Annotated in this window: 94 protein-coding genes and 2 tRNA genes; 56 read left to right on the top strand and 40 right to left on the bottom strand. The window is 66.8% G+C overall.

Annotated elements, in window-relative coordinates:
• The first annotated feature begins 196 nt into the window (after positions 1-196).
• Positions 197-1,375, top strand: coding sequence for a glycosyltransferase family 9 protein (locus tag DID98_RS26135; protein ID WP_124571651.1), 1,179 nt, complete (start codon positions 197-199; stop codon positions 1,373-1,375).
• 213 nt (positions 1,376-1,588) lie between these two features.
• Here DID98_RS26135 and DID98_RS26130 read toward each other — a convergent pair whose 3' ends face one another.
• The 3 genes from DID98_RS26130 to DID98_RS26120 form a co-directional block, all read right to left on the bottom strand.
• Complete coding sequence (locus DID98_RS26130; protein ID WP_124487203.1) at positions 1,589-2,869, bottom strand: O-antigen ligase; 1,281 nt, start codon at positions 2,867-2,869, stop codon at positions 1,589-1,591.
• A 134-nt stretch (positions 2,870-3,003) separates the two neighbouring features.
• Positions 3,004-3,846, bottom strand: a complete 843-nt coding sequence (locus DID98_RS26125; RefSeq protein WP_124571650.1) for a glycosyltransferase family 2 protein — start codon at positions 3,844-3,846, stop codon at positions 3,004-3,006.
• 146 nt (positions 3,847-3,992) lie between these two features.
• Positions 3,993-4,745 carry a glycosyltransferase family 2 protein gene (locus DID98_RS26120; protein ID WP_124487204.1) on the bottom strand — a complete coding sequence of 251 codons (753 nt, stop codon included), beginning with the start codon at positions 4,743-4,745 and terminating at the stop codon, positions 3,993-3,995.
• Positions 4,746-4,968: 223 nt separating this feature from the next.
• Here DID98_RS26120 and msbA point away from each other — a divergent pair, with 223 nt between their 5' ends.
• Together msbA and DID98_RS26110 are read left to right on the top strand one after the other, a co-directional pair.
• Positions 4,969-6,720, top strand: coding sequence for a lipid A export permease/ATP-binding protein MsbA (msbA, locus tag DID98_RS26115; protein WP_260426288.1), 1,752 nt, complete (start codon positions 4,969-4,971; stop codon positions 6,718-6,720).
• 88 nt (positions 6,721-6,808) lie between these two features.
• A complete protein-coding gene (locus DID98_RS26110) occupies positions 6,809-7,201 on the top strand; it encodes an RcnB family protein (RefSeq protein ID WP_124571649.1) in 393 nt (130 codons plus the stop codon).
• Between the two features lie 67 nt (positions 7,202-7,268).
• Here the strand turns inward: DID98_RS26110 and DID98_RS26105 are convergent, their stop codons facing one another.
• From DID98_RS26105 to upp, 14 genes are all read right to left on the bottom strand, one after another.
• Complete coding sequence (locus tag DID98_RS26105; protein ID WP_124571648.1) at positions 7,269-7,847, bottom strand: aromatic acid exporter family protein; 579 nt, start codon at positions 7,845-7,847, stop codon at positions 7,269-7,271.
• A gap of 35 nt (positions 7,848-7,882) precedes the next feature.
• Positions 7,883-9,142, bottom strand: a complete 1,260-nt coding sequence (locus DID98_RS26100; RefSeq protein ID WP_124487207.1) for an MFS transporter — start codon at positions 9,140-9,142, stop codon at positions 7,883-7,885.
• A complete protein-coding gene (locus DID98_RS26095) occupies positions 9,139-10,104 on the bottom strand; it encodes a PRC-barrel domain-containing protein (RefSeq protein WP_124487208.1) in 966 nt (321 codons plus the stop codon). Before DID98_RS26095 ends, DID98_RS26100 begins: the two co-directional genes overlap by 4 nt.
• Positions 10,105-10,404: 300 nt before the next feature.
• Positions 10,405-10,740 carry a YggL family protein gene (locus DID98_RS26090; protein ID WP_044844709.1) on the bottom strand — a complete coding sequence of 112 codons (336 nt, stop codon included), beginning with the start codon at positions 10,738-10,740 and terminating at the stop codon, positions 10,405-10,407.
• 348 nt (positions 10,741-11,088) lie between these two features.
• Positions 11,089-11,165, bottom strand: a tRNA-Met gene (locus tag DID98_RS26085).
• Positions 11,166-11,364: 199 nt separating this feature from the next.
• Positions 11,365-12,834 carry a ribonuclease G gene (rng, locus tag DID98_RS26080; protein ID WP_044844707.1) on the bottom strand — a complete coding sequence of 490 codons (1,470 nt, stop codon included), beginning with the start codon at positions 12,832-12,834 and terminating at the stop codon, positions 11,365-11,367.
• An 8-nt stretch (positions 12,835-12,842) separates the two neighbouring features.
• Positions 12,843-13,475 (bottom strand): nucleoside triphosphate pyrophosphatase, encoded by a 633-nt coding sequence (locus DID98_RS26075; protein WP_124487210.1) that lies wholly within the window; start codon positions 13,473-13,475, stop codon positions 12,843-12,845.
• Between the two features lie 51 nt (positions 13,476-13,526).
• Positions 13,527-13,997, bottom strand: a complete 471-nt coding sequence (gene rlmH, locus DID98_RS26070; protein WP_044844705.1) for a 23S rRNA (pseudouridine(1915)-N(3))-methyltransferase RlmH — start codon at positions 13,995-13,997, stop codon at positions 13,527-13,529.
• A 19-nt stretch (positions 13,998-14,016) separates the two neighbouring features.
• Entirely contained in the window at positions 14,017-14,463 is a 447-nt protein-coding gene (gene rsfS / locus DID98_RS26065; RefSeq protein WP_044844704.1) for a ribosome silencing factor, read from the bottom strand.
• A gap of 4 nt (positions 14,464-14,467) precedes the next feature.
• A complete protein-coding gene (locus DID98_RS26060; RefSeq protein ID WP_124571647.1) occupies positions 14,468-15,175 on the bottom strand; it encodes a nicotinate-nucleotide adenylyltransferase in 708 nt (235 codons plus the stop codon).
• Between the two features lie 41 nt (positions 15,176-15,216).
• Complete coding sequence (hemF, locus tag DID98_RS26055; protein ID WP_124571646.1) at positions 15,217-16,137, bottom strand: oxygen-dependent coproporphyrinogen oxidase; 921 nt, start codon at positions 16,135-16,137, stop codon at positions 15,217-15,219.
• A 118-nt stretch (positions 16,138-16,255) separates the two neighbouring features.
• Positions 16,256-17,533: a phosphoribosylamine--glycine ligase gene (gene purD, locus DID98_RS26050; RefSeq protein WP_124487212.1), complete on the bottom strand. Its 1,278-nt coding sequence runs from the start codon at positions 17,531-17,533 to the stop codon at positions 16,256-16,258.
• Positions 17,534-17,638: 105 nt separating this feature from the next.
• The gene (locus tag DID98_RS26045; RefSeq protein ID WP_044844700.1) at positions 17,639-18,367 is read right to left on the bottom strand and encodes a YebC/PmpR family DNA-binding transcriptional regulator; all 729 of its coding nucleotides are present in this window, start codon (positions 18,365-18,367) and stop codon (positions 17,639-17,641) included.
• 218 nt (positions 18,368-18,585) lie between these two features.
• Complete coding sequence (gene upp, locus DID98_RS26040; RefSeq protein ID WP_006478229.1) at positions 18,586-19,236, bottom strand: uracil phosphoribosyltransferase; 651 nt, start codon at positions 19,234-19,236, stop codon at positions 18,586-18,588.
• A 234-nt stretch (positions 19,237-19,470) separates the two neighbouring features.
• Here upp and DID98_RS26035 point away from each other — a divergent pair, with 234 nt between their 5' ends.
• Together DID98_RS26035 and DID98_RS26030 are read left to right on the top strand one after the other, a co-directional pair.
• A complete protein-coding gene (locus DID98_RS26035; RefSeq protein ID WP_044844699.1) occupies positions 19,471-20,250 on the top strand; it encodes an SDR family oxidoreductase in 780 nt (259 codons plus the stop codon).
• 55 nt (positions 20,251-20,305) lie between these two features.
• Positions 20,306-20,698, top strand: a complete 393-nt coding sequence (locus DID98_RS26030) for a methylglyoxal synthase (protein ID WP_044844698.1) — start codon at positions 20,306-20,308, stop codon at positions 20,696-20,698.
• Positions 20,699-21,309: 611 nt separating this feature from the next.
• On the opposite strand, the gene DID98_RS26025 is transcribed toward DID98_RS26030, so the two are convergent.
• On the bottom strand, positions 21,310-21,663 hold the full coding sequence (locus DID98_RS26025) for a Rap1a/Tai family immunity protein (protein ID WP_124571645.1): 354 nt from the start codon (positions 21,661-21,663) through the stop codon (positions 21,310-21,312).
• Positions 21,664-22,103: 440 nt separating this feature from the next.
• Here DID98_RS26025 and DID98_RS26020 point away from each other — a divergent pair, with 440 nt between their 5' ends.
• From DID98_RS26020 to DID98_RS25955, 14 genes are all read left to right on the top strand, one after another.
• Complete coding sequence (locus DID98_RS26020) at positions 22,104-23,078, top strand: quinone oxidoreductase (protein ID WP_124487215.1); 975 nt, start codon at positions 22,104-22,106, stop codon at positions 23,076-23,078.
• A 365-nt stretch (positions 23,079-23,443) separates the two neighbouring features.
• Positions 23,444-23,536, top strand: a complete 93-nt coding sequence (kdpF, locus tag DID98_RS26015) for a K(+)-transporting ATPase subunit F (RefSeq protein ID WP_006752209.1) — start codon at positions 23,444-23,446, stop codon at positions 23,534-23,536.
• On the top strand, positions 23,533-25,338 hold the full coding sequence (gene kdpA / locus DID98_RS26010) for a potassium-transporting ATPase subunit KdpA (protein WP_124487216.1): 1,806 nt from the start codon (positions 23,533-23,535) through the stop codon (positions 25,336-25,338). Before kdpF ends, kdpA begins: the two co-directional genes overlap by 4 nt.
• A 54-nt stretch (positions 25,339-25,392) precedes the next feature.
• Positions 25,393-27,477, top strand: coding sequence for a potassium-transporting ATPase subunit KdpB (gene kdpB, locus DID98_RS26005; protein ID WP_124522472.1), 2,085 nt, complete (start codon positions 25,393-25,395; stop codon positions 27,475-27,477).
• A 24-nt stretch (positions 27,478-27,501) separates the two neighbouring features.
• Entirely contained in the window at positions 27,502-28,083 is a 582-nt protein-coding gene (gene kdpC, locus DID98_RS26000) for a potassium-transporting ATPase subunit KdpC (RefSeq protein WP_124571644.1), read from the top strand.
• A gap of 162 nt (positions 28,084-28,245) precedes the next feature.
• Positions 28,246-31,089, top strand: a complete 2,844-nt coding sequence (locus DID98_RS25995; RefSeq protein WP_044844691.1) for a sensor histidine kinase KdpD — start codon at positions 28,246-28,248, stop codon at positions 31,087-31,089.
• Positions 31,082-31,780 (top strand): two-component system response regulator KdpE, encoded by a 699-nt coding sequence (gene kdpE / locus DID98_RS25990; RefSeq protein WP_124571643.1) that lies wholly within the window; start codon positions 31,082-31,084, stop codon positions 31,778-31,780. Before DID98_RS25995 ends, kdpE begins: the two co-directional genes overlap by 8 nt.
• A gap of 157 nt (positions 31,781-31,937) precedes the next feature.
• Positions 31,938-32,222, top strand: coding sequence for a DUF333 domain-containing protein (locus DID98_RS25985; protein WP_044844690.1), 285 nt, complete (start codon positions 31,938-31,940; stop codon positions 32,220-32,222).
• Between the two features lie 179 nt (positions 32,223-32,401).
• Positions 32,402-32,722, top strand: a complete 321-nt coding sequence (sugE, locus tag DID98_RS25980) for a quaternary ammonium compound efflux SMR transporter SugE (protein ID WP_044844689.1) — start codon at positions 32,402-32,404, stop codon at positions 32,720-32,722.
• A gap of 215 nt (positions 32,723-32,937) precedes the next feature.
• Positions 32,938-33,555: a DUF4126 domain-containing protein gene (locus DID98_RS25975; protein WP_044844688.1), complete on the top strand. Its 618-nt coding sequence runs from the start codon at positions 32,938-32,940 to the stop codon at positions 33,553-33,555.
• A complete protein-coding gene (locus tag DID98_RS25970) occupies positions 33,552-36,167 on the top strand; it encodes an FtsX-like permease family protein (protein ID WP_185640891.1) in 2,616 nt (871 codons plus the stop codon). Before DID98_RS25975 ends, DID98_RS25970 begins: the two co-directional genes overlap by 4 nt.
• Positions 36,168-36,209: 42 nt before the next feature.
• Positions 36,210-36,620 (top strand): group II truncated hemoglobin, encoded by a 411-nt coding sequence (locus tag DID98_RS25965; RefSeq protein ID WP_044844686.1) that lies wholly within the window; start codon positions 36,210-36,212, stop codon positions 36,618-36,620.
• 104 nt (positions 36,621-36,724) lie between these two features.
• Positions 36,725-37,456, top strand: coding sequence for an alanyl-tRNA editing protein (locus tag DID98_RS25960; protein ID WP_124487219.1), 732 nt, complete (start codon positions 36,725-36,727; stop codon positions 37,454-37,456).
• Positions 37,453-38,070, top strand: coding sequence for a DUF924 family protein (locus tag DID98_RS25955; RefSeq protein WP_044844684.1), 618 nt, complete (start codon positions 37,453-37,455; stop codon positions 38,068-38,070). The genes DID98_RS25960 and DID98_RS25955 overlap by 4 nt, the downstream gene beginning before the upstream one ends.
• Positions 38,071-38,172: 102 nt before the next feature.
• Here DID98_RS25955 and DID98_RS25950 read toward each other — a convergent pair whose 3' ends face one another.
• From DID98_RS25950 to DID98_RS25900, 11 genes are all read right to left on the bottom strand, one after another.
• A complete protein-coding gene (locus DID98_RS25950; protein ID WP_124487220.1) occupies positions 38,173-40,068 on the bottom strand; it encodes a glycosyl transferase in 1,896 nt (631 codons plus the stop codon).
• A gap of 228 nt (positions 40,069-40,296) precedes the next feature.
• A complete protein-coding gene (locus tag DID98_RS25945) occupies positions 40,297-41,058 on the bottom strand; it encodes an SDR family oxidoreductase (protein ID WP_124522480.1) in 762 nt (253 codons plus the stop codon).
• A gap of 22 nt (positions 41,059-41,080) precedes the next feature.
• Complete coding sequence (locus tag DID98_RS25940) at positions 41,081-41,662, bottom strand: TIGR00730 family Rossman fold protein (protein ID WP_124571642.1); 582 nt, start codon at positions 41,660-41,662, stop codon at positions 41,081-41,083.
• Complete coding sequence (locus DID98_RS25935) at positions 41,659-42,414, bottom strand: TetR/AcrR family transcriptional regulator (protein WP_044844681.1); 756 nt, start codon at positions 42,412-42,414, stop codon at positions 41,659-41,661. The genes DID98_RS25940 and DID98_RS25935 overlap by 4 nt, the downstream gene beginning before the upstream one ends.
• A gap of 192 nt (positions 42,415-42,606) precedes the next feature.
• Positions 42,607-43,143 (bottom strand): diacylglycerol kinase, encoded by a 537-nt coding sequence (locus DID98_RS25930; protein WP_044844680.1) that lies wholly within the window; start codon positions 43,141-43,143, stop codon positions 42,607-42,609.
• Entirely contained in the window at positions 43,140-44,174 is a 1,035-nt protein-coding gene (locus DID98_RS25925; protein WP_124522482.1) for a glycosyltransferase family 1 protein, read from the bottom strand. The genes DID98_RS25930 and DID98_RS25925 overlap by 4 nt, the downstream gene beginning before the upstream one ends.
• 30 nt (positions 44,175-44,204) lie before the next feature.
• Positions 44,205-45,143, bottom strand: a complete 939-nt coding sequence (locus tag DID98_RS25920; protein ID WP_124487222.1) for a UDP-2,3-diacylglucosamine diphosphatase — start codon at positions 45,141-45,143, stop codon at positions 44,205-44,207.
• A 276-nt stretch (positions 45,144-45,419) separates the two neighbouring features.
• Positions 45,420-45,932: an RDD family protein gene (locus tag DID98_RS25915; protein ID WP_124571641.1), complete on the bottom strand. Its 513-nt coding sequence runs from the start codon at positions 45,930-45,932 to the stop codon at positions 45,420-45,422.
• Between the two features lie 6 nt (positions 45,933-45,938).
• On the bottom strand, positions 45,939-46,700 hold the full coding sequence (locus DID98_RS25910) for a DUF3106 domain-containing protein (protein WP_124571640.1): 762 nt from the start codon (positions 46,698-46,700) through the stop codon (positions 45,939-45,941).
• A gap of 30 nt (positions 46,701-46,730) precedes the next feature.
• Positions 46,731-47,156, bottom strand: a complete 426-nt coding sequence (locus DID98_RS25905) for a DUF3619 family protein (RefSeq protein WP_044844675.1) — start codon at positions 47,154-47,156, stop codon at positions 46,731-46,733.
• A complete protein-coding gene (locus tag DID98_RS25900) occupies positions 47,153-47,716 on the bottom strand; it encodes an RNA polymerase sigma factor (RefSeq protein WP_040144687.1) in 564 nt (187 codons plus the stop codon). Before DID98_RS25900 ends, DID98_RS25905 begins: the two co-directional genes overlap by 4 nt.
• 352 nt (positions 47,717-48,068) lie before the next feature.
• Between DID98_RS25900 and DID98_RS25895 the strand changes: the two genes are divergently transcribed.
• The 6 genes from DID98_RS25895 to DID98_RS25865 all read left to right on the top strand — a co-directional run bounded on the left by DID98_RS25895 (position 48,069) and on the right by DID98_RS25865 (position 55,086).
• Entirely contained in the window at positions 48,069-49,832 is a 1,764-nt protein-coding gene (locus tag DID98_RS25895; RefSeq protein WP_044844674.1) for an acetolactate synthase 3 catalytic subunit, read from the top strand.
• 112 nt (positions 49,833-49,944) lie between these two features.
• Positions 49,945-50,436 (top strand): acetolactate synthase small subunit, encoded by a 492-nt coding sequence (ilvN, locus tag DID98_RS25890; protein ID WP_034207977.1) that lies wholly within the window; start codon positions 49,945-49,947, stop codon positions 50,434-50,436.
• A gap of 104 nt (positions 50,437-50,540) precedes the next feature.
• Positions 50,541-51,557, top strand: coding sequence for a ketol-acid reductoisomerase (ilvC, locus tag DID98_RS25885; protein WP_044844673.1), 1,017 nt, complete (start codon positions 50,541-50,543; stop codon positions 51,555-51,557).
• A gap of 127 nt (positions 51,558-51,684) precedes the next feature.
• Entirely contained in the window at positions 51,685-52,329 is a 645-nt protein-coding gene (locus tag DID98_RS25880; RefSeq protein WP_039370565.1) for a phosphatidylserine decarboxylase, read from the top strand.
• Positions 52,330-52,344: 15 nt separating this feature from the next.
• Positions 52,345-53,217, top strand: a complete 873-nt coding sequence (gene pssA / locus DID98_RS25875) for a CDP-diacylglycerol--serine O-phosphatidyltransferase (RefSeq protein ID WP_044844672.1) — start codon at positions 52,345-52,347, stop codon at positions 53,215-53,217.
• 324 nt (positions 53,218-53,541) lie between these two features.
• Complete coding sequence (locus tag DID98_RS25865) at positions 53,542-55,086, top strand: 2-isopropylmalate synthase (RefSeq protein ID WP_044844671.1); 1,545 nt, start codon at positions 53,542-53,544, stop codon at positions 55,084-55,086.
• A 79-nt stretch (positions 55,087-55,165) separates the two neighbouring features.
• Here DID98_RS25865 and DID98_RS25860 read toward each other — a convergent pair whose 3' ends face one another.
• From DID98_RS25860 to DID98_RS25850, 3 genes are all read right to left on the bottom strand, one after another.
• A complete protein-coding gene (locus tag DID98_RS25860; RefSeq protein WP_124522484.1) occupies positions 55,166-56,716 on the bottom strand; it encodes a SulP family inorganic anion transporter in 1,551 nt (516 codons plus the stop codon).
• 36 nt (positions 56,717-56,752) lie between these two features.
• Complete coding sequence (locus tag DID98_RS25855; RefSeq protein WP_044844669.1) at positions 56,753-57,394, bottom strand: carbonic anhydrase; 642 nt, start codon at positions 57,392-57,394, stop codon at positions 56,753-56,755.
• Between the two features lie 386 nt (positions 57,395-57,780).
• Positions 57,781-58,293: a hypothetical protein gene (locus tag DID98_RS25850; RefSeq protein ID WP_124487226.1), complete on the bottom strand. Its 513-nt coding sequence runs from the start codon at positions 58,291-58,293 to the stop codon at positions 57,781-57,783.
• Positions 58,294-58,483: 190 nt separating this feature from the next.
• Here DID98_RS25850 and DID98_RS25845 point away from each other — a divergent pair, with 190 nt between their 5' ends.
• The 28 genes from DID98_RS25845 (at position 58,484) to DID98_RS25705 (ending at position 85,199) form a co-directional block, all read left to right on the top strand.
• On the top strand, positions 58,484-59,743 hold the full coding sequence (locus DID98_RS25845; RefSeq protein WP_124571652.1) for a branched-chain amino acid ABC transporter substrate-binding protein: 1,260 nt from the start codon (positions 58,484-58,486) through the stop codon (positions 59,741-59,743).
• A gap of 117 nt (positions 59,744-59,860) precedes the next feature.
• The gene (rpsO, locus tag DID98_RS25840) at positions 59,861-60,130 is read left to right on the top strand and encodes a 30S ribosomal protein S15 (protein WP_006398792.1); all 270 of its coding nucleotides are present in this window, start codon (positions 59,861-59,863) and stop codon (positions 60,128-60,130) included.
• Between the two features lie 291 nt (positions 60,131-60,421).
• Complete coding sequence (gene pnp, locus DID98_RS25830) at positions 60,422-62,569, top strand: polyribonucleotide nucleotidyltransferase (RefSeq protein WP_124571639.1); 2,148 nt, start codon at positions 60,422-60,424, stop codon at positions 62,567-62,569.
• Between the two features lie 143 nt (positions 62,570-62,712).
• On the top strand, positions 62,713-63,732 hold the full coding sequence (locus tag DID98_RS25825) for an NAD(P)H-quinone oxidoreductase (RefSeq protein ID WP_044844666.1): 1,020 nt from the start codon (positions 62,713-62,715) through the stop codon (positions 63,730-63,732).
• 140 nt (positions 63,733-63,872) lie between these two features.
• Complete coding sequence (gene tpiA / locus DID98_RS25820; RefSeq protein ID WP_124522488.1) at positions 63,873-64,628, top strand: triose-phosphate isomerase; 756 nt, start codon at positions 63,873-63,875, stop codon at positions 64,626-64,628.
• 72 nt (positions 64,629-64,700) lie between these two features.
• A complete protein-coding gene (gene secG, locus DID98_RS25815; RefSeq protein WP_042977371.1) occupies positions 64,701-65,081 on the top strand; it encodes a preprotein translocase subunit SecG in 381 nt (126 codons plus the stop codon).
• A gap of 111 nt (positions 65,082-65,192) precedes the next feature.
• A tRNA-Leu gene (locus tag DID98_RS25810) sits at positions 65,193-65,277 on the top strand.
• Between the two features lie 154 nt (positions 65,278-65,431).
• Positions 65,432-65,791 carry an NADH-quinone oxidoreductase subunit A gene (locus DID98_RS25805; protein ID WP_006398798.1) on the top strand — a complete coding sequence of 120 codons (360 nt, stop codon included), beginning with the start codon at positions 65,432-65,434 and terminating at the stop codon, positions 65,789-65,791.
• Positions 65,792-65,853: 62 nt separating this feature from the next.
• Positions 65,854-66,333, top strand: coding sequence for an NADH-quinone oxidoreductase subunit B family protein (locus tag DID98_RS25800; protein ID WP_006398799.1), 480 nt, complete (start codon positions 65,854-65,856; stop codon positions 66,331-66,333).
• Between the two features lie 21 nt (positions 66,334-66,354).
• A complete protein-coding gene (locus DID98_RS25795) occupies positions 66,355-66,957 on the top strand; it encodes an NADH-quinone oxidoreductase subunit C (protein ID WP_044844664.1) in 603 nt (200 codons plus the stop codon).
• Between the two features lie 9 nt (positions 66,958-66,966).
• On the top strand, positions 66,967-68,220 hold the full coding sequence (locus DID98_RS25790; RefSeq protein WP_124571638.1) for an NADH-quinone oxidoreductase subunit D: 1,254 nt from the start codon (positions 66,967-66,969) through the stop codon (positions 68,218-68,220).
• A gap of 180 nt (positions 68,221-68,400) precedes the next feature.
• The gene (nuoE, locus tag DID98_RS25785) at positions 68,401-68,886 is read left to right on the top strand and encodes an NADH-quinone oxidoreductase subunit NuoE (RefSeq protein ID WP_006478266.1); all 486 of its coding nucleotides are present in this window, start codon (positions 68,401-68,403) and stop codon (positions 68,884-68,886) included.
• Positions 68,883-70,193, top strand: coding sequence for an NADH-quinone oxidoreductase subunit NuoF (nuoF, locus tag DID98_RS25780; RefSeq protein ID WP_006756904.1), 1,311 nt, complete (start codon positions 68,883-68,885; stop codon positions 70,191-70,193). Before nuoE ends, nuoF begins: the two co-directional genes overlap by 4 nt.
• Before the next feature lie 84 nt (positions 70,194-70,277).
• Positions 70,278-72,608, top strand: coding sequence for an NADH-quinone oxidoreductase subunit NuoG (nuoG, locus tag DID98_RS25775; protein ID WP_124571637.1), 2,331 nt, complete (start codon positions 70,278-70,280; stop codon positions 72,606-72,608).
• Positions 72,609-73,676 (top strand): NADH-quinone oxidoreductase subunit NuoH, encoded by a 1,068-nt coding sequence (nuoH, locus tag DID98_RS25770; protein WP_044844661.1) that lies wholly within the window; start codon positions 72,609-72,611, stop codon positions 73,674-73,676.
• A gap of 15 nt (positions 73,677-73,691) precedes the next feature.
• The gene (gene nuoI / locus DID98_RS25765) at positions 73,692-74,180 is read left to right on the top strand and encodes an NADH-quinone oxidoreductase subunit NuoI (RefSeq protein ID WP_011885529.1); all 489 of its coding nucleotides are present in this window, start codon (positions 73,692-73,694) and stop codon (positions 74,178-74,180) included.
• Positions 74,181-74,294: 114 nt separating this feature from the next.
• Entirely contained in the window at positions 74,295-74,945 is a 651-nt protein-coding gene (locus DID98_RS25760; protein ID WP_044844660.1) for an NADH-quinone oxidoreductase subunit J, read from the top strand.
• An 18-nt stretch (positions 74,946-74,963) separates the two neighbouring features.
• Positions 74,964-75,269, top strand: a complete 306-nt coding sequence (gene nuoK / locus DID98_RS25755; RefSeq protein WP_004185739.1) for an NADH-quinone oxidoreductase subunit NuoK — start codon at positions 74,964-74,966, stop codon at positions 75,267-75,269.
• A 17-nt stretch (positions 75,270-75,286) separates the two neighbouring features.
• Positions 75,287-77,344 carry an NADH-quinone oxidoreductase subunit L gene (gene nuoL, locus DID98_RS25750; protein WP_124487230.1) on the top strand — a complete coding sequence of 686 codons (2,058 nt, stop codon included), beginning with the start codon at positions 75,287-75,289 and terminating at the stop codon, positions 77,342-77,344.
• A gap of 18 nt (positions 77,345-77,362) precedes the next feature.
• On the top strand, positions 77,363-78,853 hold the full coding sequence (locus tag DID98_RS25745) for an NADH-quinone oxidoreductase subunit M (RefSeq protein WP_044844658.1): 1,491 nt from the start codon (positions 77,363-77,365) through the stop codon (positions 78,851-78,853).
• A gap of 36 nt (positions 78,854-78,889) precedes the next feature.
• Positions 78,890-80,344: an NADH-quinone oxidoreductase subunit NuoN gene (gene nuoN / locus DID98_RS25740; protein ID WP_185500423.1), complete on the top strand. Its 1,455-nt coding sequence runs from the start codon at positions 78,890-78,892 to the stop codon at positions 80,342-80,344.
• A complete protein-coding gene (locus tag DID98_RS25735; RefSeq protein ID WP_044844656.1) occupies positions 80,344-80,640 on the top strand; it encodes a DUF2818 family protein in 297 nt (98 codons plus the stop codon). The genes nuoN and DID98_RS25735 overlap by 1 nt, the downstream gene beginning before the upstream one ends.
• 36 nt (positions 80,641-80,676) lie before the next feature.
• A complete protein-coding gene (locus tag DID98_RS25730) occupies positions 80,677-81,267 on the top strand; it encodes an NUDIX domain-containing protein (RefSeq protein WP_044844655.1) in 591 nt (196 codons plus the stop codon).
• A gap of 136 nt (positions 81,268-81,403) precedes the next feature.
• Entirely contained in the window at positions 81,404-81,826 is a 423-nt protein-coding gene (locus DID98_RS25725; RefSeq protein ID WP_006756910.1) for a DUF1178 family protein, read from the top strand.
• A 54-nt stretch (positions 81,827-81,880) separates the two neighbouring features.
• The gene (locus DID98_RS25720) at positions 81,881-83,077 is read left to right on the top strand and encodes an acyl-CoA dehydrogenase family protein (RefSeq protein WP_124571636.1); all 1,197 of its coding nucleotides are present in this window, start codon (positions 81,881-81,883) and stop codon (positions 83,075-83,077) included.
• Positions 83,078-83,096: 19 nt separating this feature from the next.
• On the top strand, positions 83,097-84,230 hold the full coding sequence (locus DID98_RS25715) for an acyl-CoA dehydrogenase family protein (protein WP_124522496.1): 1,134 nt from the start codon (positions 83,097-83,099) through the stop codon (positions 84,228-84,230).
• Between the two features lie 34 nt (positions 84,231-84,264).
• Entirely contained in the window at positions 84,265-84,726 is a 462-nt protein-coding gene (locus DID98_RS25710; protein WP_044844653.1) for a MaoC family dehydratase, read from the top strand.
• On the top strand, positions 84,723-85,199 hold the full coding sequence (locus tag DID98_RS25705; protein ID WP_124487235.1) for a MaoC family dehydratase: 477 nt from the start codon (positions 84,723-84,725) through the stop codon (positions 85,197-85,199). The genes DID98_RS25710 and DID98_RS25705 overlap by 4 nt, the downstream gene beginning before the upstream one ends.
• 51 nt (positions 85,200-85,250) lie before the next feature.
• Here the strand turns inward: DID98_RS25705 and DID98_RS25700 are convergent, their stop codons facing one another.
• Both DID98_RS25700 and DID98_RS25695 read right to left on the bottom strand, forming a co-directional pair.
• Positions 85,251-85,943 carry a glutathione binding-like protein gene (locus DID98_RS25700; protein WP_124571635.1) on the bottom strand — a complete coding sequence of 231 codons (693 nt, stop codon included), beginning with the start codon at positions 85,941-85,943 and terminating at the stop codon, positions 85,251-85,253.
• Between the two features lie 174 nt (positions 85,944-86,117).
• Positions 86,118-86,909, bottom strand: coding sequence for an oxepin-CoA hydrolase, alternative type (locus tag DID98_RS25695; protein ID WP_124571634.1), 792 nt, complete (start codon positions 86,907-86,909; stop codon positions 86,118-86,120).
• A gap of 211 nt (positions 86,910-87,120) precedes the next feature.
• Here DID98_RS25695 and DID98_RS25690 point away from each other — a divergent pair, with 211 nt between their 5' ends.
• Positions 87,121-87,777 (top strand): glutathione S-transferase, encoded by a 657-nt coding sequence (locus tag DID98_RS25690; protein ID WP_124487238.1) that lies wholly within the window; start codon positions 87,121-87,123, stop codon positions 87,775-87,777.
• A 49-nt stretch (positions 87,778-87,826) separates the two neighbouring features.
• On the opposite strand, the gene DID98_RS25685 is transcribed toward DID98_RS25690, so the two are convergent.
• The gene (locus DID98_RS25685; protein WP_124571633.1) at positions 87,827-88,999 is read right to left on the bottom strand and encodes a pyridoxal phosphate-dependent aminotransferase; all 1,173 of its coding nucleotides are present in this window, start codon (positions 88,997-88,999) and stop codon (positions 87,827-87,829) included.
• Between the two features lie 33 nt (positions 89,000-89,032).
• Complete coding sequence (locus tag DID98_RS25680) at positions 89,033-89,530, bottom strand: putative toxin-antitoxin system toxin component, PIN family (RefSeq protein ID WP_124487240.1); 498 nt, start codon at positions 89,528-89,530, stop codon at positions 89,033-89,035.
• Positions 89,531-89,587: 57 nt separating this feature from the next.
• Between DID98_RS25680 and yaaA the strand changes: the two genes are divergently transcribed.
• Positions 89,588-90,370, top strand: coding sequence for a peroxide stress protein YaaA (gene yaaA, locus DID98_RS25675; RefSeq protein WP_059703381.1), 783 nt, complete (start codon positions 89,588-89,590; stop codon positions 90,368-90,370).
• 88 nt (positions 90,371-90,458) lie between these two features.
• On the top strand, positions 90,459-91,613 hold the full coding sequence (locus DID98_RS25670) for a M14-type cytosolic carboxypeptidase (RefSeq protein WP_124487242.1): 1,155 nt from the start codon (positions 90,459-90,461) through the stop codon (positions 91,611-91,613).
• Between the two features lie 82 nt (positions 91,614-91,695).
• On the opposite strand, the gene DID98_RS25665 is transcribed toward DID98_RS25670, so the two are convergent.
• From DID98_RS25665 to DID98_RS25650, 4 genes are all read right to left on the bottom strand, one after another.
• Positions 91,696-92,349, bottom strand: coding sequence for a BspC domain-containing protein (locus DID98_RS25665; protein ID WP_044844645.1), 654 nt, complete (start codon positions 92,347-92,349; stop codon positions 91,696-91,698).
• A 136-nt stretch (positions 92,350-92,485) separates the two neighbouring features.
• Positions 92,486-93,160, bottom strand: coding sequence for an energy-coupling factor ABC transporter permease (locus DID98_RS25660; RefSeq protein ID WP_044844644.1), 675 nt, complete (start codon positions 93,158-93,160; stop codon positions 92,486-92,488).
• Positions 93,161-93,235: 75 nt separating this feature from the next.
• Complete coding sequence (locus tag DID98_RS25655; protein WP_044844643.1) at positions 93,236-94,072, bottom strand: response regulator transcription factor; 837 nt, start codon at positions 94,070-94,072, stop codon at positions 93,236-93,238.
• 208 nt (positions 94,073-94,280) lie between these two features.
• Positions 94,281-95,498, bottom strand: coding sequence for a DUF2863 family protein (locus DID98_RS25650; protein WP_044844642.1), 1,218 nt, complete (start codon positions 95,496-95,498; stop codon positions 94,281-94,283).
• Between the last annotated feature and the right edge of the window lie 220 nt (positions 95,499-95,718).

The following is a 95,718-nucleotide window of genomic DNA, read 5'->3' as shown; positions in this document are numbered from 1 at the left end:
GCCGTGCGTCGTTGCCTGCGGTGTTGCCAACCGCCTGCCACCGGCTGCCGCTCACCGCCCACTGCCCCCCGCCAACCGCCAACCGCCAACCGCCAACCGCGGCACTTCGCCGATGCCCGCACCCGACGCCACGCCACCGGCCGCAAAATCCTGTACATTGCGAGCCTTGTCCAGCCAGCTAGACGGAACGATCGCCGTGGCCCTGTTTTCTTCCGCCCGCCCGCCCCGAACCATCCTCGTCGCAGCCCCGCGCCGTATCGGCGACGTGCTGCTGACGACGCCGCTCGTGCGTTCGCTGAAGGCGCGCTGGCCCGATGCGCAGATCGACATGCTGGTGTTTCGCGGCACCGAGGGCGTGCTGGAGCACAACCCCGACGTGCGGCGCGTGATCGTCGTCGCGCAGCGCGCGGGGTTCCGCGAGCGGCTGCGCGATGCGCTGTCGATGTGGCGCCGCTACGATCTCGCATGCGCGGCACTGAGCTCCGACCGGCCGCGCTTCTACAGCTGGTTCGCCGGCCGCAAGCGCGTCGGTCTCGTCGATCCGAACCGTGTCACGTGGCTGACTCGAATGATGCTGAACGGCATCGCGATCAATCATCACGAGTCCGCGCATACGGTCGTCAGCACGCTCGCGCTCGCGCCGGTGATCGGCATCGAGCCCGTATCCGAGGTGGTCGCGCCGGGCATCGGCGACGATCCCGCGCGGCGCGCGCGTTTCGACGCGTGGCTCGCCGAATCGCCCGCGATCCGCGACGGCAAGCCGCTCGTCGTGCTGCATCCGTATCCGATGTTCCGCTACAAGCAGTGGCGGCTCGAAGGCTGGGTCGAGATGATCGAATGGCTGCGCGCGCAGGGGTTTGCGATCGCGCTGTCGGGCGGCCCGGCCGATCGCGAGCGCGAGTACGCGGAGCAGGTCGCGGCCGAGGCGGGCGGCGACGTGCTGAACCTGGTCGGCCGCCTCACGTTCGGCGAAAGCGCGGAGCTGGTGCGGCGCGCTCGGCTGTTCATCGGGCCCGATACGGGCGCGACGCACGTTGCGGCCGCGACGGGCACCGACACGATCGCGCTGTTCGGTCCGTCCGATCCGGTGCGCTGGGGGCCGTGGCCGCAGCACTGGCCGGCGACCGAGAACCCGTGGGCGCTGCGCGGCTCCGCGCGGCGCGGCAACGTATGGTTGCTGCAGGGCGAGGGCGATTGCGTGCCGTGCCGGCACGAAGGCTGCGAGCGCCATGTCGACAGCCACAGCGACTGTCTCGTCAATCTCGGCACGCAGCGCGTGAAGGCGGCGGCCGCCGAGATGCTCGGACTGAATCCGCCGGGCGCCGCCGACGCGGTCGTCGACACGTCGCGACTGCACCGCGCGCGCCCGGCCTGACGCGCGAAAGCCGTACGTTTCCTGAGTCGAAAAGCGGGGAGTGGCGACGCGGCGCCGCCGCGCGGCCGTGCTTCCGACAAGCGGCACGCATGCGCCGCCACTGAAGCCACTGAAGCCGTAGAAGCCGTAGCAGCCGTAGCAGCCGTAGCAGCCGAACCGGCGGCAGGCGGCAGGCGGCAACCCGCGCTGCCCGCCAGAGCGTCACATGATGCGTTACGCGCTGCGCCGGATCGCCGACGTTTCGCGCGGCAGCGCTTCCGTGCGCGTGCCGCAGCCGAGCAGGATCCCGGCAAGCAGCACCAGCAGGTGACCTTCGGCGAAATCGAGCAGCAGCGAATTCGCAAGGCTGCCGATCGCGAAGATCGCGAGCCACCCGAGCAGCACATGCCGCGAGCGCGGGTCGAGCGCGCGGCTGCCGCGCGCGATCTGCACGATCAGGTTCACGAACAGCAATACGCCGAGCGTGCCGAGCTGCACGGCCATCAGCAGGTATTCGTTATGCGGATTCGACGTGAGCTGGCCTTCGGCAGCCGTCTTGCCGGCCGTGAGCTTCTCGAACTCGAACTCGAGGCCGCCGGCGCCGTAGCCGATCACCGGGCGCTGGCGATACAGCTCGAGCCCCTTCTTGTACCACTCGAGACGCAGCCCGGTCGACGTGACCGCATCGGTCTGCCGATACTGCTGCACTTCCGACACGACCTTCACGAGCCGGCCGTTGTGCACCGTGCACGCGGCGACGACGAGCGCGACGCCGGCCAGGACCAGCGCCCCGGCGGCGAGCCCCGCGCGCAGCGCCGACTGGCGGCGCAGCAGCAGCACGAAGCGCACCGCGACGACAAGGATCAGCAGCAGCGCGATGACCTGCCCGGTGCGTCCCTGCAGCATCACGAACACGTTGATCAGCGACCATGCGGCCACGGCGGCATACGCGGCACGCGACAGCGCGGTGCGGGCCGACAGCGCGAGGTCGGCCGCCTGGTAGAACAGCAGCGCGCCGAACATGCCGGCCGCGATGTGGTTCTTGAACACCCAGGCGCGCGACAGCGGCAGTTCGCTCGAATGCGCGGGCCCGATCGCGGTCAGCCCGAGATAGTTCGTGGTCGACAGCAGCAGGATCACGCACAGCGTGCCGAACCAGGCGCGCCGCACGATCGGCGCCCAGTTCGAATGGCGGAAGGCCAGCACGGCAAACGGCAGCAGCAACAGCTTGTCGTACTTGGCGACCCAGTTCCACGCCTTCGGGTGCGGCGCGACCGTATAGGTGACGCTCGCGGCCAGTGCCGCGAGGATCAGGAGCGCCGCGAGCGACGCCGGTTCGGCGACGAACGTGCGCAGGTCGCGCCAGAATTCGGGGGAGATGACGAGCGCGGCCGCGAACAGCCCGCAGAACACGTTGGTCAGCGCGGTCGAGACGGGCACCATGCAGAGCGCGACGACGGCGAAGGCGCGGGCGGCGGTCAGGCGCCGCGAGGCGGGAGCGGAAAACGAAAGCATCGGAACCTGTCGAATGGACGAATGCGGCATGCGGGCACCGTGCTGCGCGCCGCGCGTCCCGGCGGCACCGCGCGGGACGAAGCGCGCAGTATACGCGAAGCCGCGGGCGTTTCCGTGCCGTTTCCGGGGTCGGGTCAGCTGAACGCGCGCTTGATCCGCGAGCGCAGCAGCGCACGCTTGAGGCGCCCTTCGACGGCCGGCGTGTCGAGCGCGACACGCGCGCCGGCCGGCTCGCCGCGATGCAGGTAATAGCGGTCGAACGTGGCCTGCGTCATGCCCCATTTGTTGAGGAACTGGCGGCGGCCGTCGTTCTTGACGATCTTGCCGGTGCTCTTCTGCTGGAAGTGATAGACGAGGCTGTCGCCCACGCCGAGGAAGATCCGGCAGCCGGCGTCCCAGAATTTCATCGAGAAGTCGTTGTCGCTGCTCATCCCCGGCGACAGCTCGCTGCTGTAGCCGCCGATGCGGTTCCACCAGTCGCGGTGCACGAGCGTCGGCGGCCAGGTCGAGCCGAGCCAGTCCGCGCGCGCGAGCCGCGGCGTGGCCGCGATGAGGCCGGCCGCGTCGAACTGTTCGGCGTCGCGGCCGAAGTTGCTGACGACGACGCACGGGTTGCGCGTGTCGACCGGCTCGACCATCGTGCCGGACAGCATGAACAGGTCGGTCGGCATCTGCTCGATGCGCCGCACGAGCGCCGCGTCCCAGCCCGGGCAGCAGTACATGTCGTCGTTCATGTAGACGACGTAGTCGCGCGTCGCGCGGGCGGCGGCCAGGTTCACCGCGTGGCAGATGCCGATGTTGGCCGGCGACGCGGTGTGCTCGATGCCTTCGCTGCGCACCCAGTCGAGCGTGCCGTCCGCGCCGTCGTTCACGTGCACGATGATCTGGTGGTCGTACGCCGAATGACGGCGCAGGCTGTCGACGACGAGCTTGAGGTACGGCAGGTTGTTCCAGGTCGGGATGATGATGGAGAACATGGCGGTCGGATTCGGTGGTCGTCGTATCGGCGGCGCGCAGCGCTGCGCCGTGTGCTCGGGCGCGCATGGCGCGCGGGCAGCCCGGCATTGTAACGCCGGGCCGGCCGCATGCCGGCGGCGTCAGGGTGGCGGCAGGGCGGGCGCGCTCAGCGGGCCGCTTCGTGGCCGAGCTTCAGGAACCGGTAGTAGACGGTTTCCGCGTTGAACACGGCGATCATGAAGCCCGCGCGGCCGTCGAGAAACCCGCGCCGCAGCACGTAGGTCCGCACGAACGCCCATGCGCCGCGCGCGAGCGCCTTGCCGAAGCCGCCGCGCTGGCCGGCCGCGCGGCGCTGGCGCGCGCCGGCCGTCGAATACGCATCGAGCTTGCGCACGACGGTTTCGAAATCCTCGTATGAATAGTGCATCAGCTTGCCCGGCAGCCGCTGCGCAGGGGTGTCGAAGACGAGCCGCTCGTGCACCAGGTCGTCGGAGAAGCGGGCGGTGCCGCGCCGGAACAGGCGCGGCACCCAGTCCGGATACCAGCCGCTATGGCGGATCCACTGGCCGCAGAAGCTCGACAGCCGGTCGAGCGCGTAGACCTGCGCGGCCGGCGTGCGGATGGCCGCGCGGATCGACTGCGCGAGTTCCGGGCTGACTACCTCGTCGGTGTCGAGCGACAGGATCCAGTCGGTGTCGAGCGCGTCGAGCGCGCGGTTCTTCTGCGGGCCGAAGCCCGGCCAGTCGCGCTCGACGATCACGCGGGCGCCGTGCGCGCGGGCGATCTCGACCGTATCGTCGGTGCTGCCGCCGTCGATCACGACGACGTCGTCGGCGAAGGTCAGCGCGTCGAGGCACTGCGCGAGCCGCGCGGCCGCGTTGAGGGCGATGAGGGCGACGCCGAGGGTGGGTTCTGCCATGAAATCGTCGAAAAGGCGGAGAAAACGGTGAGCGGCAGTATACCCGCGCGCAGGCAGGAGGCCGCTTCGGCGACGGCCATGCCGGCGGGGGCGGTCCAGCTATAATGTTGGGCCTTTTTCGGCACCCGCCGGACGGGGCGAATTCCGGGCAGTCACGCCCCGGGCGCCGCGTCGCGGCTCAAGAAGGATTGCCTTGGAAACCCAGAACACTCTTCGCAAACCGATGGACGGCACCGGTACCTCGCCGCTCACGGTCCTCAAGCGCCTGTGGCCGTACATCCGGCCGCTCATCGGCATCGTGCTGCTCGCCGTGATGACGATGGGCGTCGTCGCGGCCACGGAAGCCGGGATCCCGGCGCTGCTCAAGCCGCTGCTCGACCACGGCTTCGGCTCGCACGGCAGCGACAGCGCGAAATGGTACGTGCCGATCGCGGTGATCGGCCTCGCGCTCGTGCGCGGCGTGTCGCAGTACACGTCGAATTACCTGCTCAACTACGTATCGAACCGCATCCTGCTGCAGCTGCGGCTCGAGATGTTCCAGCGGATGCTCCACACCGGCGCGTCGTTCTTCCAGCGCGAGACCGCGAGCACGGTGATCAACGCGATCGTGTTCGAGGTCAACCAGATCCTGTCGGTGCTGACCGGCGTGATGGTCACGCTCGTGCGCGACTCGCTGACCGTGGTGTTCCTGCTCGGCTACCTGTTCTACCTGAACTGGCGGCTCACGCTGATCGTCGCGGTGATCCTGCCGGGCATCGGCTGGCTCGTCAGCAAGATCAACCGCCGCCTGCGCCGCCTGAACCGCGAGCACCAGACGCTGACCAACGAGCTGTCGTACATCGTCGAGGAGACGGTCGGCGGCTACAAGGTCGTCAAGGTGCACAACGGCGAAGCGTACGAGATGGACCGCTTCACGACGATGAGCAAGCGCCTGCGCGGCTACGCGATGCGCATGACGATCTCGGGCGGGCTCGCGCAGCCGCTGACGCAGTTCCTCGCGTCGATCGCGCTCGCGGTCGTGATCACGATCGCGGTCGTGCAGTCGACCAACGACCAGACGACGGTCGGCGGTTTCGTCGCGTTCGTCACGTCGATGCTGCTGGTGATTTCGCCGCTCAAGCACCTGATCGACGTCAACCAGCCGCTGCAGCGCGGGATGACGGCCGCCGAGCTGATCTTCGGGCTGATCGACGAGCCCGCCGAGCCACAGGGCGGCGGCCGGGCGCTCGCGCACGCGCGCGGCGAGATCGAATTCCGCGACGTGTCGTTCGACTACGGCGCCTCCGAGCGGCCGACGCTCGACCGCATTTCGTTCAAGGTCGCGCCGGGCGAGATGATCGCGCTCGCGGGGCCGTCCGGCAGCGGCAAGACGACCCTCGTGAACCTGCTGCCGCGCTTCTTCGATCCGACGGGCGGCGCGATCCTGGTCGACGGCGTGCCGGTGGCCGACTACGACATCCACGCGCTGCGCGGCCAGATGGCGATGGTCAGCCAGGACGTCGTGCTGTTCAACGACACGATCGCCGCGAACGTCGCGTACGGGCAGACGCCCGACCGCGCACGCGTGCAGGCGGCGCTCGAGGCCGCGAACCTCGCCGACGCGGTCGCCGCGATGCCCGACGGGCTCGACACGCTGGTCGGCGGCAACGGGATGCGACTGTCGGGCGGTCAACGGCAGCGGCTCGCGATCGCGCGCGCGATCTACAAGGACGCGCCGATCCTGATCCTCGACGAGGCGACTTCCGCGCTCGATTCGGAATCCGAGCGTCACGTGCAGGCCGCGCTCGAGCGGTTGATGGAAGGGCGCACGACGCTCGTGATCGCGCACCGGCTGTCGACGATCGAGCGCGCGGACCGGATCCTCGTGCTCGAAGCCGGCAAGATCGTCGAAGAGGGCAGCCACGAAGAACTTCTGCGCCACGGCGGGCTGTACGCGCACCTGCACCGGATCCAGTACCAGCAGCAGGCGGCGTGACACAAAGTCGGGTCGCACCCGTGTGCTAGTCTTGATCGGGCAAGTCCAGTTGTTTCCGGTTCGACGTGACAACACGGAGGGAAGGACGATGAGGAAGACGCACGGGATGATGCTGGCCGCGCTGGTTGCGGCGAGTTTCGCCGCGCCGGTCGCGATGGCGCAGGGGCACGGCAACGACGACAACCACGGTGACCACGGCAATCACGGCATGCACCGCGGCCACGGCCCGAAGCACATGCCGCCCGGCCAGGCGATGCATCGCGACGACGACGTACCGCCGCGCTGGGCCGACCAGCCGCGCCGCGACTGGCACAAGGGCGACCGGCTCCCGGACGAATTCCGCGATCGCCAGTACGTGGTCGACGACTGGCGCGGCTATCGGCTGAGCCCGCCGCCGCGCGGCTATCACTGGGTCGGCGTCGGCGGCGACTATCTGCTCGTGCAGATCGGCTCGGGCATCGTGCTGCGGGTCGGTCCGTAACACCGGCCACACCTGCCGCCGCTCATCGCTTCATCCGGATGCCGGGGCGTGCGTCCCGGCATCCGCGTCACTTGTCCTGGTCCGACTTCACCGCCCGGCGGAACCAGCGTCGCTCGATCCGCGACATTGCCCAGCACACCGCCAGCGCGCAGACGGTGCCGAGCGCGACTTCCCCGAGCCGCATCAGCGGAATGTCCCACAGCGGGCCGTTACCCGGAAACAGCAGCACGATCGTCGCGGTGACGCCGCCGAGACGCGCCGCGCTGCCGACGTTCAGGCACCAGCAGCCGACGATCGTGATCGCGACCGCGATCGCATAGGCGACGAGGCGATCGCCGCCGAGCGCGGCCCCCGCGAAGCCGACCACGCCGCCGATCATCGCGCCGATGAACTGGTCGCGCGACAGCGACATCGTGTCCGAATAGTTGTGCTGCGTGACGGCGATCGCGGTGATCGCCGCCCACACGGCCTGCTCGGTGTGCAACGCGCGGCCGATCGCGTATGCGAGGCACGCGCCGCACACGGCCTGCAGCGCCATCACCGCGCCTTGCGTGAGGCGTTCGCCGAAAGTCAGCCCCTTGAACAGATCGAAGATCGACTGCTGGATCTGTTGGCGGGCTTCGTTGAGGGTCCTGATCGTATCCATCGTGTCGGCCAAGAAGCGGGGCGGCGGTGCGTGTGTCAGTGCGCCTGTTCGGACGAGGCGGCGGCCGGCGTGCCCTCGGGTGCGTCGCCGTTCTCGACGCGCGTTTCGGGCATCGCGAGCCAGACGAGCAGGACCGCGAGCGCGCCAGCAGCGGCGAGCCCGAAGAAGCTGATCGCATTGCCGAAGTGATCGGCGACATAGCCGGCCACGGCCGTGCTGAGCGTCGCGCCGATCCCGGCCGCGAGCCCGAACAGCCCGATGCACAGGTTGTAGCGGCCCTTGCCGCCCGCGACGTCGGCCGCGATCAGCGGCAGCATCACGCCGAACACGGCCGCGCTGATGCCGTCGAGCATCTGCACCGGCACGAGCAGGTACGGGCTGCTCACGCCGGCGAACAGCAGCGCGCGCACCGGCAGCGCGGAGAAGCCGAGCAGCAGGATCGGCCGGCGTCCCCAGCGTTGCGAGGAACGGCCGACCCACGGCGACAGCATCGCGACGATCGCCTGCGGCACGATGATGCACGCGGCGATCACGAGCTGCACGTTCTCGCCCATCCCGGCCGTCACTTCGCCGGCCGCGAGGTTGAGCATCGCCGCGTTCGACAGGTGGAACAGCACGACGCACGCCGCGAAGATCAGCATCCGGCGATCGCGCAGCAGTTCGAGCAGCGTCTCGCGGTGCTCGCCTTCGTCGTGATCGTCGGGTTTCGACGATTGCGGGATCACTTCGTGGGTCGGCTGGATCATCGCGAGCGCGAACAGCGCGGGCAATGCCAGCACGGCGGTCAGCCAGAACACCGCGCGCGCGGAGAAATACTCGCCGGTGAGCCCCATCAGGCCCGCCGCGACCGCGCTGCCGATCGACGCCCAGCGTGCGTTGCGGCCGAGCCGGTCGCCGAGATCGGCACGGCCGACCAGCGAGAACGAGATCGCGGCCATCGCCGGCACGAGCATGCAGCTCGCGAAGCCGTGGAACACTTCGGCCGCGATCACCGGCACGATCGTCGGGCTCGACGCGAGCAGCACCGCGGACAGGATGATGGCCGCGATCGCCCACGCGGCCGCGCCTTTCTTGTTCTTCAGCGCATCGACGGCCGCGCCGCCCGGCACCTGGCTGACCATCGCGCTGATCGTGCCGATCGACAGCACCATGCCGATCTCGCCCTGCGTCCACTTGTGCGACGCGAGGTAGGACGCGATGAACGGACCAAACCCGGTTTGAACGTTTGCAACGAAAAAGTTGAGCCAGTCGAGGGACCGCAGACTGCGCACGCTGACGGAATGCTTGATCGTCATCGGGTGGCACTCGCAGACGAAGCCGGCACCGGTGCCGGGGCAACGGGCGGGAAGACCGCGATGATCGGCTTGTCGGCCGCGTAGGGCGGCGACGCCTTGATCTGCGCATCGTTCAGGTCGAGCTGCGGATGCAGCGCCTTGTCGCGCGTGACGAAGCGCAGCGCGCCCCAGCTCGCGGCGATCGAGCGGCGGTCGGTGTTGACGAGCCCGCCGAGGTCGAGCACGACCGCCTGCGGCTGCGCGGCGCGGTCGATCAGCACGTCGACGATGCGGCCGATCTTCGTGCCGTTCGGGCGCTCGACATCGCTGTCGAGCATCGGCAGTCGCGTCGCGGGCGACGCCGCGGCCGAACCCGACAGCGGCACGGCCTTCGGCCGCGCGGCCGGAGGCAGGTCGCCCGACGGCACGTCGAGCACGATCGGCTCCTGTTTGCCGCCCGGCGTGAAGCGGAACACGTTCCACGGGAAGATGACCTTGCGGTCGCCGACACCCATGAAGCCCTGCAGGTTGACGATCATCTCGCGCGGCTTGCCGCTCGCGTCGGCCACCATGTCGACCGCGCGGCCGATCACCTTGCCGTTGCGGCGCGCGACCTCGCTGTCGAGCAGCGCATGGATCTGCGTGCGGTCGAGCGGGCGCGTCGCGACGATCGGGGCGGGCGGTGGTGGCGGAGGCGTCGGTGTTTCGGGGCGCTGCACGGGTTTCGGCCGCGTCACTTCGCGGTGCGGTTTCTTCGGTGCTTCCGGCGCTTCCGGCTGCGTCGGCGCCGGCACGGGCGGCATCGTCAGCGGTTCGCCGGCGGTTTCCTCGACGGGCTCGACGAGCGCTTCGCTGATCGGCGCGGGCGGATTCTGCGTCGGCAGCAGCCCGCAGCCGGACAGCAGCGCGGCGGCGAGAACGAGGAAGACCGTCGAGGACGGGAACGACATGCGGGATGCGGGAAACGGAAATCCGCCGCTCATTGACACTCACTCCATGGGTCGGGGGCCGGGCCCGGAGGCGCGCGGCTGGCGATGGATGGCGGGTGCGGGCGGCGCACCACGCGAGGTGAGAGTTTAACGTGTCTTCCTTTCAGGGCCGATTTCGATGGCTTGCTGGAGGCGGACTGTCGGGGAAAGGTAGGGATCGGCGGCCGTCGCGTCTCAGTCGGGCGACGGGGAAGGCCGGCGGATGAGGGGCGGCTCACACGGGTGCCGCCCCGGCCCGCCGCCGTCATGGCGGGCAGGCGCGGGCGCTGCATGAAGCAGGGAGAAAACGGAGCGTCAGGCGTCCGGGTACCACGCGTCGGTGAATTCGCTGACCCGGACGTCGGTCAGCTCCGGACGTGCGGCCAGCCACGCCCGCACGTTCTCGCGGTCGGCGTCGGTGGTCGTGCCGCGCGGCGCGCCGGAGATCACGTAGGCGCCGATCCCTTCGTCAGCGGAGGCGACGGTCAGCAGCCCGTTCGCTTCGACGAAATCGATGAATGCATCGATCAGCTGGCCACGTTCGAGGTCGGACAGCTCGTTGCGGTATTGCGCGGCCGCGTTGAACGCGAGTTCCTGGAACTCGGCGATGTGGAGTTTCTTGCGCTGGCGGCGGTTGTGGCGTTGGCTCATGGTGTGTGGTGAGTGAATGTGAGGTGGGAAAGGATAGCGCGGCGGCCGCTGCGGGTACTGTCCCGACGTGCCGCGCGGTCCGGCCGGTCGCGAAAGGGGCGAGCGTTGCGTCGTCGCGATCTCGTGCTGTCGCGCGGCCGATCAGAAAACCATCGTTGAACAATCGATCGACTTGGCTTTCGCGGTGCGGCTCGGCCGGCGGCTGATTGCACGCGTGACCGAATGATACAGGGATGGCGAGCGTCTTCGGCTTTGCCAGGGCCGGCGGCTTCGAGTCGAGCGATACGAACCAGCGAATCGGCGAAATGCAAAAAGCCCGCTTGCTGTCGCAAAGCGGGCTTCGATGTTTGGTTGCGGGGATAGGATTTGAACCTATGACCTTCGGGTTATGAGCCCGACGAGCTGCCAGACTGCTCCACCCCGCGGCGCGAATTATAGTGACACTGCTGCGGTGCGTCAAATGCTCAGTGACCAAAGTTGAAATCAAGCGGCCGCGCTTCGCTCGCCAGCGGGCGCTTACGTTGCCCGAGCCCTCGAAGCTCGGCGTGCCAACTGATATTTTTGCTCGATGCCCGCGGCAAGGGTGGGGGCGATCTCCCGATTCGGAGATCGCCGCGCATGACCTTACATCAGCACGATATCGTACTGTTCCTGGCTCAGGTTCGACTCGACCTGCAGCGACACCGGCTTGCCGATGAAGTCGATCAGCATCGCGAGATGCTGTGACTCCTCGTCGAGGAACAGGTCGATCACCTGTTGCGCGGCGATCACGCGGAATTCGCGCGGATTGAACTGGCGCGACTCGCGCAGGATCTCGCGCAGGATGTCGTAGCACACCGTGCGCGACGTCTTCACCTGGCCCTTGCCCTGGCAGGTCGGGCACGGCTCGCATAGCACGTGCGCGAGCGATTCGCGCGTGCGCTTGCGCGTCATCTCGACGAGCCCGAGCTGCGAGAAGCCGTTGACCGTCACGCGCGTGCGGTCGCGCGACAGCGCCTTCTTCAACTCGGACAGCACCGCGTCGCGATGCTCGGCGTTCTCCATGTCGATGAAGTCGATGATGATGATCCCGCCGAGGTTGCGCAGCCGCAGCTGCCGCGCGATCGTATGCGCGGCCTCGAGGTTGGTCTTGAAGATCGTGTCGTCGAAGTTGCGCGCGCCGACGTAGCCGCCGGTGTTCACGTCGATCGTCGTCATCGCCTCGGTCTGGTCGATCATCAGGTAGCCGCCCGACTTCAGGTCGACGCGGCGCGACAGCGCGCGCTGGATCTCCGTCTCGATGTTGTACAGGTCGAACAGCGGCCGCTCGCCGGTGTAGTGATGCAGCTTCGGGCTCACCGCCGGCGTGAATTCGTTCGCGAATTCCGCGAGGCGCTGGTACGTCTCGCGCGAATCGACCTGGATGCGCGTCGTGTCGTCGTTCGCGAAATCGCGCAGCACGCGCTGCGCGAGATCGAGATCCTGGTACAGCAGGCTCGTCGCCGGCAGCCGCTGCGCCTGGGCCACGATGGTCGTCCAGGTCTTGCGCAGGTAGGCGACGTCGCCGGCCAGTTCGTCGGAGGTCGCGTCCTCGGCGATCGTGCGCACGATGTAGCCGCCTTTCTCGTCCGGCGGGATCACGGCGGTCAGCCGCGCACGCACGGCCTCGCGCTCGGCCTCGCTCTCGATCTTCTGCGAGATGCCGATGTGCGGCTCCTGCGGCAGGTAGACGAGCGTGCGGCCCGCGATGCTGACCTGCGTCGACAGTCGGGCGCCCTTCGTGCCGATCGGATCCTTGATCACCTGGACCATCAGCGTCTGGCCTTCGAACACGGTCTTCTCGATCGGCTGGTGCGGCGCGCCCGACTGCGGCTCGCCCGCGAGGCGCGGATGCCAGATGTCGGCGACGTGCAGGAACGCCGCGCGCTCGAGACCGATGTCGATGAACGCCGACTGCATGCCGGGCAGCACGCGCACGACCTTGCCGAGGTAGATGTTGCCGACCCGCCCGCGCGACAGCGTGCGCTCGACGTGAAGCTCCTGCACCGCGCCTTGCTGGACGAGTGCGACCCGCGTTTCCTGCGGCGTGAGGTTGATCAGGATTTCTTCGTTCATGGTGCGATTCAGAAGGCGACGCGCGCGGTGCGCAGCAACGCGGCAGTCTCAAAAAGGGGCAGACCCATGATACCCGAATGGGAACCGTCGATTCGCTCGATGAATTCGGCCGCGCGTCCCTGGATCGCGTAGGCGCCCGCCTTGCCGAACGGTTCGCGGGTGTCGACGTAGCGCTCGAACGCGTCGCGCGGCGCGGCCGAAAAGCGCACCGACGAGCGCGACAGCGCGGGCGGCAGCAGTTCGCCGTCGGCGCCGACCACCGCGACGGCGGTCAGCACCTCGTGTTCGCGGCCTGCGAGGCGGGTCAGCATCGCGAGCGCGTCGTCGGCATCGGCCGGCTTGCCGAGGATCGCTCCGTCGATGGTCACCGTGGTGTCCGCAACCAGCACCGGCGCGGCCGGCTTGCCGCTCGCGACGAGACGCGCCCGCGCGGCCTCCGCCTTCGCGACGGTCACGCGCTGCACGTACGCATCGGCGGCTTCGCCGGGCAGCTCGGCTTCGAGCGCCTCCGCGTCCTCGTCGGGGCGCGGCAGCAGCAATTCGAAGCGCACGCCGATCTGCTGCAGCAGCTCCTGGCGGCGCGGGCTTTGCGAAGCGAGGTAAAGGGTCGGGAAAAGGGCAGGGGGCGTGCTGGACGGCATGGTGTCGTTATCTCGTTGAGCGCGCGCGGCGCGCGTCCCGAGGACGGCACGTCATGCGCGATGGTAGGGGTGATTCTGCGTGATGCTCCACGCGCGGTAAAGCTGTTCGGCAAGCAGCACGCGCACCATCCCGTGCGGCAGCGTCATGCTCGAGATGCGTAGCAACAGGTCGGCGCGCGCCTTGAGTTCCGGATCGAGCCCGTCGGCACCGCCGATCACGAACGCGACGTCACGGCCGTCCTGCTGCCAGCCGGGCAGCGCCTGCGCGAGCTGCATGGTGGTCCAGTCGCGGCCGCGCTCGTCGAGCGCGACGATGCGCGCGCCCTTCGGCAGCGCGGCCTCGATCTTCTGCCGCTCGGCCGCCATCACGCTTTCCGCGCTGCGGCCGCCCGAACGCAGTTCGGGCTTGATCTCGCGCAGTTCGATGCGCAGCTCGGGCGGCATCCGCTTCGTGTATTCGTCGAAGCCGGACGCGATCCAGCCGGGCATCTTGTGGCCGACCGCGAGGATGAAAAGCTTCATCGGGACGACTCGCTGCGGCTCAGCGGCGGCGGGCAGCCGTCTTGCGCGCCGGGCGTGCGGGCGCTTCTTCCTCGTCGTCCTCTTCTTCGCTGGCGGTAGCGAGACCGTTCGGACCCTTGCCGCCGCCGAGCTTCATCCGCACGGGCTTGTCGCCCCAGATTTCCTCGAGGTTGTAGTACTGGCGCAGCGCCGGTTGCAGGATGTGCACGATCGCGTCGCCGCAGTCGACCAGCACCCATTCGCCGGTGTCTTCGCCCTCGGAGCTGACGATGTCGCCGCCGGCTTCCTTGACCTTGTCGCGCACGCTCGACGCGAGCGCCTTGGTCTGGCGGTTCGACGTGCCCGACGCGACGATCACGCGGTCGAACAGTTCGGTCAGGTGGCTGGTGTTGAACACCTTGATGTCTTGCGCCTTGATGTCTTCGAGAGCGTCGACGATCACGCGCTGCAGTTTGCGGATATCCATGGAATCAGGAATGGTAGAGACGATGTTGAAGAATATAGGCCCAGACGGCGGCCGGCACATGCTCGGCCGACGCATCGGGCATTTGCGCGTGACGCGCGATGCATTCGCGCAGGTGTGCGCGGATGTCGGTTGCGGCGATATCGAACGCCAGCGTCGTGTCGATCAGCAGGTGGCCGGCCGGCGTCGCTTTCAGCACGTCGGCACCGGCCTGCCGCCGCGCGATTTCCTGCGCGACGTCCGGCGGCGCCGCGCCGAGGTCGAAGCCCGGGCGCGTCGACGCGCACACGTGCGCGTAGTCGAACAGCTTGCGCCAGTCGCGCCACGTGTCGAGCCGCACCAGCTGGTCGGCGCCGATCAGCAGCGCCAGCGACGCATCGGGGCCGATCCGCTCGCGCCAGCGTGCGAGCGTCTCGACCGTATAGGTCGGCCCCGCGTGCTCGATCTCGTCGGTCGCGACGGTGACCGTCACGCCGGGCAGCGACAGCGAGCCGGCAGCGGCGCGCGTCATCGCGAGCCGATGTTCGGCGGCCGACACGTCGCGCTTCTGGTACGGCTGCCCGGCGGGCAGCAGCGCGAGCTCGGTCAGGCCGAGCACGTCGGCGAACCGGCGCGCGAGCGCGAGGTGGCCGTCGTGGATCGGGTCGAACGTGCCGCCCAGCAGGCCGATACGACGTGACAGCGGCTGCGGGGCGAGGCGGGTGGTGGTGTCCAGAAAAACGTGTCCTGTTCTTGAGGCGGCGGGGCGCGGCGGGCTCAGACCCAGTCGCGCGGCACGAGGAACTCGCTCAGGCGCGCTTCCGGCGAGCCCGGCTCGGGCTGCCAGTCGTAACGCCAGTGCGCGACCGGCGGCATCGACATCAGGATCGACTCGGTCCGGCCGCCGCTTTGCAGCCCGAACAGCGTGCCGCGGTCGAACACGAGGTTGAATTCGACGTAGCGGCCGCGCCGGTAAGCCTGGAAGTCGCGTTCGCGCTCGCCGTACGGCAGCGCGACACGGCGTTCGACGATCGGCAGGTACGCGTTCAGGAACGCGTCGCCGACGCTTTGCATCATCTCAAACGAGCGTTCGAATCCGGGCTCGGAGAAATCGTCGAAGAAGATCCCGCCGATGCCGCGCGTCTCGTTGCGGTGCTTCAGGAAGAAATACTCGTCGCACCACGTCTTGAAGCGCGGGTAGAGCTCGGCGCCGAACGGATCGAGCGCGTCCTTGCAGGTCTGGTGGAAATGCCGCGCGTCGTCGTCGAACGGATAAACCGGTGTCAGATCCATGCCGCCGCCGAACCAGAAGATCGGCGCCTCGCCGGGCTTCGTCGCGATCAGCATCCGCACGTTCATGTGCACGGTCGGGCAGTACGGGTTGTGCGGATGCAGCACGAGCGACACGCCGAGCGCCTCGAAGCCGCGGCCGGCCAGCTGCGGGCGCGCGGCACTCGCCGACGGCGGCAGCGCATCGCCCGCGACGTCGGAAAAACCGATCCCCGCGCGCTCGAACACGCGGCCGCCTTCGAGAATCCGCGTGCAGCCGCCGCCGCGCAGGCGTTCCTCGGGCCCGCGCTGCCACGCGTCGGTCGCGAGCGGCGTGCCGTCGAGCGCGCCGAGCGCGTCGGCGATGCGTGTCTGCAGGCCCTGGAGATACGTGCGCACGCGCGCCACGTCGTAGGTCGAATCGGTCATGTCTGGACTGGCTGCCCCCGCGCGAAGCGGGGGCCGTAAAAAAGGCATCTGCCGGGCATTCTATCGAACCCCGGCAGAGGAGGCCGCCGTTTGCGACGGCAAAGCGGCGGTCAGGGTGTTACGTGCTCTTGCGATTCAGCGCGCGGAAGCCGATGTCGCGGCGGTACTGCATGCCTTCGAAATTGATCTGGTTGATCGTGTCGTACGCATGCTGCTGCGCTTCGCGCACCGAATCGGCGAGGCCGACCACGCACAGCACACGGCCGCCGGACGTCGTCAGCTTGTCGCCGTCGAGCGTCGTGCCCGCATGGAACGTCACGGCCTGTTCGGTCTCGGCCGGGATCCCGTTGATGCGGTCGCCCTTGCGCGGCGCGTCCGGATAGCCGTGCGCGGCCAGCACGACGCCGAGCGCGGTGCGGCGGTCCCAGTCGAGCTCGACCGTGTCGAGCGTGCCCGCGATCGCCTGTTCGACGACCTTCGAGAAATCGCTCTTCAGGCGGGCCATGATCGGCTGCGTCTCGGGGTCGCCCATCCGGCAGTTGAATTCCAGCGTGCGCGGATTGCCTTCCTTGTCGATCATCAGGCCCGCATACAGGAAGCCCGTGAAGCGGATGCCGTCCTTCTCCATCCCGCGCACCGTCGGCATGATGATTTCGCGCATCACGCGTGCGTGCATCTGCGGCGTGACGATCGGCGCGGGCGAGTAGGCGCCCATGCCGCCCGTGTTCGGGCCGCGGTCCTCGTCGAGCAGGCGTTTGTGGTCCTGGCTCGAAGCCAGCGCCAGCGCGTGCTTGCCGTCGACCATCACGATGAAGCTCGCTTCCTCGCCATCGAGGAATTCCTCGATCACGACGCGCGCGCCGGCGTCGCCCAGCTTGTTGCCCGACAGCATCATGTCGACCGCGGCATGCGCTTCTTCCAGCGTCATCGCGACGACGACGCCCTTGCCGGCCGCGAGGCCGTCGGCCTTCACGACGATCGGCGCGCCTTTCGCGTCGAGGTACGCGTGCGCGGCGGCCGCGTCGGAGAAGGTTTCGTAGTCGGCGGTCGGGATGCCGTGGCGCTTCATGAACGCCTTCGCGAAATCCTTCGAGCTTTCGAGTTGCGCGGCTTCGCGGGTCGGGCCGAATACCTTGAGGCCGCGCGCGCGGAACAGGTTGACGATGCCGGCCGCGAGCGGCGCTTCCGGCCCGACGAGCGTGAACGCGACGCCTTCGCTTTCCGCGAAATCGGCCAGCGCGTCGAGCGACGTGATGTCGACGTTCTTCAGACGCTCGTCCTGCGCCGTGCCGCCATTGCCGGGCGCGACGTAGACCATCTGGACGCGCGGCGACTGCGCGAGCTTCCACGCCAGTGCATGTTCGCGACCGCCGGAACCGACGACGAGTAGTTTCATGGGATTCCCCGCAGACTAGAAAACAGGGCGGCCGGCACGCTCAGGCGCGCCGGCCGCGAAATCGGTCGGGCCGCCGTCGCAACGCTGCGCACGGCGGCCGGCATCTCATTCCTCGACGATGACGGCGTTCGTATACACCTCCTGCACGTCGTCGAGGTTCTCGAGCGCGTCCAGGAGCTTCTGCATCTTCGCCGCATCGTCGCCGGTAAATTCGACTTCGTTCTGCGGCTTCATCGTCACTTCGGCGAGTTCGGCCTTGAAGCCCGCGGCTTCGAGCGCGTCCTTCACTGCCGAGAACGCCTGCCAGTCGCACAGCACTTCGATCGAGCCGTCGTCGTTCGTGCTGACGTCGTCCGCGCCGGCTTCGAGCGCCGCTTCCATCAGCGCGTCTTCCGACGTGCCGGGCGCGAACAGGAACTGGCCGACGTGATCGAACATGAACGCGACCGAACCGTCGGTGCCCATGTTGCCGCCGAACTTCGAGAATGCGTGACGGACTTCCGCGACCGTGCGGGTGCGGTTGTCGGTCAGCGTGTCGACGATGATCGCCGCGCCGCTGATGCCGTAGCCTTCATAACGGATTTCTTCGTAGTTCGCGCCGTCCGCGCCGCCGACGCCGCGGTCGATCGCGCGCTTGACGTTGTCCTTCGGCATGTTCGCGTCGGCCGCCTTGTCGACCGCGAGACGCAGGCGCGGGTTCGAACTCGCGTCGCCGCCGCCGAGGCGGGCCGCGACCTGGATTTCCTTGATCAGTCGGGTCCAGATCTTGCCGCGCTTCGCGTCGGCTGCTGCCTTCTTATGCTTGATGTTGGCCCATTTCGAATGACCAGCCATACCTTTCTCCGTGCCCGGGCGCGCTGCGCGGGCGATTGTGCCAATGTGTCGTTGAATCGGCGGCCGTCTGGGCGGGCATGAAGCCGCGGGGCCGCGCGTGTCGAGTGGAACGTGATTTTATCACGCGGCGACCGTCGCTTCGGGGCCGCCGCGCATGGCCGAACGGCCGGGCGGGCCGTTGCGGCGTGCCGGGCCGCGCGGCCCGGCGTCGTCGTATGTCAGTTCTTGGTGCCGAACAGGCGGTCGCCCGCGTCGCCCAGGCCCGGCACGATGTACGCATGCTCGTTCAGGTGCGAGTCGAGCGACGCGACGAACAGCTTCACGTCCGGGTGCGCGTCCTGGAACACCTGCACGCCCTCGGGCGCGGCGACCAGCGCGACGAACATGATGTTCGCGGCCGGCACGTTGCGGCGCTTGAGCACGTCGACCGCGTGCACGGCCGAATAGCCGGTCGCGACCATCGGGTCGCACAGGATGAAGATGCGATCCTCGAGATCGGGCAGGCGCACCAGATATTCGACCGGGCGGTGATCTTCCGCGCGGTACACGCCGATGTGGCCGACGCGCGCGGACGGCACCAGGTCGAGCAGGCCGTCCGACATCCCGATGCCGGCGCGCAGCACGGGCACGATCGCGAGCTTCTTGCCCGCGATCACCGGCGCGTCGACCGCCACCAGCGGGGTTTCGACCCGCTTGGTCGTGATCGGCAGGTTGCGGGTGATCTCGTAACCCATCAGCAGCGTGATCTCGCGCAGCAGTTCGCGGAACGTGCGCGTCGACGTGTCCTTGTCGCGCATGTGGGTCAGCTTGTGCTGGATCAGCGGATGATCGGTGATGAAGAGATTCGGGAAACGGCTGTCCTGTTTCATGACGGGGTGCCTTGGCGGCAAAAGGGGATCGGGGGCGGCGCCGGCGCCAGGCCGGCCGCCGCTCATGGCCGCAATTTTACCAAGGCGCGCCACGTGATCCGGATATTATCGACGTCTCACGACAATCCGCGCGCCGTGTTCGCCCGCTCGCGACCGTTCGCCCGCCCGGCGAACCGGCCTGCGACCCGTCGGCGACCGGCCCGTCCGGCGCGCGTCGCCATAAAGGAATCGACGATGGATCTCGGCATCGCAGGAAAGACCGCGCTCGTGTGCGCGGCGAGCAAGGGGCTCGGGCGCGGCTGCGCGGAAGCGCTGGCCGCCGAGGGCGTGAACCTCGTGATCGTCGCGCGCACGCGCGACACGCTGGAGGAAACCGCGGAGGAGATCCGCGCCGGGTCGAACGTGTCGATCACCGCCGTCGCCTGCGACATCACGACGCCCGACGGCCGCGCGGCCGCGCTCGCCGCGTGCCCGCAGCCGGACATTCTCGTGACGAATGCCGGCGGGCCGCCGCCCGGCGATTTCCGCGATTTCTCGCACGACGACTGGATCCGCGCGCTCGAGTCGAACATGCTGACGCCGATCGAGCTGATCCGCGCGACCGTCGACGGGATGATCGGCCGCGGCTTCGGCCGGATCGTCAACATCACGAGTTCGGCCGTGAAGGCGCCGATCGACGTGCTCGCGCTGTCGAACGGCGCGCGCTCGGGGTTGACCGGCTTCGTCGCGGGGCTGTCGCGCAAGGTCGCGGGGCAGGGCGTGACGATCAACAACCTGCTGCCCGGGCTGTTCGACACCGACCGGATCGCGACGACGCTCGCCGCGTCGGCGAAGGCGCAGGGCGTGAGCGTCGACGAGATGCGCGCGCGGCGCGCGAAGGAAATCCCGGCCGGGCGCCTCGGCACGCGCGCCGAATTCGGCGCGGCGTGTGCGTTCCTCTGCAGCGTGCATGCAGGCTATATCACCGGGCAGAACTGGCTGCTCGACGGCGGCGCGTATCCGGGCACGTTCTGACGCGCGCACCGCCGTTCACACATACGACAACAATCGACCCACGAAGGAAACGGAGATGAGCAAACCCCGCATCGCACTGATTGCGCACGACGCGAAGAAGGACGAGATCGTCGCGCTCGCGGGCCAGTACCGCGCGACGCTCGCGCAATGCCGGCTGGTCGCGACCGGCACGACGGGCGGCCGCATCGCCGCCGCGCACGGGCTCGAGGTCGAGCGCAAGCTGTCGGGGCCGCAAGGCGGCGACCTGCAGATCGGTGCGGAGCTGGCCGAAGGCCGCGTCGACATCGTCGTGTTCCTGCGCGACCCGATGACCGCGCAGCCGCACGACCCGGACATCACCGCGCTGGTGCGCGCATGCGACGTGCACGACGTGCCGGTTGCGACCAACGTCGCGACCGCGCGGATGTTGCTCGACGATCTGGCGCGCAACATGCAGGACGTTTGCTAGGCGTTCGGCACGCGTGAGTGTGCGTGCTTGCCGCCATCTGTCGTGTGGATGACATGTGACGGATGGCGGTGAGCGTTGATAGCGCCGAAACAGGCGCGGATTGCGATGCCCGAGATCGCGGCCGGTCGCTCATCGTAACGACCAGAACCACACGGTTGATGCAGCCCAGTAGCAATCCGAACTGCAGAGGGCGCGGGCGCCATCGATCAGGTCGATGTGTCCGCCGCGGCCGTTCATGTATCAGGGAATGTTCCAGAAGGCCACGACGCCCTTTCTGGCGGCAATGCCGGTCGTCGCATCGTCTCGCCGGAACACTTCAGCCTTGCCGAAATAGGCCGGCTCCGCCAGCATGTTGGCCAGCCTCGCTGGCCGGCTTCAATTCGCCGTCCACGGTGCGGCCCCTTCTGAATGACGAGGCCGCCGCGCAATGTCATTCCGCTCTTGACGAGTGCCAGGCTGATCCGAATGGCGCACGTATTTGCATACGCCGGATTGGCGACCAGGTCTTGCCAGCCGAGCTCCTCGTATAGCGCTTCCCTGGATACCGTCCCGTTGTCCGGATAGTGGCTGTTCAGTAATGAGAAGTGTGGTTTCAAGCAGATCGTCCCCGATCAACGGCACGGATATTTCTGCTGCAGGATGCGGGTGATCAGGCCTGCTGCGTTTGTGCGCAGCGCATCGTTCGGCAGTTTTCGAAGACCGCCGATCACTTCCGAATCGATCTCTCCGGATTTGAGGCGCCCGTTGTCGCACCAGTCGTTGCCTTCGGTCATGTCGGCCACGCCGGCCAGATAACCGGTCATGACGTGGCGCTCGGCGTCGGCGTACGGATTGTTGTCCGTACGGCTGATGCCGTTGAGCAGCCGCGCACCGTCGACGCGTGGGAGCGCGGCTCCGTTCACGGTGCCGATACCTGCCGACAACGATGCGAAAACAAATGCATGGCGGATGAAAAGGGCGTTCATGGCATGGGGTTCGTGAATTCGGCGCAAAGCAAAATAGCACGCTCACCGTCCCGGGAATCTCCATGGACCGCATGATTTCGCGGGGGACCGCACGGTGCAATGGGTGGCGACGCTTTGCCATCGCTGAATGGACAGCCATTCGTCCGACCGAAGATGGTTCCTTGAACGTGGCGAAATGTTACACGTGGGGCACGCGCCGCACGCGAGACGAGCGCAAGGTCGCGACGGATCGGATGGCGCACCATCCGCCGGAATGCACGTCACGTGCCGATCGTCTTTCGCGAAGACCCTACGGTCGTGAAGGGATTGCCGCGGCGTGCAGCACGAGCGCGCGCGACGCGCGAAAATCACGCGCAGTGTCCCGCGTCTGCCCGCCTCGCCGTTCGGGGGCAGCGACGTATTTGCCGAACCGAATTTCCAGACAAGCGAGGAGCGAAACGATGCCGAAAGCAATCCGATACGACCAGGCAGGCGGCCCGGACGTGATGAAGTGGGTCGACGTCGAGGTCAGCGAGCCGCAGGCGGGCCAGGTCCGCGTCAAGCAGCATGCGGTCGGGCTCAACTATATCGACGTGTATTTCCGCACCGGCCTCTATCCGCAGCCGTTGCCCGCCGGGCTCGGGATGGAGGCGGCCGGCGAGGTGACGGCGGTCGGCGATGACGTGACCGCGTTCAAGCCCGGCGACCGCGTCGCCTATGTGTGGTCGTCGCCCGGCGCGTACGCGCAGGAGCGCGTGCTGCCCGCCGACCGCCTCGTCAAGCTGCCGGACGGCATCAGCTACGACGCAGCGGCGTCGGTGATGCTGCAGGGCCTGACCGCACACTACCTGCTGCGCCGCACCTATCCGGTCAAGGCCGGCGACACGATCCTGATCCATGCCGCGGCGGGCGGCGTCGGCCTGCTGGTCTGCCAGTGGGCGAAGGCGCTCGGCGCAACGGTGATCGGCACGGTCGGCTCCGACGAGAAGGCCGAACTCGCGAAAGCGCACGGCTGCGACCACCCGATCGTCTACACGCGCGAGAATTTCACGCAGCGCGTGAGGGCGATCACGAACGATGCGCTCGTGCCGGTCGTCTACGATTCGATCGGCAAGGACACCTACATCGGTTCGCTCGACTGCCTCGCGCCGCTCGGGCTGTTCGTCAGCTTCGGCAACGCGTCGGGCCCGCTGCCGCCGATCGACTCGAAGGAGCTCTCGTCGCGCGGTTCGCTGTTCTTCACGCGGCCGACGCTGTTCTCGTACATCGCGAAGCGCGCCGATCTCGAAGCCGCGGCCGCCGAGCTGTTCGACGTGATCCTGTCGGGCAAGGTGAAGACGAGCATCAACCAGCGCTATCCGCTCGCGGAAGTCGGCCGCGCGCATGCCGACCTCGAGTCGCGCAAGACGACCGGCTCGACGATCCTAATTCCCTGACGCATCCCTTCGCGCCGGCACCACGCCGGCGCGCACCCTGGCGGGCGGCGACGGTCGCCGTCGGTCCAGTCTTCGTCTCGACCGACGTTCGGTCCGCTGTTCCGCCCGCTGTCCCGCCGCCGTTCCACCCGCCGTCCCCCGCCGTCCGCCGCCGCACGCGTTTACGCGTTTTTTATACTGGCCCGATGACCTTTGACCCGTCCTTTACGCGCGTTCCCATAAGGTTCTAGTCGTCCGATTTCGACGACGGAGAACACAAAAATGGATGGGGTTTTCATCGGCGCACTGGTGCTGTTCACAGCGCTGATCCTCGGTTTGCTTGCCGGTTGCGAGACGCTCGCGCAATACGGCCGCGGGGGGCGCGCATGACCTGGATGCTTTGGCTGGCGGGTGCCTCGACGGCCCTGCTGTTCGCGTATCTCGTCTTTGCGCTGCTGCGCGCGGAGGACATCGAATGAACGCGAACAACCTGTTGCAGACGCTGCTGTTCATCGTCGTGCTGCTTGCGGCGGCCGTGCCGGTCGCGCGCTACCTGACGGCCGTGATGGACGGCAGCTCGCGCGTCGTGCGCGTGTTCGGACCGCTCGAGCGCGTGCTGTACCGCATCGCCGGCGTCGACGCCGGCACCGAGATGAACTGGAAGCGCTACGCGGTCGCGACGATCGCATTCAACGCGCTCGGCGCGCTGTTTCTCTACGGCCTGCTGCGCCTGCAGGGTTTCCTTCCCGGCAATCCGCAGCAGTTCGGCGCGATGACGACTGACGGCGCATTCAACACGGCCGTCAGCTTCGTCACCAACACGAACTGGCAGGACTACACGCCCGAGCAGACCGTCAGCTACCTGACGCAGATGCTCGGCCTGACGGTGCAGAACTTCCTGTCGGCCGCGACCGGCATCGTCGTCGTGATCGCGCTGATCCGCGGCTTTGCGCGTCACACCGCGCAGACGATCGGCAACTTCTGGGTCGACCTCACGCGCGTGACGCTGTACGTGCTCGTGCCGATGGCGGCGCTCGTCGCCGCGCTGTTGATGAGCCAGGGCGTGATCCAGAACATGAAGTCCTACCAGGACGTGCCGGTGCTGCAGACGAGCACCTATGCTGCGCCGAAGCTCGACGCGCAGGGCAACCCGGTGAAGGACGACAAGGGTAACGCGGTCACGGTGCCGACGCAGCTGACGAAGCAGACACTCGCGATGGGCCCGGTCGCGTCGCAGGAAGCGATCAAGATGCTCGGCACCAACGGTGGCGGCTTCTTCAACGCGAACTCCGCGCATCCGTACGAGAACCCGACGCCGTTCGCCAACTTCATCCAGATCTTCGCGATCCTGATCATTCCGGCCGCGCTGTGCCTCGTGTTCGGCCGGATGATCGGCGACCGCCGGCAGGGCATCGCGGTGCTCGCGGCGATGACGGTCGCGTTTGCGGTCGCGATCGGCGTCGAGGTGAGCGCCGAGCAGGCCGGCAACCCGGCGCTCGCCGCGCTGCACGTCGACCAGTCGACGAGCGCGCTGCAGCCGGGCGGCAACATGGAAGGCAAGGAAACGCGCTTCGGCATCGCGCAGACCGGCATCTTCACGGTCGCGACGACGGCCGCGTCGTGCGGCGCGGTCGACACGATGCACGATTCGCTGACGCCGCTCGGCGGTCTCGTGCCGATGCTGCTGATGCAGCTCGGCGAGGTGATCTACGGCGGTGTCGGGTCCGGTCTCTACGGGATGCTGGTGTTCGCGCTGCTCGCGGTGTTCGTCGCGGGCCTGATGATCGGCCGCACGCCGGAATACGTCGGCAAGAAGATCGAGTCGTACGAGATGAAGATGGTGTCGATCGTCGTGCTGCTCACGCCGCTGCTCGTCTTGGTCGGCACGTCGATCGCGGTGCTGGCCGACGCGGGCCGTGCCGGCATCGCGAACCCGGGCCCGCACGGCTTCTCGGAAATCCTGTACGCGTTCAGCTCGGCCGCGAACAACAACGGCAGCGCGTTCGCGGGCCTGACGGTCGGCACGCCGTTCTACAACTGGATGACCGCGATCGCGATGTGGTTCGGCCGCTTCGGCACGATCGTGCCGGTGCTGGCGATCGCCGGCTCGCTCGCCGCGAAGAAGCGCATCGCGGTGACGAGCGGCACGCTGCCGACCCACGGCCCGCTGTTCGTCGTGCTGCTGCTCGGCACCGTGATGCTGGTGGGCGCGCTGACCTACGTGCCGGCGCTCGCGCTCGGCCCGGGCGTCGAGCATCTGATGATGTGGCTGGGCGCATGACGCACGAGCGCATGGCGACACCTTGCAAAGACTGAAGAGATTGAAGAGATCGCAATGACTCAACATTCCGCAACACGGTCCATGTTCGATCCGGCGCTGCTGCGCCCGGCGATCGTGGATTCGTTCAAGAAACTCACGCCGCGCACGCAGTTCCGCAACCCGGTGATGTTCTGCGTGTACGTCGGCAGCATCCTGACCACGATCCTGTGGATCGCGGCGCTCGCCGGCCAGGCCGAGGCGCCGGCGGGCTTCATCCTCGCGATCGCGCTGTGGCTGTGGTTCACCGTGCTGTTCGCGAACTTCGCCGAAGCGCTCGCCGAAGGGCGCTCGAAGGCTCAGGCCGCGTCGCTGCGCAGCGCGAAGAAGGACGTGATGGCGAAGAAGCTCAACGAGCCGCATCCGAAGTCGCCGATCCGCATCACGACCGCGTCGGACCTGCGTAAAGGCGACGTCGTGCTGGTCGAGGCCGGCGACGTGATCCCGGCCGACGGCGAAGTCGTCGACGGCGTCGCGTCGGTCGACGAATCGGCGATCACCGGCGAATCCGCGCCGGTGATCCGCGAATCGGGCGGCGACTTCTCGTCGGTGACCGGCGGCACGCGCGTGCTGTCCGACTGGATCGTCGTGACGGTCACCGCGAACCCCGGCGAGGCGTTCCTCGACCGGATGATCGCGATGGTCGAGGGCGCGAAGCGCAAGAAGACGCCGAACGAGGTCGCGCTGACGATCCTGCTCGTCGCGCTGACGATCGTGATGCTGCTCGCGACCGCGACGCTGCTGCCGTTCTCGATGTTCTCGGTCGACGCGATGAAGGCCGGCCACGTGGTGACGATCACCGCGCTCGTCGCGCTGCTGGTGTGCCTGATCCCGACGACGATCGGCGGGCTGCTGTCGGCGATCGGCGTGGCCGGGATGAGCCGGATGATGCAGGCGAACGTGATCGCGACGTCGGGCCGCGCGGTGGAAGCGGCCGGCGACGTCGACGTGCTGTTGCTCGACAAGACCGGCACGATCACGCTCGGCAACCGCCAGGCGTCGATGTTCGTGCCCGCGCCGGGCGTGAGCGAGGAGGCGCTGGCCGATGCCGCGCAGCTGTCGTCGCTCGCCGACGAGACGCCGGAAGGCCGCAGCATCGTCGTGCTCGCGAAGGAACGCTTCAACATCCGCCAGCGCGACATGGCGCAGCTGCATGCGACCTTCCTCGGCTTCTCCGCGCAGACGCGGATGAGCGGCGTCGATCTCCCGGGTCGCGAGATCCGCAAGGGTGCGGCCGATGCGATCCGCCGCTACGTCGAGACGCACGGCAGCCGCTTCCCGGATGAAGTGCGCCGCGCGGTCGACGACGTCGCGCGCCGCGGCAGCACGCCGCTCGTCGTGGCCGACCTGCACGACGGCGTGGCGCGCGTGCTCGGCGTGATCGAGCTGAAGGACATCGTGAAGGGCGGCATCAAGGAGCGCTTCGCGGAACTGCGCAAGATGGGCATCAAGACCGTGATGGTGACGGGCGACAACCGGCTGACGGCCGCGGCGATCGCGGCGGAAGCGGGCGTCGACGACTTCCTCGCGGAAGCGACGCCGGAAACCAAGCTCGCGACGATCCGCGAGCACCAGGCGGCGGGGCGCCTCGTCGCGATGACGGGCGACGGCACCAACGACGCGCCGGCGCTCGCGCAGGCAGACGTGGCGGTGGCGATGAACACCGGCACGCAGGCGGCGAAGGAAGCCGGCAACATGGTCGACCTCGATTCGAACCCGACGAAGCTGATCGAGATCGTCGAGATCGGCAAGCAGATGCTGATGACGCGCGGCTCGCTGACGACCTTCTCGATCGCGAACGACATCGCGAAGTACTTCGCGATCATCCCGGCCGCGTTCGTGACGACGTACCCGCAACTGCGCGTGCTCGACATCATGCATTTGACGTCGCCGGCCTCCGCGATCCTGTCCGCGGTGATCTTCAACGCGCTGATCATCGTCGCGCTGATCCCGCTCGCGCTGAAGGGCGTCACCTACCGGCCGCTCGGCGCCGCGTCGCTGCTGCGCCGCAACCTGCTGGTGTACGGTCTCGGCGGCGTGCTGCTGCCGTTCCCGTTCATCAAGCTGATCGACATGACGCTCGCCGCGCTCGGCTGGGCCTGATGCGCCGCATTTGAAGGAACCCTCATGAAAACGTTGATTCGCCCGCTCGTCGTGATCTTTGTCGTCCTGACCGCCGTGACGGGGCTCGCCTATCCGGCCGTGATGACCGTGTTCGGCCAGGCCGTGTTTCCGTCGCAGGCGAACGGGAGCCTGATCGAGCAGGGCGGCCGCGCGGTCGGCTCCGCGCTGATCGGCCAGCAGTTCGACGCGCCGAAGTATTTCTGGGGCCGCCTGTCGGCCACGTCGCCGATGCCGTACAACGCGACCGGCTCCGGCGGCTCGAACCTCGGCCCGCTGAACCCGTCGCTCGCCGACCAGGTGAAGGCGCGCATCGCCGCGCTGCGCGACGCCGGCACCGACATGTCGAAGCCCGTGCCGGTCGACCTCGTGACGGCGTCGGCGAGCGGCCTCGATCCGGAGATCACGCCGGCCGCCGCCGCGTACCAGGTCGAGCGCGTCGCGAAGGCGCGCAACCTGACCGCCGACGCGGTCGCGCAGCTCGTCGCCGCGAACACGGCGGGCCGCCAGTTCGGCGTGCTCGGCGAGCCGCGCGTGAACGTGCTGAAGCTGAACCTCGCGCTCGACGCGGCGCAGGCCGCGCACTGAACGCGCGGCCGGGCTCCCGGCGCGGCAACCGGCGTGCGGCGCGGCCCGATCCGCGCCGCACGCGCTTGTCCGACGGCGCATGCGCCGTCTTTGCCTTTTGCGGCGATTTGGAACCACAATGACAGTACTCGTTCGCCATCCCGCGTTTCGCCTTCCTGACGCATGAACCGCCCCGATCCCGACCAACTCCTCGACAAGCTGCAGCGCGACGAAGAAAAGCAGCGGCGCGGCCAGCTGAAGATCTTCTTCGGCGCGTCCGCCGGCGTCGGCAAGACCTATGCGATGCTGCAGGCCGCGCGCCAGCGGCTGCAGGACGGCGTCGACGTCGTCGTCGGCATCGTCGAGACCCACGGCCGCGGCGAAACCGCCGCACTGCTCGACGGCCTCGACGTGCTGCCGCTCGCGCGCATCGAGTATCGCGGCCGCACGCTCGCCGAATTCGATCTCGACGGCGCGCTCGCGCGCGCGCCGCAACTGATCCTCGTCGACGAACTCGCGCATTCGAACGTGCAGGGCGCGCGCCACCTGAAGCGCTGGCAGGACGTCTACGAACTGCTCGACGCGGGCATCGACGTGTACACCACCGTCAACGTGCAGCACCTCGAAAGCCTGAACGACGTGGTCGGCGCGATTACCGGCATCCGCGTGTGGGAGACCGTGCCCGACCGCGTGTTCGACGCGGCCGACGAAGTCACGCTGGTCGACCTGCCGGCCGAGGAGCTGCTCGAGCGGATGCGCGACGGCAAGGTCTATCTCGCGCAGCAGGCCGAGCGCGCGGTGCGCAACTTCTTCCGCAAGGGCAACCTGATCGCGCTGCGCGAGCTGGCGCTGCGGCGCACGGCCGATCGCGTCGACGCGCAGATGCGCGAGTACCGCGCCGACCGTTCGATCCAGCGCATCTGGCAGGCGCGCGAGCGGCTGCTCGTGTGCGTCGGGCCGGGCCCCGAGGCGCCGACGCTCGTGCGCGCGGCCGCGCGGCTCGCGGCGAGCCTGAAGGCCGACTGGATCGCCGTGTACGTCGAGACGCCGCGGCTGCAGCGGCTGCCCGACGCGCGGCGGCAGCGCACGCTCGACGCGTTGAAACTCGCGGCCGAGCTCGGCGCGGAGACGGCCACGCTCGCGGGCGACGACGCGGTTGCCGCGCTGATCGGCTATGCGAAGGTGCGCAACGTGTCGAAGCTCGTCGCGGGCGGCTCGCCGAAGGTCGGGCTCGCGCGCCGCTTCGCGCGGCCGTTCGGCGAACAGCTCGCCGAACGCGCGGGCGACGTCGACCTGATGCTGATCCGCGCGTCGGCGAGCGACGAGGTGCGCGCGGCGCCGCTCGACGCGCGCGCACGCGACTGGCGCGACGCGTTCGCGCAATTCGGGTTGCGGCGTTCGCCGCCGCGCCACTACCTGTACGCCGCCGCGATCTGCGCGGCGATCACCGGTGTCGCGAGCGTCGTGTCCGAGCGGCTCGACCTCACGAACCTCGTGATGCTGTACCTGCTCGGCGTCGTGTTCTCGGCCGTGCGGCTCGGGCGCGGCCCGGGCGTGCTGCAGTCGTTCTTGTCGGTCGCCGCGTTCGATTTCTTCTTCGTGCCGCCGCGCATGTCGTTCTCGGTCAGCGACACGCAGTACCTGCTGACCTTCTTCGGGATGCTGCTGACGTCGCTCGTGATCAGTCACCTGACGTCGACGCTGACGCGCCAGGCGAGCATCGCGCAGCGCCGCGAGCGCCGCACCGGCGCGATCTACGCGATGGCGCGCGAGCTCGGCGCGGCGCTGACGACCGAGCAGATCGTCGAGATCGGCAGCCGCCACGTGGGCGAGGTGTTCCGCGCGCGCGTCGCGTTCCTGCTGCCCGACAGCGCGGACCAGGTGCGGCAGAAGATCGAGGAACCCGACGCGGCCGTCACGCTGACGGGCGCGGATCTCGACAGCGACGTCGGCCAGTGGGTGTACGACCAGCAGAAGCCGGCCGGCCGCGGCACCGACACGCTGCCCGCCGCCGCCGCGCTGTACCTGCCGCTGAAGGCGCCGATGCGCACGCGCGGCGTGCTCGCGGTCGCGTCGCGCGAGCCGCGCGAACTCGAGGTGCCCGAGCAGCAGCGGATGCTCGACGCGTTCGCCGCGCAGATCGCGCTTGCGCTCGAACGCGTGCACTACGTCGAGATCGCGCGCGACGCGCTCGTCAACATGGAATCCGAGCGGCTGCGCAACTCGCTGCTGTCGGCGATCTCGCATGACCTGCGCACGCCGCTCACGACGATCGTCGGCTTTTCGTCGATGCTCGCGAACGGTCGCGCGGCCGCGCAGGACGGCGACGCCGCGGCGGCCGAACGCTTCGCGCAGCGCGAGGGCGAGCTGGTCGACGCGATCCACGACGAGGCGCTGCGGATGACGGGCATCGTCACCAACCTGCTCGACATGGCGCGGCTGCAGGCCGGCAGCCTGCAGCTCAAGCGCCAGTGGTCGCTGCTCGAGGAAACCGTCGGCGCCGCGCTCGCCGCGTGCAAGCGCGTGCTCGCGCGGCATCCGGCGCGCGTGTCGCTGCCGGCCGACCTGCCGCTCCTGCAGATGGACGCGGTGCTGATGGAGCGGCTGTTCACCAACCTGTTCGAGAACGCGGCGAAATACACACCGGCCGACGCGCCGATCGACATCGGCGCCGAACGCGTGACCGACGACGGCCAGCCCTTCGTGCGCGTGCACGTCGACGATCACGGCCCGGGCCTGCCGGCCGGGATGGAAACGCGGATCTTCGACAAGTTCACGCGCGGCGAGAAGGAATCGGCGACGCCGGGCATCGGGCTCGGCCTCGCGATCTGCCGCGCGATCGTCGAAGCGCATGGCGGTAGAATCGGCGCGCTCAACCGTACCGCGCCCGACGGCCGCGTGACGGGCGCGCGCTTCTGGTTCACGCTGCCGGTCGACACGCCGCCGGCCGTGCCTGCCGTACCCGACGACGAAATCGACGTGCCCGGCGCGTCGTCTCCCTCCGAGCCATTGCCAGACCATGAGTGAACCGAGCCTGACCGTCGTCCTGATCGAGGACGAAAAACAGATCCGCCGCTTCGTGCGCGCCGCGCTCGAAGAGGAGGACATCGCCGTGTTCGAGGCGGAGACGGGCAAGCAGGGATTGATCGACGCGGCGACCCGCAAGCCCGATCTCGTGATCGTCGATCTCGGCCTGCCCGACACCGATGGCCTCGACGTGATCCGCGAGTTGCGCGGCTGGTCCGGGGTGCCGGTGATCGTGCTGTCCGCGCGCACCCAGGAAGAGGAGAAGGTCGCCGCGCTCGATGCCGGCGCCGACGACTACCTGACCAAGCCGTTCGGCGTGTCCGAGCTGCGCGCGCGGATCCGCGCGCAACTGCGCCGGCGCAACCAGGGCGGCGCGAACGAGTCGCCGAAGGTGAGCTTCGGCACGGTGAGCGTCGATCTCGCGCTGCGCCAGGTGTGGCGCGACGGCGAGATCGTGCACCTGACGCCGCTCGAGTACCGGCTGCTCGCGACGCTCGTGCGGCACGCGGGGCGCGTGCTCACGCATCGCCAGCTGCTGCGCGACGTGTGGGGGCCGTCGCACGTCGAGAGCCATCACTATCTGCGCATCTACATGGCGCACCTGCGCCAGAAGCTCGAGCGCGATCCCGCGCAGCCCGAGCATATCGTCACCGAAACGGGCGTCGGCTACCGGCTCGTCGGCGCCGCGTGACGTCCGCGGCATGCCGCGCGATGCGGCCGGAATGCAAGGCCGCACGCCGGTGAAGTTGCATCGGCGCGACATTGCCGCCGCATGCGCGGGCCGCGCACACCGGCCACGGATTCCCCGCTATGCTGACCGTTCCGCGAACGAAATCGAGGAGCGTGCAATGTCCGTCCGTCTGGTCGTCATCTGTGCGCTGGCGCTCGCTGCGCCCGGCGCGTTTGCCCAGCCGCTGCCGCCCGGGCAGCAGCCTTCGGCGCCGCAACAGGCGCTCGCCAATCCCGCGTCGGTCAACTGCGAGAAGCTCGGCGGCCGCCACGTGATCCGCAACCTGTCGAGCGGGCAGGTCGGCATGTGCGTGTTCAAGGACGGCCGGGTGTGCGACGAATGGGCGCTGTACCGCGACGACCGCTGCGTGGGCGGCGGCGGCGCCAAACGCGTGTCGAACTGAGACCGGGCGCGGCCGGGCGGCGGCGCGCGGGCCATGCGTCGCCGCGATCCCCCCGTTCGCCCCCGGCCGGCGCATCCGGCATGCCCGTAAGCGTCTTGTTATACTCGGCGCCGCCCGGGGACGACCCCGGGCCATTCGCTTCAACGGGGACGGCCCCATCCGATCCGGAGTACGTCGAGATGGCGTGGGTATGGTTGTTGATCGCCGGTTTGCTGGAAGTGGCCTGGGCGGCCGGCATGAAATCGTCCGAGGGTTTCACGAAGCTCGGACCGTCGGTGGTGACGATCGTGGCGGCGCTCGCCAGCTTCGGGCTGCTCGCGGTCGCGATGCGCCAGTTGCCGCTCGGCACCGCGTATGCGGTATGGACGGGCATCGGCGCGGTCGGCGCGTTCGTGTTCGGGATCGTGATGATGGGCGAGGCGCTCACCGCCGCCCGCGTCGCGAGCGCGTCGCTGATCGTGCTCGGGCTGATCGGCCTGAAGCTGTCGTCGGCTGCGTGACGCCGCCGCGCCGGCCGGCGCCCGCGCCCGGCCGTGACGCACTGCGGAATTGCGGCGGCCCGCCTGCCAGCCTGTCTATAATGGAACGCATTCGGGCCTGAATTCCGCTGCGCCGTTCCCGGCAGGCGGCACCGGTTGCCACGCGCCGCGCGGCCGGTCATACCGACTCGATCCGATCAATCGGCAAAGCGCACGGAAAGTGCAAGGAGAGGGCCATGATCGAAGCCATTTCGCTCGGCGCGGGGCTCGCGTGGGCGAGCGGGCTGCGCCTTTACCTGACGGTGCTGATCGCCGGCGTGCTCGCGCGGGTCGGCTGGCTCCATCTGCCCGACACGCTGGCGGTCCTGACGTCGCCGTGGGTCATCGGCGCCGCCGCCGTGCTCGCCGTCACCGAATTCCTTGCCGACAAGATTCCCGCGTTCGATTCGCTGTGGGACGCAGTCCACACCTTCATCCGCATTCCGGCCGGCGCGGTGCTGGCCGCCGGTGCGCTCGGCCATGCCGACCCGACCGTGCTCGCGGTCGCCGGGCTGGCCGGCGGCACGCTCGCCGGTGCCGCGCACGTCGCGAAGGCCGGCACGCGCGCGCTGATCAACCTGTCTCCCGAGCCGATCTCGAACTGGGTCGCATCGTCCACCGAAGACGGCCTCGTGTTCGGCGGCCTCGCACTCGCGTTCTTCGTTCCGCTTGCGTTCCTCGTGCTGCTCGCGGCGTTCATCGCGGCATCGGCCTGGGCGCTGCCGCGTCTGTGGCGCGGCGTGTCGGGCGGCTTCCGCGGGATGGCGAACCACATGGTGTCGCGGCTCAACTCGATCGGGGGCAAGCGCGATTGAAGGCGCCGTCAACCGCCGAGCGGCAGCGTCCTGACCCTTCGCCGGCCGGGCGGCCCGGCCATGCCGGCCGCTTCGGCTGGCACGACCTGATCCGCCAGGCCGCACGGATGACCGCACGCGACTGGCGTGCCGGCGAACTGACGCTGCTGGTGCTCGCGCTGGTGCTCGCGGTCGCCGCGCTGACGAGCGTCGGTTTCCTCGCCGACCGGTTGCGCCAGGGGCTCGAGCGCGACGCGCGCCAGATGCTCGGCGCCGATTTCGTCGTGCGTGCCGACCATCCCGTCGATCCGTCGTTCGATCGCGAGGCGCGCGCACTCGGCCTGCGCACCGCGACGACCGCGATCTTCCCGAGCATGATCGCGTCGGCCGCCGGCCGGCAGGCGAGCGACGCGGCGCCCGCGCGCCTCGCGGCCGTGAAGGCAGTGTCGCCCGGCTATCCGCTGCGCGGCGCGGTCGAGATCGTGCCGGCCGGCACCGCCGCCGCGCACAAGGCGGCCGCGATTCCCGCGCCCGGCACCGTGTGGGCCGATCCCGCGCTGCTCGATGCTTTGCATCTGAAGGCGGGGGATACCGTTCGTGTCGGGTTGCGCACGTTCACGGTCGCCGCGTCGATCTCCCGCGAACTCGATCGCGGCTTCTCGTTCGTCAATTTCTCGCCGCGGCTGATGATGCGCGCGGACGAGCTTGCCGCGACCGGGCTCACCGGCTACGGCAGCCGCGTCACGTACCGGCTGCTGGTCGCCGGCGACACGCCGGCCGTCGCGCGCTTCGAGGCCTATGCGCACGGGCGCGTCGACGGCGGCAAGCTGCGCGGCGTCGGTCTCGAATCGCTGCAGGAAGGCCAGCCGCAGGTGCGCCAGACGCTCGATCGCGCGCGCCATTTCCTGACGCTCGTCGCGCTCCTGACCGCATTGCTCGCGGCGGTCGCGATCGCGATGGCCGCGCAGCGCTACATGCGGCGCCATCTGGACGGCTGCGCGACGATGCGCTGCCTCGGCGTGAGCCGGCGCACGCTCGGCGCGCTGTTCGCGCTCGAATTCGCCGGCCTCGGCATCGTCTCGGGCGTCGCCGGCGCGGTGCTCGGCTACGGCGGCCACTGGGCGCTCCTGGCGGCGCTCGGCGGCCTGATCGACGTCGCGCTGCCGCCGCCGACGCTTTGGCCCGCGCTCGTCGGTATCGGCACCGCGCTCGTGCTGCTGCTCGGCTTCGCGTTGCCGCCGCTCGCGCCGCTCACGCGCGTGCCGCCGGTGCGCGTGTTGCGGCGCGACTGGGGGGACGCGTCGCGCACCGCGTGGGCCGCGTATGCGCTCGGTGTCGTGCTGTTCGCGGGGCTGCTGATCGTCGCGGCGGGCAACCTGAAGCTCGGGCTGATCGTCACCGGCGGGTTCGCCGGCGCCCTGGTCGGTTTCTCGCTGATCGCGCGGCTCGTGCTGTACGCGGCGGCGCGCGCGGTGCGCGATGCGCGCGTGGCGGCGGGCATCGGCTGGCGCTATGCGCTCGCGTCGCTGCACCGGCGCGGCACGGCGAGCGCGCTGCAGATCACCGCGCTCGCGCTGGGCCTGATGTGCCTGCTGCTGATCGCGATCACGCGCAACGATCTCGTCGCCGGCTGGCGGCAGTCGATGCCGCCCGATGCACCGAACCAGTTCCTGATCGACATCCAGCCCGACCAGCGCGACGACGTCGCGGCGTGGCTCGCCGCGCACGGCGTGCGCGATGCGGTGCCCGCGCCGACGGTGCGCGGCCGGCTCGTCGCGATCAACGGCAAGCCGGTGAACCCGCAAGCGTATCCGTCCGACGAGGCGCGCCGGCTCGTCGATCGCGAGTTCAACCTGTCGTATACGACCGAGCTGCCGCCCGACAACCGGATCGTCGCAGGCGACTGGTTCGGCAATTCGGCCAGCCCGCAGATCTCGATCGAGGCCGGGCTGGCGCAGACGCTGAACGTGAAGCCGGGCGACACGCTGCGCTTCGACGTGACGGGGCTGACGATCGATGCCCCGGTCACCAGCGTGCGCAAGCTCGACTGGGGCACGTTCCGCGTCAACTTCTTCGTGCTGATGCCGCCACCGGTGCTGAAGGATTTCCCGGCCGTCTACCTGACGAGCTTCCACCTGCCGGCCGAGCAGGCGGCGCTGCTCGATCCGCTGATCGCGCGCTACCCGAACCTGACCGCGATCGACATCGCGCCGATCCTCGCGCAGCTGCAACGGATGATGCTGCAGGTGGTCGGCGCGGTGCAGTTCCTGTTTGCGTTCACGCTCGCGGCGGGCGTGCTGGTGCTGTACACGGCGCTGGCCGGCTCGCGCGACGAGCGCGTGCGCGAGGCCGCGCTGCTGCGCGCGCTCGGCGCGTCGCGCGCGCAGGTCAATGCGGTGCAGCGCGCGGAATTCATCGTCGTCGGCGCGCTGGCCGGCGCACTGGCTGCGGCGGGGGCGATCGCGGTCGGCTGGGTGCTCGCGTCGCGCGTGTTCGAGTTCCGGCTCGCCGTCGATCCGTGGCTCGTGCCGGCCGGCATCGCGGCCGGCGTCGCGTGCGCCGGTGCGGCCGGCTGGCTGAGCCTGCATAATGTGTTGCGGCGCCCGGCGCTGCAGTCGCTGCGCGACGCTTGAGCGCCGCCGGCGGCCCCGACTATCCCGTTTCCGATTATCCGTATGACCGATGTGAATGATGAAGCGCCGTCGCAGCCGACGGCGTTCGAGCTCGTGGGCGGCGAAGCCCGCGTGCGCGAGATGGTGGACCGTTTTTACGACCTGATGGACCTCGAGCCCGAGTTCGCGGAGATTCGCGCGCTGCATCCGGCGTCGCTCGACGGCTCGCGCGACAAGCTTTTCTGGTTCCTGTGCGGCTGGCTCGGCGGCCCCGATCACTACATCAGCCGGTTCGGCCATCCGCGGCTGCGCGCCCGGCACCTGCCGTTCCCGATCGCGTCGGTCGAGCGCGATCAGTGGCTGCGCTGCATGGCGTGGGCGATGGAGGACGTCGGGTTGCCCGAGCCGCTGCGCGAACGGCTCATGCATTCGTTCTACGACACGGCCGACTGGATGCGCAACCGGCCCGGTTGATCGACCGGTACGCCGCTGTCCGGACGCCGGGCGAACTGCGTCTGGGCGGCCGGCGCGGTGCGGCGCGACACTGGTCGTTTCCCCATCGATACGAGGTTCGCCCGATGATGACCCAGGCCCTGTTTCGCGACGATGCCTATCTGACGCAGTGCGAGGCCGTCGTCGCGGCCGTCGGCGAAGACGGCATCCGGCTCGACCGCACCGTGTTCTATCCGCTCGGCGGCGGGCAGGCCGGCGACAGCGGCACGCTGACGCTGCCCGACGGCAGCACGATCGCGATCGTCGACACGCGCAAGGCGAAGTTCGAAGGCGCAACGCCCGACGATGCCGTGCACGTGCCCGAGGCGGGCCAGGAAGCGCGCGTCGCGGCGCTCGCACCCGGCGCGCGCGTGGTCGCGGACATCGACTGGCTGCGCCGCTACCGGCGCATGCGATTGCATACGGCCGCCCACCTGATGTGCGCGGTGCTGCCTTACCCGGTCGACGGCTGCAGCGTGACGGCCGACTACGTGCGGCTCGATTTCGCGACGTCGGACACGATCGACCGCGTCGACGTCGAGCGCCGTCTCGCGGAACTGGTCCACGGCGCGCATGCGGTCACGACCGAATGGATCACCGACGCGGAGATGGCCGAGCGCCCCGAACTCGTGCGCACGATGAGCGTGAAGCCGCCGCTGGGGCTGGGCCGCGTACGGCTGCTGCGCATCGAAGGTGTCGATCTGCAGCCGTGCGGCGGCACGCATGTGCGCAATACGTCGGAAATCGGCGACCTGCGGGTCGCCAGACTTGAAAAGAAGAGTGCGCGGACACGGCGCCTCGTGCTGGAGTTTGCATGACGATCGACAACCTGACGGACAGCGCCGCGGCGCTCGATCCGCAAGCGCGCGAGATTCTCGATTTCTGGTTCGGCGAACCGGATTCGGCGGCGTTCGGCCATGCGCGCAAGGTGTGGTTCAACGGCGGCGCGGCGTTCGACGACGTGCTTCGTACGCGCTACGGTGCGTTGCTCGACGCAGCGTGCGACGGCGCGTGCGATCACTGGGCCGACACGCCGCTCGGCGCGCTCGCGCTGATCGTGGTCCTCGACCAGTTCTCGCGCAACATTCACCGCGGCACGCCGCGCGCGTTCGCCGCCGATCCGAGAGCGCTGGCGCTCGCGCGGCGCGTCGTCGCGGCCGGGTGGGACGCGCAGTTGCCGAGCGGCCATCACCGCGCGTTTGCGTACCTGCCGTTCGAACATGACGAGTCGGACGCGAGCCAGCGCGAGGCCGTGCGCCTGTGCGCTGGCATTCGCGGCGAGGCCGGGTGTGCGAGCTATCACGACTTCGCGTTGCGTCATGCGGCCGTGATCGGGCGTTTCGGCCGTTTTCCGCACCGGAACGCGATTCTCGGCCGTGCATCGACCGATGCGGAGGCGGCATTCCTGCGCGAGCCCGGCTCGTCGTTTTGACGGGCGGGGTGGCGGGATGGCGGGCATGAAGCCGCGCTTGCGCGCCGCTTGCGCTGGTCTTCCGGACATGACGACGGCGCCGTTTTGCGGCGCCGCCTTGCATTACTTCGTTTCGTGCGCTTCGGGCGTGCGCACGTAGACGCGCAGCAGCTCCTCGTCGTCGCCCGGGCGGGCGCCGGTCCAGAACAGTTTCCATTCGCTGCCCGGTGCCGGATCGACGGCCCGCACGCCCTGGACGATCATCCACGTGCAGCGCGTCGTCTTCGCGTCGTCGATCGGCGTGTGCTGGATACCGGAGAAGTAGTACATCATCGGCGCTTCCGATTCGCCGAGCCCGTGCAGGCTCGCCATGCAGTCGCCGTCGCTCCACTCGAGCGCGAGATGCGCGTTCAGGTCGTCGAACACCGACCGGTAGCTCTTCGCGACGTCGAGCCACGGCAGCAGCAGCGTATAAACGAGACCCCACGCGACCAGCGCGCCTGCGCCCCACGACAGCGCGCCGCGCCACAGGCCGGTCGTGCGCAGCTTCGGCAGCAGCGACAGCCAGCCGACCGTCAGCGCGAGCGCACCGATCACGAGCCCGGGCACGATCGGCATGGTCCAGTCGAGCGGCAGCCAGCGGCCGAGCACCGCGAGGTTCGCACGCGATGCACCGGGATCGGCCATGACCGCCCAGATCATCCACGCGAGCGCGACGACGGTGCCGAACAGCAGGCGGCTCAGGTAGTCCCATGCGAGATGCAGCCCGCGCGGCAGGCGGTCGATCGCCTGCGCGGCGACCAGCGCGAGCGGCGCGAAGAACGGCAGGATGTAGAGCTGGCGCGAGGTCGCGGACACTTGCAGCACCGCGAGGCCGATCCCGGCGAACAGCACGGGCAGCGCGATGCGCGGCGTGCGCCAGTCGCGCCATGCGCCTCGCGCCAGCGCGGCGATCGCGAGCGGCGCGACCGGGAAGCCGAGCAGCAGGAACGCACGCAGGATGAAGAACGGCTTGTCGTTTTCCGCGCCGAGTTCCGGCACCGAGAATCCGAAGAAGCGGCCGACATTGTTGTCCCAGAACCACGTCATGAACAGCGTCTCGGAACGCAGGAACAGCGCGGTTGGCCAGATGAGCGCGAACGGTGCGAACACCAGCGCGGCGACGCCGAGCGAGCGTGCGAACGCGCGCGTACGGCAGGCGGGGTAGAGCACCAGCGCGCCCGTGAGCGTGGCCGCGAACACGAGCGGCACGAACAGCCCCTTCGCCATCAGCGCGATGCCGACGCCCGCGCCGAAGAGCGGCGCGGCCCAGCGGCCGGACGGCCGCACCGGCAGCCCGTGCCGCATCTGCCGCGCCTGCGCGACGTGCCGCATCACGAGCTCGAGCAGCCCGCAGAAGCCCATTGCGGTGCCGGCGAACAGCGCGACGTCCGTCATCATGTCGTGCACGTGCTTGATCACGACGAGCGTGCCCGCGCTCAGCACGACGGGGCCGATCACGCGCAGGTCGAGCCAGCTGTCGGCCCGGCCGGCACTGCGGGCCGCGCGAGCGATGAAGCCGAACGCGAGCGCCGCGAACAGCGCGCTCGCGAGCCGTGCCGCGTCGTGCAGCGGCATTACCCGCTGCAGCAGCCACGCGAGGCTCGTCGCGACCCATGCGTAGAGCGGCGGCTTTTCCATGAACGGCTGGCCGGCGCTGGTCGGCACGACGAAGTCGCCCGTCTCGAGCATGTGCTGGATGATGCCGAACGTATAGGTTTCGTCCTGCTTCCACGGATCGTGGCCGAGCACGCCCGGCAGCGTATACGCGCACACCAGCGCGGCAACCAGCAGCCAGACGCGCCAGCCGAGCCGGAGGACGCGATCGCGGGTGGCGTTCGGTGCGGCGGCGCCGGCCACGGCAGGCGTGCCGGCGCCATCGAGTGTCGCGCTGAGGTTGGGATCGGCGGCTGAGCGTGCGTGCGCGGCCGAAGCGGGCACGGCCGTGCGTCGCCGGCCGGGCGCTGCGGTTCCTGGCATGGAAAAGATCTCGGTCGGGTCAAGCCGGTCCGGCGACATGGGCCGGGACCAATAAGGGTCGCATCGAGGCGAAATGACAGCCGGATGACCGGCCGTTTTTGGCTTGGCGCTAGTAGAACACGGAACCGTTACGGATGTTTACTGAAACAGCCGCGATATTGTGGAGATTTGTGGTGTCGTGACCACGGACGGCCCTGGTCGGCCGTTTTTCCGCCTTTTGGGGCGGGATTACCGGCCGCCGCCGACGTCGAGCAGGGCGCCCGTCGTGTAAGACGCCGCGTCGCCGAGCAGCCAGACGATCGCTTCCGCGATCTCCTGCGCTTCGCCGGCGCGGCCGAGCGGCGTCTGCGCGCCGAGGCGTGCCGCGCGGCCCGGCTGGCCGCCGCTCGCGTGGATTTCCGTCTCGATCAGGCCGGGGCGCACCGCGTTGACGCGTACGCCGTGCGGGCCGAGTTCCTTCGCGAGGCCGATCGTCAGCGAATCGACCGCGCCCTTCGAGCCCGCGTAGTCGACGTACTCGTTCGGCGAGCCGAGCCGGGACGCGATCGACGACACGTTGACGATCGCGCCGCCGCGCCCGCCGCGATCGGTGGACAGCCGGCGCGCGGCTTCGCGCGCGCACAGGTAGGCGCCGAGCACGTTGGTGTCGAACATCCGCCGCAGCCGTTCGACCGGCATGTCGGCGAGCGGCAGCGACGGCGCGACGATCCCCGCATTGTTGACGAGCGCGTCGAGGCGACCGAACGCGGTCGCGACCGTATCGAACATCGCGATGACGTCCGCTTCGTTCGCGACGTCGCCGGCGACGACGCACGCGCGTGCGCCGGCGTCGCGAACGGCTTGCGCGGTCAGTTCGGCCGCCGCCGCGTCGCGCGCGTAGTTGATGCCGACGTCCCAGCCGCGCCCGGCCGCGAGCACGGCGGTCGCGCGGCCGATGCCGCGGCTCGCGCCGGTGATGAGGACGGCCTTGCGCTCGGACGGTGCGGGCATCGCGTGCGGCTCCCGATGAACGTTACTTGGCCGCGTCGGTTGCCCATTTTTCCTGGGCGAGCGGCTGGTAGCGGCGCAGCTGTTCGATCAGCGCGACCGGTTCGGCGTCGATGCACAGTGCGTCGAAGTAGGCCGGGCGCATGAAGCCTTCGTCGACCGTATGGCGCAGCAGCGCGATCAACGGATCGTAGAACGAATCGATGTTGTACAGCGCGACGGGCTTGCGGTGATAACCGAGCTGCGCCCACGTATAGACCTCGAAGAATTCCTCGAGCGTGCCGGCGCCGCCGGGCATCGCGACGAACGCGTCGGACAGGTCGGCCATCATCTTCTTGCGGTGGTGCATGTCGGGTACGACGTGCAGCTCGGACAGCCCGGTATGGCCGACTTCCTTGTCGACGAGCAACTCGGGGATCACGCCGACCGCACGGCCGCCGGCCGCCATCACTTCATCGGCGATCACGCCCATCAAACCGACGCGGCCGCCGCCGTAGACGAGCGTGAGGCCCGCATTGACGAGCGCGCGGCCGAATGCGCGCGCGGCGTCCGCATAGACGGGCCGCACGCCGGACGACGAGCCGCAGTAAACACAGACTGCCTTCATTGTTTCGTATCCTTCGCGGCGGGCTTGGCGGCGACCGGGCTGCCCGCGGGGCGGGGCGAACCGTCGCGCGGCGGCAGGTAGTCGGTGAACTGGCGCTTGGGCAGCTTGCCGGAGACGAGATCGTCGAACAGCTGGCGCGAACGGCCGCGCAGGTACGGGGCCATGATCGAGATCACGTGCATGCTCACCTGGTGCAGCTCTTCGCGGATCGCGTCCTGGTCGTTGTACTTGCGCGGGTGCATCACGTACTGATACGACAGCCAGTACGTCGAGATCACCGCCATGTTGGTGGCGATGACTTCGATCTCGGCGGGCGTCGCGACCATTTCGGCGTCGGACACGAGCAGTTCGCACATCTCGTGCGCGAAGCGCACCTTGTGACTGATGATCTGCTTGAAGTGCGTCTCGAGCGTGCGGTTGCGCGCGAGCAGGTCGTTGAGGTCGCGATACAGGAACCGGTAGGTCCACATGAAATCGGCCATGTACTGCAGGTACGACCAGGTCTCGTCGATCGTCGGACGGTGATCTTCGGGGAAGCGCAGCCGCCGTTCGATCTGCTGCTCGAACTGCGCGAAGATGCTGTTGATGATGTCGTCCTTGTTGCGGAAATGGTAGTACAGGTTGCCTGGACTGATTTCCATTTCCTCGGCGATCGTCGTGGTCGTGACGTTCGGCTCGCCGATCTCGTTGAAGAGTTTCAACGACAACTCGAGAATCCGTTCGCGGGTGCGGCGGGGAGGTTTCGCTTCCATGTCGTCCGGCCCTGTGTGTGCCGGACTGGCGGGCGCTGCAATCGATGCTGCGGGATTCGTCCGGCGCGGGTTGCTGTTCTAAGTCTGGCGGACGATTATAAACCGCGGTTTCCTTGCATCGGGCGCATTTCGTGATCGCGATGCGTTCCACGCATGGTGCGCCGCCGCACGCGGGCGGCGTCGCGGGGGTTGCTAGAAGCCGAGCCAGCGGGCGATCACCGGCCCGAGCACGAAGCCCCACGTCGTCACGCACGCGAACAGCGCGACCGTGACCGCCGCGCTGCCGAGATCCTTCGCGCGCTTCGACAATTCGTGGCGCTCGAGCGAGATGCGGTCGATCGCAGCCTCGACGCTCGAGTTCAGCAGCTCGACGATCAGCACGAGCAGCACCGACGCGATCAGCAGCGCGCGCGATGCGGCGGGGACCGGTGAGAACGCACCGATCGGCAGCATCAGCGCGGCGAGCGTGAGCTCCTGGCGAAACGCGCTCTCCTCGCGGATCGCGACGCGAAACCCGTTCAGCGAATGCTTGAGCGCGTACCACGCGCGCGTGATGCCGCGGTGGCGCTTGTACGGGTTCGGCGGCAGCGGCGCCAGGCGATCGTCGGGGCCGAGCGGTTCGTGCGGGTGCACGTCCGCGTCGGCGTGCGGCTCTTCTTCGTCGAACGGACGATGCAGTGGCGCCGTGATGGCAGGGGACGGGGTCTTGTCGTTCAGGTCTCGTTTCAAACGGCGGCACCTTCGGCGGGCGAGTACGCAGTCTTCGGCAGCGGCTTCAGATGCGACGCGAACTGCTCGGACGCCGCGCGCCACGAGAAGCGTTCGGCCCACGCGCGGGCCGTCTCGCGTTCGATCTTCAGCGCCTCCAGGCAGGCTTCCTGCAGGTCTTCGTGCATCGCGCCGGCATCGCCCCCGCCCAGCACGTCGATCGGGCCCGTGACGGGGTAGGCGGCGACCGGCGTGCCGCACGCGAGCGCCTCCAGCAGCACGAGGCCGAACGTGTCGGTGCGACTCGGGAACACGAACACGTCGGCCGCAGCATACACCTTGGCGAGCTCGGCTTGCGACAGTACGCCAAGATAGTTCGCTTCCGGGTAGCGCGACTTCAGCTCGGCGAGCGCCGGACCTTCGCCCGCGACCCACTTCGAGCCGGGCAGGTCGAGGCGCAGGAACGCCTCGACGTTCTTCTCGATCGCGACGCGGCCCACGTACAGGAAGATCGGCCGGGCGGTGTTGAGCACCTTCGACTCCATCGGCCGGAAGATGTCGAGATCGACGCCGCGCGTCCACAGCACGACGTTCGTGAAGCCGAACTTCTCGAGGTCCTGCTTCACGACCGGGGTCGGCGCCATCACCGCGAGCGACGGCCCGTGGAACCAGTGCAGGAACTTGTAGGTCGCCGACAGCGGAATCCCGAAGCGCGCCTGCACGTATTCCGGAAAGCGCGTGTGATACGCGGTCGTGTACGGCAGCTTGCGCGCGCGTGCATAGCGTCGCGCGGCGAGGCCGAGCGGGCCTTCGGTCGCGATGTGCAGCGCGTCGGGTGCGAACGCATCGATCCGCGCGCGCAGCTTGCGGTACGGCAGGATCGACAGGCGGATCTCGGGATAGGTCGGGCAGGGCACCGTGCGGAATTCCAGCGGCGTCAGCATTTCGACCCGGTGGCCGAGCGCGGTGAGTTCGCGGGTGGTGCTCTTCAGCGTGCGCACGACGCCGTTGACCTGCGGTTCCCACGCGTCGGTGACGATCATGATCTTCATCGCGGCATGTGTCCTGTAAGTGGAGTTGTGTCAGGCAGTGGCCTTGGCCTTGCGCGACGGGGCAACGGACGGCGCGGTGCGCATCGCCGTCCAGTAGACGACCTTCAGTTCGCCTTCCATCGTCTCGACGAGCGCGGACAGGCTCTCGACCCAGTCGCCGTCGTTGCAGTACAGCACGCCGTCGATGTCGCGGATCTCCGCCTTGTGGATGTGCCCGCACACGACGCCGTCGCAGCCGCGGCGGCGCGCCTCGTCGGTCATCACGGTCTCGAACTGCGAGATGAAGTTCACCGCGTTCTTCACCTGGTGCTTCAGGTACTGTGACAGCGACCAGTACTGGAACCCGAGCCGGCTGCGGATCCGGTTGAACCAGCGGTTCAGCACGAGGATCAGCGTGTAGAGCGTGTCGCCGAGATACGCGAGCCATTTCGCGTGCTGGATCACGCCGTCGAACAGGTCGCCGTGCACGATCCACAAACGTTTGCCGGCGAGCGTCGTGTGGAACGCCTCGCCGCGCACCTGGATGTCGCCGAATGCGAGGTCGCAGAACTGCCGCGCGCCTTCGTCGTGGTTGCCCGGGATGTAGACGACCTGCGTGCCCTTGCGCGCCTTGCGCAGTACCTTCTGCACGACGTCGTTGTGCGCCTGCGGCCAGTACCAGCCCTTCTTCAGCTGCCAGCCGTCGATGATGTCGCCGACGAGGTACAGGTATTCCGAATCGTTGTGGCGCAGGAAATCGAGCAGGTACGGCGCCTGGCAGCCGCTCGAGCCGAGATGGATGTCGGACAGCCAGATCGTGCGGTAGCGATGCGTGGACGGCTCGGGGTCGTCGCGCTGCGTGACGTGTGCGGCCGCCGGTTCGTGCGGCGAAAGGGCATCGGTTGCGGCCGAGCCGGACAGGAAGGCAGTGACGGCGCGGGCGCCGAGCGGTTGACGGAACAGGGAGGTCGCGGACGTTTTCTGGCCCATGCATGACTCGCGCCGGTTGACATTACCGGCATTGCGCCATGCGGGCGTGACCATGCCGTGACAGTCACGAGACGTTCTTATTACTGTCGTCGCGGCGTGTTTAGCAGTGAATGTGGCGATGTTGCGTAATCTGCCGAACCGACCGGTCTGCGGTTGCCGTGCAAGCCGCGCGGGGCGGGCGTGTGGGCGGTTTCGAGGGGTTTTGTCTGATGAATGTGCGAATGCATGAATGCACGGAGCCGTCCCGCGATCACGCGATAACGCGAACCGCGCGGGTCAGCGCGGAATCGCGACGACGCGTGTGCGGGCGATGCGGTCGTGCGGAAACTGGCGATCGCTATGCAGGCAGGCGGCGCCGGCCCATACGACGATCCACGCGGCGGCGAGCGCGAGCGTGACGGGCACCGACAGGCCGAGGAGCGGATGCAGCGCGAGCGGCGGCAGGAACCACAGCCAGCCGAGCGCGTAGCGGACGAGCGCGTGGCCGGCGTTCAGCGGCCGGCCGCTCGACGATTCGAGCCGCAGCCGCCAGGTCTTCATCGGCAGCGTCTGGCCGCCATGGGTCCAGAACCAGACGAAGTACGCGCCGACGACGAGTGCGATCCACGCGGCGAGCAGGTTGTGATGGACGAGGCCGTTGCGCTGCTGCGTCGCGAGGCTGAAGGCGAGGGCGGCGAAGAATACGACGCCGAACAGCAGCACGGCTTCGTACAGCATCGCCGCGAGGCGCCGCCGCACGGACGGCGCGGCGGCGACGGCCGGGGCCTCGGTTGCGGGGGCGCTTGCCACGGCGGGTCAGGAACCCTTGAACATCGACGGCGCGTCGGCCGGCGACACGGGCGTGACGGTCGCGGGTGCGGGGGCGGTGCCGGACGTGGCCGATGCGGTCACCGGCGGCGCGCCGGCGCCGGCCGATGCGGGCGCCGGCGCCGGAACAGGATTGCTCGCCGGATGTTCGTGCGAATTGACGAGACGGCGCACGTCGCGGTCGGCGACGGTCGGCGGCGCGCTGACGACGCTCGGCCGGCGCCGGCGCTCGGTCGCGGCGAGGCGCTGCTTCTGTTCTTCGGGCAGTTGCTGGTAGGCCTTCCATGCGCGCTCGCGCGCCTGCGCGGAAAGCTCCTTCGCGCTCTGGTAATTCTCGCGCGCGACGCGGCGCTGCTCGGGCGTCATCCGCGCCCACTCGGACATCCTGTCCTGCAGGTGCTTCTGCTCATCGGGCGTCAATTTCGCGAAACGGGACGCGATCTTCAGCCATTTGCGCTTGCGCGCATCGCTGAAGCCATCCCACTGATCGGCGAACGGCGCGAGTGCCGCGCGTTGCGCGGGCGTCAGGCGCGCCCACGAGAGCGGGCCGTTGGCGGCCGGCAGCGGCAGGGGCAGCGGGGCGAGTTCGGTGGTCAGGCCGGCCGCGGCCGAGGTCGGCGCGGGCGCGCTGCTGGCCGCGGCGGAGACCGTCGCGGGGGGCGGGTTGAATCGGGAATAGGTGGCGACGTAGGAAATGGCGATCGCGATCACGCATCCGAAAAATACGGCCAGGCCGCGTTTCTGACTCACCCGTGCGATCCCCTCGTTATTGTCTGTTTGTTAGCGTGTGTGCGAAAGATACGCGTTGAACCCGTGATCGAGATACGCGTTGAGCGGCAGGTCGTCGCTGAGCATCGCCGCGTCGATGTCGGCGAGTTCGGCGGTGCGCTGCATGTCTTCCCAGTACGCGATGCCGACGAGCCCCGCGAGCAGCAGCGCGAGCGGCCACGCGCGCAGCAGGCGGCGCGCGAACGACGTCTGCGGACGGCTCGCGGGCGGCGTGCCGTATGCGGCGGCGGCACCGGCGAAGGCGGGCACGAACACCGGCGCGGTGGCGGCTTCCGGCTTCTTGCGCGCGAGCGCGGCCCGGCGCGCGACGGCCAGACGATCGGTGGTCGCGGCAGGCAGCGCCGCGGCACGTTCGTCCAGTGCGCGGCGGACCTTCAGCGCGAATTCGTGTTCTCGATTTACGGGAGCGGAGCTCATAGCGTGATTCCTTTGGCCTTGAGCGCTTGCGCCAGGGCATGGGTGGCTCGCGAGCAGTGCGTCTTGACGCTGCCTTCGGAGCACCCCATTGCGGCGGCAGTCTCGGCGACATCCATATCTTCCCAATAACGCATCAGGAACGCTTCCCGTTGACGCGTCGGAAGTTTCTGGATTTCTTCGTCGATCAGGGCCAGAACCTGCTCCCGCTCGAGGCGGTGCTCGGTGCTCTCGACACCTGCATTGTCGTCCGCCGACTCGAGCGTTTCCAGTGGATCGAAGTCCTCGTCGTCCGTATTGTTGAGCGACGAGAACAGCGTGACCCAGGTATTGCGGACCTTCTGCCGGCGGAACCAGTCGTGGATCGCGTTCTGCAGGATCCGCTGGAACAGCAGCGGCAGTTCGGCCGCCGGCCGGTCGCCGTATTTCTCCGCCAGCTTGATCATCGCGTCCTGCACGATGTCGAGCGACGCATCGTCGTCACGCACGGCGTACGCAGCCTGCTTGAACGCGCGCCTTTCGACGCCCGCCAGAAAGTCGGCGAGTTCCTTGTCTGATGCCATTCCGTAAAGGTATGCGCTGCGGACTGCGGCGTGTGAAAGGTCGAAAAATTTCGTAAAACCCGCGGATGCTAACAAATTTTCGCGCGACTTGGCACCGGTTGCGGCTCGCCCCGTTGCATGCGAGCCGCGTCCGCGGCCCGCCGGGCGGGGCGCATGATGCGCTGCGGGATATTTTGCTTGACGACCCAATCATGACCCGCTATCGTCAGCGATTCGCAACATGAAGTGATGGTCTCATTTGAGGCTGGCCCAAGAAGCCCGCCCTTCAAACTGGACGCGCCGCTTGAACCCGAGCCACAAGCCCGGCAGAGAGCACCCGATCAATTTTTTGCCGAAAATTCGAAAGGTCAAAATGAACATGCCCAGCGCGGAATTCTCCACGTCGGAACCCCTTTCCCCTCCCGATAGCGACTCCATCGGCGCCACCGTGCTCATGAAGGCACTGGCCGACGAGAACGTCGAATTCATCTGGGGCTACCCCGGCGGCTCGGTACTCTACATCTACGACGAGCTTTACAAGCAGGACAAGATTCAGCACGTGCTGGTGCGCCACGAACAGGCGGCCGTGCACGCAGCCGATGCATATGCGCGTTCCACCGGCAATGTCGGCGTCTGTCTCGTGACGTCCGGCCCCGGTGTCACCAATGCGGTGACCGGCATCGCGACGGCCTACATGGATTCGATCCCGATGGTCGTGATCAGCGGCCAGGTGCCGACTGCCGCGATCGGCCAGGACGCGTTCCAGGAATGCGATACGGTCGGCATCACGCGTCCGTGCGTGAAGCACAACTTCCTCGTGAAGGACGTGCGCGACCTCGCGGAAACCGTCAAGAAGGCGTTCTACATCGCCCGCACCGGCCGTCCGGGCCCGGTGCTGATCGACATCCCGAAGGACATCTCGAAGACGCCGTGCCAGTACGAGCCGGTCAAGAGCGTGTCGCTGCGCTCGTACAACCCCGTCACGAAGGGCCATTCGGGCCAGATCCGCAAGGCCGTGTCGCTGCTGCTGTCGGCGAAGCGTCCCTATATCTACACGGGCGGCGGCATCATCCTCGCCGATGCGGCACGCGAACTGAACCAGTTCGCCGACCTGCTCGGCTACCCGGTCACGAACACGCTGATGGGCCTCGGCGGCTATCGCGCGTCGGACAAGAAATTCCTCGGCATGCTCGGCATGCACGGCACCTACGAAGCGAACATGGCGATGCAGCACTGTGACGTGCTGATCGCGATCGGCGCGCGCTTCGACGACCGCGTGATCGGCGACCCGGCGCACTTCGCGTCGCGTCCGCGCAAGATCATCCACATCGACATCGACCCATCGTCGATCTCGAAGCGCGTGAAGGTCGACATCCCGATCGTCGGCGACGTGAAGGAGGTGCTGAAGGAACTGATCGAGCAGTTGCAGACGGCCGAGCACGGTCCCGACACCGACGCGCTCGCGCAATGGTGGAAGGACATCGAAAGCTGGCGCGCGAAAGACTGCCTGAAGTTCGACCGCGACAGCGAGATCATCAAGCCGCAGTACGTGGTCGAGAAGGCGTGGGAGCTGACGGACGGCAACGCGTTCGTGTGCTCGGACGTCGGCCAGCACCAGATGTGGGCCGCGCAGTTCTACCGTTTCAACAAGCCGCGTCGCTGGATCAACTCCGGCGGCCTCGGCACGATGGGCTTCGGCCTGCCGGCAGCGATGGGCGTCAAGATGGCGCACCCGGACGACGACGTGCTGTGCATCACGGGCGAAGGCTCGATCCAGATGTGCATCCAGGAACTGTCGACCTGCCTGCAGTACGACACGCCCGTGAAGATCATTTCGCTGAACAACCGCTATCTGGGCATGGTCCGCCAGTGGCAGCAGATCGAATACAGCAAGCGCTATTCGCATTCGTACATGGATGCGCTGCCCGATTTCGTGAAGCTCGCCGAAGCGTACGGCCATGTCGGCATGCGGATCGAAAAGACCTCGGATGTGGAGCCGGCGCTGAAGGAAGCGCTGCGCCTGAAGGACCGCACCGTGTTTCTCGACTTCCAGACCGATCCGACCGAAAACGTCTGGCCGATGGTACAGGCCGGCAAAGGCATCACCGAGATGCTGCTCGGATCGGAAGATCTGTAACGGCGCGACGCGCGTCCAGGCCGGGAGCGGCCGCCTTCACGAAGGGCGGTGCGGCACCGGGCGGCGCGCGGCGCGAGTGAATCGACACGGACACATTCTGGAAGAAGCGAACATGAGACACATCATTTCCGTCCTGCTGGAAAACGAACCGGGCGCGCTGTCGCGCGTGGTCGGTCTGTTTTCCGCACGCGGCTACAACATCGAAACCTTGACGGTGGCGCCGACCGAAGACCAATCGCTGTCGCGGCTCACCATCGTTTCCATTGGCTCCGACGACGTGATCGAACAGATCACGAAGCATCTGAACCGCCTGATCGAGGTGGTGAAAGTGGTGGACCTGACCGACGGTGCACACATCGAACGCGAGCTGATGCTGATCAAGGTACGTGCAGTGGGCAAGGAGCGCGAAGAAATGAAGCGGATGTCGGACATTTTCCGCGGCCGCATCATCGACGTGACCGAAAAGACCTACACGATCGAATTGACGGGCGCGAGCGACAAGCTCGACGCATTCATCCAGGGGCTGGACGCCACCGCGATCCTAGAGACCGTGCGTACCGGCAGCTCCGGCATCGGACGCGGCGAGCGCATCCTGAAGGTGTGATGCCGAAATTGCCAAAGAGGCACGCCGGGTGCGCCGTCATGTCCCGGCCCGCAGTACTCCATCTGAACGAATTGTTGAATTTTTGAATTAGCGAAGGAACCATCATGAACGTTTTCTACGACAAAGACGCTGACCTCTCCCTCATCAAGGGCAAGCAAGTCACGATCATCGGCTACGGCTCGCAAGGCCATGCACACGCACTGAACCTGAAGGACAGCGGCGTGAACGTTACGGTCGGCCTTCGCAAGGACGGCGCGTCGTGGAGCAAGGCTGAAAACGCAGGCCTCGCGGTCAAGGAAGTCGCGGAAGCGGTGAAGGGCGCGGACGTCGTCATGATGCTGCTGCCGGACGAGCAGATCGCCGACGTGTACGCGAAGGAAGTGCACGCGAACATCAAGCAGGGCGCCGCACTGGCATTCGCGCACGGCTTCAACGTCCACTACGGCCAGGTGATCCCGCGCGCCGACCTCGACGTGATCATGATCGCGCCGAAGGCCCCGGGCCACACCGTGCGCGGCACGTACTCGCAAGGTGGCGGCGTGCCGCACCTGATCGCGGTTGCGCAGAACAAGTCGGGCGCGGCACGCGATATCGCGCTGTCGTACGCGGCAGCGAACGGCGGCGGCCGTGCCGGCATCATCGAGACGAACTTCCGTGAAGAGACCGAAACCGACCTGTTCGGCGAGCAGGCCGTGCTGTGCGGCGGTACCGTCGAGCTGATCAAGGCAGGTTTCGAGACGCTGGTCGAAGCCGGCTACGCGCCGGAAATGGCGTACTTCGAGTGCCTGCACGAACTGAAGCTGATCGTCGACCTGATCTACGAAGGCGGCATCGCGAACATGAACTACTCGATCTCGAACAACGCCGAGTACGGCGAGTACGTGACGGGCCCGCGCGTCGTCACGGAAGAGACGAAGAAGGCGATGAAGCAGTGCCTGACCGACATCCAGACGGGCGAGTACGCCAAGAGCTTCATCCTCGAGAACAAGGCAGGCGCCCCGACGCTGCAGTCGCGCCGCCGCCTGACGGCCGAGCACCAGATCGAGCAGGTCGGTGCGAAGCTGCGCGCGATGATGCCGTGGATCGCGAAGAACAAGCTCGTCGACCAGACGAAGAACTAAGCACCGCGTGCTGCTCCGGCCCTTCGAGTGGAGGGTCGGTTTCAAAAAGCCGTCCGAAGGCAGCAGTGCCCCGGGCGGCTTTTGCTATCCTACGGGCTTTGCAATTCACCGAACACCGAACGAACCCATGAACTATCCTCATCCGATCATCGCGCGCGAAGGCTGGCCGTTCATCGCGATTGCAGCCGTCATCGCGTTGTTGATCCACGCCGTCGGGGGCTTCGGCTTCGCGTGGCCGTTCTGGCTGCTGCTCGTCTTCGTCGTCCAGTTCTTCCGCGATCCGCAGCGCCCGATCCCGGCGCAGCCGAATGCGGTGCTGTGCCCGGCCGACGGCCGCATCGTCGCGGTCGAGACCACGCAGGATCCGTACGCGAACCGCGAAGCGCTGAAGATCAGCGTGTTCATGAATGTCTTCAACGTCCATTCGCAGCGTTCGCCGGTCGACGGCGCGATCTCCAAGGTCGAGTACTTCCCGGGCGCGTTCCTGAACGCGGCGATCGACAAGGCGTCGACCGAGAACGAGCGCAATGCGGTCGTGATCCAGACGGCGAGCGGCAAGACCGTCACCGCCGTGCAGATCGCCGGCCTCGTCGCCCGCCGGATCCTCTGCTACGTGCGCGCCGGCGAGCCGCTGTCGCGCGGCCAGCGCTACGGTTTCATCCGCTTCGGTTCGCGCGTCGACGTGTATCTGCCGCTCGGCAGCCGCGCGAAGGTGTCGATCGGCGAGAAGGTCTACGCGTCGTCGACGATCCTCGCCGAGCTCGAACAGTAAGCGGCGGGGCGCACGATGGCCGCATTCAAACCGCGTCGGCCGCGTAACGGCTCCGGCCAGACGCCACGTCCGTTCCGCCGCAACAAGGGAATGGCGCCCGATCCCGCGCCGCTCGAGAGCCGCCGCGCCGCGCGCCAGCGGTTCCTGAAGACGCGTGGCATCTACCTGCTGCCGAACGCATTCACGACCGCCGCGCTGTTCTGCGGCTTCTTTGCGGTCGTGCAGGCGATGAACGTGCGCTTCGAGATCGCCGCGATCGCGATCTTCGTCGCGATGGTGCTCGACGGGATGGACGGGCGCGTCGCGCGCATGACGCATACGCAAAGCGCGTTCGGCGAACAGTTCGACAGCCTGTCGGACATGGTGTCGTTCGGCGTCGCGCCCGCGCTCGTGATGTACGAGTGGGTGCTGAAGGATCTCGGCCGCTGGGGCTGGCTCGCCGCGTTCGTCTATTGCTCGGGCGCCGCGCTGCGTCTCGCGCGCTTCAACACGAACATCGGCAGCGTCGACAAGCGCTTCTTCCAGGGGCTGCCGAGCCCGGCCGCCGCCGCGCTGATCGCCGGCTTCGTCTGGCTCGCGACCGACAACCGCGTGCCGATGAAGCTCGGCTGGCTGCCGTGGGTCGCGTTCGCACTGACGATCTATGCGGGCGTGACGATGGTGTCGAACGCGCCGTTCTACAGCGGCAAGGCGCTCGACGTGCGGCACCGCGTGCCGTTCGCGGCGATCCTGCTGGTCGTCGTCGCGTTCGTGCTCGTGTCGTCCGATCCGCCGCTGATGCTGTTCTGCCTGTTCGTGCTGTACGGGCTGTCCGGCTACGTGTTCTGGGCCTACATGGCCGTGCGCGGACGGGCGAATCCCGCGCGCTCGTCGCAACGCGACCACTGACGCGCAACCTGTCCGGAAACGGCGGCCTCGGAGATGATTCCGGGCCGCCGTTTTCATTTGCCCCTTTTTCGTGCGTCGGAGCCCGGTATCCCGGGTGCCGTCCGATTGCGCACCCGACGGAATGTCGCTATAGTCTTCGGCATGACTGCATTTCCCCGCCTCTCCCTCCTTCTAGCCGGTGCGCCGCTACGCGCGCTAGCTTTGGCGCGCCTGCCGCGCTGACCGTTCTCGCCCTCCGTCAAGCCTCGTCTGTTGTTGAGCGTCGCCAGCGGTGGCGCGATCTCATTACGTTCGATTCCCGTATAAAGAGCCCTGGAGCCCCCCATGACAGACAAGCTGATCATTTTCGATACGACGTTGCGTGACGGTGAACAATCGCCCGGCGCGTCGATGACGAAGGAAGAGAAAATCCGCATCGCGAAGCATCTCGAGCGGATGAAGGTCGACGTGATCGAGGCCGGTTTCGCGGCCAGCTCGAACGGCGACTTCGACGCGATCCACACGATCGCCGGTCTCGTGAAGGACAGCACGATCTGCTCGCTGGCGCGCGCCAACGACAAGGACATCCAGCGTGCGGCCGACGCGCTGAAGCCGGCCAACAGCTCGCGGATCCACACGTTCATCGCGACGTCGCCGCTGCACATGGAAAAGAAGCTGCGCATGACGCCGGACCAGGTGTTCGAGCAGGCGCGCCTCGCGGTGCGCTTCGCGCGCAAGTTCACCGACAACGTCGAATTCTCGCCGGAAGACGGCAGCCGTTCGGATCTCGACTTCCTGTGCCGCGTGCTGGAAGCGGTGATCGCCGAGGGGGCGACGACGATCAACATCGCCGACACGGTCGGCTACGGCGTGCCGGAGCTCTACGGCAACCTCGTGAAGACGCTGCGCGAACGCATTCCGAACTCGGACAAGGCGATCTTCTCCGTGCATTGCCACAATGATCTCGGGATGGCGGTGGCGAACTCGCTCGCCGGCGTGAAGATCGGCGGCGCGCGCCAGGTCGAGTGCACGATCAACGGTCTCGGCGAGCGCGCGGGCAACACGTCGCTCGAGGAAATCGTGATGGCCGTGAAGACCCGCAAGGACTACTTCGGCCTCGACGTCGGCATCGACACGACGCAGATCGTGCCGACCTCGAAGCTCGTGTCGCAGATCACCGGTTTCGTCGTGCAGCCGAACAAGGCGGTGGTCGGCGCGAACGCGTTCGCGCACGCGTCGGGCATCCACCAGGACGGCGTGCTGAAGGCGCGCGACACCTACGAAATCATGCGCGCGGAAGACGTGGGCTGGACCGCGAACAAGATCGTGCTCGGCAAGCTGTCGGGCCGCAACGCGTTCAAGCAGCGCCTGCAGGAGCTCGGCGTGTCGCTCGACAGCGAAGCCGAACTGAACGCCGCGTTCATGCGCTTCAAGGACCTCGCCGACCGCAAGGCCGAGATCTTCGACGAAGACATCATCGCGATCGTCTCGGAAGAATCGGCGCTCGCGCACGAGCAGGAGCACTTCAAGTTCGTGTCGCTGTCGCAGCGATCGGAGACGGGCGAGCAGCCGCAGGCGAAGATCGTGTTCGCGGTCGAAGGCAAGGAAGTGACCGGCGAGGCACGCGGCAACGGGCCGGTCGACGCGACGTTCAATGCGATCGAGGGTGAAGTCGGCAGCGGTTCCGAACTGCTGCTGTACTCGGTGAACGCGATCACGACCGGCACGCAGGCGCAGGGCGAAGTGACGGTCCGGCTGTCGAAGAGCGGGCGGATCGTCAACGGTGTCGGCACCGATCCGGACATCGTCGCCGCGTCCGCGAAGGCGTACATCTCGGCGCTGAACAAGCTGCATTCGAAGGACGACAAGGTCAACCCGCAGCGCGCGTAAGCGCTGCGCGTCGAGCGCCCGAAGCACACGAAACGCCCCGAGCGGCCTCGCGCCGCGCGGGGCGTTTTTCATGCGCCGCTCATTCGGCGGCCGGCGCGCGGAACGACCAGCGGCGTGCGGCCGGGCGGGGCGCCGGGCTGCGGCGGCGGAATTCGACCGCGATCCCGCGCCGCGGCGCATCGGCGATGAACGCGTCGAGCAGTTCGAGCACGTCGTGGTCGATGTAGTCGGCGCGCGTCGCGTCGATGATCACGGCCGCGCGGTCCGGAATGTGCCGCAGGTGATGCTTGACCTGCACCTTGCCGAGGAACGACACGTCCTTGCGGAACGACAGCAGGAAGTGGTCGTCGTGCTGCGCGAGCGTGACGGGGCTCTTCAGGTTCGCCACCGCGACCGCCAGCACGCTGCAGGCGAGGCCGAGCGCGATGCCGAACAGCAGGTCGACCGCCAGCACGCCCGCGATCGTCGCGGCGAACGGCACGAACGCGGCCGGGCCCTGCTTCAGCACCGAGCGGAACAGCGCCGGTTTGGCGAGCTTGAAGCCGGTGTGGATCAGTATCGCCGCGAGGCTCGCGAGCGGGATCAGGTTGATCAGCCCGGTGAGCGCGAACACGCTGGCGAGCAGCAGGATCCCGTGCACGATCGCCGACATCCGGCTTTGGGCACCCGCGTTCACGTTGACCGAACTGCGCACGATCACCGACGTGATCGGCAGCCCGCCGACCGCGCCCGCGACGAGATTGCCGACACCCTGGGCCTTGAGTTCGCGGTCCGGCTGGGTCGGCCGGCGCTTCGGATCGATCTGTTCTACCGCCTCCAGGCTCAGCAGCGTCTCGAGGCTCGCGACGACCGCGAGCGTGATCGCGACGCGCCACACGTCCGGATTGACGAGTTGCGCGAAGTTCGGGCCGAGCTCGGCATGCTTCAGCGATGCCGCGAGCGCCGCGAACGATTCGAGCTCCGGCAGCGTGACGCGATGCGCGGCGCCCGGCGCGACCGACGGTGCAACGACGCCGAGCACCAGCGTCGCGCCGATGCCGAACACGACGACCGCGAGCGGCGCAGGCACCGCGCGTACCCAGCCGAAGCGCTTGAGCGCGGGCGTGTCCCACGCGACCAGCAGCGCGAGCGAGATGAGCGCGATGGCCGTTGCGGCCCAGGCGGTCGGCAGGCCGGGCCACGATGCAAACGATTGCGCGGCCGGCCCGCCGATGCCGAATGCGAACGGAATCTGCTTCACGACCAGCAGCAGGCCGATCGCCGCGAGCATGCCCTTGATGACGGGCGACGGTACGTACGCGGCGAAGCGGCCGGCGCGCAGCATGCCGAAGCCGAACTGCAGCACGCCGGACAGCAGCACCGCGAGCAGGAACGCGGAAAAACTGCCGAGTTGCGCGATCCCTTCGACGACGATCACGACGAGGCCGGCGGCCGGCCCGCTGACCGACAGTGACGAGCCGCTCAACAGCGCGACGATGATCCCGCCGACGATGCCGGACACGAGCCCGGCGAACGGCTCGACGCCGGACGCATTGGCGATGCCGAGACATAACGGCAGCGCGACGAGGAACACGACGATGCCGGCGACGATGTCGCGCGGCAGGGTGGACAGGCGGTCGTTCAGTTTCATGGTTGGGGTGATTTCATTGGCGTAGGGAGGGGCGGATCAGCCGAGAGCGACGGCCATGGCGGCATGCTCCGGTTCGGCTTCGGCCGGCGCTGTCGTGTAGCCGGAATCGAGTTCCTTCAGGCGGCCGTCGGCGAGCGAAAAGATCCAGCCGTGCACGAGCGGCGGCCGCTGCCGGCCATGCACGATCGGCGAAGCGCGCAGCAGCCGCACCTGTTCGAGCACGTTGAGTTCCGCCAGGCGGTCGGCGGCGGCCGTGTCGTCGAGTCCGTCGAGCGTGTCGCGATGGCGCCGTGCAAGCGCGCACAGCGGCGCGATGCGGCGCGCGACGTGCGGCAGGTCGGCCGGCGGTGGCAGCAGCGACGCGCGCACCCCGCCGCATCCGTAGTGGCCGCACACGATCACGTGGTCGACTTCGAGCACGCGCACGGCGTACTCGAGCACGCTCGCGGAATTGTCGTCGTCGGGATGGAACAGGTTCGCGATGTTGCGATGGACGAACAGCTCGCCGGGCACGCAATGCGTGATGGTTTCGGCTGGCACTCGGCTGTCGGCGCAGCCGATCCACAGCACGCGCGGATTCTGGCCGCGCGCGAGTGCGTCGAAGAAACCGGGCGTGTGCTCGTGCGTCTCGCGGGCCCAGGCGATGTTGGCAACCAGCATGCTCTTGGGGCGATTCATGAGGACTCCTTTCTGATAAGGACAAACAAATACCGGACGAAGTGGAGCAATAGGATGCTTTCTAAATTGAAAGGTTCAATTTCATCCGATATTAGGGGTATGCCCTAACATCCGGTGCCAATGATACAAATTGTTTCAACTCGATCTGGCGAGGTGCACCGAATGCACCAATGCAACGCATGACATGTATCGTACATGCCTGTTTCCTCCTGGCGGCCGCGTGGCGCGGGGCTCACCGCGATGCTTTGGGCGCATATTCGATCGGAAAGGATTGCTGCTTCAATTCGAAATTAATCGAATATGACGGAAAAAATGAAATGGCCATTCACGCAGCAATTCGTGAATGGCCATTGTGAAAATTTCGCGTAAATGCGCAATCGATCCGATCAGAACAGATTGCGGCGGTCGGGATCGTGCAGCGGGTCCGGTGTTTTCTGCGTGGTGCGCAGGATGCCCTGCGGGTCGAAGTAGAAGCTGTACATCATGTACCAGACGTTGTCTTCGAGATAGCGGTAGGTCCATACCTCGCGCTTCATCAGCGGGAAGTAGGACGTCTCGACCGGGCGGCCGAAATTGACGAGCACGTCGGTCTTGGTCCACTTGCCGATATCCGCGCGATAGAACTCGCTCGGCTGCAGCACCTGGCGCACGTTGACGATCCGGTGGGCCGCGTCGACGTCGGCCGCGATGGTGATCTCGCCCATCGGCTGGGTCGGCCACATCAGGCGCTTGCCGCCGCCGGGCAGGTCGTAGATCTCGCGCGGCGGGCCCATGCGCGCGACGATCGCCGACTCGTCCTGGCCGGCCTGGTATTGCTGCCACGGTTGCGCACAGCCGGCGAGCAGCGCCGCCGCACAGGCGACCAGCACCGGCAGGCGCGCGGGAATGCGAATGCGCATGGGATCCTCCAGAACGCTCTAACCGTTCAGTTGTATCACGGACGGCGCGCGCCGGCGCATCGTGCCGAAAAAATCGGTGCGGATCGCCGGCCGGGTGTCGTCGGGCTATCGTTGCGCGCCGGGCTTGCGGCCGGCGCCGTCCGCGTCCTATGATCCGCGCTTCTCGGACGGGTTGAAGGGCAGGGAGCCGATGCAGCTGTGGAAACGGTACGCGCTCGCATGGAGCGCCGGGTGGATGCTGGCGTCGTCCGCGTTCGCGGCAGGCGAGCCGGTGCGGATCGCGCTGATCGAAGGGATGTCGGGCCCGTTCGCGAACGCGGGCGCGGCCGTCGAGCGCAACCTGCGCTTCGGCGTCGAGCGGGTCAACGCGGCGGGCGGCGTGAAGCTGCGTGACGGCGCGCACCCGCTCGAACTCGTCGTGCTCGACAGCAAGGGCAGCCCGGAGGAGGCGTTGGTGCAGTTGCGCGCGGCGGCGGACCGGCACATCGGTTTCGTCGCGCAGGGCAACAGCTCGGCGGTCGCGGCCGCGCTCGTCGCGGCGCTCGACAAGCTGAACGCGCGCAATCCGGACAGCCGGATGCTGTTCCTCAACTATTCGGCCGACGATCCGGCGCTGACCGGTGCGCGCTGCAGCTTCTGGCATTTCCGCTTCGACGCGCACGCGGGGATGCGGATGGCCGCGCTGGCGGACGTGATGGCGCGCGACCGCCCGCTGCGCAAGGTCTACCTGCTGAACCAGGACTACAGCTTCGGCCACGACGTCAGCGCGCTGGCGCGGCAGGCGCTGGCCGAGCGGCGCCCCGACGTGACGATCGCCGGCGACGAATTCCACCCGATCGGCCGCATCAAGGATTTCTCGCCCTATATCGCGAAGATCCGCGCAAGCGGCGCGGACGCCGTCGTGACCGGCAACTGGGGCAACGACCTCACGCTGCTCGTGAAGGCGGCGCGCGAGCAGGGGCTGAACGCGAAGTTCTATACGTTCTATGGCAACAGCCTCGGCGCACCGGGCGCGCTCGGCGATGCGGGCGTCGGCCGGGTGGTCGCCGTCGCGGACTGGCATCCGAACGCGGGCGGCGCGCAATCGGACGCGTTCTACCGCGCGTTCCGGACCCGTTTTCCCGCTGCCCCGGACGACTATCCGGTGCGACGGATGAGCCTGATGATCGAGATGCTCGCGGCGGCGATGAATCGCGCCGGCTCGTCCGACCCCGTCGCAGTGGCGCGCGCGCTCGAAGGGCTGTCGCTCGACGACGGCTTCCACGCGTCGTCGATGCGGGCGCAGGATCACCAGTTGATCCAGCCCCTTTATGTGATGGAAATGGACAAGGCCGGCACGCCGGGCGTGCGCTTCGACAACGAGGGCTCGGGATACGGTTTCCGGACCGTCCTCGCGGTGCCCGCGCAGCGCACGCAGATGCCGTCGACCTGCTCGATGACGCGCCCGTGACAGGAGGCGATGGAACGGCGTGCAGTTGTGCTACAATGCCCGCCGGTTGTAAGTCACGGCACGGCCATTCTTCCGTGTCCGCCTGTTAGTTAGCCAGTAGGAAACAAAGGAAATCTCATGTCTGTTGCAGATATCAAGAAGTCGGAAGTCGTTGCTCAGTTCGCCCGCGGTACCAACGACACGGGTTCGCCCGAAGTCCAGGTCGCACTGCTGACCGCACGTATCGTCGAACTGACGGGTCACTTCAAGACCCACGCGAAGGATCACCACAGCCGCCGCGGCCTGCTGCGCATGGTGAGCCGCCGCCGCAAGCTGCTCGACTACCTCAAGGGCAAGGATGCCGACCGTTACCGCGCGCTGATCGAGAAGCTGGGTCTGCGTAAGTAATCGAGGCGATTGCCGCCAGCAAGATGCCTGTGTCAGTCCGCTGATGCAGGCATTTTGTTTTTGCGCGGTGCGTAGCGTCACGCGCACCGCAGGTTGTCCGGCACGTGGGTGCCGGGCTGCCGGAACGGCTGATACCGGGGTCGGGATTTGTGTCATTCCAGCGCGCCGCTCGTCGAGCGGCGTGCTGGAATGGCATAAAAAACACACCTTGCTCCGGGTGATTCGGTCGGGACGCCGCCGCGCGGGATGGCCCGCACGGCGAATGAAATGAATGAATTCAAAGGAGCAACCATGTCCATGTTCAACAAGGTCGTGAAGGAATTCCAGTGGGGCCAGCACAAGGTGCGCCTCGAAACCGGTGAAGTCGCCCGCCAGGCGAGCGGTGCCGTGATCGTCGACGTGGAAGACACCGTCGTGCTGGCCACCGTCGTCGGCGCGAAGTCGGCGAAGCCGGGTCAGGACTTCTTCCCGCTGACCGTCGACTACCTCGAGAAGACCTACTCGGCCGGCAAGATTCCGGGCGGCTTCTTCCGTCGCGAAGGCCGTCCGTCGGAACACGAGACGCTGACGTCGCGCCTGATCGACCGTCCGCTGCGCCCGCTGTTCCCGGAAGGCTTCTACAACGAAGTCCAGGTCGTGATCCACGTGCTGTCCGTGAACCCGGAAATCCCGGCGGACATCCCCGCGCTGATCGGCGCATCGGCCGCGCTCGCCGTGTCGGGCCTGCCGTTCAACGGTCCGGTCGGTGCCGCGCGCGTCGCGTACATCGACAACGCCTACGTGCTGAACCCGACGCGTGACCAGATCAAGGCATCGAGCCTCGACCTCGTCGTCGCCGGTACGGAGCGTGCGGTGCTGATGGTCGAATCGGAAGCCGACCAGCTGCCGGAAGACGTGATGCTGGGCGCGGTCGTGTTCGGCCACGAGCAGATGCAGACGGCGATCGACGCGATCCACGAACTCGTGCGCGAAGGCGGCAAGCCCGAGTGGGACTGGCAGCCGGCACCGAAGAATGAAGCGCTGAACGCGCGCGTGACGGAACTGGCGCACGGCGACCTGCTCGCCGCTTACCAGCTGCGCGACAAGCAAGCGCGTTCGACGAAGCTGAAGGAAGTCTACGCGGCAACCTCGGCGAAGCTCGAGGAAGACGCGCTGGCGGCCGGCACGGTCGCGGCCGACAAGGCGACCGTCGGCAACATCCTGTTCGACATCGAAGCGAAGATCGTCCGTTCGCAGATCCTGAACGGCGAGCCGCGCATCGACGGTCGCGACACGCGCACCGTGCGTCCGATCGAGATCCGCACCGGCGTGCTGCCGCGCACCCACGGTTCGGCGCTGTTCACGCGTGGCGAAACGCAGGCGCTCGTCGTCGCGACGCTCGGCACGAAGGGTGACGAGCAGATCATCGACGCGCTCGAAGGCGAATACCGCGAGCGCTTCATGCTCCACTACAACATGCCCCCGTTCGCGACCGGCGAAACGGGCCGCGTCGGCTCGCCGAAGCGTCGTGAAATCGGCCACGGCCGTCTCGCGAAGCGCGCGCTGGTCAAGTGCCTGCCGAGCGCCGACGAATTCGGCTACTCGATCCGCGTCGTGTCGGAAATCACCGAATCGAACGGTTCGTCGTCGATGGCGTCGGTGTGCGGCGGCTGCCTCGCGCTGATGGACGCCGGCGTGCCGATGAAGGCGCACGTCGCGGGCATCGCGATGGGCCTGATCCTCGAGGGCAACAAGTTCGCGGTGCTGACCGACATCCTCGGCGACGAAGATCACCTCGGCGACATGGACTTCAAGGTGGCCGGCACGGAGCAAGGCGTGACGGCACTGCAGATGGACATCAAGATCCAGGGCATCACGAAGGAAATCATGCAGGTCGCGCTCGCGCAGGCGAAGGAAGGCCGCATGCACATCCTCGGCAAGATGACCTCGGCGGTCTCGGGTGCGAACACGCAACTGTCGGAATTCGCGCCGCGCATGATCACGATCAAGATCAACCCGGAAAAGATCCGCGACGTGATCGGCAAGGGCGGTTCGGTGATCCGCGCGCTGACCGAAGAAACCGGCACGACCATCGACATCTCCGATGACGGCGTCGTGACGATCGCGAGCACGAACAGCGAAGGCATGGCCGAAGCGAAGAAGCGCATCGAGCAGATCACGGCTGAAATCGAAGTCGGCCAGGTGTACGAAGGCACGGTGCTCAAGCTGCTCGATTTCGGCGCGATCGTGAACCTGCTGCCGGGCAAGGACGGCCTGCTGCACATCTCGGAAATCGTCAACGAGCGCGTGAAGGACATCAACGACTACCTGAAGGAAGGCCAGCAGGTGAAGGTCAAGGTGATCCAGACGGACGAGAAGGGTCGCGTGCGTCTGTCGGCGAAGGCGCTGCTGAACGAAGCAGCGGCGGCGTCGCATTCGGATACGCCGCCGCAGCAGTAAGCGGAAAGGCGTGAGAACGGCCGGCAGTGCGAAAGCGTGCCGGCCGTTTTTTCTGTAGCATCGTTGTGCGGCGCAGCAGCGCCGGCGAGGCGCCCGTGCCGCGCACGGGTGCGCCACCCGATTCCGATCCTGGAGCGACCACCATGCAAGCCATCGAAATCACCGAATTCGGCGCCCCCGACGTGCTGAAGCTCGCGGAGCGTCCGCGCCCCGAACCGAAGCGCGGCGAAGTGCTGATCAAGGTGGCGGCTTCCGGCGTGAACCGGCCCGACGTATTCCAGCGCAAGGGCGCCTATGCGCCGCCGCCGGGGGCATCGGATCTGCCGGGCCTCGAGGTCGCGGGCGAGATCGTCGGCGGCGACCTGTCGGATGCGGCGCTGAACCCGTTCGGCCTGAAGCTGGGCGATCGCGTCTGCGCGCTGCTCGCGGGCGGCGGCTACGCCGAGTACGCGGTCGCGCCGCTGCCGCAATGCCTGCCGGTTCCCGATGGGCTGACCGACATCGAAGCCGCATCGCTGCCTGAAACGTTCTTCACGGTGTGGAGCAACGTGTTCGACCGCGCGCTGCTCGGCGCGGGCGAGGGCGGCGAGCAGGAAACGCTGCTCGTGCAGGGCGGCTCGAGCGGGATCGGCGTGACGGCGATCCAGATCGCGCACGCGCTCGGCTATCGCGTGTTCGCGACGGCCGGGAATGCCGACAAATGCCGGGCATGCGAGGCGCTCGGCGCCGAACGTGCAATCAACTACAAGACCGAGGACTTCGTCGAGGTCGTCAAGTCGCTGACGCACGATCGTGGCGTCGACGTGATCCTCGACATGGTCGCAGGCTCGTACGTGCCGCGCGAACTGTCCGCGCTCGCGGATGGCGGCCGCCTCGTGCTGATCGCGCTGCTCGGCGGGGCGAAGGCCGAGGTCAACCTGAACGAGATCCTGCGCCGCCGGCTGACGGTGACGGGCTCGACACTGCGTCCGCGTCCGGTCGAATTCAAGGCGCGCATCGCCGCACAGCTGAAGGCGCGCGTCTGGCCGCTGCTCGCGGACGGCCGCATCAAGCCTGTGATCTACCGCGTGCTGCCGGCCGGCGAGGCCGCGCAGGCGCATGCGCTGATGGAAAGCGGCGAGCACATCGGCAAGATCGTACTCGATTGGGGTACGACCACCTGACGGCCGTGCGGCCGGACTTGACATGTGCGGTTTGACCGGTTCAAGCCGCGCGCAGTAAAATCGCGGGTTTGCTTCGCCAGATCCAACCTGACGGCCGGTTTCCGGTGCGTTAATGACAAGATAGTGACGAGACAGACACGATGTCGAAACAACGAACGAAGCGAGTGATCGGCAACTGGAAGATGCACGGCCGGCTGGCCGGCAACCAGGCATTGCTGAACGAAGTGGTGCAGGGCGCAGGCGCGGTGGCGGCCGAGACGTCGATCGGCGTGTGCGTGCCGTTCCCGTATCTCGCGCAGGTTCAGGCGCAGCTCGCCGGCGGCCGTGTCGCGTTCGGCGCGCAGGACGTGTCCGCGCACGAGCAGGGCGCGTTCACCGGTGAAGTGGCGGCCGCGATGGTGGCGGAGTTCGGCGCGCAGTATGCGATCGTCGGTCACTCGGAGCGCCGCGCGTATCACGGCGAGCGCAGCGAAACCGTCGCTGCGAAGACGCAGCGCGCGCTCGCGGCAGGCCTCACGCCCGTCGTGTGCGTCGGTGAAACGCTCGACGAGCGCGAAGCGGGTGCGACCGAGCAGGTGGTCGGTGCGCAGCTCGACGCCGTGCTGGCCGTGCTGACGGCCGACGAAGCGGCGCGCATCGTCGTCGCGTACGAGCCGGTCTGGGCGATCGGCACGGGCAAGAGCGCGACGTCGGCGCAGGCGCAGGACGTACACGCATTCCTGCGTGCGCGTCTCGCGGCGAAGGGGGCGGCGGACGTATCGGTGCTGTACGGCGGCAGCGTGAAGCCGGACAACGCGGAAGAGCTGTTCGCACAGCCGGACATCGACGGCGGCCTGATCGGCGGCGCGTCGCTGAAGGCGGAAGATTTCCTGGCGATCTGCCGGGCCGCGCGTTGAGCGGTCCGCGGTCGAATTGAACCATGATGGCGGCCGGTCGGTCCGGTCGCCTGATCCAATCGGGTGGGTGTGATGCTGTTATTCAAGACGCTGATTATTGTCGTGCAGGTACTGTCTGCACTGGGTGTGATCGGGCTGGTGCTGCTGCAGCACGGCAAGGGTGCCGACATGGGCGCTGCATTCGGCAGCGGCGCGTCGGGCAGCCTGTTCGGTGCGACGGGCTCCGCGAACTTTCTGTCGCGCACGACGGGCATTCTCGCGACGATCTTTTTCGTCGCGACGCTCGCACTGACGTATCTCGGTTCGTACAAGTCGACGCCGTCGGCCGGCGTGCTCGGCACGGCAGCGACCGCGCCGGCATCGGCACCTGCAGCATCGGCACCGGCAGTCGCGGCGTCCGCCGCGGTTGCGGGGTCGGCCGCAAGCGCGCCGGGCCAGGACGTCCCGAAATAAAAAGTTAAATTTTTTGCGGTTGTGCGTTGAACAAATCTGGAACTCGGGTTAGAATTTAATTCTTGAAGCGATTCGCGGGAAACGAGCAGTACAACCCGAGTTGCATGCAGTGCCGACGTGGTGAAATTGGTAGACACGCTATCTTGAGGGGGTAGTGGCGAAAGCTGTGCGAGTTCGAGTCTCGCCGTCGGCACCAAAGTTACTCAATGCCAGCCGCTTCTAGTGGCTGGCATTTTTCATTTGTGGGGTGTGCCTTGCGATTGTCTTGTGATTGCACGCACTCCGAAATGATTCCTTCCGCCGGAAGTGGTATTCTCCGGACGCTCAGAACCAACCGATAGAGGATTGCCTTGAACCTCGCAGCCTATTACCCCGTCTTGTTGTTCCTCCTCGTGGGCACTGGTTTAGGTATAGCGCTGGTCAGCATCGGCAAGCTCCTTGGTCCCAACAAGCCGGACGTCGAGAAGAACGCACCGTACGAGTGCGGCTTCGAAGCCTTTGAAGACGCCCGGATGAAATTCGACGTCCGGTACTATCTCGTCGCCATCCTGTTCATCATCTTCGATCTCGAAACCGCATTCCTGTTTCCGTGGGGCGTCGCGCTCCGGGACATCGGCTGGCCGGGTTTCATCGCAATGATGATTTTTCTGCTCGAATTCCTGCTGGGCTTTGCCTATATCTGGAAGAAAGGCGGCCTCGACTGGGAGTGATGGGTTAATCGCCGGTTTGCATGGGCGGCCACGCTGGGCCGCTCGTCTGGAGTGGAAAGCAAATGAGTATCGAAGGGGTCTTGAAGGAAGGGTTTGTCACCACGACGGCTGACAAGCTGATCAACTGGACGCGTACCGGCTCGCTGTGGCCGATGACGTTCGGGCTCGCGTGTTGCGCCGTCGAGATGATGCATGCGGGCGCGGCCCGTTACGACCTGGACCGGTTCGGGGTCGTGTTCCGTCCGAGCCCGCGTCAGTCGGACGTGATGATCGTCGCCGGCACGCTGTGCAACAAGATGGCGCCCGCGCTGCGCCGCGTGTACGACCAGATGGCCGAGCCGCGCTGGGTGATCTCGATGGGGTCGTGCGCGAACGGTGGTGGCTACTACCACTACTCGTACTCGGTGGTCCGCGGTTGCGACCGGATCGTGCCGGTCGACGTCTACGTGCCGGGCTGTCCGCCCACGGCCGAGGCGCTGGTCTACGGCGTGATCCAGCTTCAGGCGAAGATCCGCCGCACCAACACCATCGCCCGTCAATAAAGCCCCGAGCGTCCCCTCAATATGGCAAGCAAAATCGAGACCCTCAAGGCCAACCTCGAAGCCGCGCTCGGCGCGCGCGTGGTGAGCCTCACCGAAGCGATCGGTGAACTGACGCTCGTCGTGAAGGCGAGCGATTACCTCGAAGTCGCAAAGACGCTGCGCGACGATCCGAAGCTCCGTTTCGAGCAGCTGATCGACCTGTGCGGCATCGACTATCAAACGTACGGCGACGGCGCCTACGACGGCCCGCGTTTCGCGGCCGTGTCGCAGCTGCTGTCGGTCACGAACAACTGGCGCCTGCGCCTGCGCGTGTTCGCGCCGGACGACGATCTGCCGATCGTGGCGTCGCTCGTCGACATCTGGACCTCCGCAAACTGGTACGAGCGCGAAGCGTTCGACCTGTACGGCCTCGTGTTCGAGGGTCACCCCGACCTGCGCCGCATCCTCACCGACTACGGCTTCATCGGCCATCCGTTCCGCAAGGACTTCCCGGTGTCGGGCTATGTCGAAATGCGTTACGACCCGGAAGAGAAGCGGGTCGTCTACCAGCCGGTGACGATCGAGCCGCGCGAAATCACGCCGCGCGTGATCCGCGAGGATCGCTATGGCGGTCTGAAACATTAAGGGGGCGTCATGGCAGAAATCAAGAACTACACCCTCAACTTCGGCCCGCAGCACCCGGCAGCGCACGGCGTGCTGCGCCTGGTGCTCGAGCTCGACGGCGAAGTCATCCAGCGTGCCGATCCGCACATCGGCCTGCTGCACCGCGCGACCGAAAAGCTCGCGGAAAGCAAGACCTTCATCCAGTCCGTGCCGTACATGGACCGTCTCGACTACGTGTCGATGATGGTCAACGAGCACGGCTACGTGCTCGCGATCGAGCGCCTGCTCGGCATCGACGTGCCGGAGCGCGCGCAGTACATCCGCGTGCTGTTCGACGAGATCACCCGCGTGCTGAACCACCTGATGTGGATCGGCGCGCACGCACTCGACGTCGGCGCGATGGCCGTGTTCCTGTACGCATTCCGCGAGCGCGAAGACCTGATGGACGTGTACGAAGCGGTGTCCGGTGCCCGGATGCACGCGGCGTACTACCGTCCGGGCGGCGTCTATCGCGACCTGCCTGACGCAATGCCGCAATACAAGGCGTCGAAGATTCGCAACGAGAAGGCGCTCGCGAAGATGAACGAAGCGCGCAGCGGCTCGGTGCTCGACTTCATCGACGACTTCTTCACGCGCTTCCCGAAGTGCGTCGACGAATACGAAACGCTGCTGACCGACAACCGGATCTGGAAGCAGCGTCTGGTCGGGATCGGCGTCGTCAGCCCGGAGCGTGCGCTGCAGATGGGCCTGACGGGCCCGATGCTGCGCGGCTCGGGCATCGCCTGGGACCTGCGCAAGAAGCAGCCGTACGAAGTGTACGGCCGCATGGATTTCGACGTGCCGGTCGGCGTGAACGGCGATTGCTACGACCGCTATCTGGTGCGCGTGGAAGAAATGCGCCAGTCGGTCCGTATCGCGAAACAGTGTATTGAGTGGCTCCGCAAGAATCCGGGCCCGGTGATGACCGACAATCACAAGGTTGCGCCGCCGTCGCGCGTCGGCATGAAGACCAACATGGAAGACTTGATTCACCACTTCAAGCTTTTCACCGAAGGTTTTCACGTGCCGGAAGGCGAGGCGTACGCGGCAGTCGAGCATCCGAAGGGCGAGTTCGGCATCTACCTCGTGTCGGACGGTGCCAACAAGCCGTATCGCCTCAAGATCCGCGCACCGGGCTTCGCGCACCTCGCGTCGCTCGACGAAATGGCGCGCGGTCACATGATTGCCGACGCCGTCACGATCATCGGTACGCAGGACATCGTGTTCGGCGAAATCGATCGCTAATGGTTGCGCCGCTTGCGCGAGCGGGCGGCGAGCAGTCAGTCACACGCGAAGTCACATGCGGTATGCGCCGAGCCGGCGCGGCTTCGCAAGCTGTCAACAGTGAGCGCCAGGTCTGCCGTCCATGCACAGCAGTGCGGCAGGTTGTTCGTTCGGTAGGAATTGAAAGAGTCGTGTCTGAAAATGATCTCAGCTGAAGGCCTGAAGGAAATCGATCGAGCGTTGACGAAGTATCCCGCCGATCAGAAACAGTCCGCCGTGATGTCGGCGTTGGCCGTCGCTCAGGAAGAGCACGGCTGGCTGTCGCCCGAACTGATGCAGTTCGTCGCGGACTATCTCGGCATGCCGGCCGTCGCCGTGCAGGAAGTCGCGACGTTCTACACGATGTACGAGCTCAAACCGGTCGGCAAGCACAAGATCACGCTCTGCACGAACCTGCCGTGCCAGCTTGGCCCGCACGGCGGCGCGGAGGCGACGGCCGACTACCTGAAACAGAAGCTGGGCATCGGCTTCGGCGAGACCACGCCCGACGGCAAGTTCACGCTGAAGGAAGGCGAATGCATGGGCTCGTGCGGCGATGCGCCGGTGCTGCTGGTGAACAATCACAGAATGTGCAGCTTCATGAGCCGCGAGAAGATCGACCAGCTGCTTGAGGAGCTCTCGAAATGACGTCCCTCCACGACCGTCACATCAAACCGCTGATCCTCGCTGGTCTGAACGGCGAGAACTGGCATCTCGAAGACTACGTTGCGCGCGGCGGCTACAAGCAGCTGCGCCGCATTCTCGAAGAAAAGATTCCGCCGGAGCAGGTGATTGCCGACGTGAAGGCGTCGGGCCTGCGTGGCCGTGGCGGTGCGGGCTTCCCGACCGGCCTGAAGTGGAGCTTCATGCCGCGCCAGTTCCCGGGACAGAAGTACCTCGTCTGCAACTCGGACGAAGGCGAGCCGGGCACGTTCAAGGATCGCGACATCCTGCGCTGGAACCCGCATGCGCTGATCGAAGGCATGGCCATCGGCGCGTACGCGATGGGCATCACCGTCGGCTACAACTACATTCACGGCGAAATCTTCGAAGTGTATCGACGCTTCGAGGCCGCGCTCGATGAGGCGCGCGCCGCGGGTTTCCTCGGCGACAACATCATGGGCTCGGAATTCTCATTCCAGCTGCACGCGCACCACGGTTACGGCGCGTACATCTGCGGCGAGGAAACGGCGCTGCTCGAGTCGCTCGAAGGCAAGAAGGGCCAGCCGCGCTTCAAGCCGCCGTTCCCGGCGAGCTTCGGCGTGTACGGCAAGCCGACCACGATCAACAACACCGAGACGTTTGCCGCGGTGCCGTTCCTGCTGTCCATCGGGCCGCAGAATTACCTCGAGATCGGCAAGCCGAACAACGGCGGCACGAAGATCTTCTCGGTGTCGGGCGACGTCGAGCGTCCGGGCAACTATGAAGTGCCGCTCGGCACGCCGTTCGCGACGCTGATGGAACTCGCCGGCGGGATGCGCGGCGGCCGCAAGATCAAGGCCGTGATTCCGGGCGGCTCGTCGGCGCCGGTGATCCCGGGTGACATCATGATGCAGACCGATCTCGATTACGACTCGATCGCGAAGGCGGGCTCGATGCTCGGCTCCGGCGCGGTGATCGTGATGGACGAGACGCGGTGCATGGTGCGTTCGCTGCTGCGCCTGTCGTACTTCTACTACGAGGAATCGTGCGGCCAGTGCACGCCGTGCCGTGAAGGCACCGGCTGGCTGTATCGCGTCGTGAATCGTATCGAGCACGGCGAAGGCCGCCAGGAAGATCTGGACCTGCTGAACTCGGTTGCCGAGAACATCATGGGCCGCACGATCTGCGCGCTCGGCGATGCGGCGGCGATGCCGGTTCGCGGGATGCTCAAGCATTACTGGGACGAATTCGCGTACCACGTCGAGCACAAGCACTGCATGGTCGGCGGCCACGCGCACGCGGCGGCAGCCTGAAGCGAAGCACCGGTTGCGGAATTTGAGCGCACGGTCGGGCGAAGGCGCGAACGGGCGGAAATAGGTTAAGGACCATTCACCATCATGGTTGAACTTGAAATAGACGGCAAGAAGGTCGAGGTGCCCGAAGGCAGCATGGTGATCCAGGCTGCGCACAAGGCGGATACGTACATTCCTCACTTCTGCTATCACAAGAAACTGTCGGTCGCGGCCAACTGCCGGATGTGTCTCGTCGAAGTCGAGAAGATGCCGAAGGCCGTGCCTGCCTGCGCGACGCCCGTGTCGGCCGGCATGATCGTGCACACGCAGTCCGACAAGGCCGTGAAGGCGCAGCAGTCGGTGATGGAATTCCTCCTCATCAACCATCCGCTCGACTGCCCGATCTGCGATCAGGGCGGCGAATGCCAGCTGCAGGATCTGGCGGTCGGCTACGGCAAGTCGTCGTCGCGCTACTCGGAAGAGAAGCGCGTGGTGTTCCACAAGAACGTGGGCCCGCTGATCTCGATGGAAGAAATGTCGCGCTGCATCCACTGCACGCGCTGCGTCCGCTTCGGCCAGGAAATCGCCGGCGTGATGGAGCTCGGCATGCTGGGCCGCGGCGAGCACTCGGAAATCACGACGTTCGTCGGCAAGACGGTCGACTCCGAACTGTCGGGCAACATGATCGACCTGTGCCCGGTCGGCGCGCTGACCAGCAAGCCGTTCCGCTACAGCGCCCGTACGTGGGAACTGTCGCGCCGCAAGTCGGTGAGCCCGCACGATTCCGTCGGCGCGAACCTCGTCGTGCAGGTGAAGAACAACCGCGTGATGCGCGTGCTGCCGTTCGAGAACGAAGCGATCAACGAATGCTGGATTTCGGACAAGGATCGTTTCTCGTACGAAGGCCTGAACAGTGAAGAGCGCCTGACGAAGCCGATGCTGAAGCAGGGCGGCCAGTGGATCGAAACCGACTGGCAGACCGCGCTCGAATACGTCGCGAAGGGCCTGAAGGGCATCGCCGCGGATCACGGCGCGAATGCGCTGGCGATGCTCGCGAGCGCGCACAGCACCGCTGAAGAGCTGTTCCTCGTGAAGCAGCTCGCCAACGAACTGAAGACGCCGAACGTCGACTTCCGTCTGCGTCAGCAGGATTTCTCGGCGCCGGTCCAGGGCGCACCGTGGCTCGGCATGCCGATCGCCGACCTGTCGAACGTGGATGCCGCGTTCGTCGTCGGTTCGTTCCTGCGCCGTGACCACCCGCTGTTCGCCGCACGCCTGCGCCAGGCCGCGAAGAACGGCGCGAAGCTGCACTTCCTGCACGCGACCGCCGACGACTCGCTGATCCCGACCGCGAAGCGCATCGTCGCCGCGCCGTCGGCATGGCTCGACGAACTGGCCGGCGTGGCCGCAGCCGTCGCACAACTGCGCGGCATCGCGCTGCCGGACGCGCTCGCGGGCGTCGCCGCATCGCCGGCTGCGCAAGCGGTCGCCCAGTCGCTCGCGAACGGCGAGCGCCGCGCGGTGCTGCTCGGCAACGCAGCCGTCCGTCATCCGCAATTCGCGAAGCTGCACGCCGTCGCACAGTGGATCGCCGACAACACCGGCGCCACGTTCGGCTTCCTGACGGAAGCGGCGAACACGGTCGGCGCGCACGTCGTCGGCGCACTGCCGGGCGAAGGCGGCCTGAACGCACGCGAAGCGTTCGCGCAGCCGCGCAAGGGTTACGTGCTGCTGAACGTCGAACCGGAATTCGACACGGTCGATCCGGCGCAGGCGCTTGCCGCGCTGAACCAGGCCGAGATGGTCGTCGTGATGTCGCCGTTCAAGCACGGCCTCGATTACGCCGACGTGCTGCTGCCGATCGCGCCGTTCACGGAAACGGCCGGTACGTACGTGAACGCGGAAGGCTCGGTGCAGAGCTTCAACGGCGTCGTACGCCCGCTCGGCGACACGCGTCCGGCGTGGAAGGTGCTGCGCGTGCTCGGCAGCCTGCTCGGCCTGCCGAACTTCGAATACGAAACGGCCGAAGAAGTGCGTCTCGCGGCGCTCGGCGACGCAGGCGTCGCGAACCGTCTGTCGAACCAGGCGTCGGCCGCACCGGCCCGCGTCGCGGCAACTGCCGCGAACGGCGGCTTCGAGCGCCTCGCCGACGTGCCGATCTATCATGCCGACGCACTCGTGCGCCGCGCAGGTGCGCTGCACCTGACGGCCGCCGCGAAGGTAGCGAACGCCGCAGCCCTGCCGGCCGCGCTGTTCGACAAGCTGGGCTTGAAGGAAGGCGACGCGGTGCGCGTGCGCCAGGGCGAGCGTGCGGTGCAGTTGCCGGCCGTGCGTGACGCGAATCTTGCGGAGACGGTCGTTCGCGTGTCGGCGGCAACGCCTGCCGGCGCAGCGCTCGGCAGCCTGTCCGGTGAACTGGTGGTGGAGAAGGCGTAAATGAGCTTGTTCGATACGATCAACGCGGGCGGCGCCCAGGTTCTCGGCGTCGCGTGGCCGACGGTGTGGGCAATCGTGCGCATCCTCGTCGTCTCCGTCGTCATCCTGCTGTGCGTCGCGTACCTGATTCTGTGGGAACGCAAGCTGATCGGCTGGATGCACGTGCGTCTCGGCCCGAACCGCGTCGGCCCCGCCGGCCTGTTGCAGCCGATCGCCGACGTGCTGAAGCTGCTGCTGAAGGAGGTGATTCAGCCGAGCGCCGCCAGCCGCTGGCTGTACCTGATCGCACCGGTCATGACCGTCGTGCCGGCGTTCGCCGTGTGGGCGGTGATCCCGTTCCAGGCCGAAGCCGTGCTCGCGAACGTGAACGCGGGCCTGCTGTACGCGATGGCGATCTCGTCGATCGGCGTGTACGCGGTGATTCTCGCCGGCTGGGCATCGAACTCGAAGTACGCGTTCCTCGGCGCGATGCGCGCCGCGGCGCAGATGGTCTCGTACGAAATCTCGATGGGCTTCGCGCTGGTGCTCGTGCTGATGACGGCCGGCAGCCTGAACCTGTCGGAAATCGTCGGCTCGCAGCAGCACGGCTTCTTCGCCGGCCACGGCGTGAACTTCCTGTCGTGGAACTGGCTGCCGCTGCTGCCGGCGTTCGTCGTCTACTTCGTGTCCGGCATCGCCGAAACGAACCGTCACCCGTTCGACGTGGTGGAAGGGGAGTCGGAGATCGTCGCGGGTCACATGATCGATTACTCGGGCATGGCGTTCGCGCTGTTCTTCCTCGCCGAGTACATCAACATGATCGTGATCTCGGCACTGGCCTCGACGCTGTTCCTCGGCGGCTGGGACGCACCGTTCGAATTCCTGTCGTTCATTCCGGGCATCTTCTGGCTGGTGCTGAAGGTATTCGCGCTGCTGTCGGTGTTCATCTGGGTGCGCGCGACGTTCCCGCGCTACCGTTACGACCAGATCATGCGTCTGGGCTGGAAGGTGTTCCTGCCCGTCACGGTGATCTGGGTGGTCGTGGTCGGCTTCTGGATGATGTCGCCGCTCAACATCTGGGTGAAGTAAAGATCGGACGAAATCATGACGGCAATCCAACACTTCTTTAAGACCTTCTTCCTGACGGAGCTGCTGAAGGGGCTCGCGCTGACCGGTCGTTACACGTTCCGGCGCAAGTTCACCGTCCAGTTCCCGGAAGAGAAGACCCCGATTTCGCCGCGGTTCCGCGGGCTGCATGCGCTGCGCCGCTACGAAAACGGCGAAGAGCGCTGCATCGCGTGCAAGCTCTGCGAGGCCGTGTGTCCCGCGATGGCGATCACGATCGAATCGGAAACGCGCGCGGACAACACGCGCCGCACGACGCGCTACGACATCGACCTGACGAAGTGCATCTTCTGCGGTTTCTGCGAAGAAAGTTGCCCGGTCGATTCGATCGTCGAGACGCAGATTCTCGAATATCACGGCGAAAAGCGCGGCGACCTGTATTTCACGAAGGAAATGCTGCTCGCGGTGGGCGATCGCTACGAGAAGGACATCGCTGCGGCGAAGGCCGCCGACGCGCCGTATCGTTGATTGTGTTTGCAGTGCCGGCCCGGCATGAACGGGCCGAGCCGCCGCGACGGGTGCGGCACGCGAGAGCGTCCCGCAAGCCGCGCCTGACTATGGCCTAACGATGAACCGGTAATCATGGAATTCACGACCGTACTGTTCTACATCTTCGCGCTGCTCCTGGTGGTATCAGGGCTGAAGGTGATCACTTCGCGCAACCCGGTGGCGTCTGCGCTTTTCCTTGTGCTGGCGTTCTTCAACGCCGCCGCGATCTGGATGCTGCTGGAAGCGGAGTTCCTCGCGATCCTGCTGGTGCTGGTGTACGTGGGCGCCGTGATGGTGCTGTTCCTGTTCGTCGTGATGATGCTGGACATCAACATCGACTACCTGCGCCGCGACTTCAAGCGCTTCGTGCCGATGGCGACCGTCGTCGGCGCGATCATCGTGGTCGAGACCGCGCTGATCCTGTGGCGCGGCTACGGCGACACGCACACCGTGCACGCGATGGCGACGGGCGCGATGGCCGACTGGTCGAACACGCGTCTGATCGGCAAGGTGATCTACACCGACTACATCTTCGCGTTTGAAATCGCCGGCCTGGTGCTGCTGGTCGCGATCATTGCCGCGATCGGGCTGACCGAGCGCAAGGGCAAGGACAGCAAGCGCCAGCGCGTGTCGGATCAGGTCAAGGTGCGCCGCGACGACCGCGTGCGCCTCGTGAAGATGGAAGCGGACAAGCCGCAGCCGGAAACGGCGCAGAGCGAAGCCGGTACGAGCACCAACGGCTAAGCGGAGGAAAGGAAAACCATGCTGACTCTTGCTCATTACCTCGTGCTCGGCGCGATCCTCTTTGCGATCGCGATCGTCGGGATCTTCCTGAACCGCCGCAACATCATCATCATCCTGATGGCGATCGAACTGATGCTGCTGGCGGTGAACACCAACTTCGTCGCGTTCTCGCACTACCTCGGCGACGTGCACGGCCAGATCTTCGTGTTCTTCGTGCTGACCGTCGCCGCAGCGGAAGCCGCGATCGGTCTCGCGATTCTGGTGACCCTGTTCCGTAAGCTCGACACGATCAATGTCGAGGATCTCGATCAGCTCAAAGGTTAATTTCAGGCAACGCTGTTATGTCAACGACACTCAATGAAAACCTGCTGCTGGCGATTCCGCTCGCTCCGCTGGCCGGCTCGCTGATTGCGGGGCTGTTCGGGAACGCAGTCGGGCGCAAGGGCGCACACCGGATCACGATCCTCGGCGTAATGATCGCGTTCCTCCTGTCGGCGAAAGTCTTCGCCGACGTCGTGATGGGCGGCGCGAGCTTCAACGCGACCGTCTACGAATGGATGCGGGTCGGCTCGCTGAAGCTCGAAGTCGGCTTCCTCGTCGATTCGATGACGGCGATGATGATGGTCGTCGTGACCTTCGTGTCGCTGATGGTGCACGTCTACACGATCGGCTACATGCAGGAAGAGGACGGCTACCAGCGCTTCTTCTCGTACATCTCGCTGTTCACGTTCTCGATGCTGATGCTCGTGATGAGCAACAACTTCCTGCAGCTGTTCTTCGGCTGGGAAGCGGTGGGTCTGGTGTCGTACCTGCTGATCGGCTTCTACTTCACGCGTGAGAGCGCGATCTACGCGAACATGAAGGCGTTCCTCGTGAATCGCGTGGGCGACTTCGGCTTCCTGCTCGGCATCGGCCTGCTGCTCGCGTTCGCGGGTTCGATGAACTACGGCGAAGTGTTCGCGAAGCGTGCCGAACTCGCCAGCCTGCACTTCCCGGGCACCGACTGGGGCCTGCTGACCGTCGCCTGTATCTGCCTGTTCATCGGCGCGATGGGTAAATCGGCACAGTTCCCGCTGCACGTGTGGCTGCCCGACTCGATGGAAGGCCCGACCCCGATCTCCGCGCTGATTCACGCGGCGACGATGGTGACCGCCGGCATCTTCATGGTGTCGCGCATGTCGCCGCTGTTCGAACTGTCGGATACCGCGCTGTCGTTCATCACGGTGATCGGCGCGATCACGGCGCTGTTCATGGGTTTCCTCGGCATCATCCAGAACGACATCAAGCGCGTGGTCGCGTATTCGACGCTGTCGCAGCTCGGCTACATGACCGTCGCGCTCGGCGTATCCGCGTACCCGGTCGCGCTGTTCCACCTGATGACGCACGCGTTCTTCAAGGCGCTGCTGTTCCTCGGTGCGGGCTCGGTGATCATCGGCATGCACCACGACCAGGACATCCGCAACATGGGCGGCCTGCGCAAGTACATGCCGATCACGTGGATCACGTCGTTGATCGGCTCGCTCGCACTGATCGGCACGCCGTTCTTCTCCGGCTTCTACTCGAAGGATTCGATCATCGAGGCCGTGAAGGAATCGCATCTCGCGGGTTCGGGCTTCGCGTACTTCGCAGTGGTCGCAAGCGTGTTCGTGACGGCGCTGTACTCGTTCCGCATGTACTTCCTCGTGTTCCACGGCGAAGAGCGCTTCCGCAACCCGAAGCATCCTGAATCGCCGATGGGCATGGCGGCCGCGCACGGCCACGACGATCACGGCCACGGCCACGGTCACGACGACCACGCGCACGAACCGCACGAGACCCCGTGGGTCGTGTGGCTGCCGCTCGTGCTGCTCGCGATTCCGTCGGTCATCATCGGTGCGATCGCGATCGGCCCGATGCTGTACGGCAGCTTCTTCGAACATGGCGTGGCATTCGACAAGGTGATCTTCATCGGCGAAAACCACCCGGGCCTCGAAGAGCTGGGCAAGGAATTCCACGGCTGGGCCGCGATGGGCCTGCACTCGCTGACGACGCTGCCGTTGTGGCTCGCGATTGCCGGCGTCGTGGTCGCGTGGTTCCTGTACCTGAAGCGTCCTGAGCTGCCTGCCGTGATCCGCCGCGCGTTCGGCCCGATCTACACGCTGCTCGACAACAAGTACTACATGGACAAGATCAACGAAGTGGTGTTCGCCCGTGGTTCGGTGGCGATCGGCCGCGGCCTGTGGAAGGAAGGCGACGTCGTCGTGATCGACGGCCTCGTCAACGGCAGCGCCAAGTTCATCGGCTGGTTCGCCGGCGTGATCCGCTTCCTCCAATCCGGTTACATCTATCACTACGCGTTCGCCATGATCATCGGCATGCTGGGGCTCCTGACCCTGTTTGTAACGCTCGGCGGCAAATAAGGCGAGGGGACAAGAACAATGCACGCTTTTCCGATTCTCAGTACCGCGATCTGGTTGCCGATCGTTTTCGGCCTCCTGGTACTCGCGGTAGGTAACGACAAAAATCCGGGGACGGCCCGCTGGGTCGCGCTGATCGGCTCGCTGCTCGGTCTCGCGGTCACGGTCCCGCTGATCACGGGCTTCGACTCGAGCACGGCTGCGCTGCAGTTCGTCGAGCAGTCGACCTGGATCGAACGCTTCAAGATCTCGTACCACCTCGGCGTCGACGGCATCTCGATGTGGTTCGTCGTGCTGACCGCGCTGATCACGGTGATCGTCGTGATCGCCGCGTGGGAAGTGATCACCGAGAACGTCGCGCAGTACCTCGCGGCCTTCCTGATCCTGTCCGGGATCATGATAGGCGTGTTCTCGGCGGCTGACGGCCTGCTGTTCTACGTGTTCTTCGAGGCGACCCTGATCCCGATGTACATCATCATCGGCGTGTGGGGCGGCCCGAACCGCGTGTACGCGGCGTTCAAGTTCTTCCTGTACACGCTGGCCGGCTCGCTGCTGATGCTGGTCGCGCTGATCTACCTGTACACGCAGACGCATTCGTTCGACCTCGCGACGTGGCAGGGCGCCAAGATCGCGATGACGCCGCAGATCCTGCTGTTCATCGCCTTCTTCCTCGCGTTCGCGGTGAAGGTGCCGATGTGGCCGGTGCACACCTGGCTGCCGGACGCGCACGTGGAAGCGCCGACGGGCGGCTCGGTCGTGCTGGCGGCGATCATGCTGAAGCTCGGCGCATACGGTTTCCTGCGCTTCTCGCTGCCGATCACGCCTGACGCAAGCCACTTCCTGGCACCGGTCGTGATCACGCTGTCGCTGATCGCGGTGATCTACATCGGTCTCGTCGCGATGGTGCAGGCCGACATGAAGAAGCTGGTCGCGTATTCGTCGATCGCGCACATGGGCTTCGTCACGCTCGGCTTCTTCATCTTCAACCAGCTTGGCGTCGAAGGCGCGATCGTCCAGATGATCTCGCACGGCTTCGTGTCGGGCGCGATGTTCCTGTGCATCGGCGTGCTGTACGACCGCGTGCACTCGCGTCAGATCGCCGATTACGGCGGCGTCGTGAACGTGATGCCGAAGTTCGCGGCATTCGCGATGCTGTTCTCGATGGCCAACTGCGGCCTGCCGGGCACCTCGGGTTTCGTCGGCGAGTTCATGGTGATTCTCGCGGCCGTCCAGTACAACTTCTGGATCGCATTCGGCGCGGCATTCACGCTGATCCTCGGCGCGGCCTACACGCTGTGGATGTACAAGCGCGTGTACTTCGGCGCGGTCGCGAACGATCACGTTGCCAAGCTGAAAGACATCGGCCGTCGCGAATTCGTGATGCTGGCGGTGCTCGCCGCGTTCACGATGCTGATGGGCCTGTATCCGAAGCCTTTCACCGACGTGATGCACGTTTCCGTGGAAAACCTCCTCTCCCAAGTCGCGCAGTCGAAGCTGCCGCTGGCCCAGTAATCGCGAGCGGAGGAACTCAAGATCATGAACGCTCCTATGAATGTCCTGTTGCCTGACGCGCTGGTGATGGTCGCCATCGTCGTCGCATGGCTGAACGACACCTTTACCGGTGCCGCTGGCCGCCGCCTGACCTATCTGATCGCGGTGGTTTCGTCGGTCGTCGCCGGCGTGTGGTTCGCGGTGCAGGCGCTCGACCCGCAGCCGTACTACTTCTTCTCGCGGATGGTCGTCGTCGACTCGTTCGCGAGCATGATGAAGGCCGTCGTGTCGATCGGCTTCGCGGTCTCGCTCGTCTATTCGCGCAAGTACCTCGAAGACCGCGACATGTTCCGCGGCGACGTGTTCCTGCTGGGCATGTTCTCGCTGCTCGGTCAGCTGGTGATGGTGTCGGGCAACAACTTCCTGACGCTGTACCTCGGCCTCGAACTGATGTCGCTGTCGCTGTACGCGGTCATCGCGCTGCGCCGCGATGCCGCGCAGTCGAGCGAAGCCGCGATGAAGTACTACGTGCTGGGCGCGCTCGCGTCGGGCTTCGTGCTGTACGGCATCTCGATGCTCTACGGCGCGACCGGCTCGCTCGAGCTGGGCGAGGTGTACAAGGCGGTCGGCGGCAACACCGACGCGGCCGTGCTGATGTTCGGCGTGATCTTCATCGTCGCCGGTATCGCGTTCAAGCTCGGCGCCGTGCCGTTCCACATGTGGGTGCCGGACGTCTACCAGGGCGCACCGACCGCGATGACGCTGTTCGTCGGCGGCGGCCCGAAGGTTGCCGCGTTCGCGTGGGGCCTGCGTTTCCTGGTGATGGGCCTGCTGCCGCTCGCACAGAACTGGCAGACCGCGCTCGTGATCCTCGCCGCGCTGTCGCTGATCGTCGGTAACATCACCGGTATCGTCCAGCGCAACATCAAGCGGATGCTCGCGTATTCGGCGATCTCGAACATGGGCTTCGTGCTGCTCGGCCTGCTCGCCGGCATCGTGAAGGGCGACGCGGCCGCACCGGCGAACGCATACAGCTCGGCGATGTTCTACGCGATCGTCTACCTGATCACGACGCTCGGCTCGTTCGGCGTGGTGATGCTGCTCGCACGCCGCGATTTCGAAGCGGAAACGATCGACGACTTCAAGGGCCTCAACAAGCGCAGCCCGGTGTTCGCGTTCGTGATGATGGTCATGATGTTCTCGCTGGCAGGTATCCCGCCGACCGTCGGCTTCTACGCGAAGCTCGCGGTGCTCGAGGCGACCGTCAATGCGGGTCTCACGTGGCTGGCCGTGCTGGCCGTGATCACGTCGCTGTTCGGCGCGTTCTACTACCTGCGCATCGTCAAGCTGATGTACTTCGATGCACCGCAGGATACGACTCCGGTCACCGGCGATTTCTGCAAGCGCACGATCCTCGTGCTGAACGGCCTCGCGGTCGTCGTGCTCGGCCTGATCCCGAGCCCGCTGCTGACGGCCTGCCTGCAGGCGATTCGTCACACGCTGCCGCTGTAATGTCGGCAGCCGGCTGGTTCATCGTGCTGTTGGCGCTAGTCTGCGCCAACCTGCCGTTCCTGAACCAACGCCTCTTCGCCGTCGTGCCGATCGGTGCGACGAAGAAGAACGCGTGGGTTCGGATCGGCGAGCTGATCGTGCTGTATTTCGTCGTCGGCGCGCTCGGCTTCTGGCTCGAGTCGCGCGCCGGCAACCGCTTCGAACAGGGCTGGCAGTTTTACGCGATCACGTTCAGTCTCTTTGTCGTGTTCGCGTTCCCCGGCTTCACGTTCCAGTATCTCGTCAAACGACGCTGACGGCTTCGGCCGTCGCGCTCATTCTTGGAGCCGCCGATGGCCGAACTACCCAATCACGACGCCGCACTGACCGAAACCTGCCTCGAGAGCGAGGCGATTTTCGAAGGCTCGTTCCTCAAGCTGAAGCGCGATACCGTCCGTCTGCCGGACGGCAAGCAGGCCACGCGCGAATACGTCCAGCACCCGGGCGCGGTGATGGTGATCCCGCTGTTCGACGACGGCCGCGTGCTGATGGAAAGCCAGTACCGCTATCCGATCGGCAAGGTCATGGCCGAATTCCCGGCCGGCAAGCTGGATCCGAACGAAGGCGCGCTCGCCTGCGCGGTGCGCGAATTGCGCGAGGAAACCGGCTACACGGCACGCGAATACGTGTTCCTGGCCCGGATTCACCCGATCATTTCCTATTCGACCGAATTCATCGACCTGTATCTCGCGCGCGGCCTGACTGCCGGCGAGCGCAAGCTCGACGAAGGCGAATTCCTCGAAACCTTCACGGCGACGCTGCCCGACCTGCAGGAGTGGGTGCGCACGGGCCAGATCACCGACGTGAAGACGATCATCGGCACGATGTGGCTCGACAAGGTGCTGTCCGGCGCCTGGCCGCTGGGTCCGGTCGAGCAGCCCTGACGACGCGTCAGCGGCGGGTGGGGCGCCGCGTTACAATCGGGTGACGCGGTTGCTGGCCGGCCGCGCGATCCTGGTTTAGCACGATCGTTCACAAAAGCGCGTTTTGCGCTACACTCGTCACACGCCCTGATTCAGCATGAAGGTCCTCGATTTACAGTGCCCGCACGGCCATCGGTTCGAAGGCTGGTTCGCTTCCGCCGATGAGTTCGAAGCGCAGTTGTCCCGCAAGCTGGTCGAATGTCCGGTGTGCGGGACGACCGAGATCAACCGGATGCCGTCGGCGCCTCGCCTGAACCTGTCGGGCGCGACGCAGGCACAGCCGGCCGATCCGCGTGCGCTGCAGGCGCAGGTGATGCGCGCGCTGCGCGAGGTGCTGGAGAAGACCGAGAACGTGGGCGAGCGCTTCGCCGAGGAAGCGCGGCGCATCCATTACAACGAGGCGCCGGCACGCAGCATTCGTGGCGTCACGACGCCGGAGGATGCGCAATCCTTGGCCGAAGAAGGCATCGACGTGATGCCGCTGCCGATTCCTGCCGCGCTGAAAGAACCGCTGCAATGACGTATGCAGTGTGTCCTTGGCGGCCCGGACGGCCGCGGCCAGGAGACACTGCGCATGGATCTGGATTATTCCCCCGCCGACGACGCGTTCCGCGTCGACGTCCGCGCCTGGCTCGAGGCCAATCTGCCTCACGCACTGCGCGCCAAGGTACTCGATCACAAACGACTCGACCGCGAGGATTTCGCGAGCTGGCACCGGATTCTCGGCCAGCGCGGCTGGTCCGCGCCCGCGTGGCCGGCCGAATACGGTGGCCCGGACTGGAACGCGACGCAGCGGCACATCTGGGATGAGGAGTGCGCGCGCATCGGCGCGCCGACCGTGCTGCCGTTCGGCGTGTCGATGGTCGCGCCGGTGCTGATGAAATACGGCAGCGAAGCGCAGAAGCGCCATTATCTGCCGCGCATTCTCGACGGCACCGACTGGTGGTGCCAGGGCTACTCGGAGCCGGGCTCCGGATCGGATCTCGCATCGCTGCGCACGCGCGCCGAACGCCACGGCGATCACTACGTCGTCAACGGCCAGAAGACCTGGACGACACTCGGCCAGTACGCGGACATGATGTTCTGTCTCGTGCGCACCGATCCGGCGGCGAAGAAGCAGGAGGGCATCTCGTTCCTGCTGATCGACATGAAGACGCCCGGCATCACCGTGCGTCCGATCATCACGCTCGACGAGGATCACGAAGTCAACGAGGTGTTCTTCGAGGACGTGAAGGTGCCCGTCGAGAATCTCGTCGGCGATGAAAACCGCGGCTGGACCTACGCGAAATACCTGTTGGGCCACGAGCGCACCGGCATTGCACGCGTCGGCGCGTCGAAGCGCGAGCTCGCATTCCTGAAGCGCGTGGCGTCGAACCAGCGCAAGAACGGCAAGCCGTTGCTCGCCGATTCCGTATTTGCCGCGAAGATCGCGGCGCTCGAGGTCGAGCTGATGGCGCTCGAGGTGACGGTGCTGCGCGTCGTGAGCCGCGAGACGAGCGGCAAGGGGCCGGGCCCCGAGGCATCGATGCTGAAGATCAAGGGCACCGAGGTGCAGCAGGCGCTCACCGAGCTGATGTTCGAGGCGATCGGGCCGCTCGCCGCGCCATTCGATGTCCCGTTCCTCGAGGGCGAGCGCGAACACAGCAGCGCGGGCGACGACGATGCGGCGCCGCTCGCCGCGTACTACTTCAATTACCGGAAGACTTCGATCTACGGTGGTTCGAACGAGATTCAGAAGAACATCATCGCGCAGATGATCCTGGGGCTGTGATCAGGGAACGGAGACAACCATGGATTTCAGCTTTACCGACGAGCAGCAACAGTTCGCCGACGCGCTGCGCCGTTATCTCGGCGAGCAATACGGTTTCGACGCGCGCCAGGCCATCGTGCGCAGCGAGGCGGGCGTGTCGGATGCACAATGGAGCGCATTCGCGGAGCTGGGCCTGACCGCGCTGCCCGTGCCCGACGCACATGGCGGATTCGGCGGCGGCCCGGTCGACATGCTGGTCGCGATGCAGGAGCTCGGCCGAGCACTCGTGGTCGAGCCGTACTGGGCGACCGCGGTCGGTATCGAGGCGCTGCGCATCGCCGGGTCCGGCACGGGCGACGATGCCGCGCTGCTGGAAGCGGTCGCACAAGGGCAGAAGCGCGTTGCCGTTGCATTCCACGAACCGCGGGCGCGCTACGACCTGTACGAACTCGAAACGCATGCGCGCGAGCATGGCGGCACGTCCCGGCTGACCGGCATCAAGTCGATCGTTCAGCACGGCGCACAGGCCCATGTGTGGATCGTGCCCGCGCGCGTCGACGGCGGCGGAATCGGCCTGTTCGTCGTCGATCGCGATGCCGCGGGCGTGCAGCTCGTCGACTACCGGACGATCGACGGCCAGCGCGCCGCGACGATCGAGTTCAAGGAAACGCCCGCGCGGCAGTTGACGGGCGGCGCACGCGATGCGGCCGCACTCGAGCAGATTGCCGATTACGCGACCTTCCTGCTCTGCGCGGAAGCGGTCGGCGCACTCGACGAACTGAACCGCGCGACGGTCGAATACACGAAGACGCGCGAACAGTTCGGCGTGCCGATCGCGCGCTTCCAGGCGCTGCAGCACCGGATGGTCGACATGCTGATTCACGCCGAGCAGGCGCGTTCGCTGACCTACCTGGCCGCCGTGCGTTACGCGGGCGGCGACGCCGACGCGCGGCGCAAGGCGGTGTCGGCCGCGAAGGCGCGGGTCGGCGCGGCCGCGCGCTTCGTCGGCCAGCAGGCCGTGCAACTGCACGGCGGCATGGGCGTGACCAACGAGGTCGCCGCCGCACACCTGTTCAAGCGGCTGTCGATCATCGAGACGACCCTCGGCGACACCGATCATCACCTTGCGCGCATCGCGGCCCTGCCGGATTTCGCGCAGACCGACGCGGCATGACGGCGACGCGCGAGCGCGCTACAGGAGATAGACAGTGGGTATCAGTTACGAAGATCTGGAAGTCGGCAGTACGACCGAAATCGGCCGCTATACGTTCGAACCGGACGACATCAAGGCGTTCGCGCAACGCTACGATCCGCAGCCGTTCCACCTCGACGAGGAAGCCGGCAAGGCCTCGCCGTTCGGTGGACTGGTCGCGAGCGGCTGGCATACGTGTTCGGTGTTCATGAGCCTGCTCATCAAGAAGCTCGGGCCGGATTCGACCAGCATGGGCTCGCCCGGCATCGATTCGATCCGCTGGCTCAAGCCCGTGCGTGCCGGCGACACGATCACGATGTACCAGAAGGTCCACGACAAGCGCGTGTCGGCGAGCAAGCCCGATCGCGGCATCGTGTCGACGGAGTGGATCGGCCTCAACGGTGCCGGCGACACGGTGATCACCGTGCATACCAAGGTGATCTTCGGGCTGCGCCATCCGCAAGGAGCGGGTGCATGACGGACGTGACATTGCCGCTGATCGCGTCGACGCAAGCGCTGCTCGAGCGGGTCGGCGCGGAACCGCTCGCGAGCGGCTGGGTCGAGATCGACCAGCGCCGGGTCGACGGGTTCGCCGACGCGACCGGCGATCACCAGTGGATTCACGTCGATCCCGAGCGTGCGCGGCGCGAGTCGCCGTTCGGCGGCCCGATCGCGCACGGCTTCCTGACGCTGTCGCTGATTCCCGCGCTGATGACCGATGCGATGCGCTTCGAGCAGAAGATGGGCGTGAACTACGGACTGAACCGCGTGCGGTTCCTGAAGCCGGTGCCGGTCGGCGCGCGCGTGCGCGCGCTGTTCGCGGTGAAGGAGGCCGCGCAGGCCGCGCGGGGCGGCGTGCAGGTGACGTGGTCGGTGTCGATGCAGGTCGAGCGTCCGGATGCGCCGTTGCTCGTTTGTTCGGCGGAATTCATTACGCTGCACTACTTCTGATGCGCGCGGCGGCAGCGACGGATGCCGCTGCGTCGCAGGGCGCGCGGTGCTTCAGTGCTTCGCGTATTGCGTCGCGCCGAACAGCATCTCGCGTGCCTTGTCGTCCTGCAGCGGCTTGCGCAGCGACGCGAGTACTTCGACGCCGCGCTGCACGGCGGCACGCGCGGCAATGGCTTCATGCCAGCGCTTCACGTTCGGCAGTTCGTCGAGCACGATGCCCTGGTTTTGCCACGAACGCGTCCACGGGAACGTCGCAATGTCCGCGATCGTGTACGTGTCGCCCGCGAGATAGTCGGATTCGCCGAGGCGCTTTTCCATCACGTTGTACAGGCGTTTCGCTTCGTTCGTGTAGCGATTGACCGCGTACTCGATCTTCTCCGGCGCATACAGCCGGAAGTGATGCGCCTGGCCGAGCATCGGGCCGACGCCGCCCATCTGGAACATCAGCCATTCGAGCGTCGCGTAGCGCGCGGCCGGCTCGGTCGGCAGGAACTTGCCGGTCTTTTCCGCCAGGTAAATGAGGATCGCGCCGGATTCGAACAGCGAGATCGGCTTGCCGCCGGGGCCGTCCGCGTCGACGATCGCGGGGATCTTGTTGTTCGGGCTGATCTTCAGGAATTCGGGCTCGAACTGGTCGCCCGCACCGATATCGACCGGATGCGCACGATACGCGAGGCCTGTTTCCTCGAGCATGATGTGTACCTTGTGGCCGTTCGGGGTCGCCCAGCTGTAGACGTCGATCATCGTCAACTCCTTTATTGCATGCGCGAAAACGGCGCCGACAGGGCGCCGCGACAGGCGGTCATTAGAGCATGGATCGATGCGGGCTGCAGGCGACGGCAACGTGCGGCCACGCGCCTGCGCGCGCGTGTCGCCGAGGCGGCGGAACCGGCGTTCGAGCGGTGGCCGCGCGCCGGATCAGCGCTTGTAGCGCGGCTGGCGTTTCTCGAGAAATGCGGTAATGCCTTCGAACGCGTCCGCGTGATGCAGTGACGCGACGAAGTGATCGCGCTCGGTGCCGAGGTGCGTATCGAGCGGCTGCGCGGTCGCATCGTCGAGCAATGACTTGATGCGTGTCAGCGCGTTCGGCGAGATGCCGGCAAGCGAGTCGGCCCACGCGAGCGCGTCGGACAGCGCGGCACCGGGCGCGGCGAGCCGGTTGACGACGCCGAGCGCATGCAGGCGTTCGGCCGCGACAGGCTTGCCCTCGAACAGGATTTCGGCGGCGAGCGCTCGCGGCAGCGCACGTGCGAGGAACCACGAGCCGCCGCCGTCGGGCGTGAGGCCGACGCGTGCGTACGACATCACGAACTTCGCATCGTGCGCGGCAACGATCAGGTCGCACGCGAGCGCGAGCGAGAAGCCCGCGCCGGCCGCGGCGCCTTCGACGGCCGCGATCACGGGCTTCGTCGTTGCGCGCAGCGCCGTGATCCACGCGCCGAGCTGATCGATGCTGTCGGCCTGGTAGGACGGATCCTTCGAGCGGTTGTCGAGCAGCCGGTTCAGGTTGCCACCCGCGCAAAAGAAACGATCGGCCCCCGTGAGCACGACCGCGCGAATCGCGGGATCGCGCTCGGCGGTGGCGAGCGCTTCGACGCCGGCCGCATACATGTCGGGATGCAGCGCGTTGCGCGCGCCGGGATTGGACAGCGTGAGGACGAGCGTCGATTCGCTTTCGGGCGGACGCGAGGCCAGCAGTTCAGCACTCATGCGAGTGTGTCTCCATCGAATGGCGGGGTTGCGGCGCCGCATGTTGCGCGGGCTTGCGCGCCTACCCGTGAGGGTGATGCCGCAGCGGATGTATCGTTGTCTTGACGGACGCGAAACTGCTTTAGACTAGCACGAACGTGCTTTTCAGCGCGACGCATCCCGATGCGGCCGGCATCACTGTGGCCGCGCCTCAGCAACGAAGGAGACTCCGATGCTACAGCTGTGCGGTATTCCGTTGTCCAACTATTACAACAAGGTGAAGTTCGTCCTGCTCGAGCATGGCATCCCGTTCGAGGAATCGGCATGCGGTCTGCCGATCAACGATCCGGCACTGCTTGCCGATTCGCCGCTCGGCAAGATTCCGTTCCTGAAGACGGAAGAGGGCGCGCTGTTCGAGTCGCAGGTGATCATCGAGTATCTGGCCGCGCGTTTTCCCGACAAGGCCATTTTCCCGGCCGGGCCGTTCGCGGCCGCGAAGGTGCGCGAACTCGTCGAGACGCTCGAGCTGTATCTCGAATGGACCGCGCGCGAGGTCTATACGGAAGCGTTTTTCGGCGGCAAGGTCAGCGACGGGATGAAGGCGCACGTCGAGAAGCGCCTGCCGCGCGCGATCGATGCGTTCAAGCGGATGACGCAGTTCTCGCCGTACGTGCTCGGTGACACGTTCAGTCTTGCGGACATTGCCGCAGCGATCCACCTGCCGGTGATCGGGATGGCGACGAAGGCCGTCTTCGGCCGCGATTTCCTGCTCGACGCCGGCATCGACTGGAAGGCGCACGCTAAGCTGGTCGGCGAGCGGCCGGCCGCGCAGCGCGTGGCGGCCGATCGCAAGGCCTACGTCGAGGCGGCGAGCGCCGCGCGTTCGTAAGCGCGGTGCGGGCGCGATGTCGTGCCGCGCCCGGCTGCCGAGGCAAGCCTTACAGGCGCGCGAGCCGTTCGAGTGCGGATGCGAGCGTGCCTTCCTGCTTTGCAAAGCAGAAGCGCACGACGCCCGACTCGTGCGGCTCGTGGTAGAACGCCGACACCGGAATCGCCGCCACGCCGATTTCCGATGTGAGCCACTTCGAGAATTCCGCTTCGGGCAGATCGCTGATCGCCGAATAGTCGACGCACTGGAAGTACGTGCCGGTGCACGGTAGCAGCTTGAAGCGCGTGCGCTCGAGGCCGGCGCGGAAGAAGTCGCGCTTCTTCTGGTAGAAGCCGGCCAGCGTCAGGTACGGCGCCGGATCGCGCAGGTAGTCGGCGAGCCCGATCTGCATCGGCGTGTTCACCGTGAACACGTTGAACTGATGGACCTTGCGGAACTCCGCGGTCAGCGCGGCAGGCGCCGCGACGTAGCCGACCTTCCAGCCCGTCACGTGGTAGGTCTTCCCGAAGCTCGACACGATGAAGCTGCGCGCGGCCAGGTCCGGGTAGCGCGCGACGCTCTCGTGCCGCGCGCCGTCGTAGACCATGTGTTCGTACACTTCGTCCGACAGGATCAGCACGTGGGTGCCGCGCACGATCTCCTCGAGCCTGCGCATGTCGGCCTCGCGCCACACGGTGCCGGTCGGGTTGTGCGGCGTGTTGATCATGATCATCCGCGTCTTCGGCGTGATCGCGGCGGCCAGGCGATCGAACGGGATCGCATAGTCGGGCGCTTCCAGCGTGACGAACACGGGTTTGCCGCCGGCCAGTTCGATCGAAGGCAGATAGCTGTCGTAGGTCGGTTCGACGACGATCACTTCGTCGCCGGGATGCACCGCGCACAGGATCGCCGTCAGCAGGGCCTGCGTCGCGCCGGCCGTGACCGTGATCTCGGTGGCCGGATCGTAGCGCCGGCCGTAGACCTGCGCGATCTTGTCGGCGATCGCATCGCGCAACGGCGCGACGCCGGCCATCGGCGGATACTGGTTGTGACCGTTGCGCATCGCGGCCGCGACCGCGTCGACGATGCGCGGGTCGCAGTCGAAATCCGGGAAGCCCTGGCCGAGGTTCACGGCGCCTTTCTCGGCGGCGAGCGCGCTCATCACCGTGAAGATCGTCGTGCCGACGTTCGGCAGGCGCGAGGGGAAAACGGGAGTCGTAGGCATGTCGGTAGGAGCGTTCATCGATACGGTCGCAAGCGGGTGGCGCCGGGCTCGTCAGGCCGGCGTGGTGGTGGGGGCCGACGCGGCATCGAGCGCGCAGGCTTCGGTAAATGGCGCGGGCTGCGCGATCCGGAAGCCGAAGTCGCGTGCGGTGCGCTTCGCGAGCTTGAGCAGCGCACGGTCCTTCGACACGAGCCAGTCGGCCTGCGCGGCGCGCGCGAGCTCGAGAAACTTCTGATCGTCGCGGTCCTTGCACTTCGGCAGCGGCGGCGCGTCGGCGTCGACGGGCGGCGGCTCGACGAGGCGCGTCAGGCGGGCGACGGTCGCGAGCGCTTCGGCCTTGTCGATCGCGCGCGCCTGGAACTGCGGATAGTCGAGCACGAGCTCGAGTTCGTTCAGGCAGCGGCCGTCGATCACGGCGGCCAGCGTGCCGCGTTCGAGCGCAGCCCGGATCGGGCGGGTGGCCGGGTCGTCGAATACGAGTATGTCGATCCAGACGTTCGAGTCGAGCACGACGCGATGTGCGGCATGCGGGGCGAGGGAGCGGGTCATTCGTTACAATCGGTGGTTTTCGTCTGACCGCAAGGCACGGCGTGCCAGCGAGCCTCTATGATAATCGTTCTCTCCCCAGCCAAATCCCTCGACTACGATACGCCCGCCCACGTCCCGTCTTACACGAAGCCTGCATTCGTCGACGATGCGTCGGAACTGATCGACGGCCTGCGCAAGCTGTCGCCGCAGGATATCTCGACGCTGATGGACATCTCCGATCCGCTCGCGCGGCTGAACTTCCAGCGCTACGCGGACTGGTCGCCGACCTTCACGACGGCCAATGCGAAGCAGGCGGTGCTCGCGTTCAACGGCGACGTGTACGAAGGGTTCGATGCCAAATCGCTGTCGGCCGCCGATCTCGACTATGCGCAGCAGCATGTGCGCGTGCTGTCGGGCCTGTACGGGCTGCTGCGCCCGCTCGACCTGCTGCAGCCGTACCGGCTCGAGATGGGCACGCGTTTCGCGAACGCGCGCGGCAAGGATCTGTATGCGTTCTGGGGCGACCGCATCACGCGGGCACTGAACGAGCAGCTCGAGACGCGCAGCGGCGCGGCACGTGTGCTGGTCAACTGCGCGTCGACCGAGTACTTCAAGTCGGTCAAGCCGAAACTGCTGGCCGCGCCGATCGTCACGCCGGTGTTCGAGGACTGGAAGGGCGGCCGCTACAAGATCATCAGCTTCCATGCGAAACGCGCCCGTGGCCTGATGGCGCGCTATATCGTCGAGAACCGCATCTCCGAGCCGGCCGCGCTGAAGGATTTCGCGGTGGAAGACTACGCGTTCGATGCCGCTGCGTCGAACGATTCGACTTACGTATATCGCCGGCGAATCGGCGAGTGACCGAGCCGGCCGTTCACGAGACGGCCGGTGCATGCATGAGGCCGGACACGTGGCAGACCGCCCGCTCCGGTCGCAATTGGAGAGACAGATGACCCTTTCGATCACCAGCAATTTCGACGCAGGCGCCGTCGACGTCGTGTCGTGCGATAGCCCGGACGCGATCCGGCTGCGCATACGTGGCGACAACCGCTCGGAATTCGCGCAATGGTTCTACTTTCGCCTGACGGGCGCGCGCGGCGAGCGGTGCGTGATGTCGTTCGAGAATGCAGCCGAATGCGCGTATCCGTCGGGATGGCGCAACTACAGTGCAGTCGCGAGCTACGACCGGGTCGACTGGTTCCGCGTGCCGACGACATTCGACGGCAAGACGATGACCATCGACCATGCGCCCGAGTTCGACAGCATCTACTACGCGTATTTCGAGCCGTACTCGGAAGAGCGCCATGCGGCGTTCCTCGGCGCGGTTCAGCAATTGCCGCAGGCGAGCGTCGTCGAACTCGGCCGCACGGTCGAAGGCCGTCCGATGTCGCTGCTGACGCTCGGTACGCCGGAAGTCGACGGGGCACCGAAGAAGAAGGTATGGATCATCGCGCGCCAGCACCCGGGCGAGACGATGGCCGAGTGGTTCGTCGAAGGGCTCGTCAAGCGGCTGGCCGGATGGGGCGACTGGGCGGGCGATCCGGTGGCGCGCAAGCTGTACGACCGCGCGACGTTCTACATCGTCCCGAACATGAATCCGGACGGCAGCGTGCACGGCAACTTGCGCACCAACGCGGCGGGCGCGAACCTGAATCGCGAGTGGATGGAGCCCGATGCCGAGCGCAGCCCCGAAGTGCTGGCCGTGCGCGATGCGATCCATGCGATCGGCTGCGACATGTTCTTCGACATTCACGGCGACGAAGATCTGCCGTACGTGTTCGTTGCGGGTTCGGAGATGCTGCCGAGCTTTACCGAGCAGCAGGGCAGAGAGCAGACCGCGTTCATCGAAGCGTTCAAGGTCGCGAGCCCGGATTTCCAGACCGAGCACGGCTATGCGGCGAGCAAGTACAAGGAAGACGCGCTCAAGCTCGCGTCGAAGTACATCGGCCATCAGTTCGGCTGCCTGTCGCTGACGCTCGAGATGCCGTTCAAGGACAACGCGAACTTGCCCGACGAGCGGGTCGGCTGGAATGGCGAACGGAGCGCGGCGCTTGGCGCTGCAATGCTGGCGGCAATCCTGGTGCACGTCGAGACGTTCGCGTAAGCGCATCGTCGTCGATATGAAAAAGCCGGCGCATCGCATGATGTGCCGGCTTTTTGGCTTCTGTCGTTGCCGCTCCGCCGTATCAGGACTTCTTCGCGGTTTTCTTCTTCACGGCATTCTTCTGGCCGCTGGATTTTTTCGTTGCGACGGCTTTCTTGCCGGTGCGGCCGGATGCCTTGGCCTTCACCTTGCCGCGGTGTGACTTGCCGTTGAACTTCTTCGTCGACGACGACGGACGCTCGACGCGCGGCTTCAGCGGCGGCACGGGATCGTTCCAGCTGAACGCAAGCATTTGCTGACCGACGTAGCCGCAGCGGAATTTCAGCGGTGTCGGGTCGCTGCCGTCGCTGTGGACGCCAAGGCCATCCACGGTAACGATGTTGTCGACCTTCACGCGCTGCTTGCCCTGATCGAACGAATCGTTCCACGGCGTGATCGTCGCCTTGCCGTTTTCGAACGCGTTCGGCGCGAAGTCGACGCGATCGAAGGCCGACGACGTGCTGGCGATGAAGCTGCCGTGCGCCGCACAATCGGCGACGATCGGATCGGCGTGCATCTCGTTGACGAATTTGTTGATCAGTTCGGAGCGCTGGTCGAGGAGGTCGGCGAATACCGGTGCCGGAAGCGCAAGCGACAGGCCCGCGACACAGGCCGCCAGCTTGCCGAGCGCCCGGAAAATCCGGAGCGAGGCAGGTGAGCTGTCCATCTGGTTATTGGTGAGGAGCAAATGAGGCATCGGGCACGTATAGATGCCCGATGAAGATCAGGAGTTCAATCTTAGCGTAAAAAAGTTGTGCGGCAGTAGGCGTTGCACTCTCCCGCGCTGCGCAAACGGATCGCCGCGCGCACCGTTCGCATCGGGGCCGGCGCGTTCAGGCGCGCGGGCCGCCGAGGCGATAGCGCCGAACGTCGAACGTCGTGACCCACGCCGGACGATAGACAGCGATGAGCGCAGTGGCCATGCCGGTGAACCACGCTTCGCCGAGCGCGAGCAGCGCTGTGTTCAGCAGATAGCCGGCGGGAATCACGACGGGCACGCCGTCCGCGAGCGCGAGCTGGACACCGGCCGCGGCCGCGGCGACCGAGACGATCGCGATGGCCGGTGACAGGAACCCCTGGCCGATGATGAACGATGCGAGGTTGTGGGGGAGCCACGCGATCGCGGCGCGTTGCAGCAACGCGGACACGGCGACCGGTAGCGCGCCGTAGATCAGATAGGTGAGACCGATGCCTTGCCACGGCGCATCGAAGACGATCGCGGCGACGGCCGTGACGGCACCCATCGCGATCAGCGCAAGCGTCCAGTCGAACAGCGTGACGAGCAGCGTCGCGCCGAGCAGGTGCATGACGATGCCATCTTCGAGCCACGCATTCGAGGCCCACAGCACCGTGATCGCAGTGACGAGCGCGAGCCACACGTGCTGGAGCGTTGCGTCCTGCAGCCGGACGAAGGGACGATTCCAGAGCGCGAGCACGAGCAGCGCCACGGCGGCGATCCAGCCACCGATGCCAACCCAGAGCGGAAGCGGTGTGAAAAGAAAACCCATGGGTCCATATTACTCGTTGAGCATCAAAGGTGGGAATCCGCACATGTCGACCGTCGCAATATCGAGACTGTCCGATCAGCGGTCGCGCCGAAACCGCGCCCGCGGTTCGGCCGCGAGCGGCAGGTCGCGAGTGCTGGTGTCCGCGGCAGGCAGCGGGTATGGACGGTCGTTCCGTTGCTTGCGCAGGGGGACCGGGCCGCGTTCGCCGATGACGGGCTTGCTTGCACGATCGCGGTTCGCCAGCAGCACCTCGAGATGGGGCGACAGCCAGCCGTTGTAGATCGCGACTGCGGCAGCGCGGTTTGCCGCGCCCAGCTGCTGGAAGATGCTGGCGAGGTGGATCTTCACGGTGCCTTCGCTGATGCCGAGCGTGCGGGCGATCATCTTGTTGGTGCTGCCCATATGGACGAAGCGCATGATCTGCGCCTGTCTAGGCGACAGGAGGCTGCTTGGCGGGCGGCGCGGCAGCGATCCGGCGAGCGTCTGGAAATGGGCATCGTGACGCGCCGCGGCGGCGGAAGGCAGGAGGCTGAGCGCGATCGGCGGGATGTAATGGCCGCCCAGCAGAACCATTTCGAGCGCCCGCACGATCAGGTGCGGCCGTGTGGAGTGCGGGATCACGCCCGCGACGCCGTAGTTGTAGAAGCGCTGGATGGCCTCCGGCGTGGATTCGTCGATCAGCACCGCGGCGGGCGTCGGCGAGCAGGCGCTGCAGAGCGCCTGGAGTTCGCTGTGCCGCCCGACGTCCAGCCAGTCGATGGCAACGAGGTCGAAACGCTGGGTGCGCAGCAGCCGGCGCGCCTGGAAACCATCGGGTGCATCGTTGATGCGGGCGTGACGGTCGATCTGCCGCAGCAGGGCTTTCAGTCCGTCACGCCGTTCGGCGTCTGAGTTAAGCACCAGGAACCGCATATTCAACCTCCGTAAGGTGAGTCATTGAGCTGCCGTCGGCATGGGGTGGCTCCGATAATGACAAAAACCTTACACGATGTCTGCTTGGCTGAAAGGATTAGGAAAAGTCTGAAATTTCGCGTGAGGGAAATGCGGACGAAAAAAAGCCGCTCCGGCAGGAACCGGGAGCGGCTTCGTTGGGCAGGCTCAGCGGGCCTGCCTTGCATGATCAGTGAAAGTGCGGCTGGGCGGGCGATGCGTCTTCCGGCATTTCCGCGTGGACGATCTCGCCGAGCGGATCCGCATAGAGCGGCACGCCGCAGTCGTCGCAGTACTCGGGCTCGAAGCGGCCTGCGTGCCGGCGGACGTCGGTTACGCCGCATTCCTTCAACAGACTCACGATCTCCTCGAGCGGCCCTTCGATCGGGGCTTCGCCTTCCAGCGTCGCGCTGTCGATCGACACGTCGCCGTTCTCGCGACCGTACAGCGGCCACACGACGCCATAGATCACGTCGTTGCTGGCACGTCGCGTGAAGCCGACGCGATACTCGTCGATCCGGCGCTCGCCGAAGCCCGCGACCACCGCGCGCAGCTCTTGCGGTGCCGCACCAAGTGTGTCGAAAAGATAACGGATGGCCGTTCGGACCGTGTGCGGACGGATGCGCTCGTCCGCATCGCGGCAGGCCGAGTAGTACGCGTCCGGAAGCAGGCATTCGAACTCGCAGCCGGGCAGGGCAGCCGACAGGTTCGGGCCGCCCTGGGCAGTCCATTGCTCGAGACACTGGCCGCGTTCGATCCGGTTGCCGTGTTCTTCCTCCTGCCAGCGAAACAGCGGTGCGCCGGCCGGCGCGGCGACGACGGCGAGCAGGAAGCGTGGGTCGGCCAGGATCGGTGAGGTTTCGGGCAGGTCGCCGAAGCTGAGCTTGGCTGCGTGCTGGCCGAGCGCCGCGTGTGCGAGCTGCTGGGCGAGCCGATAGGTCTCGACGTGGTGACGCGGCAACTGGTCGATGCTGTACAGGAACGGGGCCAGCCCGACGAGCGTGCCGGTGGCGAGCACGTGCGCCTGCAGGTGCGTGCGCAGTGCGTCGGCGACGTCGCCTTTCAGCGGGCCCGACGGAATCATGTAGCGCGTCCAGGCGAGAACGGGAACGGCGACCAGCAGCGCATCGTACGGCTGGCCGTCGTGTTCGATCACCATCGATTCGCTATGCGTCTCGGCCATGTCGGCGAGCGCGCCATAGGCGTCTGGGTGGTTCTGCTGCAGATGGTCGAGTGCTGCGTCGAGCGTGGTCTGGTTGCCGTTGCGAACAATCTTGGCAAGCAGCGCATCGAGCTTCGCTTCCCAGAAGCGATCCTCGATGCGACTGCCCGAGGCGAAGAGCGCAAGCGACAGGCCGACCAGTTTGTCGGCGTCGGGGGGGAGGCGTTTGGCGATTCGCTGGCGCATATTAAATACGTATAGAAAGAGGCGAAGAACCTCACATTCTAGTCCGTTCTTTGCGCCATAAGCGGTCTCGTGCTCCGGCATGGCCGGAAGGCCGAATCGGCGGGGATGAAAGAAAAATCCATCGAACCCCTTGCGCGATTGCCGGCAGGTGCTTAGAATCACGCCTCTTTCGCGCTAACGGAAACGCGGCGCGGGAGAAGAAGGGAAGCGGTGCTGTCGG

It is taken from the genome of Burkholderia sp. Bp8984, from assembly GCF_003853755.1.
Taxonomy (GTDB): domain Bacteria; phylum Pseudomonadota; class Gammaproteobacteria; order Burkholderiales; family Burkholderiaceae; genus Burkholderia.
This window is presented reverse-complemented; position numbering and strand designations above follow the sequence as displayed.

Excerpts from the sequence above, each read along its gene's own strand:
- DID98_RS26130 (WP_124487203.1), bottom strand. The coding sequence starts at position 2,869 with ATGCTTTCGTTTTCCGCTCCCGCCTCGCGGCGCCTGACCGCCGCCCGC.
- DID98_RS26125 (WP_124571650.1), bottom strand. The coding sequence starts at position 3,846 with ATGTTCTCCATCATCATCCCGACCTGGAACAACCTGCCGTACCTCAAG.
- DID98_RS26120 (WP_124487204.1), bottom strand. The coding sequence starts at position 4,745 with ATGGCAGAACCCACCCTCGGCGTCGCCCTCATCGCCCTCAACGCGGCC.
- msbA (WP_260426288.1), top strand. The coding sequence starts at position 4,969 with ATGGACGGCACCGGTACCTCGCCGCTCACGGTCCTCAAGCGCCTGTGG.
- DID98_RS26110 (WP_124571649.1), top strand. The coding sequence starts at position 6,809 with ATGAGGAAGACGCACGGGATGATGCTGGCCGCGCTGGTTGCGGCGAGT.
- DID98_RS26105 (WP_124571648.1), bottom strand. The coding sequence starts at position 7,847 with ATGGATACGATCAGGACCCTCAACGAAGCCCGCCAACAGATCCAGCAG.
- DID98_RS26100 (WP_124487207.1), bottom strand. The coding sequence starts at position 9,142 with ATGACGATCAAGCATTCCGTCAGCGTGCGCAGTCTGCGGTCCCTCGAC.
- DID98_RS26095 (WP_124487208.1), bottom strand. The coding sequence starts at position 10,104 with ATGAGCGGCGGATTTCCGTTTCCCGCATCCCGCATGTCGTTCCCGTCC.
- DID98_RS26090 (WP_044844709.1), bottom strand. The coding sequence starts at position 10,740 with ATGAGCCAACGCCACAACCGCCGCCAGCGCAAGAAACTCCACATCGCC.
- rng (WP_044844707.1), bottom strand. The coding sequence starts at position 12,834 with ATGAACGAAGAAATCCTGATCAACCTCACGCCGCAGGAAACGCGGGTC.
- DID98_RS26075 (WP_124487210.1), bottom strand. The coding sequence starts at position 13,475 with ATGCCGTCCAGCACGCCCCCTGCCCTTTTCCCGACCCTTTACCTCGCT.
- rlmH (WP_044844705.1), bottom strand. The coding sequence starts at position 13,997 with ATGAAGCTTTTCATCCTCGCGGTCGGCCACAAGATGCCCGGCTGGATC.
- rsfS (WP_044844704.1), bottom strand. The coding sequence starts at position 14,463 with ATGGATATCCGCAAACTGCAGCGCGTGATCGTCGACGCTCTCGAAGAC.
- hemF (WP_124571646.1), bottom strand. The coding sequence starts at position 16,137 with ATGACCGATTCGACCTACGACGTGGCGCGCGTGCGCACGTATCTCCAG.
- purD (WP_124487212.1), bottom strand. The coding sequence starts at position 17,533 with ATGAAACTACTCGTCGTCGGTTCCGGCGGTCGCGAACATGCACTGGCG.
- DID98_RS26045 (WP_044844700.1), bottom strand. The coding sequence starts at position 18,367 with ATGGCTGGTCATTCGAAATGGGCCAACATCAAGCATAAGAAGGCAGCA.
- upp (WP_006478229.1), bottom strand. The coding sequence starts at position 19,236 with ATGAAACAGGACAGCCGTTTCCCGAATCTCTTCATCACCGATCATCCG.
- DID98_RS26035 (WP_044844699.1), top strand. The coding sequence starts at position 19,471 with ATGGATCTCGGCATCGCAGGAAAGACCGCGCTCGTGTGCGCGGCGAGC.
- DID98_RS26030 (WP_044844698.1), top strand. The coding sequence starts at position 20,306 with ATGAGCAAACCCCGCATCGCACTGATTGCGCACGACGCGAAGAAGGAC.
- DID98_RS26025 (WP_124571645.1), bottom strand. The coding sequence starts at position 21,663 with ATGAACGCCCTTTTCATCCGCCATGCATTTGTTTTCGCATCGTTGTCG.
- DID98_RS26020 (WP_124487215.1), top strand. The coding sequence starts at position 22,104 with ATGCCGAAAGCAATCCGATACGACCAGGCAGGCGGCCCGGACGTGATG.
- kdpF (WP_006752209.1), top strand. The coding sequence starts at position 23,444 with ATGACCTGGATGCTTTGGCTGGCGGGTGCCTCGACGGCCCTGCTGTTC.
- kdpA (WP_124487216.1), top strand. The coding sequence starts at position 23,533 with ATGAACGCGAACAACCTGTTGCAGACGCTGCTGTTCATCGTCGTGCTG.
- kdpB (WP_124522472.1), top strand. The coding sequence starts at position 25,393 with ATGACTCAACATTCCGCAACACGGTCCATGTTCGATCCGGCGCTGCTG.
- kdpC (WP_124571644.1), top strand. The coding sequence starts at position 27,502 with ATGAAAACGTTGATTCGCCCGCTCGTCGTGATCTTTGTCGTCCTGACC.
- DID98_RS25995 (WP_044844691.1), top strand. The coding sequence starts at position 28,246 with ATGAACCGCCCCGATCCCGACCAACTCCTCGACAAGCTGCAGCGCGAC.
- kdpE (WP_124571643.1), top strand. The coding sequence starts at position 31,082 with ATGAGTGAACCGAGCCTGACCGTCGTCCTGATCGAGGACGAAAAACAG.
- DID98_RS25985 (WP_044844690.1), top strand. The coding sequence starts at position 31,938 with ATGTCCGTCCGTCTGGTCGTCATCTGTGCGCTGGCGCTCGCTGCGCCC.
- sugE (WP_044844689.1), top strand. The coding sequence starts at position 32,402 with ATGGCGTGGGTATGGTTGTTGATCGCCGGTTTGCTGGAAGTGGCCTGG.
- DID98_RS25975 (WP_044844688.1), top strand. The coding sequence starts at position 32,938 with ATGATCGAAGCCATTTCGCTCGGCGCGGGGCTCGCGTGGGCGAGCGGG.
- DID98_RS25965 (WP_044844686.1), top strand. The coding sequence starts at position 36,210 with ATGACCGATGTGAATGATGAAGCGCCGTCGCAGCCGACGGCGTTCGAG.
- DID98_RS25960 (WP_124487219.1), top strand. The coding sequence starts at position 36,725 with ATGATGACCCAGGCCCTGTTTCGCGACGATGCCTATCTGACGCAGTGC.
- DID98_RS25955 (WP_044844684.1), top strand. The coding sequence starts at position 37,453 with ATGACGATCGACAACCTGACGGACAGCGCCGCGGCGCTCGATCCGCAA.
- DID98_RS25950 (WP_124487220.1), bottom strand. The coding sequence starts at position 40,068 with ATGCCAGGAACCGCAGCGCCCGGCCGGCGACGCACGGCCGTGCCCGCT.
- DID98_RS25945 (WP_124522480.1), bottom strand. The coding sequence starts at position 41,058 with ATGCCCGCACCGTCCGAGCGCAAGGCCGTCCTCATCACCGGCGCGAGC.
- DID98_RS25940 (WP_124571642.1), bottom strand. The coding sequence starts at position 41,662 with ATGAAGGCAGTCTGTGTTTACTGCGGCTCGTCGTCCGGCGTGCGGCCC.
- DID98_RS25935 (WP_044844681.1), bottom strand. The coding sequence starts at position 42,414 with ATGGAAGCGAAACCTCCCCGCCGCACCCGCGAACGGATTCTCGAGTTG.
- DID98_RS25925 (WP_124522482.1), bottom strand. The coding sequence starts at position 44,174 with ATGAAGATCATGATCGTCACCGACGCGTGGGAACCGCAGGTCAACGGC.
- DID98_RS25920 (WP_124487222.1), bottom strand. The coding sequence starts at position 45,143 with ATGGGCCAGAAAACGTCCGCGACCTCCCTGTTCCGTCAACCGCTCGGC.
- DID98_RS25905 (WP_044844675.1), bottom strand. The coding sequence starts at position 47,156 with ATGAGCTCCGCTCCCGTAAATCGAGAACACGAATTCGCGCTGAAGGTC.
- DID98_RS25900 (WP_040144687.1), bottom strand. The coding sequence starts at position 47,716 with ATGGCATCAGACAAGGAACTCGCCGACTTTCTGGCGGGCGTCGAAAGG.
- DID98_RS25895 (WP_044844674.1), top strand. The coding sequence starts at position 48,069 with ATGAACATGCCCAGCGCGGAATTCTCCACGTCGGAACCCCTTTCCCCT.
- ilvN (WP_034207977.1), top strand. The coding sequence starts at position 49,945 with ATGAGACACATCATTTCCGTCCTGCTGGAAAACGAACCGGGCGCGCTG.
- ilvC (WP_044844673.1), top strand. The coding sequence starts at position 50,541 with ATGAACGTTTTCTACGACAAAGACGCTGACCTCTCCCTCATCAAGGGC.
- DID98_RS25880 (WP_039370565.1), top strand. The coding sequence starts at position 51,685 with ATGAACTATCCTCATCCGATCATCGCGCGCGAAGGCTGGCCGTTCATC.
- pssA (WP_044844672.1), top strand. The coding sequence starts at position 52,345 with ATGGCCGCATTCAAACCGCGTCGGCCGCGTAACGGCTCCGGCCAGACG.
- DID98_RS25865 (WP_044844671.1), top strand. The coding sequence starts at position 53,542 with ATGACAGACAAGCTGATCATTTTCGATACGACGTTGCGTGACGGTGAA.
- DID98_RS25860 (WP_124522484.1), bottom strand. The coding sequence starts at position 56,716 with ATGAAACTGAACGACCGCCTGTCCACCCTGCCGCGCGACATCGTCGCC.
- DID98_RS25855 (WP_044844669.1), bottom strand. The coding sequence starts at position 57,394 with ATGAATCGCCCCAAGAGCATGCTGGTTGCCAACATCGCCTGGGCCCGC.
- DID98_RS25850 (WP_124487226.1), bottom strand. The coding sequence starts at position 58,293 with ATGCGCATTCGCATTCCCGCGCGCCTGCCGGTGCTGGTCGCCTGTGCG.
- DID98_RS25845 (WP_124571652.1), top strand. The coding sequence starts at position 58,484 with ATGCAGCTGTGGAAACGGTACGCGCTCGCATGGAGCGCCGGGTGGATG.
- rpsO (WP_006398792.1), top strand. The coding sequence starts at position 59,861 with ATGTCTGTTGCAGATATCAAGAAGTCGGAAGTCGTTGCTCAGTTCGCC.
- pnp (WP_124571639.1), top strand. The coding sequence starts at position 60,422 with ATGTCCATGTTCAACAAGGTCGTGAAGGAATTCCAGTGGGGCCAGCAC.
- DID98_RS25825 (WP_044844666.1), top strand. The coding sequence starts at position 62,713 with ATGCAAGCCATCGAAATCACCGAATTCGGCGCCCCCGACGTGCTGAAG.
- tpiA (WP_124522488.1), top strand. The coding sequence starts at position 63,873 with ATGTCGAAACAACGAACGAAGCGAGTGATCGGCAACTGGAAGATGCAC.
- secG (WP_042977371.1), top strand. The coding sequence starts at position 64,701 with ATGCTGTTATTCAAGACGCTGATTATTGTCGTGCAGGTACTGTCTGCA.
- DID98_RS25800 (WP_006398799.1), top strand. The coding sequence starts at position 65,854 with ATGAGTATCGAAGGGGTCTTGAAGGAAGGGTTTGTCACCACGACGGCT.
- DID98_RS25795 (WP_044844664.1), top strand. The coding sequence starts at position 66,355 with ATGGCAAGCAAAATCGAGACCCTCAAGGCCAACCTCGAAGCCGCGCTC.
- DID98_RS25790 (WP_124571638.1), top strand. The coding sequence starts at position 66,967 with ATGGCAGAAATCAAGAACTACACCCTCAACTTCGGCCCGCAGCACCCG.
- nuoE (WP_006478266.1), top strand. The coding sequence starts at position 68,401 with ATGATCTCAGCTGAAGGCCTGAAGGAAATCGATCGAGCGTTGACGAAG.
- nuoF (WP_006756904.1), top strand. The coding sequence starts at position 68,883 with ATGACGTCCCTCCACGACCGTCACATCAAACCGCTGATCCTCGCTGGT.
- nuoG (WP_124571637.1), top strand. The coding sequence starts at position 70,278 with ATGGTTGAACTTGAAATAGACGGCAAGAAGGTCGAGGTGCCCGAAGGC.
- nuoH (WP_044844661.1), top strand. The coding sequence starts at position 72,609 with ATGAGCTTGTTCGATACGATCAACGCGGGCGGCGCCCAGGTTCTCGGC.
- nuoI (WP_011885529.1), top strand. The coding sequence starts at position 73,692 with ATGACGGCAATCCAACACTTCTTTAAGACCTTCTTCCTGACGGAGCTG.
- DID98_RS25760 (WP_044844660.1), top strand. The coding sequence starts at position 74,295 with ATGGAATTCACGACCGTACTGTTCTACATCTTCGCGCTGCTCCTGGTG.
- nuoK (WP_004185739.1), top strand. The coding sequence starts at position 74,964 with ATGCTGACTCTTGCTCATTACCTCGTGCTCGGCGCGATCCTCTTTGCG.
- nuoL (WP_124487230.1), top strand. The coding sequence starts at position 75,287 with ATGTCAACGACACTCAATGAAAACCTGCTGCTGGCGATTCCGCTCGCT.
- DID98_RS25745 (WP_044844658.1), top strand. The coding sequence starts at position 77,363 with ATGCACGCTTTTCCGATTCTCAGTACCGCGATCTGGTTGCCGATCGTT.
- nuoN (WP_185500423.1), top strand. The coding sequence starts at position 78,890 with ATGAATGTCCTGTTGCCTGACGCGCTGGTGATGGTCGCCATCGTCGTC.
- DID98_RS25735 (WP_044844656.1), top strand. The coding sequence starts at position 80,344 with ATGTCGGCAGCCGGCTGGTTCATCGTGCTGTTGGCGCTAGTCTGCGCC.
- DID98_RS25730 (WP_044844655.1), top strand. The coding sequence starts at position 80,677 with ATGGCCGAACTACCCAATCACGACGCCGCACTGACCGAAACCTGCCTC.
- DID98_RS25725 (WP_006756910.1), top strand. The coding sequence starts at position 81,404 with ATGAAGGTCCTCGATTTACAGTGCCCGCACGGCCATCGGTTCGAAGGC.
- DID98_RS25720 (WP_124571636.1), top strand. The coding sequence starts at position 81,881 with ATGGATCTGGATTATTCCCCCGCCGACGACGCGTTCCGCGTCGACGTC.
- DID98_RS25715 (WP_124522496.1), top strand. The coding sequence starts at position 83,097 with ATGGATTTCAGCTTTACCGACGAGCAGCAACAGTTCGCCGACGCGCTG.
- DID98_RS25705 (WP_124487235.1), top strand. The coding sequence starts at position 84,723 with ATGACGGACGTGACATTGCCGCTGATCGCGTCGACGCAAGCGCTGCTC.
- DID98_RS25700 (WP_124571635.1), bottom strand. The coding sequence starts at position 85,943 with ATGATCGACGTCTACAGCTGGGCGACCCCGAACGGCCACAAGGTACAC.
- DID98_RS25695 (WP_124571634.1), bottom strand. The coding sequence starts at position 86,909 with ATGAGTGCTGAACTGCTGGCCTCGCGTCCGCCCGAAAGCGAATCGACG.
- DID98_RS25690 (WP_124487238.1), top strand. The coding sequence starts at position 87,121 with ATGCTACAGCTGTGCGGTATTCCGTTGTCCAACTATTACAACAAGGTG.
- DID98_RS25685 (WP_124571633.1), bottom strand. The coding sequence starts at position 88,999 with ATGAACGCTCCTACCGACATGCCTACGACTCCCGTTTTCCCCTCGCGC.
- DID98_RS25680 (WP_124487240.1), bottom strand. The coding sequence starts at position 89,530 with ATGACCCGCTCCCTCGCCCCGCATGCCGCACATCGCGTCGTGCTCGAC.
- yaaA (WP_059703381.1), top strand. The coding sequence starts at position 89,588 with ATGATAATCGTTCTCTCCCCAGCCAAATCCCTCGACTACGATACGCCC.
- DID98_RS25670 (WP_124487242.1), top strand. The coding sequence starts at position 90,459 with ATGACCCTTTCGATCACCAGCAATTTCGACGCAGGCGCCGTCGACGTC.
- DID98_RS25665 (WP_044844645.1), bottom strand. The coding sequence starts at position 92,349 with ATGCCTCATTTGCTCCTCACCAATAACCAGATGGACAGCTCACCTGCC.
- DID98_RS25660 (WP_044844644.1), bottom strand. The coding sequence starts at position 93,160 with ATGGGTTTTCTTTTCACACCGCTTCCGCTCTGGGTTGGCATCGGTGGC.
- DID98_RS25655 (WP_044844643.1), bottom strand. The coding sequence starts at position 94,072 with ATGCGGTTCCTGGTGCTTAACTCAGACGCCGAACGGCGTGACGGACTG.
- DID98_RS25650 (WP_044844642.1), bottom strand. The coding sequence starts at position 95,498 with ATGCGCCAGCGAATCGCCAAACGCCTCCCCCCCGACGCCGACAAACTG.